Here is a 115,343-nt window from a genome sequence, read left to right as displayed (position 1 = left end):
GGATCCAGTGCCAATACTGACTCCAGTTCTGCAATATATTGCTCATCAATTTTTGCATGTTGCAATAAACCTGTTTTTGATTGATGTGCCTGTTCTGACCAATAAACATTCTTGAGTACAGGTCGATCGTGTGCATAACCGCTTTGTGCATCCAATACAGCATCAGAATACTGAATATAAGGTTTGATGTCTAAAATCGGTGTGCCATCTAATAAATCACTTCCTGTCACATAAATACGAACAGTATTGCCCACTTTCTTGACCTGTTTGAGTTGAACGACCGACAATCCAACAGGTGCAGGACGATACATACTGCGTGTCGCAAATACCCCGATTTTCTTATTTCCGCCTAACCGTGGTGGACGCACTTGAGGTCGAAATTTATTCTGTTGTTGATTTTTATTGTCATGAAACTGCCAGATCAGCCACAAATGACTAAATTCTTCAATTCCTTCAAATGCTTCCATAACATTATAAGGGGCGAGCATTTCGATAAAAGATTCGACCTGAACCAAATTCGGTTGCCGGGGAATGCCAAATTTTTCAACATAAGGGGAATGCATAATGGCAATAATTGGAACACTTAACTCCGTCATAATCATTTTTTCTGATAAGCTCAATTAAATATATTCAGTTTATCGAGAATGATTTTAGATTAGAATAGCAAGCTGTTCTAATTTGATAATTTATTGAGACCTTTAATGGCTGCTTTCAACGTCGAAAAGATTACTCACGTACACCACTGGAATGACACTTTATTCAGTTTTAAGACCACACGTGATACTGCATTACGTTTTAAAAATGGTCAATTTGTGATGATTGGTCTTGAAGTCAATGGTAAGCCTTTAATGCGCGCATATTCAATTGCCAGCGCTAACTACGAAGAAGAATTAGAGTTTTTCTCAATCAAAGTACCTGATGGTCCTTTGACGTCTATTTTACAAAAAGTAAAAGTTGGCGATGAAATCTTGGTTTCGAAAAAGCCAACTGGAACTTTAGTCCTTGACGATTTAAATCCAGGCAAGAATCTTTATCTCCTTTCTTCAGGAACTGGACTTGCGCCATTCTTGTCAACTATTCGTGATCCTGAAACTTATGAACGTTTTGAGAAAGTGATTGTTGTTCACGGTACACGTTTTATTTCTGAATTGGCTTATCAAGATCTTATTCTCAATGAACTTCCAAACAATGAGTTCTTTGAAGAGTTAGGCATTAAAGATAAATTGATTTACTATCCAACAGTAACGCGTGAAGAGTTTCATACACAAGGGCGTGTAACGACTGCAATTGAAACAGGCGAATTATTTGAAAAAATCGGTTTACCTCGTTTTAATCCAGAGACTGACCGTGCAATGTTATGCGGTAGCCCTGCATTTCTTGATGACGTTGTGGCATTATTGGATCAACACGGTCTTAAAGAATCTCCAAAAATGGGCGTATTGGGCGACTACGTAATCGAACGGGCATTTGTTGAAAAATAAGTTTTAATTTTCAATAATTAAAATAAAGAACCGAGGTCAACGCTTCGGTTTTTTATTGATTATTGAATATAAAACAACACAGCCTGATTTCTAAGGACCGCCTCTTGGCAGAACTGTTTTAAGTCTTGAAAATACGGCAAAATATAGTTTAACCCTGCCTCACTGTCTTCATCCCCATATTCGGATAAATACCACCCTCACCCAAGGCATCAAGATCATATTGTGCTGTAAACTGACGATCACTCACCAACGCTACTGCATTCGCAACTTGCATCACTTGCTCTGCTGTTAAATATCTGGCTGGACCTATCCCTAAATCCTCACCGATCTGTTTACCGCCAAAAATACGATTGCTAAAGGCCCCTGTCCTCCATAAGAATCTCCATTTAAGATAAAATGAATGGCATGTCTTATCCAGATCTAGGGTCTATGATTGACGGTCTTTTTGATCACCCTACACATAAGCTTCAAGTAAGTTTGGTGACTGAACAAAATCTTCTCATAGTTGCATTGAAATACTCAGCAAATTATCAATCATTGACATTGTTTTCATTCTTTTTTTGTTCTTCTTCGCATTTATAGAACAAAAAACCATACACGTATAGGGCCTGATAACAGACCCTATAACTTGACGTATACAATACCGAAATTAGACGATCAATTTATACCTTTTTGGGCTTGACCATATTGATCTGCCATAACTTCAACCAATTGCTCTGGTTTGATGTATTTTTTAATTGCAGCATCGACATCGGCTTTAGTCAGCTTGGCAAATTCTTGATCACGTAAACCACGACTATCCATCTTTTTGTTGCGCTCAAGCTGACTGTTGAGCATACGGTGAATGATTCGCTCGTCTTCCAGTGAGGTCACACGTTGCTTCATGATATTGGCTTTTGCTGCTTCTAACTCTTGTGTGGTTACCCCTGTCGTTAATAAATCATTCAGCACTTTGCGAACCACTTGGGATACTTCCGCAGATTTTCCTGCGGTATAATTAGCTTCGATCGACAAAGCGCCTGCATCGTTAAAAGAATCCAAGTTGAGTTGACTGCCAAAACCGTAAACCAAGGCATTCTTCTCACGTAATTCCTGTCCTAAACGAGAAGATAACTGGGAATCACCAAGAATATAGCTAAACACAATTAACGCGGCTGCATCTTTATTGTCCACACCCACAGGTAGGGTTTGCAAAGCCTGATAGCTGCCAAATTCACGCTGTTCTGAAAGTGCATGTACTTTTTGCGCTTTGTAAGTATTAAATTCAGTGGATAAGCGTTGGTATGGCTGCTTGCCTGTCCAATTTCCAAACTGTTGGTTCAGTAACTTTTGCATAGCTTTGGCATCATATTGCCCTGTCACTGAAATAAAGCCGTGGTCCATAGCAAAATACTTTTTATATAGGTCAATCACCTGTTGATTTGTTGCCGCTTGAATCTGCTGCTTTGCCAGTTCAGGTTCAAAATGATAACGCAAATCACCTGGTTGATAGGTTTCCAATAGACGGGCTATTGTTAAGGATGAAACTGTTTCAGGCTCAGTATATGGACGGTCTAGGCTGGAAAGGCTTTGTAATTTAATCAGATCAAATTGTGATTGCTCAAATTTAGGATTCTTCATTACAGATACGATATATTTGAAGAAATCTTCAAATTTTTCTTTTTTCGCAGAAATTTGAATGGTGATGCCATTGTCAATTGCTGCGGCAGTTGCATCACCACCCGCTTCAATGGTTTTATCTGCAATATTCTGTAAGCTATATTGCTCTGATGCACGCAACAATAAATAAGCCATAAAGTCCAAAATCTGCGATTTATTTTTTAAAGCCTCTGCCGTACCAAAATTCACCTCAATGGTGGCATAGGTTTTATCATCACGTGTAGATGTTGGGAACAAAGCATACTGCATTCCATTTTTCAACGTTCCACGTTGGATCTTTTTCTCAGTGGCCTCTAGGTACTGTTTTGACTGTTGCACGTACTGTGCAACTTCAGCTTGATAAACACTGACATCTTTCAGAGGCTCGACAGCCGCTGCCTGTTGATCAAGTGTCTTCGGCTTTTCCGTTGCTTGTTTTTGTTCTAAGGCTTTTTTCTGGTCTTCCGGTGTAGGCTGGATATCACCATGGAAACGATGTTGTTGGGTTAAGAACGACTTTAAGGTTGAATTGGTTTCATTCACAGTCAAATTTTGAATGCGTTGTTGATCCTTGAAATATTGCGACCAGTCACCATGTGAAGTCACCACGTAATCGCTGAGCATGCCTCCAACAGCAGTCGCACTGCTCATTAGATTATCGTGTGCATTCTGAATTAAGTTTTTAACACGTTTTAATTCGACATCATTGAAGCTAGGATTCTGTTCTACACCAGAAATCAAGGATTGATCAATTTTTTTGGCGTCATGATTCGGTGCATAAATTGCCCCCATAAAGACCAAATTAAAATCGTCATCCAACCATGTTGTTGACTGAACATTAGTCGCAATGCCAGTTTCAACCATACTGGAGTAAAGATGTCCGCTTGGTTGTAAAGTATAAAGATAAGGTGCCAGTGCTAATGCAGGTTGAATTTTCTCATTTTTACCATTCATATAGATATTGAATTTTGCAAGATCGCTGCCCTTTTTAACGGTGAACTCACGATTTTTAATTTTCGCAGAATCTAATAATGGCACTTGTGCTTGTTGCGGGATTTGACGTGCAGGAATCGAGCTAAAATTTTTATCGATAGCTTTTAAAACCTCAGCCTTGTCAAATTTACCTGAAATCACCATGACTGCATTATTAGGTGCATACCAATCTTTATAGAATTTATTGAGTTCGCTCATTTTGATCGACTGTAATTCGGATAAATCACCGATCGGTAAACGACCCAAAGATTGATTGCCGTAGGCTGCTTTCCACATTTGATCCATTAATACAGCAAAAGGCTGATCCATGCGCACTTCACGCTCACGCATGACGATATTAATTTCAGATGGAACAAACTTCTCTTGAAGTACCAATTTATCCATACGCTGTGATTCTAAATAGATCACTTCATTTAAAATGTTTTGGTCTGGACGAACGATATTGGTATATTTAGTGGAATAATAATCAGTGCTTGCGTTGGTCATTAAGGTGTACTGATCTAAACGGCGTTGAAATTCCTCACCCTTTACATCTTGTGTACCTTTAAAAGCCAAATGCTCAAGTAGATGAGCCAAACCACCTTTACCTTGAGGATCATTTAAAGAACCCGTTAAATATACGGTGTTCATAAAAACTTTATTTTCTTTGTCATTTGGTGCAAGTAAAACCCGAAAACCATTCTCCAGCTTATATTCTTCAATATTATGATCAGATTTAACCAGAACAGTTTGAGTCAATGCTGACGCACTAAAACCAAGAATACAGAGAGAGAATGTGAGTTTTTTCAACCGCATAAGCATAAAAGAATCCAGAATTTTTTAAATTTTAAACATTTATAAGTTAGACATCTTAAAAAATCCTGAACATAATTTATAGTTAAGTTTTGAAAATATAGCTGTTTATTTCAACTGCCTTTGTAAGCATAAGTTTGTCAATACGACAAAATTGACTTAAATAAATATCTCCGCTTGCATGTACAATTGAGCATAACCTGAAATCTCAATACGATTGTCTGTTTGAAGGTTGCAGAATAATGTTCCACCACGCTCAGAAGCCTGATAGCCGATCAATTGATTTTTTGCTAATTTTTCGGCCCATAATGGCGCTAAACCTGTATGCATGGAACCTGTTACGGGATCTTCATTGATCCCTTTGTGTGGTGCAAAATAGCGAGCAACATAATCATATTGATCAGATGCGGCAGTAATGGTCACATCGTAGCCCCCTGAGCTTGCGGTAAATGCTGTACTCACGCTGTATTGTTCTGCAATCCGTGTGATGTTGATCAAATTTGGTTGTGCATCAATCACATCTTGTGCCGATTCACAGACTAAAATATAAGCCTGCGCATTTAAATATACCTCTTTGAATGGCTTATCAATCACATGATTGAGCAGTTCAGGATATTCCGATACTTTCTGGGGGGTACGAAGAGGAAAATTCATTTGAATTTTGCCATCATCGGCTTGTTGAATGGTAAAAATACCCAACTCTTTCACATGAAAACGAATTGTTTTTGCTGAGGTGTAATCTTTAAATAAAACAAATGCTGATGCTAATGTGGCATGTCCACAAAAATCCACTTCAACTTTTGGCGTAAACCAACGAATCTGATAGTTTTCATCATCGATTCTTTTGACAAATGCCGTTTCTGCCAAATTATTTTCTAGGGCAATATTCTGCATCAATGCATGATCAAGCCATTCATCTAAAACCAAAACTGCAGCAGGATTTCCTTTAAATAATTGTTGTGTAAAAGCATCAACTTGGTACATTTTCATCACAGAGACTCCTTATTTTCACACATTCTAGGTCAACTAAAAAAATGATTACAGATACAATTTAAGTATAAAAATGGGTACAAAAAATATTTGATGCATGAAACTTTTGATTCACAAGACGACTATGTACATTATATTCTTTCAGGACTATAACTTTTCATATTCCAATAAATAGGCAAAAACAATGAAGAATATGCAAACCACCCTCAAAAGCATCTTAATCACCAGTTGGTTACTCTTTTCACCCTTGGCCATTGCATCCGATACCATTTGGATTGCAGGATCGACACATCAAGGAACAGTGACCGTTCCCATCGAAAACGGTCCGAATGTTGTTTGGAAATGCAATGGTTCAGTCTGTCGAATGACTGGACCATGGGGCAATCAGCTATCGCTTGACTCATGCCAAAGCTTGGTCTCTCGAATTGGAAAAATCAGTTTTTATAAGAACAGCGCAGGCAAGATCTGGACAAAAAACTCTAAAGAATTGGCAGAATGTAATCAAGCAGCTCACTAGAAATCAAACAGTGAACATGATGATATCTAATCAATACTTTATCTATGACATGAAGTTTTTCAGCAACAACTCGTTCATACCATTTCACATGGATTTTATTGATTTATAGAAATTATATTTTACGGAATGCATTTTTCAGCAGATTAAAGATCTTATAAAAAAGGCATCTTTTGTTAAAGATGCCTTTTCAAAATTTTCAATACATTCAAATTAACTATGCTGCAAGTCTTCTTGTTCATCTGAAAGTAAAATAGATTGGTCCGTCTGTCCCATTAATTGACTAGTGACCACACCTGCAGTCATTGAGCCATCGACATTCAATGCTGTACGGCCCATGTCAATCAGAGGCTCAATGGAGATTAACAACGCCACTAAAGTTACCGGCAAGCCCATAATGGGTAACACGATCAGCGCAGCAAACGTTGCACCACCACCGACACCGGCAACACCAATCGAACTTAATGTAACCACACACACCAAAGTCAAAATCCACACTGGATCAAGTGGATTAATCCCTACTGTCGGTGCAACCATCACCGCAAGCATTGCCGGATATAAACCTGCGCAACCATTTTGTCCTATGGTTGTACCAAACGATGCTGAAAAACTGGCGATTGACTCAGGTATACCCAAACGGCGTGTCTGTGCTTCAATATTTAAAGGAATACTGGCTGCGCTTGAACGACTGGTAAATGCAAAAGTCAATACGGGTAAAACCTTTTTAAAAAAACGAATCGGATTAACACCAGTAAATAATAAGATCAATGCATGTACCCCAAACATGATTGCCAACCCTAAATAGGATGCTACCAGGAAACCGCCCAGATTAACCATGTCTGCTGCATTAGAGCTCGCGACCACTTTCGTGATTAAGGCAAATACACCATAAGGCGTAAGCGTCATCACCAAGCGCACCAGCTTCATGACCCAAGCCTGTAAAGTATCAATCGCCGTGACAATACGCTGTCCTTTTTCAGCATCATCTCTGATCAGATTTAAACCTGCCAGCCCCAGTAAAGTTGCAAAAATAACCACACTAATAATGGATGTCGGGTGTGCACCCGTCAACTCAGCAAAAGGATTGGTCGGCAAAAAGGATAAAATGAAATCTGGTACATTTAGATCAGTGACTTTACCGATATAATCCGTTTGAATTGCTTCCAGTCGTGCTGTTTCCTGTGTACCTTGTACCAAACCTGCTGCACTTAAACCAAAAAGATTGGTTACAAAAACACCAACCAGTGCAGCAATAAAGGTTGTTATCAGCAATGTTCCAATACTTATTACACTGATTTTACCCAGTGATGAAGCATTATGTAGTTTGATCACGGCACTCAATATTGAAACCAAAACCAATGGCATTACAACCATCTGTAAAAGCTTTACATAGCCATTTCCTACGATATTAAACCATTGAATAGATTCAGTTAAAATTGCAGAATTTGTACCATAAACCCAATGTAATCCCAGCCCAAATACAACACCTAGACACAAACCGGCAAACACTTTTTTAGCCAGACTCCAATCTGTCTTTCTGGTTTGCATTAACAGTATGATTAAGGCAATGAATATGACAATATTCAAAATGAGCGTATAGTTCATTCGAGTTCCAATAGTTTTGATCGTTTTATTATAAACTTTTTGTGAAATATCCAATAGCATTTAGCACTTTTAGTGATTTAAGTGTTGGTTTTTAGCAAACGATAATCAGCAGTAAAAACAATATCTTATTTTACTCATACGAATTTCATATAAGCTTGTGCAAATAATGAATAAGCTCTCCATATAGGTAATGACATGAATCAACATCTCCAAACTGTTGAACTTTCGAAAGCATATCGTCTGTTAAATCACGGTCCCACAGTATTGGTTTCTGCACAACATGAAAATGAACAGAATGTCATGGCTGCTGCATGGGCGTGTGCGTTGGAACTCGTACCTGCCAAATTAAGTGTTGTTTTGGATAAAAGTACAAAAACACGATTATTAATTGAAAAATCAGGCTATTTCATTATCCAAATTCCCACATTAAAGCAACTAAAGCTGGTACAAAAACTGGGTTCAATCAGTCAATTTCATGATCCAGAAAAATTGCCCCATTGTGAAACACCCCTATTCAAGTTTGAGGGTTTTGACCTGCCTGCCGTAGAAGACTGTGCAGCCTGGCTGATCTGTGAGTTGATTCCAGAACCCCACAATCAGCAAGAACATGATTTATTTATTGGCAAAGTGGTAGCTGCTTATGCAGATGACCGAGTTTTCCGCAACGGTCACTGGTATTATCATGAAGCAGATGCTGAGTGGAAAAGTTTGCATCATGTTGCAGGTGGGCATTATTACACCATCGGTGACCCTGTCGATGCCAACTAAATTGATCCATAAATATCTTATTTGAATTGAGACCCAAACAATCTAGCTGGTGTTTACTGTATTTTACCAATTGATCGATTATTCCCAAACTAAATATTGATTATTTATTGTCATTTTTTTCAATTCATCTTATGGTGAGTTGATTGAAAAATGGATGCCATACCCGTGAACAGGACTGTTTCAAATAAACTTCAATTGAGTGTTTTTCTCTGTCTGAGTACCTGTTTAGCGATTGGTATCCTCCGTTTTTCCTATACTGCATTATTACCCTCTACGCGCCTTGCCTATCATTGGGACAGCAGCTTTGCCAGCCTATTAGGCAGCGCCAATTTACTGGGCTATCTCATCGGTGCCTTATGGTCAATGAAACTCCCACAGAATGCAAGCATGCCTCGTTATCTGGTGTTTGCATTCACTACAGGAGCGATCAGTCTGTTCAGTTGTGCATTTTCAGGTTTTTCCGAAATATGGTATGTATTATGGCGCATAGTTTCAGGTATCAGTGGCGGCTTAATCATGATCCTTGCACCCAGTATCGTTGCACAATGTTGTAAAGTTGAACAACGCCTGAGCATTAATTTTATTGGCTTTAGTGGAATCGGGATTGGTGTTTTATTCGCCACGTTATTTTTGCCTTACCTTGATCGTATTAGCACCCAATCCGCATGGATGATTCTATTTGCATTCTCAGTTTTTATTTGTGTGATCACCATTTATTTATTGCAAGGTTTTAAAACGTATCTACATCAGAACAATGTGCAAACTGATACGGTCTTTTCGATGGATGGTTTATGTTTAAGTGTGTTAATTGTATACGCATGCAGCGCTTTTGCTTATGTACCCCACTCGTTATTTTGGATTGACTATCTCAAAAACACATTGCACCTCAGCCTTGATCTGATTAATTTTAACTGGATTCTCTATGGTGCAGGCAGCGCGTTAGGTGCCATCAGTGCTTATTTATTGGCACGCAAATTTGGCAATTTTACTGCTTTAAAAATATTATATGGCATATATATAGTTGCAATTCTGGTCGCGATCTTTTCTATACACCCCATTTTTACTTATATTTCCTCATTTTTTACAGGACTGCTTAATCCAGCAGTCGTATTTTTAACGTCTTATACTATTTTGAATCTCTATCATGCGGCGTATAAAAAGTTGTGGAGTATTGCGACACTGGGATTCGCCATTACTCAACTGATTGGCGGCTTATGTTTTAGTGCATTGCAGCACTGGGGTATCTCATATCATCAACAATTTATACTTGCTTCTGTCGTGCTGATGATTGGTACACTGCAATTTATTATCTATACCCGAATGAAGTTGAAATCGCATGCATAAAATACGTTTTTTTATAGCCAAACCGTCTAATTTTTCATACAAGCGATTCATCTTCAATCAATTTTATGTTTCTCATATAAATTTTTAAAAAGTTTTGCTTAATCAGTTTTCTGTATTCTTGATTCACAGATGGTCTTGCTATCGCGAGGCGACATCGATGTCGCCATATTGAGTGGAGAGCATAGGAAGTACACTTCGCTTAACAGAAGATTTTTGTCATCTTTTTTACATCTTACTGAAAAGTGAAACATCGCCTACGCAAACAAACTTTAGATCTAAAGCGTGGCATTGCAAGCTTGAAATTAGCAAACGATATATTTATCGCAATGATTTGATTGATCTAGAAATTATCTTGCTATATAGGTTTTTCAACAGAATGCCTATGGAAGGAGGATGACTTGATATTGAACGTATCATCCTACTTTTAAGACATTCGCTGTTCAGACAAAACTAAACCTAATCATATTTTATCGTTTGGCATACAAATTGCTCATCTAAACCATTGATGAAAAATTCACAAAGGGTTTCATATGAGCGCTGAAATTAACAAAATCAAACCTGAAGATGAAGTTTTAAGTTTAGGAAAAAACCTGACTTTTGGTCTGCAACATGTACTCACCATGTATGGTGGTTTAATTGCTGCCCCATTGGTTGTCGGGACAGCCATTGGTTTAAATGCAGCCGAGATTGCATTATTAATTACCGCCTCGATTCTTGTCGGGGGGTTAGCCACATTATTACAGACCTTAGGCATGAAATGGTTGGGTGCTAAACTGCCGATTGTACAGGGTACTTCATTTGCTGCCGTCGCAAGTATGATCGCAATTGGAACCACAGGCGGTAATATTCAAACCATTTTGGGGGCAGTCATCGCCAGCTCTATTTTCGGCATGTTGATTGCGCCGTTTTTCTCAAAAATTGTGCGCTTCTTTCCACCGATTGTCACAGGATCCATCATTACGATTATCGGGATTTCGCTGTTACCCGTTGCTATTCGTTGGATTATGGGAGGAAATCCCAAAGCAGCATCGTGGGGGTCATTAGAAAATATTGGAATTGCGGCATTCACACTAGCGATCCTGTTATTGATCAGTCGTTTTGGTACAGCAACAATGGCTCGTCTGGCAGTATTGATTGCAATTGTCATTGGCACCATATTTACAATCTTTTTAGGGGTCGCTGACTTTTCCAAAATGGCTCAAGGTGAGCTGTTTGCTTTACCTCATTTATTCGCCTTCGGTCTGCCTGTTTTTGAAATATCTGCTATTTTAACCATGTGTATTGTCAGCATTGTGATCTTGACGGAAACTACCGCCAGCCTATTGGCGATTGGTGAAATTGTTGATACTCCAATGGACAGTGCTCGCCTTGCAAATGGTCTAAGAGCCGATATGCTTTCTTCAGCGATTGCCCCTTTATTTGGTTCATTTATGCAATGTGCCTTTGTACAAAATGTTGGCTTGGTCGCTATATCAGGTGTAAAAAGTCGTTTTGTGGTGGCAACAGGTGGAGCAATTTTAGTGGTTTTGGGTTTATTGCCTATTTTTGGTCGTATCGTCGCAGCAATTCCAATGCCTGTTCTGGGCGGAGCAGGGATTGTTTTATTTGGCAGTGTTGCTGCCAGTGGGATTCGTACACTTTCTAAAGTCGATTATCAGATTCAGTCCAATTTAATCATTGTTGCGGTTTCAGTTTGTGCGGGTTTAATTCCCCTGATCAGTCCAGAATTTTTTAATGCATTCCCCAAAGTATTACAAACCCTGTTCCACTCAGGTATAACAACAACCTGTATTGCAGCAGTCATGCTGAATATCTTCTTCAATCATCTGTCATTGGGTAAAAAGTCAGTTAAAGCACCAGTAAAAACAGCACAAACTATTACGCATTAATATAAGAAAAAGCAGAGCCTCTACCGAAGCTCTGCTTTTTCATCAACAACTACATTCAATCATTAAAAGATTATTTTGTGATTGGCATATGCTTTTTAATAAAAGCAACCAGTTCTGGATTCTTTTCAACAATCGCCTGGGTATGACTTGCATCTAATACAGGTAAGAAAGTGACATCTGTCCCTAAAGCTTTTAAACGTTGCTGTAAGCCATCCGTTACAGGATAAGGAACTGCCATATCAGCAGTGCCCTGAATAATCATCACTGGTGTATTAATTTTCTTGGTTGCGGGTTGATTATCACTGAGGAACTTTTTCACGGTTGGATTTTCTTGGAAATTACCACTCAAGCCCGGATAGTCAAGTACTGTTTTACCCCCATTTTTAACGATATAGTCACGAATATCATCCGCAAACTTGTTATGCAAGTCATCTAAACACAAACCATTCTCGCCTGTAGAACCTTCAGCGAATTCTGCGATCGTTCTAGAACGTTCTTGGAAAATCTCACGATAGTTGAACTTAGGTTCGTAAGCAGTGATCCCTACTGTGGTATAAGCAGCATAGGCCAATAATTCTGCATATACTTCAACTGCTGTACCGACAGGTTTGGTTCCTGCTTGTTCTTCTAAAAGTATCTTTTGAATTGCTAATGGCGCTACTTCAGAAATGATATAACCTAAACTTGAAGCAGGTGCACCTGCAACAGCGCCTCTATAGTTGACATCATTATTGGAAAGTTCTGCCGTACCTAAAGAAGCATGCCCACCTTGAGACTGACCCACCGACATCCATTGCCCATTGATCTGACTACCGTAATGAGTTTTGTAGGCTTTGACCGCATAAATCGCTGAATTTGCTTCACTCTTCAAATTCAAATACGGATGCATACCTGGTGTTCCTAAGCCTTCATAATCAGGCGCGACAACCACATAACCTTCTTTTAATAAGCTTTCTGCCATATTTTTAAAGCGTGGATTAAACTTGTTCCGACTTGGTGCACAGCTATCACCCACCCCAACCGTCCCATGTTCCCATACCACAACCTTCCAGCCTTCTGCCGGTCTTACCGTTTTAGGGACAAAAACCATCGCTGTGGCTTTTTTTGTTTCCCCTAAAACATTCGGCATATTATAGGTCATGACTTTGACGGAGGATGCTTCGCTCATGCTGTCTAAATTATATGAACTTTCCGATACATAACTTTTATTACTATTCCAATTATCCCAGTTGTCATCATCATTACATGCGCTTAAAAATAAAGCTGAACCGCAAGTAATAGCCAATAGTGTCCGTTTAAATAATACTTTCATTACCAAGTCCTCAAATTTTTCTTTTTTGAACAGCTCCGTGTTCCCTTCTAATTAAACATAAAAAAAAGCATCTTGCTAGGATGCTTTTAACTGAAGAGTAAAATAATGCGGGAATACAAATAATTAATTTTAATTTATGTGATTTATCACACTTTAAATCAAATTCAATCGGTTTAAACCCAATCAAATGAGTGCGATAAAAATACCGACAAAAATAATCAGTCCAACCCAACGATTGTGCCTAAATGCCCAGAAACATCTTTGTGGATCACGATCTTTGGTTTTACTCCACTGATAAATGAAGTCTCCCGAAACCAATAACAATGCAATCAGTCCAATCGGCAGCAAAATATTTTCCAAGTACAGCGCCGCCCCAATCAATACCACACTACTTAACTGTAATAATGAGATAATTTCTATATCGTATTTGCCAAATAGAATGGCGGTAGATTTAACCCCAATTTTTAAATCGTATTCCCGATCGGTAATGGCATACTGCGTATCATAAGCGACGGTCCAAGCCAGATTACCGAAATAGAGTAACCAACATGTCCAGCCCAGAGGTTTACCCATTGCAGTAAAAGACATGGGAATGCCCCATGAAAATGCCATTCCCAACACCACTTGAGGTAAATGGGTATAACGCTTCATGAAAGGATAAACAAATGCCAGAACTAAACCCGCTAATGCACAATAAAAGGTTGCAATCGGTAAGAAAAATAATGTACATGCACTGGCAGCCACCAACGCAATAAAGACCCAAACGGCTTCTTTCGCTGAAATCACACCAGTTGCAAGAGGACGATTTTTAGTGCGTTCAACATGAGCATCGACTTTACGGTCCGCAAAGTCATTGATTGCACACCCCGCAGCACGCATGAAAATCGTCCCCAAAACCATTGCAATCAGGGTCACAATATCTGGAATTCCCTCTGCGGCAATCCATAACGCCCACATAGTTGGCCAAAACACAAGCTCTGTTCCAATGGGCTTATCAAAACGACATAGATAATAATATGCTTCTAACCGTTGTTTCCATGTGGTTTGTTGCGCTATTGCCATGACAGTCCTTCAATACACTATTTTGAAATATTCTGTTGTTGTAAAAATTGCTCAAAAGCAGGTAAAAAGGTTTCTTGAACTATAAATTTACAACCATGCCAAGTATAACAACTTTGACGTGTCCAGCCTTCTGCTAATTTTAAAACACGTCTCTCACATAAGGGATTCGTTCTTTGGAATAAAAATTTTCCAATCGGCTTGGTCCGAATATGTTTAAACAAGCGGGCTTTGCGATGAATACTCAAGATAGGAAAAATACTTTTTGCCTTGACCCATGGTTGCGCTTCACAACCGTATAGGTAACTTTCTCGTACCCATGAAGTATGTTGGTGAGGCATTGACATCCATTGACTATCCAACAAGGTCATTCTTTGATAATGCTCTTGAATGGGCTGGACTTTAAAAACGCCACCTGCAGCATCTGTCAGCTGCTGGGTCAGGGAACCCTGTGCAAACAACCATGTTTTTAATTCAGGAGGAAATTTCTGGTCCCGTATTGCGCATGATTGTTTCAAGGTTCACCCCTTCCGTTTTTGGATGACTCAGTGTAACTGAAATTTTTAATTTTGTTTGAGTTGATCTTAAAAATGTTGAAAATTAGTTGAAAAATCAATCAAAATTAAAGACGCTTTAACATACTGAATAATTATCAAATAGGTTAACTACAATAAATCACTGCAAAGATTGAGCTTTTTTTAGTACAGCTTTACTATTTTCGTTTTGATTTATTTTGGTTTCTGCTACATTTTGTACATTAAAATCAATTGTAATGATTTCAGGACAAGCATAAATGAATATAAAAACTGCGCTAAAATTTAGCTTACTCTGTCTGCCTTCGACTTATAGCTTTGCACTTAACTTATCCAGTTCTCCGATCCAGCAAGTCACTCTGTACCCGACACTGGCGAAAATTGAACGAAGCATTCCTGTACAATCTGGTGAGCAATTGGTGACTTTAAGTGGGCTGGCTGCAAATTTCAATATCGACCAACTGCAATATCAAAGCACCAATATCGAGGTCAATGCAGTTTCTCACACTGACAGTGCATTGAATAAACCTGCTGGCAATGAATCTTCACAGTTACGAGACCAAATCGACGCGATTAAAAAGAAAATTTCAGAACAAAATTCAATTATTCAAGCGGCTGAACTACAAAATAAATTCTTGGGCAATGTGACCGAAGGTTCTGCACCTAAAATCCGTAAGCAAGCTTATGAAGCTTTTATCGCCATTGATCAAGCAAAGACTGAAAAAGAAAAACTTGAACAGCGTTTGGAGGAGCTGGAACAAGATTTAGGTGCGATTGGTGACAGTGAATTTAATCAAAGAACCCTTAAATTTTATGTCAATGCACCACAGCGAGGTGAAATCAAAATCAGTTATATGGTGCCTTATGCGCGTTGGCAACCGATTTATAAAGCTGAATTGAATACGCTGACTAAACAAATCAAGTTAACACGTATGGCAATGATTGCTCAAAAAACGGGAGAAGACTGGAACAATGTGAAATTATCGCTGTCTACGGCGACACCGCAAAACTATGTTCAACAAATTCAACCACAGCAATGGTGGGTCAATTATTTTGAGCCAGAACCTGTTGTACGCCCGCTTTATGCTGTTGCGCCAGCACCAATCACGATGGCTGAAATGAGTGTTGATAAAAAAGAAAAACGTGCCCAAAAAGCCCCACCGCAATTCCCACAATTCCAAGCGGCTGATTTAAACTTTAGTACTGAATTTCGTTCAGAAACCAAAGCCTCCATCCCAAGTAGCCAGCAGCAAATATTCTTACCTTTAAGCACAGAACAATATGCAGCAAAGCTTTCGGTATGGGTAATCCCTAAAAATAGTACCCAGGCGACGATCAATGCTGAAATTGCAAAACTGGACCAAAATTGGCCTTCGGGGATAGTCAAACTCTACCGTGACGGCGACTATATTGGACAAAGAACTTGGAACAACAGTACAGATGAAAACTTACAAATGAGCTTCGGTACAGATGATCAAATCCAAATTAAAGTCACTGATTTGTCCGACAAGAAAAACCCTGTCAAAGGAACACAGTCAGAAACCATACAGAAACAACAATATTCCGTGCAGAACCTACATAGTTATCCTATTCAGGTCACTATTTTTGAATCTGAACCACAGAGTCAAAATGGAAAACTGACCACTCAATCCACTTACAGTATTGCCCCTACAGCAACCCAATGGAATGGACAACCGAATATTAACTTATGGCAAGTAGATCTTAATCCAAAGCAAAGCTATAAACTGGATGTTCAACATCAATTTAAATATCCGAGCAAAGGCAGAACTTCTGGTTTTTAATCTTCTGTTTTCAACAGTAAAATAAAAGCCCAGTGCTGACTGGGCTTTTATTTTCTACTTGCGCATTCAGCATAGGCTAAAGATAATCGCCTTCACGTTCTGGCTGATACAGTACTTTCTCAATTTTAACTTTCATCAAATGCCCATCGGGTTGGGGCCACTCAATTTCTTGCCCTTCAGCTAAGCCCAATATAGCGGCTCCAACAGGAGCAACAACATTGACCTGACCTTTATCACCACGGAAATCATGCGGATAAACCAATGTGATTTCAGTTGCTTCTGTCGATGGTGCAATAGTGATCAGTACCTTGGCATTCATGGTCACAACATTAGCAGGTACAGCGTGAGGTGCAACAACTTCTGCACGGGCTAATTCATCTTCTAGATGCTGCATGGTGATCGTCAATTTTGACTGATGTTCCAACATCGTTTCCAAACGATGTAAGTCCTGTTCTGAAATAATAATATTGGGTTTAGTCATGTACCAAATTCCTTTGCGCTATTGCATTACCACAATCGTATTGATAAAGCTGATCTCACAGTTATACATCAATTCTCTTGCGGATGACGTTTTATACAGCAAGTGATCTGTTTAGATATTCAAATTTTTAATCATCTATTTCTTTTATAACAGATATTTAATCAAATATATTGGTTTTTATGCAACCATAAAAAAAGCCCCCTTGAGAGGAGGCTTTCTCAAGTTAATGCTTATTTTGCATAAACTGGGAATTTAGCACATACCGCCTCTACTTTGGCTTGTACTGCTTTGATCACAGCTTCATCACCTTTTGAATCCAAGATGTCTGCAATCCAACCGGCTAAATCACGTACTTCTGCTTCACCAAAACCACGTGTTGTTACAGCAGGCGTACCAATACGGATACCTGAAGTGACGAATGGAGAACGCGGATCATTTGGTACAGCATTTTTGTTTACTGTAATATGGGCTGCACCTAACCATGCATCGGCATCTTTACCTGTCACATCTTGTTTAATTAAAGACAACAAGAATAAATGGTTTTCTGTGCCGCCAGAAACAACATCATAACCTCGTGAAATTAACACTTCAGCCATCGCTTTAGCATTAACAACCACTTGTTTCTGATATTCTTTATATTCAGGTGTCATTGCTTCTTTAAAGCAAATTGCTTTTGCAGCAACAGCATGAACCAAAGGACCACCTTGGTTACCAGGGAATACAGCAGATTGAAGTTTTTTCTCAATCTCTTCATTAGCCTTAGCAAGGATCAAACCAGAACGTGGACCACGTAAAGTTTTATGTGTAGTCGTTGTGGTTACATCAGCAATTTGTACTGGGCTTGGATATACACCAGCAGCCACTAAACCAGCAACATGTGCCATATCTACAAATAAGTATGCACCAACTTTATCCGCGATATCACGGAAACGTTGCCAGTCTACGATTTGGCTATATGCAGAGAAACCCGCAACGATCATGCGAGGCTTGTGTTCTACTGCCAAACGTTCAACTTCTTCGTAGTCAATTTCACCAGTTTCTGGGTTTAAACCATATTGCACTGCATTATAAGTTTTACCAGAGAAGCTTACTTTTGCTCCGTGGGTCAAGTGACCGCCATGTGCCAGGCTCATACCTAAAACAGTATCGCCTGGGTTTAAAAGAGCAAGGTAGACTGCTGAGTTTGCTTGAGAACCTGCATGTGGTTGTACGTTAGCATAGTCAGCACCAAATAATGCTTTAGCACGATCGATCGCCAATTGTTCGATCACGTCTACGTATTCACAACCGCCATAATAGCGTTTACCAGGATAACCTTCGGCATATTTGTTAGTGAGTTTTGATCCTTGTGCTTCCATTACTGCAGGTGAGCAATAGTTTTCAGATGCAATCAATTCAATATGTGCTTCTTGACGGGCATCTTCTTGAGAAATTGCTTGTGCGATTTCTGGATCAAATTCAGAAATAGAGATATTGGCGAACATTAGCGAGGTCCTATGAATTAGGGCTTTTAAGCCGTGCTAAGATTGCGCGTATTGTAGCATGAAGTTCGTAATTAAACAGAATGAAGTTTACTCTGTTTGAAATAAAAATGACTGATGTCTAAAACATCAGTCATTTTTTGAGGGTAGGCGTTTTAAACACTTACTTCGCTGCAAACATACCCTTTACGTCTGCAACAATATTATCGATATTTAGAGCATAGGCCTTACTATGATCCCAAGTAGGATTGGTAATATAACTGACTTGTGTACCAAACGCTTTCGCTGTTCCATATAAAGTATCTGTTGCAATCTGAGGTACAGTGGTATCTGCCCCACCCTGATAAATCACAACAGGTGTTTTGACTTGAACCTGTAGGGGTTGTGAATCCACTTCCAGGAATTTTTGTACGACGGGCAAGGTCGTAAAGTTATCGGTTGTTCTTGGATAATTTTTCAATGTTCCATTGGTGATAGCATATTTTGTCATTGCTCCTGCAAATTGCAGTCCCAGCATATCATAACAAACTGATTCAGCATTTTTAGCAATTGCATCCGTTGGTACTTTAAATACTTGGCTATAGTCCAAAGTCGAGTTTGTATTGCGTAAGCCCGCAGCAATTAAAGCAGTAAACGTATCCAAAGAGGCATAAACAGGTATCTGCTGCGGTGGTGTTGCATTTTCAACTGAAAAATTTCCAGCACTCAGGATTAATTTCAATTGCGAAGCAGGTGCAACTGCGACAGTACCTTTATAGTCTAGATCTGCGCGTGCAGCATATTGCGCAGCACCTAATGCAGCTTGACCACCTTGAGAATGGCCGACTGTCACCCATTGTTTGGAAGCTTTGCTGCCTAACCAACTGCGTGTTGCCACGACAGCATCAGTGATTGAATATGCTTCACTTTTTAAATTTAAGAATGGATGTAATTCTTTTCCGCCAGGCTCACCCAATCCTTCGTAATCCGGTGCGACCACTACATAGCCTGCTGCAAGAAACTTAGAAATCATGTCTTTGATGTAATCATTCATCACGTTACGACTTGGCGCACATGAATCTGCCACTCCAGTTGTTCCATGTGCCCAGGCTACGATTGGCCAGCCACCCGCTGGTGCTGCTGTTTTTGGTGTAAAGACTAAGGACGTTGCCTGAACTTCGGTACCATTAATACCTTTCATTTTATAGGTCATCACGACACTGTCCGTTGCCACAGCAGAAAAGTCTGTTTTGATATAGGCACTTGGGGTACCGACTACAGGGTTGGCAATGGTGTTGACATCTGTATTATTTGGAGGAGATCCTGATGAACCCCCTCCACCACCGTTATTACATGCTGTTAAAGCGATCCCAGAACTTAGAATTAATACTGTCAATAATTTTTTTTTCATGTGATTTATCCTTAAACACAATATTTTAAATGTATACGATTGAACACGTATCATTGTTTAATCAATACGTCAAAAAAATATGTTAGGCAAGTCTTTTGATCATTATTTTTAAGGGCTAAATCAACTGAATAATTCGTCAATAATGGCGTCAGGTTATGTAAGCTGCAATATGTTTTGTAATACCCTGAAGAATATAAAAATTTAAAATTACGGGGAGAGGATTATTGATAAAATCAATATAAAAGTAGTTGAAAGATTCGTTTAAAATTTCAATTTCATTTTACTTTAGCAACGCAGATTTTATCGCAAAATAAGGATCAACAATAGTAAGTTAATATGCCATGATCTGTTAAATACTTACTCGATTCATTTAATTATTTTAAAAATTTCACTATAAATAGATTGACTCAAGTTATTTCTCGAACGGTTTTGGTGTACAACGATTTGAAAATTAAGACTCGCCCGAACAACTTAAATTTAAGGCATAGCTTATGAAGTTTGCTTAGCTCGGTAAAATTATTCAATATTGCTCCATGTGTATGAATTTGATTGCCCTGAATTTCGAAGTTTATTTCATTCAGTCACACCTCTGGTAATTTGATGCCATGCATCTTCACTTCAACTCAACTTCGTAGTTGCCAGCCTAAACCCAACCTAAACATTGTTGCATATTGATCTACCAAAGAAGCAATGCATCGCATGATTTACCGTCCGCAGCAGCGTATTACATAACCCAAGGATTTATATCATCTACAATATAGCGCTTATATTAAAAAAATTAACAAGCATGATTTAAAAATCATTAGAAATTACTCTAAAAAATGATGTGGTATATTTAAAATCATATAAATATCAATATATTAAAAAAATATCATGATTCTAAAATAAAGCGATCAATAGATTGAATTTAAAAATTTCTTTACAAATATTTAAATAAATGATGATGGTGTTCGCAAATCAGGGCTGTCATTTATATTTTAATAGCCCAATCCTCTATAGAAAAACACGCCTGGTTGAGATCCAATCAAAATCCAGTCAAAACATACTTTTCAATAACTTTAAATTGTATTCAATGCTTAAAAAAGCTAGGGTACTAAAATCTCCTGTTCAAATCGGTGAAGGAACAAAGATGCAAGCCATTATTTTAGATACAGAAACGCATACACTCAATGGTTTACCTATTGAAATTGCTTATGCACCCATTCAGATTGAAGCAGGAAAACTCAGTTTAGATCGCAGTCAAATATTTGATCAGCTTTATAGCATAGGCAATGAAAAAATTTCTTTTGCATCTATGGCGGTGCACCATATTTTAGAAGCAGATATTGCAGGACAACCCAACTTTTCTGACTTCGAACTTCCACATGAAACCACATATGTCATTGGTCATAATATTGATTATGATATCCGTACAATTGAGCAATGTGGTGTAGATACCTCAAAAATCAAAGCGATTTGTACGCTGGCGCTAGCTCGGTTAGTGTGGCCAGATGCTGAAGCCCATAATATTTCTGCATTGATTTATATGATCAGTAAAGGCAGTGAAAAAGCACGTGAAATGCTGAAAAGTGCCCATCGCGCAGATGCAGATATTATTTTAACAGCCAATATTTTAATGCACATTATTCATCATTTAAAAATTCAGACACTAGAAGAACTCTATGAAACCTCTGAAGATGCACGTATACCAAGAACAATCAACTTTGGTAAACACCGTGGTACTGCAATTACAGAATTACCTTCAGACTATGTGCAATGGTTATTGCGTCAAGAGGATTTAGACCCTTATTTGCGCAAAGCCCTAGAAAACGCAAATCTGATCACAATTTAACCTTGTGATTTGTAACAAGAAAGTCATATTAGTGTAATTTTCATTCTTTATCCTTGGGTCAATTTATTGGGGAATAACTTGACTCATGGATCAATATTTTAAAACTGACTTGGGAATTCAGGCATTAAAACAGCGGTCATTTCAACTTAATGCTCGTCAAAGACAGTTATTACTCCTGATTGGTACGGATGATTTTAAAATCTTGAATAATAGTTTAAAACAACGCTTGGCTACCCCTGAACTGATTCAACAATTAGAAGAACTTGGGTTGATTTTTCAGGACAATGCACAATCTGAGGGCAAAACAAATAATAATTCCCTGACAGTAGGAAACACTTCAGTTTCAACAGACAGCGAGCAAAAACCAATTTTGGCTCAAACAACAATAACTCAATCCACAAAAGAAAATATTATTTCCTCAATTAGCATCAGTGAAAAAATAACAGAAACATTTCCAAAACCCCCGATTCACGACAATGAGCCAGCCAAAGATCAAAAACCACAGCAAGAAGACCTTAAGGAAAATAAATCCGACCTGATCCCTATCAGTTTTGATGAAATTAAATACAAAATGGCTCATCTACTACAAACCCATTGTGGCCTCATGACTAAACAATTGGTGATACAGATTCAGCAGGCTAAATCCATCCGCGATATTAAGCTTTGCCAAATGCAATGGATTACCGCATTACAGGAGTCCAGAATTTCGCCTCTTGAGTTAAATCAAGCCATGCAACAAATTAATCATGCCTTGCACCACTTACAATCATCTTAATTTTCAAAACTTTACATGTATTAGATGAGTATCAAGATTTACCCCCTTAGAATGGCAAAATTAAGTGTTTTTAAGGTCATTCTAAGTCTTTTTTAATCTAAATAGATTTATCTTTTTTTCAAAATAATATTAAATAATAAATACTTATGAAAATTAAAATTAAATTATTTAAATTACTAAGACTTTTGCCGAATCTACTCAATTTCGATTTAACGATATAACGCTACTTTTTTGGAATATTGAGATGCCGATGAGCCATTACATTGAATTTGATATTGATGATAACCCACGATATCTGAGTAAAGTTGGAAACTGGGTGATTACATTTTTAACTCCAGCGCTTGTTTCATGCACACAACTTGCCATAAGCTTTGTTATTCCAACACAGCATCATAATCATCAACAGGTTCGTAGATTTGTTATTCAGAATACGGATAATGATCAGATCTGGCGTGTCATCGCGATTGAATATGATGATCATTCTTCGATGCAAACGCTGAATTTAGAGTTAGAATCTGCTTTACTGACCCAATTTATTCAACAATTACAGAATGAACTTCGACGTTACGATGTCGAAATAAAATATTTTCATGGCTAAAATCAAATATCATGCATATTCACACATCTCAAACTTATCCTACTGATATTATTTATTAATTTAATTAAAATCAATAATGCCTTATTATTTTTTACAAAATCAAATTGTCTATTCCCCCACCAGAATGTACAATAAACACTCAGCTAACTTGTTCAAATAATTACACAATTATGACGACTTATATTACCAAATCGACCAATCAGACAGCATTAGCACTTTCAAATTTCCATTCCACTTTTGAACAGTGCTTGACGGCAGTATCTAACATCAAACATAAAAGAGATTTACGTATCAAAGATGATCCAATGTCCTCACAACATGTATTGGTAGAAAGTTACCAATCTGGATCACTTAAAGACCATTTAAGAATTGAAAGACGTGCTGTTGTCCAAGCCAATCGAGACCGCTTAGCCCTTTATCATTTGGTTGCTGTTGTTCTTGATCATTTTACAAAAGCTTAATTTCGTTTAATAGCGATCGAGTATTTGCTTTCAGTTTTAGAACTTTTCCGCTTGGATTGAATAAAAATGTGTTGGATGAATTCATCCAACACATCTCTTATTTGTCACATATTTAGGCTGACTCAAAATTAACTTACTTGTTCAATGATACGATAAATACTATCGCTTTCTTTGCTCTCAAACAGTAATTCGATACTTGGCAATATTTTTTCACCATCTACCACTATATGATCAATTTTTTGAAACAAGGATAAATTTTCAGCATCTTCACCTGCTTGTAATTTGTTTAAACATGCCATCGCATTCAATTCATTACTATATTGATCCTTCACCCTGACTGTAATCATTTCAGACATTTTTCAATCCTCTTTTTATATACTGTTTTTCTTATAGCATGACATTGAATAAAATTTCTGATGAAGTTGTTAGATTTTATGGCAATGTTAAAGAATTGCAACATTTGTCTATTTTTTTATTTTAAAACAATACATTACTTTGAATATTTTGTGTAATTTTTATTTATCTTAATTATTTCATTAGATTTCAAAATGAAAAAGCCCACATTTCTGTGAGCTTTTCAATGTTGGAAAGCTAGTGCTTATTTTTTATTTGAACTGGAGTCACAAATTCAATAAGCTGTCATTGATCTGTCCAACTACTTCGTAGCATCTTATCGATCTACTGTAGTTATAATATAGGCAGAACTTTGATCATGTTCAAGACGTAGTAACATTATTCAACATGATTACAGCGATTTTAAAATTGAATTATTTTGAAATTCGCAGATAATAGATCAGTCAAATTAATGATCAATTTTCAGTCTTTTAAAAATTAAGATTAGAGGACAAAAATCAATTTGAATTTTAACAGCATTTAAAAAAATTATTTTTTTCAGACCTTGGTTAAGAAATTATTCAATATAAGACATCCCCCCATACATCAAACTTAGCTCTCAAAAACAGAAAAAATGCCGGGATAATCATCCACTCAGTGAACTCTTTTTAATCGATAAAGCTAAGTTACGGATAGCACCACTGATTGTAATCATTTTATTGAACTTCTTTACAAGTGGTCTAAAATTAGTGATGAACTACGTCGATAATGCAGTTATGTTCCGTGTCTTTTACATTACTGAAATTTAAGTGCTGTTTAAAACACAGACAATAAGCTCTCGACTGGGTATATTTTACTTTTTCTGGGACATTTATACCGAAACATTCAGATTCAATATGTCCCGTATGCGATAAAGGAAATTCCCCCTTAAGCATCAACCCTGCGCCGCCGAATACAATCAAAATCAAAAAAATGATCAATATCTTATAAGTTCTCATATTTTGAATTTTCATATTTTTATAAGCCAATAAAGATTAAGCAGACCTGTTACCAAGACTATACTGCTCAATCCTCATCTACCGTCTCATAAAACATATAATTTATTATTTTTTTACAATTGAGGATTTAGTGGAATATTCAACACCATGTTTTTCTAAATATTCACGAATTAATTGGCGAACGACTTGAGATGGTTTTAAGTCTTGACGATTACATAATTCTTCAAAGGCTTCTTTTTTATTTGGATCGATCAAAATTGTTAACCTTGCCGTTTTATTTTCCATACCCCATTTCCTTAAATTTCTTCGAAATAGAATTGTAATAATATTTGAAAGATTTTCAATAACAATTTTTTATCTAGACAATCACACAAAATAACATATATACATTTGATTTAAAATAACTTATTTATCCAATCTTTATACTTAAATGATAAATCGATCATAAATTATTGTGATTATTATCAAATATTCTAATTTAAAAACTAAAATTAACACAAAAGGCTATCACAACAACGCGAAGCAATAGCCAAGTCTCTATTTTTAAGAGAAATCTAGTTCTTTTTCAAAAATTCTAAGTTCATGCCTTGCCATCGCTAAATTAGATTTTTGACGATCCAATACTAAATATAAAAATAAATCACTGTTTTTCTCTAGCGGTCTAAGTAAATGATACTGTTTACCTAGGGTAATCAAAATATCATCGATCGTATCTTTTAAGTTCAGTGCATCAGCAGTTTTCATTTTCGCACGTAGAACCTCAGTATTTCCCGCCGCTGCAAGCTCTAAATCAATTCCCGTTCCTTGAGCCGCCAGTGAAAGACCACTTGTACAATCAACAAGCGCTGAAGCCGTAAATCCGTCAATATCTGCTAATGGTGTTAAGTCAATTTTAGCCATTTATATATACCTTTTATTAAGTAAGAAACATATGAGCCATCTAAGCAGTGTGGCTCACGTTTAAAAGTATCATAAAATTATAATAAAATATTATTTTATGATAATTTTATGTGATTTTTTTTACTCTAACTAAAAACAAGCAATATTGCTTTTTAAGTTGTGATTGTTGATTTACTTTAAAATTCACATGTAAATCCACACAATTCAAATAAATAAAGGTGAACTAGAGAATAAGTTTAATTTTTTTCGCATAGAACCATTTAAAAAAATTGACCAAAATTAAAAAATAATTTAGATATATAAACTTATGTGTTTATCATTTTTTCAGAATGTATAGATAGATATTTTATGTATAACTTGCTCCAAATTTATACTTTATGTATTACTATCTTTTTCATTAAAATCTTTGCGCCATCATCAAATGAAGTTTATTTCCATAATAAAAATATGGCTTTTAAATATAAAAGAGATGCACAATGGGTAAATGTAGATACAAAGCTAAAATAAGATTTACATGTCCTGCCAGCAAGCCAAGTATGCACTAAAGATCCAGGAAATTTTCCTGTCTTTTAGATACTTGGCAACATTTTTATCCCCTGAAACTTAAACCAAGATTGTTTGCATAGACCTTTTGTGTTTTACCATTATATGTATGGGTCATACTATAATTTATTGGGGTGAAATACAGATTAGAGAATAATCTCTTATCTCACTGATATCGATTGTTTGTTTTTAGCAATTAATATTATAGTGCCTCGTTTATGGCTGATCAGCGCATAGGATAATTCTAAATCAATCACCACTAAAAAATGATTGTGATAACTATCACAATATAAGTTTTTTATCTAACGCCGATAAATGTGCGATATGATAAAGCTTATATTATTAAAATTAAAAATAATCATCTCAATATAATCAGAAGATTCGATCTGCTAGATAAAGCAGATTAAAATTAAAATTATGCAAAATTGAAAATGATCAAATTATATCAACTAACCATCAAAGAAGAATGTGATCAAACTAAATAAATATAGACAAAAATATATTTTCATAACGATTTCTAAATAAAGTCGTCATCACACTAATCTATGATATCTCATTGTTTATGTATACATATGAACAGGGCTTCCCCCCCCTGCACAAGTCTAATGAATAGTATCGTGATCGCTTGATCTAAGAAAATAAACAGAGTTTAAAATGATAAGATTTAGACCGGAGCCAATCTGGAACAGCCTCGAATGATTGACAACCTTTCCGTAAAAAACCCCACCAAAAGGTGGGGCAATTTATAGCAAACTTTATTTAACTTCCTTCACAGATAGAGACTTGTCTTTTGCAAGCTCTATGGTTGCTTCATCACCCTTGGAATGAATTGACACACCATTTTCACCCTCTAAACGCATTCCACTGCCAGCAGGAACTTCTTTAAGTGAATAATTATGCCCTTCACTATCTGTCAAAGTTGCAGTAGCAAAATTATCCGTTGTTTGAAGCGTAAATTGCTTTTTATCTTCAGTTTCATATTTCACTGTTTTTTGATTTGACTCATTGCTGTCTACCTGAGCAACAGCACTACTTGCTTCTCCTGTTGACATATTCGTATTTTCTTTGTCTTTTGCATTACATCCCACTAAAAAAACTGCAGTTAAAATAGAGGAAATTAATAATATTTTTTTCATGATTAATCTCAATAGAAATAAGAAGATTAAGTTCTACCATAGGACTTGGAGCTCATCCAACCAAGATTGCGAATTCGCTACTTGTTCCCTACAGAAATCATAAAGATTATTTATAATATTATACATTTGATATTTTATTTGATTGCGATAATTCGACTAGCCATAGAATTCAAACTAAGATTTGTTTGCATAATAAATTAGTCCAATGATTGCAATGGTCACAATGCTGATTTGAATAATCAAAGAATGCATCAATTTTCCTACGGGGAACAAAAAGTTTAATTGGATTTATAGATGAAATTTCGTCACTTGACATCAATACTGCTAATTTTCCCACATTTCCTACATTCTTTTATGCGACTTATATCGGGATATTCAAAAGCATGAATGCAGATCAATTGTCTAATACGTAACATCATAAAAATATGCCCTAAAAAAAACCCACATGATTGGATAATGTGGGCAATTACATGAAAAGCTTCTATTAGGTAAAGCTTGAAACTACAAAGTAATTTCTGGTTCAAATTTTAAGTCAAAGCAAATCAAGTACATTGGCATTAAATGACAATTTTTAAAATTTTCTTTTAAATCAATAAAAAATATTAGAAATACTAAATAATAATTAAATACTATGAATGCTCAATAATCAATGAACGACACTAAAAAATGAAGAGTACTGAGAAGCATACGAGATTAAAAAAACAAAGAGATAAGAAATTTTTATTAAAAGTTTAAAACTCATATAACAAAATTATTTATATTTGCCAACAAGCCTCTGTAAATCAGAGGCTTGTTGGAATAGATGGTTAGGTCTGAGGTTGAGTTTGCTTCTCATCATTCTTATCGTTTTTGCTTGTCTTCGTTAGATTTTTTGGTTTGGTCTTATCAGCGCCATTTTTATGGGACTGATAATAACAACCAATTGCGATCCCAGTGCCTAATAATGCTGCAGTCTTAAACATGACATTCCTCGTACTGAATTAAAAAAGGTGTAATAGAAATAACATCAAAATAAAATCGATGTATTTCAATATGTTAGTTATGAAAGAATATGTGAAATTTTATAACATTAAATTTCAGAAACCATTTTCTTTTTTATATTTTTCAATCACTTAATTTTTTTAAAAATTATAAACTATTAACAGAACTGTCACACTTTCAACTATTTTTATTTATTAATAAACAATATTTCTCAAAAAATTCTGCATAAAAAAGCCCATCCTGAGATGAGCCTTTCAATCAAATTGCATTATTTTAAAACCCACACCCCAGATGGAAGATTCCCAAAGAGATGTACCAACAATGTAAGAACAACAAACATAAATAAGAAAAAAGCGATGTTTATTGATTTATATATCATGTGATCACCCTCATTTTTTTGTTGTTCTTTTTTTATACACTAATAACATAAAATTTACAAACCTTTTTAGAAAAAGACCTTATATTAAAAAGATTTATATACTTATATCCATTCAAGCTAACAATCAACCATCCACTCGATTTTTCAATTTAATAAATCAATAAACATCAACATACTTTAACTTACTGTAAATCTCGATAGAACATTCATTTCAATATTTCACCGTGTAACCACTTTAAATAATTTTCTTTGTCATAAAATTGATGAGACTGGTTCACATTCAAGGTAACTTCCTTACCATCGACTAAAATCACATAATTTTTTGCCATCTGTGAACATTCGTCATCCGGTCGTGCAAGAATAAAAAAATGTTGCAGAAACAATATATTACAAAGCATATTATCCATAATTGATTTGAGGTCATTTAGTTACCTGTTTTTCTTTATAAATTTCTGATCAAGCTCTTTTTCAGGAAAGTGCTGACTTAACTTAAACGCTTCATATTTTTCGTCTAATTCATTAATATTCATATTATTTATCACTAAAATTTTAAGTCTATTTTAAATGAATGTAGTTAAATTCTTCAACATTCACGACAAATGTTTTTATAAATACTTTATATCTATCTGTAATCCGTTCAATCACTATGCAAAATTTACACATCCAATTCGCTCCATTTCTCTCAACAAAACAAATCATCCATATTACATTCTGTTTAGATTTTTTTTATTGATCTCCGTTTAAACTCACAAAAATAAAAAATTTATTTTTTTTTCTTTATTTATTAGTTTTTTACAGTACTCAATCCCTAAATTGTCTTTTTTATTATGCAGCATTCTCATACATGAACAAAAGTACTCGGATCTACCATATGGAATATCGTCTGGGACATCAATTCCATAACATTTCGCATCGATTTCATTTAATTTAGGTGCAACAACCCATTTCCCTGAATAAAAGGGATAACCAAAGCCACCGATCACAATTAACAACAGTACAATAATCGGAAAGTTATTTTTAATATATTGAATCATTTTTAAAAGTCTTTAACGCCTGAAATTCAATTCTACAAAAAGTTGATTATTCAACCAAATCAATACACATTCATTGTCATTTTTCTCTTTTTATTAGAATATTGACGATATTGTCATGATAAAATATTTTTTAGAAAGTTGCTCAATCGTAGTTAGGAAATTATTTAATGAAATTTATAGTAGTTTTATCTACTTTTACAGTTTTACTTTCAGGCTGTGCGGCAATGAGTATTGAGCAATGCAAAACTGCAAATTGGTTTAATGTTGGTGAAAAAGATGGTTCATCTGGTTCCAACCCTCATTTAGATCAATACTACTCTGCTTGCCAAAAAGCCAATATTATTCCTAATCAGAATTTATATGAAAAAGGCTATCAAAAAGGTTTGAGTGCTTATTGTCAACCTGAAAACATTTTTTATGAAGCTTTGGAAGGTCGCGGTAATTATCGAATTTGTCCTCTAGAGAAACGTGAATCTCTTCGTAGTTATTATCAAGTCGCAAATCAGTATTTTTCTGCAAATTCAGATTTTAATAAATCGCAAAATGATATGAATTATTATCTAGAAAGATTGGAGTATAAAAATCTTTCTGATAAAGATCGGGATAGTTATAAACAGAAATTATACGATCTCCGTATCAATAGCAGCCAAGTACAATCTCGTTATCAAACAGCTCTGCGTAACTTGGAACGCTTTAAAGCTGAGCATCATCTTGATTAGATTGCATTGAATATTTTAAGTTTTTGATTATTAACATAATTTTAAAAATTTTTAAACAAAATATGTATTGAATTTTGTTTTGGCGGATAATCTATTCAATCACTTTTCTCAGCTATCTCTACGATATTGAGACTATTCAATATACTGCTTGTTTATCACTGACATTTTTAACTTATCTATTGGGTTGTAAACAAAAAAACCTAATGAGATTTAAATTGTTTTGCAGTATAAACAAGCCTCACATTTACCTGAAGCTTTCCTTGATTTCTCACTGATTAAAATTTAATTTAAAATATTTAATCCGTCATCTGATATTTTTACAACATCATTAAGTTAAATGCTCAATGATTGGTGCTGATCTGGACCCGAACTTTAAATTACCGATTTTATAGGATTTTTCCGTTTTTACTGAAGCAAATATGATCTTGTTAAACTTGAAAAAATGATGTGATGCACACATAAACTGATGTTATTCTAATTTTTTTCGAGTAAACTGCTGCTCCAATACTGTTTTACCCCATTGATCTCCTGCACATTCTTTTACTAATTTGAATCCAAATGATTCATACAATTTACGCGCAGCATCTAGCCCACTAAATGTCCATAATTGAACTGTAGAAAATGCTTGTTGATCACAGAAATTGATTGCCTCATTTAAAAGCTTTCTTCCTATGCCATAGCCTTGATAATCCTCATCAAGAATAAACCAACGTAGATGAGCTTCATGATTGTTTAAATCTTCTCCATCTATAGCAACTGAACCAATGATTTGGTCATGGTGTATCGCCAACCAAATCTTATTACAGTCCCTATTTATACGTTGGGAAAATTCAGCAATCGAGGCAGCAACTTTAGCTTCAAAAAAATGTCCAAAGTTATAATTCTTTGAATAATATGTACCATGCATTTCAGTCATCCGCCCGATCATACCTGCACGATATCCTGATACAATTTCAATATTTTGACCTAACTGTAGAGCTTTTTCTTTATGACAAGCCACTAAAGCTTCTGCATAAAATTTAAGCCCTTGAGCAATTGTTTTTTGATCAGAAATTAAGATGTGATTTAACGCATCCATCACTTGTTTATCAGCATAATTGTTTATTTTCTTTACAGTATCAAGCCCTTGATCAGTTAACTGAAGTGACTTGTATCTTGCATCAGTACCTTTCTGTACTTCTTTTATTTCACCACTTTCATTCAACTTATTGAGCATTCGACTAATGCTTGATTTTTCCAATCCTAATAAATGTTTTAACTCGGCCGCTGTTATTTCTTTATGATTTTCTATTTCAAGTAAAGCATGTACAGCAGAAGCTGAATAAGTCGTTGCTGCCAAGGTTGGATTCATAAACCCTAGTTCTCTCACCATAATTCTTGAGAATTTACGAATAGTCTCTACTGTATCTTGAGCAATCATCTCTCAGCACCGCAACATAGTTGTATAATACAACCATATTAAGCAATCATAAGTCAAGATAAATTAAAATCATAATTTTCAATAGATTAAATTATTAAAATCATTTAATCTACAATACCTACAAGATGGAACAATGTAAAAATTAGCTTTAATTTACACGATGTCGAACTATTTCTATGCAGTCAAGATAATCCAATAATTTCCCTTGAATCATTCAACACGCGTATATTGATTTGCACTCTGCTTATTCAATAAGACCATGTTGAGTGAAAGCTTTAACAAGAAAACCATAATGCCTCGAATAGAGTACTTATGAACATAAGCTTTAAAGCGATTCCTAAAAATAATACCGCGCTATTCATTTAAGACGTTTTTCAGGGCTTAGCAGAGGTGTATGAAGATTAAGTTTGCAATGCTGCCATTGTGTTTTTAAGGTTGAAATCTCGTGGTGTCGTTGAATGTCTCACTCGATCCAACCATGTTCTTAGGCAAATGAAAATATAGAGAAAAAAATTTGATGGGTAAGGTTTAGATTATCTCCCCTACCAAACACATCCATTTTCAGCCATATATTTTAACTATTAGGGCAGATTTAATCTCCGGCAATCTTGATAAATAATCTTACATTGAGATTCTGGAAAACCATCAGCACGACATGCATCTACAACTTTCTTGCGTCCCAAAGCTTTTCTGCTTCCAGGAACGAGTACTGGAATAACATCTTTCACTTCGCCAGCTGTTGTACGTGCTCGATAGAGTCTATTGGTTCCTTCAGCCTGTCCAATTGTTGCACAATGATTGTCATCATATGTGAACCAAATCTGACAGCCTGTGCCTCCTTTTTTTTCACAATCTTGTAAGGCTTTCTCTTCTAATTTTCCTCGGAAAATTTTTGCAGTTGCAACACCAATTACTCCATTTGTTCCTGCTGCAACATAACCTTCTGTCGTTGGTGAGCGATAGCTGGGCTCAGCATACCCTCCTCCGCCACCATAATTTGGAATCGGCGCACAGCCTTGTACACCCTGACCACCCACTGGATAATAGCCTGGAGGACAGTTACCTTCAGCCTTAGCAAGGCTAGAAACAATTGAAAGTACTGAAAGACAAATGAAAAGTATAAAAAAATGTATGATCTGCTGCCTGTTATATTTAACCATGATGGGTTCATCCATGTTCGTGAACTATTTTGTGAAAGATCTATCATTTATATGATGATATTTTAATCAGTTTGAATCTTAAGATAATTCATTGCGAAACTCAAATTTTGAGTCAATATTCATAATATTTGATCTTAAGGTAGATATTTAAGATAATTTTACTCGTCCAAATTAGTACATTTATCTTTCAAGATCTTTTATATAAAAACCAAACTAAACAATACTCAATAAATAAAACCAAGTTGCTGTTTTAAGGAATAGAAACTGCTTACTAATATTCTGAGAAAGTACTTCGATCAATTTTATGATATAAGGCATGTTCATTTATCTTTTTTCTCTTTGAGATTTTATATGAAAAATACGCCCTCATCTGATGACCTAGAATCAACGACATTAGCTTGGAAATTCATTGCTATTGTTGGTATTTTAACTTTTATCTTTTTTACCTTCCTGTATTTGGCAATGTCTAGCGAACCAGACTATATGCCAAGCCATAAGCAGAAACAAACCACAGTGCAGCATAAAACTGGTTCATCATAATCTCTTGGATAATCAACTCAAAACTTTTTCAAGTGAAGTATAGGGTATTCAATTTTTTATTGTTCATGCTTAGCCTGAATAATAAAACTACTCATGGACTGTACCCCGAAAATTAGACACTTTTAGGCTAATTTGAAGGGTACTTTTATGATCAATTATTCTTAAAAATAATGCTGAAATGTCGTATTAACATTGGTTGTTATCCAAACTGCTTCATCATCATGGGTCTCTGCTTGTAATAGTTTCGTTGTGATCAAAGCAAAATCACCATCAAAAAATAAATACGGACAACGAAAAGAACTCTCTTTTATTCCCTATATGACATGATTGACAATGTTTTTTTCAGTCATTGTGGGTTTATTACACGATTTACAAAAATTTTGACTCATCCCCCGACCACAATCCGGCTAGACAAATCTCTTTTAACATTGAATAACCCATACTTTTGTAGGCACATTTGCCAAGTTTCGAAGATAAATCACCAGCCTGTTCGCCATCATTAAATTTTTTAATCCTCTGCATTCTTTTTAGCTTGTTCAGAGCTGATTTCAATTACTAAACGGCTTGTTTGTTCTCTCATTTCACTTTCCCACCAATAAAAAAAGCCCGCATAAAAGGCGGGCTTTTGATGTAAAAAAACCGAAGGCGGTTAAATGAATTTCAACTTTTAAATAGTATTCCCACAGATGTCTTTGGTACCTGTTGGATAGGTTTGGGTCATTTTTGTGGAATCTGTGATTAATTTAAAAGTTATAGGCTTGCCAATAAATTTCGAATTAGCATTTGGAGCAGATTGCGACTCTGCAAAAAATCCAATTTTAGTTATTGGGTTATTAGCAGTTACGTTCATATACCCATAATTCACACCGTTAACAATAAAACCAAGTTGTTTTGATTGTTGATTAATATAAACACCAAATCTTACTTTTCCATTTGAGGGAACTTGAATTGAGAAACTTCTTGGATCAATATCTTTAAATCCTGGTTGCCCATTTGTAGTCTGGTAACTCCCCCCAACAATTACAAGTTGGTTCCCATTTGCTGATGGTGGGGAATTATTTACTAAAGCTTGAGCTAACTGAATACCTAATTCCATTCCAGATGCAGAACTTCCAACAACTACAAATCCCATTTGTTGTATTTCTTGGGTTGATCCAGTTAATAAGTTTTGAAGCTGAGAAGTGTCAATTTCCGCCTCGAAGGCAATAGTTCCATTATTCACTACATTCTTATCTGGAATCCCATTCAATGTAGCAGCAGAAGCTAATACTTGATCTATAGTAGGATTACCCATTAATTTTATTACTGATATTCCTTCTTGAGTTGATGTATTGATAGTTGTCATCAACTCTTTTTTTCTAGAATGTGAAGAGTTATAAGTATCAATTTGTGCCTGTGTGACATTGAAGTCGTATGTGCAAGCACTCCATCCACTCGCACTCATTAACCCTGTCAGCAAAGCTATTGTTAATTTTTTCATTCTAATTTCCTTATAATTGTGAAGATAAAATATAGAACAAAAAATATTCGATAGGTAGAAAATCCGATAAAGTTATTTACTGACCAATCTTAGGTCGGTTTATTGAGTAACTTATAATTTTTCTATTGCTTTTAATATTGGGGGCTTCATGCCAAGTAGCTACCTAAGCAATAGTTAATAAAATGATGTAGGTTCATCGTCTTAAAGAAGGCTTTACTTTCTGATAATTTTTTATCACTTTATCAACCTGAATAATGAGGTTAAAAGTCATATATTCTGATCTTCAAGTATACATTGTAGGTTCGAAACAAAACTCAAGAGCTGTTAAATCTCGTTTTTTGTTGGGAGCTTTATAAAACCATATGTATTATAGTTCTCTATTATACGTGTAACTCTATTTTAAGCTCACTTCGTCATGCTCATCTCTTTCAAAAAAAGATTGTCTAAAGCAAAAATACATGCATTGTAAATCTATCTTGGCATCAGGTTTCAGTCTGTGAGACTTACAACGAGTTTAGCCATTTTTTACGGTACATTTTTATTGGATTTTGCGGTATACCGTATAAAGTACCGTTAAAAACTTGAGAAATGGCGGTACATCATGCGACAAACTGCGACAATGAATTCTACGAATGCTTTTAATATAAAGGGTTTTGAGACAAATTGGAACAAGGAGGAACAGCAAGATGGTACGCCCAGCGGGACTCGAACCCACTCCACAGGCTTCGGAAACCTGTACTCTATCCAGTTAAGCTATGGGCGCTTAAATTGAGATGGCACATCATAACAAAAAAAACCATCAGGTAAAGCATTTATAAAACAACTCTTTTCATTAATGATCATGCTTTAAACAATGTTCTATAATTGCAAGGCAGAATTCCGTCTAACTTACTTGGTTTATTCAAAAAGATCGCTCACAATACACACTCCTGAAACCATGTGAGAATTTCATGACTGATGCCCTGACGTTAAGAGATTTATCGAAAACCTATAGAAATGGATTCCAAGCACTCAAAGGAATCAATCTAACTGTTCCAGAAGGAGAGTTCTACGCACTTTTAGGACCGAATGGTGCGGGTAAATCTACAACAATCGGTATTATCAGTTCCTTGACACGTAAAACTTCAGGAACCGTGGAAATTTTTGGACACAATTTAGACACCCATCCATCAAATGCAAAACAATGTCTGGGTGTCGTGCCTCAAGAGTTTAACTTTGGTCAATTTGAAAAGATCTTTGATATCTTAGTGACACAGGCAGGCTACTACGGTATTCCTCCAAAAATTGCACAAAAACGTGCTGAAGAATATTTAGAAAAACTCGGATTATGGGAAAAACGCAATACCCAAGGTCGAATGTTATCTGGAGGCATGAAACGCCGTTTAATGATTGCCCGCGCTATGATGCATGAACCGAAACTTTTAATCTTGGATGAGCCAACTGCTGGTGTAGACATCGAACTGCGTCGCTCAATGTGGGACTTCCTCACTGAAATCAATGAAAAAGGCACTTCTATTATTTTAACCACACACTATTTGGAAGAAGCTGAAATGCTTTGTCGCCAAATCGCGATTATTGACCGTGGTGTAATTAAAGAAGATACCTCGATGAAAGCTTTTTTAAATCAACTCAGTGAAGAATCATTTATTTTTGATTTGGAATATCCGATTGAGCCGATCACCATTGATATCATTGGGGTTAAATTTAATTTAATTGATCCTATGACATTAGAAGTCACGATGGACAAAGCACACGCTTTAAATGATTTATTCCAGCTTTTAGAAGCTCAAGGCATTCGTGTACGTAGCATGCGTAATAAATCTAATCGCTTGGAAGAACTGTTTGTCAAAATGGTGGAGAAAAATCTGCAAGGAGCAGCACAATGAATTTTAATCAACTGCAAATTGCACTCTACACACTCGTCTTAAAAGAAATTCGCCGCTTTATGCGGATCTGGCCACAAACCCTATTGCCACCTGCAATTACCATGAGTTTATACTTTGTAATCTTTGGTAATTTGGTGGGTTCGCGGATTGGTCAAATGGGTGGATTTAGCTATATGCAATTCATCGTACCTGGTCTAATTATGATGGCTGTGATTACCAACAGTTATGCCAACGTATCCTCAAGTTTTTTCAGTGCTAAATTTCAAAAAAGTATTGAAGAACTTATCATGAGCCCTGTTCCATTACATATGGTTTTATGTGGCTATGTAATCGGCGGTGTTTGTCGTGGCGTACTTGTCGGTGCGATTGTCACCGCAATGAGCATGTTCTTCACTGACCTGTATATACATAATATTTTTGTGACCATATATACTGTGATTGTGACCTCGCTCCTGTTCTCTTTAGGGGGCTTTATCAATGCGGTATATGCAAAATCTTTTGATGATATTTCAATTATCCCCACGTTTGTTTTAACCCCCCTGACTTATCTGGGTGGGGTATTTTACTCGATCAGTGCTTTAAGCCCATTTTGGCAAAATCTTTCTTTAGTTAACCCGATCGTGTATATGGTCAATGCTTTCCGTTTCGGAATTTTAGGTCATAGCGATGTCAATGTTACTTTGTCTTTAATCATTGTGACACTTTGCTGTGGCTTACTCTATGGTATTGCGTACTATTTACTTTCTCGTGGTTCAGGAATGCGTGAATAATGTCTGTTGAACAATCTTTATTGGGTAAAGAAACCAATTACCCGACCACCTATCAACCTGAAATTCTTTTTCCAATTTCACGTGCACAAGCACGTGAACAATATGCTGAAGTTGAAGGCATATATCAAGGTCAAGATTGGTGGCATGTTTTCGAAATTTCCTGGCTCAATGCGAAAGGAATTCCTCAAGTTGCTATTGGGCGTATTGCACTCCCGGCTACATCGCCAAATCTGATCGAATCGAAATCGCTCAAGCTGTATTTTAATGGCATGAACTTTACTCAGTTTAATTCCCATCAAGCTTTTATCGATACTGTTGAAAAAGATTTGTCTCAAGCAGCACAAGCACCTGTCACATTGACCCTGTTTCAAGTGGATGATCTAGACATTACAAAACCAACAGGTATTTGTATTGATGATCAAGAACCTGACCACCTAGTCAATCACCCTGATGCCAGTCTTTTGAGCTTTGATCAAGAGACTTCAAACACAGATAAAAGTATTGAAATTCAACTATTTTCACACTTATTAAGAAGTAACTGCCCTGTGACGGGCCAACCTGACTGGGGAACTGTTTTTATCCGTTACCAAGGTAAAAAACCTTGTTATCGTAGTATTTTAGCTTATATTATCTCCTATCGTCAGCATAACGGTTTTCACGAACAATGCGTGGAACAAATCTTTGCCGATATTTGGCAAAATTTAAAACCGGAAAAGCTGATGGTTTATGCAACATATACACGACGTGGTGGTTTAGATATTAACCCTTGTCGTGTATCTGATGAATCATGGATGCCAAGCCCAATTCGATTGGCGCGACAATAAACATTGAGGTTGAACACATGCCTTTTTTTGGTTTTGTACCATCTGAAGAACTATTAAAGAACATTCAGACTGGTATTGAGAAAAAAAACTCTAACGAACCACTCTATCCTTTACGCGATCAAACAGCTTTACTTATCAATGAAGAAATCATTGATACGCTTTTGATTGAACTTGTTCGTCGCTTCCCTGCAAGTGACAAACGAGACACTGCTGAAAAACTTGCGGGTTACGTCAAATCAACCGTTGCTGTACTACTTAAACAGTTGTTAAGTAAGGCAGACAACGATGTGGTTCGTCAGTCTGTAGATTTTTCAGAACGCAGTCTGTTTAAAGATCCACAAGGTCAATATCGTGTTGGGGTCAACTTAGATGCTAACTTGGTCACTAACCTGAAAAATAGTTTTGCGGAAGTTCAAGCCAATGGCGATGTCAACCGTGAAGTTTTAGCAGAGCAATTTAAACAGTTTGCAGATGCAACCACCAACCACTTTATGCGCGACTTTAACAAAACCCTAGATTTAGGGATGATTAAACGTAAAGCAGCAGACATAGGGGCAGCGGCTGTAGGCAAAGCAGTACATATCGCAATTGATAAATTGATTCCCAATTTAAATAAGGATGAAATTGCAGCAGTTGCAGAATATTATGACACTTTATTTTTTAATTGATCCATAAAATTTAATTGATTTTTTTAATGTAGAAATGCTCTTTCAATTAAGGGCATTTTTTTCACATGCTCAATTTATTATTTTCCAATAAATTCAAAATATTAATCATAATTATAAATTTATCATTTGGGGTATTTTTGAAAATTATTGAATATATCGTAATGTCACTGCATAGATCGCCAGATTAATTTTTAAATTTATAACCTTAATCATCAAAATCAGCTCAATAAGTTAAACATAATTTTGTTGCGAAGTATTGATATTCATTGCCTTCGGAGGGGATTGTGGTAGCATGCGCAAAACATATTTTTGCACAAAATAGACCAATGGCACCAAGCTCTCAATATAAATTTTTACGACATTCCCCTCGTGATGGTTTAAGCACCGCCACGCTCCCTTCTCGTTGGCAAAGACTACATATTGACCCTTGGTTGTGTCTATTTCTCATTCTAAACGCACTACTGGGTTTAACTGTGCTTTACAGTGCATCTGCGCAGGATATGGGATTGGTTTCCAAACAAGCAATGAGTTTCGGCATCGGTTTCTTGGTGATGTGCAGCTTAGCTCAAGTCCCTCCCAAAGTTTATCAAGCATTTGCACCTTATTTTTATCTTTTTGGTTTGGTATGTCTGGTTGCAGTTAAGTTATTTGGTGAAGTCCGCATGGGGGCACAACGTTGGATTGGTATCCCTGGCTTCGGTAGTGTACAACCCAGTGAATTCTTAAAAATTGGTATGCCATTAATGATTGCTTGGTTTTTGTCACGCAATCCTCTACCGCCTAATTTTAAAAACGTAATTTTATCCTTATTGATGATTGGCATTCCTTTTATTCTGATCGCTGAACAGCCCGACCTGGGAACATCACTTTTGATCCTAGCCAGTGGGATTTTCGTACTCTTTCTCAGTGGGCTTTCATGGAAAATGATTTTAGGGGCGATCAGTGCTGCTGCTGTGGTGATTCCAGTGGCTTGGGAATTTCTATTACATGATTACCAACGACAGCGTGTTCTCACTTTATTCAATCCTGAAGCTGATGCCTTAGGCACGGGTTGGAACATTATTCAGTCTAAGACGGCAATTGGCTCAGGCGGTTTTATGGGCAAAGGCTACCTGGAAGGGACGCAATCACATTTACACTTTTTACCAGAAGGTCATACTGACTTTATCATCGCCGCATTTTCTGAAGAGTTTGGGCTGATCGGTATCTTGCTTTTAATTACCATTTACTTTTGTATTATTTTTAGAACCTTTCAAATGAGTTTACAGTGTTTCCATAATTTTGGACGTTTGGTCGCCGGTGCTTTTGCTTTGTCATTTTTTGTTTATGTATTTGTAAATGCAGGCATGGTCAGTGGTATTTTACCTGTAGTCGGTGTGCCACTTCCTTTTATGAGTTATGGTGGAACTGCAATTATTACTTTAATGGCTACTTTTGGCATTGTGATGTCGATACATACGCATCGATAATTTTTTATCATAAATAATTAGGAAATATAACCTATGTTTACTTTTAGGCTTTTACAAAAGGTTAAAAACATCACTTTTTGTGCGGCTGCTTTTTCACTGACCAGCTTTTGTCAAGCCAATGACTTTGCAAGTAACCCTGAATACAATAATTTTAAAACCAAAACCATGCAAACTTACGGCTTAAGTGCTGAACAAATTGATTGGGCAATGAATGGTTCACGCAATTTGCCGAATATCATCAGCATTATGGAACGTCCAGGTGAAAGTAAGCCATGGTATCAATACAAGACGAATTTTTTAGCTGAAGGCACTATTCAACGTGGCGTGCGCTTCAAACAACAGTATGCAGATACATTAAACCGTGCAGAACAGCAGTTTGGTGTGCCTCAAGCGATCATTCTGGGCATTCTTGGAGTGGAAACAGGTTATGGCTCGAATAAGGGCTCATTCATCACCCGTGATGCGCTTGCAACACTGGGTTTTGGTTATCCTCGCCGTGCTCAATATTTTCAGGATGAACTCGGTGCCCTCATTGCATGGTCATATAAAGATGGTGTGCCAACCAACTCGATTGTCGGCTCCTATGCAGGTGCTGTAGGTTATCCACAATTTATGCCAAGCAATGTGTCTAAGTTTGGTGTGGATTATGATGGAAATGGACATGTCGACTTACGTAATTCTGCTGTTGATGCGATTGGTTCGATTGCCAATTATCTCGCTCAGCATGGTTGGCAACGAGATCAACCGATTGCATTTTTAGCACGTTATACAGGAAATAACCCTGATGCCATTATTGCCAAAGATTTAACGCAACCTGTTCCATATGGTTCGCTTAAAAATTTAGGGATTTCTCCATTAAATCCAATCGTTAAAATTGATGATTTAGATTTGGTCAATATTATTCAATTACAAGACAGTAATGGTCCTATTTATTATATTACTTATCCTAATTTTCAAGTAATAACCACATATAATAGAAGCCGTATGTACGCCACTGCTTTATGGCTTTTAGGCACTGAAATTGTAAGTCGGTAAGGCTTGCAATTTCGCATTAAGCAAATAAGTCAAGAAATATTTTTGTTAATTTGATCACATTATATACTTTTTAAATATCTTGTTACAATATTGATTATTTTTTAATCAAAACCTGTAAGAATTTGTCCTTTTTGTAACGGTTTCTTAAATAATGCTAGACACGTTTAATACAGCTTGAATATTATCCTTTCCGTTAAATGCAGTTGCAAAAGTGAATTTACAGACCTCTATGGTTAATTTTCAGCGACTTAGAAAGTTAGAATTGAGGTTCCAAGGAGTTAAACGATGCATGCTTCACTCAAATATGTGATGGCCCTGACCATGGGTCTGGGTATGACGCAAGTCAACTCAGAAATGGTTCAGTCATCATTTTTAAATAATGATTCGGATAGTTCGAGTCTTGCTTCTCGTGTGATTAGCAAAGATTCAACAAATTTTAATTCTCATTTTTCAAACCTAAACAGTTTGTCAATTACTGAACGTTCTGGCGATCAAGTCCGTCGTCAAACTATTGCAGCAAAGATTCAAGTTCCTGAAGATGAGCCTTCAGTAATTGATAAACTTAATGAAGTTGCTTCTAATACAGTTCGCAAATTTAGTCAAACTGGTGTTGCATCTTGGTACGGTCGTCAGTTCCATGGTCGTAAAACGGCAAGCGGAGATACATTCGATATGAATGATCTCACAGCCGCTCATCGTAGCCTGCCGTTAAATTGCTTTATTCGTGTAACCAATAAAGACAATGGTAAAAGTGTTGTGGTTAAAGTCAACGATCGTGGTCCATTCCACGGTAACCGTGTACTTGATCTCTCTTATGGCGCTGCAAAGCGTTTAGGTATTACAAATTCAGGAACAGCACGCGTTAACATTGAACGCGTAGATGGTCCAAACTCGTAAAATCACTGCATGCATTTAACAAAAGCCACTTTTAAGTGGCTTTTTATTTGCCGATTGAAAATATTGATGTCCGAATTGCCCCCTTATTTTTTTCAGCTATCCCCCTTTTCATTAAATTTATTTCAAATCAAAATAACACCAGCCCGATACAGGAAGTATCAAATAGCCATCTAAAACTAAAATCAATAAATGAAGGGAATGAGTTAGGCATGGATCAAAACAGCATTATCCAGCATTTGGACAATCTCACGCTCAGTAAAACACAAAAAGTGATTGCACTCGGTTTTGCTACACAAGGGCTTGGCTATGCGACAGTCATGACTGCACTTCCGACCATTAAGAGTCGATTCATACTTTCAGATGATCTATTGTCACTCATTATCCTTGGGGTATGCATAGCAGCAGCACTTGGTTCGATTTTAGCCGATCGTATAGCAGTCAAGCTTGGATCACGCGTTGCGATTGTGACGGGTTTTATTTTTGAAGCGATTGGAATAGCTGTTGCTGCATTTAGTCCAAATATATTGCTTATGATTGCAAGCTTCTTCGTTTATGGACTTGGACTAGGCTGTTTAGATGCAGCACTTAATATGCAAGCGGTGATGATGGAACAGCGACTCGGTAAAAGTGTATTTGGGGGTTTCTTCGCTTGTTATACAGCAGCTGCATTTTTAGGTGCATTGATTATGTCAGCGACTGTTTCGACAACACTGGGCGCCACAGCAGCATTATGCATTGCAGTGGTCATTGCATTAATCAGCTCACAATTGTCAAGAAACTGTTTATTTAATCAAAAACAAAGTGCTGAATCACCTCCGCAAGAAAAACCAGCAATTCCATATCAACAATTGCTCATTTTTGGGCTAATGATTCTGATTGTATTTACTGTCGACTCCGCAATCAGCACATGGAGTTCCATTTACCTTAAAGATGTTTTAGCAAGTTCAGCAACCATTGCCCCTTTAGGTTATGCAGCCTATCAAATCGGAATATTACTGACGCGGTTAAGTCTGGATTATGTACTGCAATTTAAAACAGCCACATGGATTGCTTTGGTGACAATCCTGATTGGGGCATTCGGATGTGCACTATCGGGAATAAGTCATTCACTTATTACAGTGATTATTGGTTTTGCACTGGCAGGTGTCGCCGTAGGTGCACTCGTTCCACTCACCTTTTCCGCTGCGGGGCGTTTAGATGAAAATCGACGAGATGAAATTATTGCTCGGGTCAATATTTTTAATTATGGTGGCGCTGTTGCTGGAGCAGTCATCGTTGGTCTACTAGCAACACCTTTTGGCTATGCACCATCCTTTATCGGCTTAGCATTTGCCTTGCTGGGTATCCTTTATTTTAGAAAAAGATTGATTTAGTCTGGAGCACTCCCTCAGCTATCCTGATAAAAATCAAAGCTTAGTTCAGTTTAAATATGTGAAAAGTAAACATCATTTCTATACTTGGCACAAAATCTTTGTTAATTTAATTTCTATTCAATACGCTATTTTGAATTCAATTGTAGCGATGAACATTTAATTCTAACAATACAAAAATGAGGGCGATTCACAATGTTGCAACGTAATCCATCCCAACGTGTTCGATTTATTGCGCCCATTATCTGCATCAGTAGCTTTGGCATGCTCAGTGGTTGCGCCAATCTCCCCCCATCAGCTCCTACAAAATCTCAAAACATAACGACTTCTCTTTCTCAAGCCAGTACACTTTTCTATGGCGGTTCAATTCTAACGATGCAAGGGATGTCACCGCATTATGTAGAAGCCTTGTTTGTCAAAGATGGGAAAATTGTCTTTGCAGGTGATTTAAAACAAGCGCAGAAATTTAAACAAAAAAATACCCAAGAAATTGACTTAAAACACCACACCTTACTGCCTGGTTTTATTGATGCTCATAGCCATTTAAACAGTGTGGGTTTACAGCAAACCGTTGCCAATCTCTACCCCTCACCTGATGGCAATGTATCAGATATTCCATCGCTGATTCATGAACTTTCCTTGTGGCAGCAAAACAATCCTGAATTTATTAAAGCAACCGCAGGCTGGATTATTGGCAATGGTTATGATGATGCCCAACTGAATGAAAAGCGCCACCCCACCGCTGATGATTTAGACTTGGTTTCGACTCAACATCCCATTATTGTTTTACACCAATCTGGACATTTAGCCTCAGTCAATCATAAGGCGCTTGAAGTTTTAAATATCAATAAAAACACGCCCAATCCCACTGGTGGAATTATTCGTCGTAAAGCAAATTCTCAAGAGCCCAATGGTGTACTTGAAGAGGCTGCCGTTTTCTCGGCAATGATGACTGCATTTAGTCATGTTCCACCTGAGATTATGCAGAATATGGCGAAAACAGCGCTCAATACCTATATCAAAAATGGCTATACCACCGTACAAGAAGGTCGTGCCGATCAGGGTACAGCAGAGTTATGGCGAAGTTTTGCTGCCATTAACCAATTAAATATTGATGTTGTGGTATATCCAGACATCATGAATGAAAAAAACTACATGCTTAAAAATGGCAGCAGTCTAAATTATCAGAACCATTTTAGAATTGGAGGGGTAAAAATCAGTCTAGATGGTTCCCCTCAAGGCAAAACTGCATGGCTAACTCAGCCTTATCTTGTTCCACCTGAAGGCAAAAGCAAAGATTATCGTGGTTATCCGGCTTATCCTGACATCAAGCAGGTGCAAGATGCCATTAATCTTGCTTATCAGAATCACTGGCAGATTCTTGCCCATGCCAATGGTGATGCAGCAATCGATCAATATTTAACGACCATTGAAAAAGCAAATGACCAATATGGTGCCGCAGACCGCCGCAATGTCATCATTCATGCGCAAACCATGCGTGAAGATCAATTAGATCAAGCCAAAAGACTTGGGCTGATTCCATCGTTCTTTTCACTACATACCTACTATTGGGGTGATTGGCACAAACATGAAACACTGGGTACAGCACGTGCCAACCGAATTTCTCCAACAGGCTCTGCTTTACGCAAGAATATGATTTTTACAGAACATCATGATGCACCTGTTATTCCACCCAAGAATATGATGGTGATTGATACTACAGTGAACCGAACGACTCGCTCAGGAGATGTTTTAGGTGAGGATCAAAAGATCAGCCCCTATATTGCCTTAAAATCAGTGACCGATTGGGCTGCATACCAGTACTTTGAAGAAAAGAATAAAGGTACCTTAGAGCAAGGGAAATTGGCTGATCTGGTACTTTTAGATCAAGACCCTTTAAAAGTTCCATCCCAAAAGATTAAAGACATCAAAATACTGGCAACCTATAAAGAAGGTCAATTGATTTATCAACGAACCCAGTAAGCATCCACAAGGTTAAATCATGCTCAAGCAAAAAATTTTATTGATGACCTTATGCCTATTCAGTGGTTTGGCATATGGCGATGTTTCTGTATTTGAACCCACTTTCCCAGTGTTGAAAAACAATAAAGCCTCACCTCAGCAACATCATCTCGAAAAGCTTCCTGCGACCACACTGAGTCATCATGTTGCTGTAGACACATATATTGCGGTCATTCCCAATCCTTTTAACGATACAGGATTTTATCAAGACGATTCCGTATGTAAGCGCAACAGCTCCCAAGCAGTGAAATGCCAATTTAATTATAAATTATCGACAGTTGAGGCTAAAAATTTCAAAATCATCCTATTGCCCGGTATAGGTCCTGTGCTTGTTCCAATCTCATGGCAAGTCATCAGTACAGATCTCGGACCTTCTGGTGTTGCTTATGCAGTACTTGCAAGTCCGCAAAAAGATGAAGCCATCACTATTTACAATTCGTCTGCCTGCGTTGGCTGTGCCATGCACAGTGCCAGCTTATATTTTCCAAATGTTCGAAAACTCAGTTTAGCCAATGAGTTTGGAGCAATCGATGACAGAAACCATCTACTGAAAATTGTCAGGGTAAATAAAAATAAAGTTTACTTTAGTTATCAGATTCCAGACCATGCTGCTCATACACATGGTATTGCCTATTATGTTGATGAAAGTGATGGTAGTGACATCACCAACTTTCAAGAAATTAAAGTCATGCTCAAACCACAGCACCAAACATGGGCACGTGATATGCTGAACTTCTATCAAAGCACGCATTAAGCTAGCTCATCAAAGCGATGAGAATTCAGTTTATCGCGAGGATTTTGACCGAAAACCAATTCTGAATTATATTATTTTCATTAAATTAAAATTGATCTAAAAATAAGCCAACCACCTGCATGGAGAGCCAGATGAAAAATATTACGGAATGGTTTGATGAATATAGTGAAAGCCATCAGAACAAGACCAATAAAGCCATTCATTGGGTCTGTGTTCCTGCGATTTTATTTGCCATCATCGGAATTCTTGCACATTTTAGTGCCTTGCTTACAGCGCTTCTCTTAGTGCTTACACTGGTTTTCTATGCCCGCTTAGATATTGTGCTTGCTGTCGCCATGACTGCTTTGATTGCAGTCATGGCATGGGTGATCTATCTACTTCCTGTGGGTGTAGGCTTTTACATTGGCATGTTTATTTTGGCATGGATTGGGCAGTTTTATGGACACAAGGTCGAGGGCAAAAAACCGTCATTTTTTAAAGATCTCCAATTTCTCTTGATTGGACCTGTATGGTGCATGGATGCCTATCTCGCCAAAGTACTGCCAAGATGGAAAACACGCCAAAAACTGGCTTTTTAACGAGCATATATTGAGGGAAAATTTCATATGGGCTTTTCCCTCCTTTTATTTTCAATTTACGGTCAATTTAATAAATAAAATAAGCCGTAAAAACACAATAAGCTGAGTCCCAGATTAACCAAGATTTTTTGAGAAATCAGTGCCAGAAACACACATATGATTGCCGTTAAAAAATAGGCATCCAAAGGCAAATTACGTAATTGCTGACCATCAAAGAATACAATCGGTGCACATATGGCTGTAAGTAAACATGGTGCCGAATACTGCAACATATTTTCAATCCAGTGGGGTAATTTAAATGCGATTTTAGGCTCCAGAAAAAAGTAGCGATTCAGAAATACAATAAGCGCTAAACTCAACAGTAAAGACCATGTCATTTTTAAACTCCCACGCGTGTAACTTTGATCATCTTTGCTGCACACATCGCACTCAACATTCCTAAAATACCTGACAATACGATGCCCCCCTCAAATTGAAGATATTTAAAGATACAGGCAAAGACTAAGGTAAAGATCACTCCAATCAAGGTTGCCTTGTTTTTAATCATGGGCACAATGATTAAAATAAATACGGCAGCAATGGAAAAATCGAGATGCAAATTTTCTAAATTCGGTATCGACTGTGCCAGTAAGATTCCAAAAAGGCTAAATAGACACCATGCCAAATAAAAACATAAACCTGCACCAAATAGATAAGCAAAGGTTCGTTGCTTATTTTCCCCAATACCCACTGCAAATAATTCATCAGTTAAAAGAAATCCGATCAGCAGTCTTTGTTTAAAAGAAAATTGAGTAACGTCTTTACGGAAGTTGAGTGCATAAATCAAATGCTGACTGGTTAAGAAGAACACCGTAATAAAAATCGTCCAAACCGAAGCACCTGCCATAACCAGCCCTAAACTGACCAGTTGAGCAGCTCCAGCAAATACAACAGCTGACATTGAAAATGCTTGAGCAAAGCTCAATCCTGCATTAATCGCCATTGAACCCGCCAAAATTCCCCAAGGCAATACAGCGATTGATAAAGGTAAAATATCAACAACACCTCGTAAAAATGCTTTTTTATTCAAATCAGATTTCGATTGAGTGCCGGCACGACAAGATTCAAATTGATGACTCATTACTTAAATCCAAAACTACGAATGAGATGAGTATCTTTAAAAACATGGACCACAGCTTGAATAAAATTGCTGTGCAAAGACTCTATTTTGAAGAATGGAAACAGCTAAAGTAGGTTAAATATTTAGAGTGCTTAAATATTGCGCAGGGGTAACGCCCATCGCCTTTTTAAAATGTCGGTTAAAATGGCTTTGATCTGAAAAACCACAGTTTTGTGCTGTCATGGCAATACTGTGGCCTTGCTTTAATAATTGCCGTGCTTTTAATAACCGTACTTGAACAAGCCAACTATGTGGAGGTAAACCCGTATGCTTTTTAAATTCTCTTAAAAAATGCCAAGGACTCAGTCCCACGGTTGCAGCCAAATCAGTTAATGAATAATCACGCTCCGGAAAGGCACTTAATAAATCTTTGACAATTTCAACTTTACGTTGCGCTTCAGGCAATTCTGCTGGTGTTAATTTTGCTCGACCATAACGACTGATCAAACGAGCCAAAGTCGATAAATACATGCTTTCCTTGAGTAAAGCATTTTCTTTTTGTTCTAGCAAATCAAAAAGTAAGGTAAATTGTTGAGCTAAACCTACATCATGAACCACTGCATGAGGAAACCAGGGTACACTGTTTCTGACACTAAAAAAGTCCTGCCCTGCATCCAGCAACATTTCAGGCGTTGGATAAATTGCCCGGTATTTCCACCCCGACTCAACCGCAGATGACCCCGTATGAATTTCATCTGCATTGACTAAAATAATGTCTCCTTTCGGAGCGGTATGTAGCTGTCCTGTTCGATAAAAACTTTGCGCACCATCTTCAATCACGCCGATACAATAACCTTCATGCACATGCTTTGAAAATTGCTTATGGTGATACTGTGCTTTCAACAACTCCAATCCACCTAATTCTTTAAGGTGGAAATAGTTTGCCCACTCCTGCATGTTTTGAATTCGAACGTCTTGTGATGGCTTAAAAATAGCACGATTGACCACAAGGTATAGAACAAAATTGCTGTCTAAACCACTTTAAAACTACAAACAACTCAATTTTATCGTATTGAATGGACAAGGCATTGTTTATTGATAGGTTTTTCCATCATGCTTTAACCAACCATCTTCATGACGGCGACTAGGATCATGATGTGTCCAATGAATCACTCCACCTTGATTGCTGTATTCATATTCGCCAAAAAACTCAACACGATCCCCTTTACGTAAATGGTCAATTCGTGGCGCTAAATCAATATTATGTGCGACCAAGACAGTTAAACCGTTATCCAGTGAAAGAATGAATTTTTGATGTCGTGAACCTTCAGTATCATCACGTAATATTGCTTTTACTCTCCCTACGGACTGCACTTGAACATTGCTTAACTTCCCATCATAAGCCTGACGAATAACTGTTAAACCCTGCTGGTTTTGACTGTTGTTTGACTGAGTGTTTTGAAACTGTGAATGATCAGTTGATTTGGAATCAAATTGTGAAGCTCGGTTATTCTGATCTTGGGAATGAACTGGAGCTTGCTGTGTTGATGCCTTGTTTTCTTGATTGAGATCAATGCCAAAATAAGCCGCGACGATCACTGCGACTGCAGCAGCCATACCAAGTTGAGTTTTGTTTGCCATTAAATTTCAGTCTAAGCAATATGAATAGAAGAGATTATAAAAGAATAACACCCATGATTTGAACAGAATCATTTTATTGATTTTTCTTTAACTTGATTCTTCAATAAAATCAATAACAATAAAAAACCCCTCAAATGAGGGGTTTTCAATAATTATACTCAAAAAGTAAAATTATTTAGCAGCAGCCTGAGCAGCAGCAACTTCTTCAGCAAAGCTCATTTCAGCTTTTTTCTCAATACCTTCACCTACTTCAAAGCGAACGAATTGAGCTACAGTTGTTGCAGTCGCTTTCAATACTTCAGCAACTTTTTTATCGTTGTCGATAACGTATTGTTGACGCTCAAGAACAACTTCATTCAAGTATTTTTCTACTGAACCAGTCACCATTTTTTCAACGATGTTAGCTGGTTTACCAGATTCAATTGCTTTAGCTTCTGCAATTTCTTTCTCTTTCGCGATAAGATCAGCAGAAACGTCTTCAGCAGTTACAGCAACTGGGTTGAATGCAGCAACGTGCATTGCAATACCTTTACCAGTTTCAGCAGAACCTGTGTAAGAAACTACAACACCAATTTTTAAACCGTGTTTGTAAACTGCAAGGTTTTCACCTTCTACAATTGCAGCACGACGAACCTGAATGTTTTCACCGATTTTTTGAACAAGCGCAATACGTGCTTCTTCAACAGTTGAACCGTCTTCAAGTTTCAATTCAGCAATTTGAGCAGCATCAGTTACACCAGCAGCAAGTGCAGCAGCAGCAACTTTAGCAGAGAAACCCGCAAAGTTTTCGTCTTTCGCAACGAAGTCAGTTTGACAGTTTACTTCTAAAAGAATTGCCTTGTTACCTTCTTGAGCAATCGTGATTGCACCATCAGCAGCAATGTTGCCCGCTTTTTTAGCTGCTTTTGCTTGACCTGATTTACGAAGGTTATCAATCGCTAATTCGATGTCACCGTCTGCTTCTGTTAATGCTTTTTTGCATTCCATCATTGCAAGACCAGTACGGTCACGTAATTCTTTTACCATGCTCGCAGTAACTGCAGTCATGTTGTTCTCCTAAATACGGTAGAATATGAATCTGTTCAACAAAAACGGCCCAAAGGTTTCTCTGGGCCGCTTTGCTTTATCGACGCTCAATTTGTCATCATTTTAAATCGCAAAAATGACAAGCTTGCGTCAAAACGCATTAAGCCTCAGGAGCTTCTTTCGCAGCTTCTTCGCCTTTAGCTTGAGCATTTGCTTGAGTTTGAGCGTATTCTTTACCAGCAATAATCGCATCAGCCATTGCAGAAGCATAAAGTGTAACAGCACGGATCGCATCATCGTTACCAGGAATAACGAAATCTACGTTATCTGGGTTAGAGTTTGTATCAACGATACCGATTACTGGAATACCCAGGTTTTTAGCTTCTTTAATTGCAATCGCTTCGTGATCAACGTCGATGATGAACAATGCGTCAGGTAAACCACCCATGTTCTTAACACCGCCTAAAGAGCGTTCAAGTTTTTCCATTTCACGAGTACGTTCTAATGCTTCACGTTTAGTAAGTTTAGCAAAAGTACCATCTTGTGATTGAGTTTGAAGATCTTTCAAACGGTTGATTGACTGACGAAGAGTTTTCCAGTTAGTCAACATACCACCCAACCAGCGGTGATCTACATAAGGTTGACCAGCGCGTTGAGCTTGCTCACGAATGATGTTAGAAGCAGCACGTTTTGTACCAACGAACAATACTTTGTTCTTTTTGCTTGCTAGATTGTTAACAAAATTCAAAGCATCATTTAACGCAGGAACAGTATGCTCAAGGTTGATGATGTGAATGCGGTTACGCGCACCAAAAATGTATTGACGCATTTTTGGGTTCCAGAAGCGAGTTTGGTGACCAAAGTGCGCACCAGCTTGAAGAAGGTCGCGCATGCTTACGTTGTAATCTGCCATTTTCTTTACCTTAAAAGTTTGGGTTAGGCCTCCATATGTCCGCATTCTCCACCCTTTCAGGCACCCAGAGTAATGTGACGACATATGTGCGGATTTTTAAATTACCCTTATCAAAATTTCCATAAACGATTCATAAAGAAAGTCACAGAAAGCATTTGATAAATTGGGCGGCTATTTATACCATAGTCACATACAAATTTCCAAAAGTTTTTAAAGATCATGAACAGTACTTACGAAGCACCCCGTCGATTAATCAAAACCGCAGATGAAATTGAGAAGATGCGTGTTGCAGGTCGATTGGCTGCAGAAGTTTTGGATATGATCAAACCGCATATCAAACCAGGTGTCAGTACACTTGAGTTGGATACGATTTGTCATGACTATATTGTCAACACACAAGACGCTATACCTGCATGTCTGGGTTATGGTGCTGCACCAGGTCGACCTGCTTTCCAACATGTGATCTGTACTTCTGTCAATCACGTGGTATGCCACGGTATTCCATCTGAAAGTAAGATCCTGAAAAAAGGCGATATTCTCAATATCGATGTCACCGTGATTAAAGATGGCTACCATGGCGACACCAACATGATGTATATCGTCGGTGGCGAAACTTCAATTATTGCACACCGTTTATGTAAAGTTGCGCAGGAAGCGATGTATCGTGGTATGGCAACCGTCAAACCAGGCTCTACAATTGGGGATATTGGCGCTGCGATTCAAAAATACGTAGAGTCAGAACGTTTTAGCGTTGTTCGTGAATATTGTGGTCATGGGATTGGTACCGTGTTCCATGACGAACCACAGGTTCTACACTATGGGCAACCCAATTCTGGCATGATTCTCGAAGAAGGTATGACGTTTACCATTGAACCGATGGTCAATGCAGGTGTTTGGCAGACACGTCTAATGGGTGACAAATGGACTGTTGTAACCAAGGATCATAGCCTTTCCGCTCAATATGAACACACCCTTTTGGTGACGAAAGACGGTGTAGAAGTTTTAACTGCGCGTCCTGAAGAAGATTTGTCTCGCTTTCAGAAATAAATAAGTCATTGACTCCTCTGACGGGGGCAAATTATTAAAAGGTCATATTGATATGGCCTTTTTTTATGAACTGCTTTTTTTGTTATAAACAAGCTTATGTTTTAACTTATTTTTTACTGTAAAAACCTTCCATTTTTACAATGTAATTTAATATTAACATAATTACATAGATGCCACATTTTTAAGTCCCTGATAAATAAAATATTAAAAAAAGAACATTCACTAAAAAAAAGACCTTGCAAAAGCAACATTCAAAAATAGCAAAAAATCCTCATAATAAAAATACATAAAAATTAGTATCAATTGCGGACATGGAGTCCAATTCTATGAAGAAATCATTACTTTGCATGATGACCACATGTATGGCTTTACCTATACTGACCCATGCGGATTCGCCTTATTTTAGTTTGAAAGATGGTGATGGATTTAAACGTTTTTCTGTTTCGGCAGGCTGGTTGCATGCAATGCCACAAGGCAATGGCAATCCGATCAAAGTGAACACAGCCGTTGCAGAAGGAACCCAGTCAAAAGTAGGAGATATTTCTAAAAAAGCTGTTCTAGATGCGGCTGTTAAGGAGTCAAATCCTTTTCTATATGGCGCAATCGGTCTTTTAGGTAACACCATTCCTGGCGCTTTAACAGGTACAGCAACTGTCAATGGCTTATCGAGTTGGACTGCTGAAGGTACAGGCTTGACAGCAAAAGATGTTGATACTTTCGGTTTGATGGGCAACTATTACTTTACAGACAATATTTCTCTAGAGTTTAAAGCAGGTATTCCACCTAAAGTCGAGATTGAGGGTAAAGGTCAGATCTATGCACCTTTAACCGGCAAAGATTCGACCCCACTCGGAAGTATAGACTTGCAAAAAGATATACCGATTACCGATTTATCCAAGCATTCCAAAGCAGCATCAGCAACTGCATGGTTACCGGCGGCAGAATTACACTATCAATTTGGTAAATCCGGTGTAAATAAATTTCGCCCTTATCTCGGTGTCGGGGTGATGTATGCACATTTTACTCATTTAAAAGTTGATAATGGTGTAAAAGATGATTTGATTGCAGCAGGTCATATGATCCAGAATGTACTGGATGGACAAGCAGGTGCTGCACTTGATGGTAAAACCTCTTCAGCAAATCCTGTAGTCAAAGTCAAAGCAGATGATGCGTGGGCACCTATGGCGACATTGGGTGCAACCTATGACTTTAATGATCGTTGGTTTGGCGTAGGTTCTGTGACTTATGCACCCATGAGTAGCGATGCCACCATTACCATTTCAAACTCAAATACCAATAAAGAGCTTGTTACGGCCAAGACTAAAATCGATATTGACCCACTGATTACTTATCTTGGCGTTGGTTACCGTTTTTAATACTTGATGCGCATTCGAGATGGATATGTTTTTATTGAAAATCATTCAATCCATGAGTCAAGATCAATTCCCGAATAGCAAGCAGATTGATCACTAAAATTTATCGATTGATAAATTTTTATTCTATCGCTAAGTGCCATTGAATCCTCTACAATTCTCACATGATGATTCAATGGATGACTTATGACAGCGTTACAGGACGACACTCGCTTTTCTAAACCCCTCATTTATATGCTCATTGGAAGTGCCTTCATCTTGGCGCTTTCTTTGGGTGTGCGTCATGGTTTTGGTCTCTATCTGGTCCCCATGAGCCATGAATTCAACTGGAGCCATCAGGTTTTTAGTCTAGCGATCGCCATGCAAAACTTGCTTTGGGGTGCCGTACAACCCTTCACAGGCGCGCTTGCGGACAAATACGGCAGTAAAAAAATTGTTGCTGTGGGAGGTGTACTTTATACGATTGGCCTGTTGTTAATGTCAGTCAGTTCAAATGCACTTCTGCTTGACTTCAGTGTGGGCTTAATCATTGGCCTAGCTCTCTCCGCAACATCATTTTCAGTACTCCTCTCAGCAGTAGGGCGTGCTGCTCATCCAAGCAAACGCAGTATGGCAATGGGGATCGCAAGTGCTGCAGGTTCATTCGGGCAATTTATCATGTTGCCCACCACCCTCCTACTCATTAAAAATTTTGGATGGTCTTCTGCACTGGTCATTACGGCAGTCTTGATTGTATTGATTATTCCATTGGCATGGATGCTGAAAGCACCAATGTATGCGCCACCAAACGCAGTCAAGCAGGCACTCCAACCAAGCTTAACCTTTAAGCAAATTTTAAAGATTGCCTTTCATCACAAACCATTTCTGTGGCTTGCCTTTGGTTTCTTGGTCTGTGGCTTCCAAGTGGTGTTCCTAGGTATTCACCTGCCTGGCTATCTGATTGATCATGGCTTTGATGCTTCGACGGGTACAATGTTTCTCGCCTTGGTTGGACTCTTTAATATTGTAGGGACATATGCAGCAGGTTGGCTAGGTGATAAATATTCAAAACCCCATTTGTTAATGGGGTTATATGGCTTAAGAGGAGTGACCATTATTGCATTTCTTATACTGCCTCTGAGCATCTGGACAGTATATGCTTTCGGCATCATTATGGGGATACTCTGGCTTTCAACCGTTCCTTTAACCAATGGAATTGTTGCCAATATGTTTGGGGTAAAATACTTAACCATGCTCAGTGGCATCGTATTTTTTACCCATCAGGTCGGCTCATTTTTTGGTGGCTGGCTGGGTGGGCTGAACCATGATATAACAGGTAACTACAACATCATTTGGGGCTGCTCAATTGCCTTGAGCCTGTTTGGCGTGATTGTGCATTTCTTTGTAAATGAGGAGGCGGTTGTCAATGATTGATACCGATAGATGGTTTAAATTGGCTGTTTGGAGTGTCATTATTCTAGTATTGCTCTTATCGAGCCTATTGTGGCTGAACACACCTGAATTATTTGAATATTTCAATATGGCTTTTTGCGCACATTAAATAGTACTTAGGGCAGCTTTTTTAGCGCTCTCTTCAAACCTTGTCCTTTAACAAAACTGTCCAGACATTAAAAAGACCATTAAAAATGGTCTTTTTAATCATCCGTTTATAGATAACCTCACGCTGATTTGCGCGAGTTTACTCGTCCTTGAATCACAGCTTTGACATTATTTTTTGCATAATTCAAGAAAACTTTTAATGGGGAAAGCTTCGGATTCGGTTTTTTGCCTTCGCCAATTGCTTTAAATTGAGCGGCGTACCAAAGGATTTCCATAATTGCCATTTTATCAACAAATGGAATACCGGTTTTAATTTGCTCTACTGCATAGCGCACATCCCGACCAGCGATTAAATTATTACTCACATCGGGTTCTACTGCTAAAGGACGGGCAATACCAATAAACTCGCAAGCACCACTGTCCAGTGCTGCATTCATCCCTTGCGCCGTACGGAACCCCCCCGTTACCATCAAATGACATTTAACCTCTTTACGAATCTTTTCAGCAAAATCCAGGAAATATGCTTCTCGTGCAATTGTGCTCGGTTTCCGTTTGTCTGCCTTTGCTCCTGCCATCGCGGGTGCTTCATAAGTCCCCCCCGAAATTTCAATAATATCAATACCAGCTGCATCGATGGCTTTAAATACTTGTACAACCTCTTGTTCGGTAATTCCACCCCGTTGGAAATCTGCAGAATTCAACTTTACGGATACAATAAAGTTTTCCGAGGTTTTGGCACGAACTGCTTGATAAATTTCCAACAGGAAACGCATACGGTTTTCAATCGAACCACCCCACTGATCTTGGCGTTTATTGGTTAATGGGGAAAGAAATTGGCTAATTAAATACCCATGCGCGCCGTGAAGCTGTACCCCCTCAAATCCGGCTTTTTCACAAATTCGTGCAGATTCGGCAAACCGTTGAATAATATTGATGATCTCGGCTTCATCCAGCTCCCGAGGTGTTCCAAATGTGGTTGCCAGTAAAGGACTAAATGGTACGGCAGACGGCGCAACAGTTTCTTTATTTAGCCCTTTTGGACACTGACGTCCTGGATGTGACAATTGAATCAATTGCACCATGCCATGTTTTTTGCCGATATTTGCCCATTCAGTCAATTTGGCAAGATCTCTTTCGGTTTCAACAACGACAACACCCGGCTCATTTTTAGCACGGAAATCCACCATCACATTCCCTGTGATGGCACAACCCAAACCACCTTTGCCCCAAGCATCATACAATCCCAAATGCAGTTGATTTGGTTGTCCAGCATGGTTTGCCAATGCTTCACTCATTGCACCTTTAATAATACGGTTTTTGAATAGCGTGTTTTTTATTTCTAATGATTCTGCAAGATGGCTCATGGTCAGATCCCTTTATGATTAGAGTTTTTACTCTAATTTAAATTTAGCACAGTTCAAGCGTAAATCTGACAATTTAATTTGTCAATTTTGTAAATGTGACTGAACAGATTAAAACATATCGCTTCTTTGCAGGTTTAATATTGGCTCGCGGCAATCAACTTTTTTGTATAAGCATTCAAGGGCTTATCAAATAAGGCTTGCGTGTCTTGAAGTTCTATAACCTGAGCATTTTTCAGGACCAAAACTTTCTGACAAAGTGCTTTCACGACCTGCAAGTCGTGACTGATAAACAAATAACTCATTTGATAGTCAAGTTGCAATTGTCGCAATAATTTTACAATCGCTCGCTGTGTGGTTCGATCAAGTGCTGAAGTAGGCTCATCAAGAATCAGTAATTTAGGTCGCAGCACCACTGCACGCGCCAAAGCAACTCGTTGCCGTTGACCACCAGACAATTGATGCGGATACAGCTGTTTGAGTGTAATGGGTAATTCCACCTTATCCAGAATTTCATTGATCCGAATGATCATTTCAGATTCTTTTAGCTTTTGTAGTACTAAACCTTCTCGGATAATCTGATCGACAGTCATGCGAGGATTTAAGCTACTTAATGGATCCTGAAAAACAATTTGAAAATTCTGACGTAACGGTCTTAATTTTCGTTGATTCAAGCGATTGATATCTTGATTTAAGAGCACAATATTACCTGTACTTTCGATCAGTCTTGCAATAGCTAAGGCGAGAGATGTTTTACCAGAACCGCTCTCCCCCACAATGCCGATAGATTCAGCACGATCCAAGCGTAAATTTAAAGGTTCAACCGCAATAAAATAATCTTGAATACGGTTTAAAATACCTTTACGAATTGGAAATTTAACTCCAAGACGGTGCAAGGATAAAACCAAATGGCTGCCTTTCGGTGCGGGATTGGCTTCACCGAAGTCATGATCCAGTAAATACTGGGTATACGCGGCTTTAGGTTTTTGAAAAATATCTCGAACCCATCCCCTCTCTTCGACTCGTCCTTGATTCATCACAATCACTTGATTGGAATATTTACGAACCAGATTCAGATCATGACTGATCAAAATCATCGCCATTTTATGATTTAAAATCAGCAGTTGTAATAAGTTTAAGACTTGGGATTGTAAAGTGACATCCAAGGCAGTGGTCGGTTCATCCGCAATAATAATTTCAGGCTTTTGTGCCAATACAGAGGCAATTAAGACACGCTGTCTTTGCCCTCCAGACAACTCGTGTGGATAACGTTGCAGCTTATCCTCAGGATCATCCATGCCGACATCACACAATAAATCATAGACGCGCTTTCTGGCTTTCTCTTTAGGCATGCCTTCCAAAAGTAAAGTTTCACCCACAATCCGTTCAACTTTATGCAATGGATTTAAAGCCGTCATCGGTTCTTGAAAAATCATGGCAATTTTTTTACCACGAATCTTTAAATGTGTATTTTGACTGATCGATAACAAATCCTGTTGATCATATACAGCTTGTCCTGTCGCTTTTAAATCGTCAGGGAGTAATCCCAACAAGGCCAAACCGCTGATGGATTTACCAGATCCACTTTCTCCCACAATCGCAACTGTTTCACCGATATGCAAATCAAAATTCAGGTTTTCAACCAACACTTTTTGTTGTTTATTTTCAATATGTAAATGTTTGACAGACAACAACAAAGCTTCATCATTATTTTTGGCGTTTTGGATCGAATGCATCGCGTGTTGCCTCCCCAATATAAATTAATAATGATAAAACCAAAGCCAAAGTAAAAAAACCAGAGAGTGCTAGCCATGGCGCATCTAAATTATTTTTACCTTGTAACAGTAACTCCCCCAAAGAAGCTGCATCAGGAGGTAAACCATATCCCAGGAAATCCAATGCCGTAAGCGCAGTAATATTTGCAGTCAGCATAAAAGGGAGTTGTGACAGGCTTGAGCTCATGACATTGGGTAAAATATGTCTAAAAATAATCACTGAATCAGTTACACCCAAAGCCCGAGCTGCTTGAACATAATCTAAATGGCGTGCACGAAGAAACTCCGCACGAACAAGACCGACAAGCTCTGTCCAGCCAAAAATTAACATGATCAAAAATAGCCAATATACACTTGGTGTAAACAAGCTGACTAAAATAATCACCATAAATAAAGTCGGTAAGCCTCCCCAGACTTCAAGGATTCGCTGCCCGATTAAATCCACCCATCCACCGTAATAGCCCTGAATTGCACCAACTGCAATTCCCAGAAAAGCCGCAAACAGCGTCAGGGCAAAACCAAAGAGTAACGATATCCGTAATCCATAAAGAATTCGGGCTAAAACATCACGCCCTTGGTCATCTGTTCCCAACCAATTTTGCGCTGTGGGTGGCGATGGTACAGGAACGGTTAAATCTAGATTAGGCGTTTGATAGGAATAATGCAGCAGCGGCCAAATCGCCCAGCCCTTTTCATCAATCAACTGCTGAACAACAGGATCACGATAATCTGCTTCAGTTTCAAAAACTCCACCGAAAGTCGTTTCTGGATATGCTTTGAAGACAGGCATGTAATAATGCTGATCGTATTTCACAAGCACAGGCTTATCATTGGCAATAAATTCAGCTGAAATAGAAACGACAAACAATGTCATGAATAGGATAAAGCAGGCAAAGCCCCATCGATTCTGTTTAAATTTTTCTAAGCGAGCACGCATAATGGGTGACATCACTTTGCACCTCTTGATTCAAAATCGATTCGAGGATCAATCACCCGATACAACACATCGCAAATCAATCTTAAAATCAGTCCAAACAGTGTCAAAAAGAATAAACTACCAAAAATCACAGGATAATCGCGCTGCTGTACAGCTTCAAAACCCAGTAAGCCTAAACCATCTAAATTAAAAATAATCTCAATCAGCAAGTTACCTACAAAAAATACACCCACCAGTACTTCGGGTAATCCTGCGACAATCACCAATAACGCATTGCGGAATACATGTTTATAGAGCACAGTATTTTCTGTCAGACCTTTGGCCCGTGCAGCGAGAACATAGGGCTTATTTAACTCCTCCATAAAGGAGTATTTGGTTAGATAGGTTAAACTTGCAAAACCACCAAGCACCATCGCCAGCAACGGTAAAGCCATGTGCCAAAAATAATCGACTATCTTTTCAAAAAAATTCAGACTATGAAAGTGATCGGATACAAACCCTTGTAAGGGGAACCACTGGTAATAAGAACCACCAGCAAAAAAGACAATCAACAAAATTGCAAAAACAAAAGCAGGAACGGCATAACCTACCGCAAGCAGCAATGATGTCGCTCGATCAAAAATAAGACCATTCTGTCTGGCTTTTCTTATGCCTAAAGGGATAGAGATTAAGTAAATCAGTAAAGTGCTCCACAACCCCAGAGAAAGCGTTACCGGCATTTTTTCAAGAAGCAGTTGGGTCACCGGCTTGTCTTTAAAAAAACTCGTTCCAAAATCAAAAGCCAAATAGTTTTCTAACATCAACCCAAAACGTTGATACGCAGGCTGATCAAAACCATATTGTTTTTTGATTTGCGCAATCATTTCTTCACTCAGACCATGTGCTCCACGATATTCATGACGATCAATTGAAGCTGATATCCCACCATTGCTGATACGTTCTCTTTGAAAGTTCTCTGTTTGCTGAATCGCTTGCTCAACAGGTCCACCAGGTGCAATTTGAACCACAACAAAATTGATCAGTAAAACAAAGAACAATGTTGGAATGATCAGAAACAGCCTTTTGAATATATATGTGCCCATGGCAACAGGGTTCCTTATGTCCTCATGAGGATGGATAAATCAAATTAAGCATGACTCAGTTTAAGTCGCCTATGCTTTTCAGGTTATTAACACTGAAGTCGATTATTGAATGCACTATTTTTTTAAATATTGCTCTACTTTTTTAGTTTCAATGGAATCTGCCCACCAATACTCCAAACCCAGTGACAGTTTCGGTTTAATCGCCGGATAGTGATACATATTCCAATAAGCATACCAATTTTTATCGTTGCCGTAGGTCAAAATTTGATAATAACCAGCACGTAATACACGATCGAGTGCACGTGTATGCAATACCAATTGTTCACGATTTGGTGAAGCAATGATCTTCTGAATCAACTGATCGATTACAGGATTTTTAATTCCTGCATAGTTATAGTTACCCACTTCATCTGCTGCTCTAGATCCCCACATTTGAACCTGTTCAGCGCCCGGTGTCAGAGATTGCGGCATATCCATTGGCGTCATCTGAAAATCCAAACGACGCATACGCTCAGTATATTGAGGTAAATCCACTTGACGAATACTGGCCTGAATACCTAATTTTTTTAAATTGCGTATGTAGGGCAATAAGGTTCTTTGTGCTCCATCTTGATGAATCAAAAACTCAATTCGAATAGGTTTACCCTGCTGATCAAGCAATTGCCCTTGATAGAAGCGATATCCCGCTTTTAATAGAATAGAGCGCGCGATCAATAAATTTTGACGATTAAAACCACTGGCATCAGAAACAGGATATTTCCAATCTGCCAATACGCCTTGTCGTTGTAAAGCAGAAAGTTGCTTGAGATAAGGTTGCAGTATTGCGAGTTCTTGCTTGCTGGGTTTTCCCGTTGCAGCTAGTTCGCTGTTTTGAAAATGGCTTTGCAGTCGAATATTTTGCCCGTATAACAGAGCTTTATTGATCCATTCAAAATCATAAGCATAGGTCAGTGCTTGTCGGAAAAATAAATTATTAAACGGAGGCTTACGGGTATTGAATACCAAACTTTGCGTCAATGCAGGCGTTTGAATGGTAGTGGTATAAAGCTTGACCAGCCCTGCTTTGACCGCAGGAAACCGATAAGCAGTGACCCAATTACGCGCGTTTTTCTCTTGATAAAATGAATACTGTCCTGACTTAAATCCCTCAAAAGCAACTTCGGGGCTTCGATAATAAACGTACTTGATTCGATCAAAGTTGTAACGTCCCCGATTGACGGGCAAATCCTTTGCCCAATAGTTTGGGTTACGTCTATAAGTGACACTACGTCCAGAGTCAATTCGTTCAATTAAATACGGACCTGATCCCAAAATCGGTTGCAAAGTGATTTTGCTATAGTCCCTATTTTTCCAATCTGCTTTTGAATAAATCGCGATCTTTGCCAAAATATAAGGCATGTCAGGATTATGTGCAGATTTAAAAGTCATTTTTACCTGATATTTAGACAATACTTCTGTTTTTGCCAAGTCAGATAAATACATTTGAAAGCCAAGGTTGGCTTTGGTCTGAATCGTATCAAAGCTAAATTTGACATCTTCAGCGGTGACAGGTGTTCCATCACTAAAACGGGCTTGAGGATTTAGGTGAAAAATTACAAATTTGGTTCTCGCAGGGTCATAACTGACTTTTTCAGCAAGCAGTGGATATAACACACCTGGCTCATCCAGTGAGCTATCCATCAAGCTATCAAATACATAATTGATTCCTTCAGTCGAACTGCCTTTGCCATTCAAACTATTTAAATTATCAAATGTACCAATACTTGCCGTACTGATATAACCGCCTTTAGGTGCATTCTTGTTGGCATAAGGCATAACCTGAGCTTTGACATATAATGGCGAATTATGAACCGCGATATATGGTGTGGTCTGTATTGCAGCGGCAACATCCACTGCAATACTGCTCCCCAATGCCAATACCAATGTACTGACACATCTAAAACTCAGGTGCATTCCCCTACTTTCCTTGATTTAAAAAATCATTTTTGAAATTTTAATCGCTCACCAGATCCATGTCTCACCAAAATCCATTAAAGATTTGGAACTTTAATAATGCTACCAATACGTAATGAAGCATTTGGTTTCAAATCATTCATTTCAGCTAATGCACCAGTATCAATACCGAATTTACTGGCTAAACGAATTAACGAATCGCCACTTTTTACTTTGTACTCAGTGACAGTTTTAGGAATACGAATGGATTGACCACGCTGTAAACCAGCACGTGGACTTAAATCATTCAACTCGGCCAGTTCCTGTACTGATAAACCTACACGACTAGCAATAACATTTAAAGATTCACCAGCCTTAACAGCATAGCTTTCTGTGTTTTTACTCGAGGCTTTAGAGGACGGCTTTGCAGAAGCCTTTAAGTCTTCCTTTTCTTTAGAAAGCGAGGATTTACTGGGTAAATCACCCTCAATTTTGAGACGTTGTCCCACTTCAAGTGCTTGATTACGAGATAAACCATTTAAGTCACTTAAATAGCTCAACTGTAATTTGTATTTCTTGGCAATACTCGCCAGAGTTTCACCTGATTTCACAACATGAATGTCTTTGCTTGATAGTTCAGATTTTGATTCATTTCTGCCATGTGCTCTTTCTTTGGCACTGCTTTCAGGTGTTCCCGTTAATTTGAGTTTTTGTCCAACCAGCAAACCCGAAGTCGTTGTCAAACCATTAAGTTCAGCAATTTGATTAACTTGTAAATTATATTTGTTGGCAACCGCAATCAGACTATCACCAGATTGAACCGTATAGGTCTCTGGAGTAGAACTTCCAGCAGGAATTTTAATCACTTGCCCCACCAGCAAATTTCGGGATGGTGAAAGTTTATTTAACTCCGCGAGCTCAGCCAAAGACAATTTAGACTGTGCTGCGATACTCGATAAACTATCTCCACTTTGAACTTTATAATTTTCCGTTTTATAGCTTGGCTCAGATTTCAGATTTTTAAACTTGCTCTGCTCAACCACTTTCGACTCAAGCTTATTCTCTGGCTCATTAACTTCATTGAGAGGTACATTGATTTTTTGCCCAACAAACAAACTGCTGGAAATATCTAAGCCTGGGGTCAAATCGGCCAGCTCGTGTACCGATAGTGCATAACGATCAGCGATGATTTTAAGATATTCACCACGTTTAACCACATAAGATTTCGTTCTTACTTTCGCAACTGGCTTAGATGTATCAGCTCGAACCACAGTCTTGTTAATTTCTGATAATTTATCCTCAGCTGTATCTTTGAGCTTTAATTTTTGCCCTACAAATAGATTGCTGTTGGTATTCAAATTGTTATAACTTGCCAATTGTGAAACCGATAAATCAAATTGATTTGCAACGCCAGTTAAACTGTCATTCGGTTTCACCACATAAGTTGTTGGTGCTGACTCTGTGACTTTTCGTGATGTGCTAGGTGTATCAATTTGTGGTTTAGCATCATATAAATACAATGTTGCACCGACAAATAAAGTTCCATTTGGATCGACTTGGTTCCATTTGGCAATATCCCGCCAATTGACCCCATTTTTCAAGGCGATTGTTGCTAAAGTATCACCTGCCAAAACAGTATAAGTGCTACGTTTACCTTTAGGAGGTTCCACCACGACTTCAGTATCAGTTTTCTTGAAGTTTTTATCTTGATTCAGTTTCGCTTCTTCAGAGTTTGCAGGTGTGGTTTCCGCTAAACCTTTTGGATAAGCAAATCCAACCGTATTTTCTTTACCTTGCACTTCTGCGACCGATTGGCTGGTCTGAATCGCGGTCAGTTTAATTTTGCCATCATATGGATCCAGAACTTCTGTACCCTGCGGCGCAATGGCTTTAATCTCTTTAACCACTTCTTCTTTTTCTGCTTGCGTTGCTTGAGGTTCCAATACCTGTTTAACGGTTTCTTTTTCACCTTCAGCTTTTACAGCTGCAAGAATCTGAGCTTTTTCACGTGCAGAAATCGGTGGCTCAACGGCAACAGGTTTAACATTTGCAGCAGTGGTAACAGCAACTGGAATACGCGGAGCACTAGGAATATCGGCATTGGCTGCAAATTTAGCTAATGCATCAGAACCTTGTGGCGTATTTTTTAATGTCGACACCGGACTTGCCGATGTTGTCGTAGCTTTTGAACCCATTACAGGCGGTGCAGTTCGAGTCGGCGTAATAGACTGTGTCACGGTAGACGTCACACCAGCAGGTGTTAGAGTTTGAGTTGCAGTTGTAGGACTGCTATTACTTGCCCAATAACCACTGTCTGAACTTGGTTTTAATGCTCTTAACTTAGAATCGATTGTTGGGCTGAGATCAGCAGGAATCAAGATTCGCAGTGTACTTGATGGATCAACGATTTCGCCACGGTGCCCTGGATTCAGTGCATATAACTCGGCGCGACTCAAACCCGTAACTGAAGCAATTTGATTCAATTGAGCACCGGGTGGAACAGCCACTTCCCTAAAATGCGGACGATTGGCGATCGGGGGTAAGCTTACACCATACTTAGATGGATTTTTAATGATTTGTGCCACTGCCAAAAAACGCGGAACGTAGTTCATGGTTTCTTGGGGTAATCGTAATGACCAATAGTCTGTCGGTAATCCTGCTGCTTGGTTACGGTTAATTGCCTGCTGAATTCGCCCTGGACCGGCATTGTATGCCGCCAAAGCCAGTTCCCATGAACCGAATTGATTGTATAAACCCCCTAAAAACTCATATGCAGCACGAGTCGATTCAACCACGTCACGGCGTCCGTCATACAGACTGGTTTGTCTTAAACCATAAATTTTCCCCGTACTCGGAATAAATTGCCACATCCCGGCAGCGGCAGCACTACTGGTTGCAGCTGGATCGTAAGAACTTTCAATGATCGGCAACAATGCCAATTCAGTTGGCAAACCGCGACGTTCAGCTTCTTTTACAGTATGGTAAAGATAACGTGATGCACGGGCGCTTAAACGATCTATATAAGGTTGACGGGAAACGAACCAGCTTCGTTGTGCATCAATACGTGGATCCCAATGGTTTTCATCCATTTTAAAACCAACAGACATACGCTTCCAAACATCACCATGTTTTAGAATCAATAAACGATCACCTTCTACCGCACGCATATCCGTTGCTGACAGAAGATCTTCAAGTGAATCCAAACTGTTTGCGTCCAACATACCCGACGACTTTGATGTTTGAGTTTTTGACGTCGATGGGTTCGAAGAACACCCAGCAGTCAAACCCAGTGCCGCCAATGCAGATGTTAATAGTGATAGTTTAAAGAAAACAGATGCAGTAGGTTGCCACACCATTGTGGTAGGTTTAAACATAAGGGTTCCGAACAACATTTAGTAAATTATTTTATCTTTGCCATTTTAGTAGAGCTTAAGGCGCATACAAGGCAAAATTTGAATGCGAATTGCATACAAATGTTACAAGAAATTAAAAAAATCTCGGTTCATGCGTAGAAAACGCTGATTTGCGTATACAATAAATTCTTAAACCACGATGTTCAACTCTTAATTCACTTTCATTGGTTATTACTATGTCACAAACAATCACGCTTTATGTCGACGGTGCTTGTAAAGGCAATCCAGGTCCTGGTGGCTGGGGCGCTTATATCATCACTGAAACTGAAGAGCATAAATTGTGTGGTGGTGAATTAGATACCACCAATAATCGCATGGAGCTGAGTGCCGCCATCGAAGGTATTTCATTTTGTCCTGTGGATGCGAAACTGATTATTTGGACCGATTCCAACTATGTGAAGCGCGGTATTACAGAATGGATTGACGGTTGGAAAAAGAAAAACTGGAAAGATGTTAAAAATCCTGATTTATGGCAAAAACTGGATCGTGTGTGCACAGGTCGTGAAATCGAATGGAATTGGATTAAAGGTCATGCAGGACATGCCGGCAATGAAATGGCGGATCAACTGGCAAACTTAGGCACTGAACAAACACTGGCTGCTAAAAAACCAGAGATGCCTCAATCCGCCACTGAACAGATTGTAGAAAATCATGATAAAAAAAAAGATGAAAAAGACTGGTTGCTCGACGATCCTTTCGGATTTGATCTGATGGAATCCGATGAAAGTATGGCTATTGAAATGCCAACACCCAAACACACGGTGACAATATCTGACACACAAAATAATGCTGTGCACGATGAAGATCCAGTTGAACAAAGTACCCAAATGAAAGATACAAATATTCACCCACAGATTGTGATTACGCCTGCGACCATCAAGCTACATGGACCTAAACAGTTTATCCTGGATACCGAAACCACTGGTTTTTATTATCAAGACAGTGATCGAATTGTTGAAGTTGGTGCGATTGAGATGGTCAATCGTAAACTTACCGGCAGTTCGATTCACATCTATATCAATCCAGGCAAACCTGTAGGTGAATCAGAAGCCATCCACGGAATCACTGATGAATTCTTAAAAGACAAACCCAAGTATGAGGAAATTGCCGAAGTCCTGTTCGACTACTTAAAAGGCAGTGAAATCATTGCACACAATGCAAGCTTCGATATGAACTTCTTGGACATGGAGTTCAAACGCAGCGGTTTTCCTGCCCTGTCTGAAGTGTGTACAGTGACGGATACTCTAGCGATGGCGAAAAGTAAGCATCCAGGGCAAAAAAACTCATTGGATGCATTGGTTCGCCGTTACGAAATTGTCCAACGTGACCGTACTTTCCATGGCGCATTGCTCGATGCTGAAATTTTAGCCGATGTTTATCTCGCGATGACAGGCGGACAAGTATCCTTTGACATGGATGCTATTTCTGCACATACTGAACAAGCTCAGGGGAACACAGCACGGCAAAAGATTGAAATTGATGTCCCTGTTATTTACGCTTCGGATGAAGAATTAGAAGCACATGAGAACTGGGTCAAGAAATATCAAGAAAAACATGGGGAAGCCTGCATTTTTGCAAAATAAAATTTCCTATTTAGGCTTATTTTTTCTGTAAAAATCCACTTCTTCAGCTATATTAAAACTTAGAAAATTAGCCTCATTTTGAGGCTATGCAATAGAACATTTAGATACCCAGGAAAGGTGCAGATCAATGTCTTACCAAACCTCTATACATTTTGATCCGACGGCATTACTGATTATTAAAAAAGAAGTCGATAATTCAATTTTACAAGTTGAATCTGCTGTCAGCAGTTTAGTTGAAGATCAAACTTTACCCTTTGGTATAGATGATGCATTGCTGCAACTCGAACAATGCAGCCATGTACTCATGCTAATTGACATGCCTCAAGTTGCAAAAATTGCCGAACTCTCCGCACAAGTCATGCGTAAAATCATGCAGAACCCCCATGAAATCAATACTCAAGATGTCATTGCATTGAGCGAAGGGACAACGATGCTCAAACGTTATATTGAGTTTAGTTGCCTACGTGAAGTGAAAGTGCCGCAATTTTTGCATGATACGCTAAACCGCCTAGAACTTTCTCTAGGTTTGGAACTCACGCCAGAAGGTCAAGCCATCGTACCCTTACTGGATTGCGTGACTCCAAATTTTAATCTTTCACAACCCCCAGAATTGGAAAGCTCAGTCCATGTCCATAAGCTCTATAAGCTTTGCCTACACAAACTCTTAAAGCAACAGGAGACGGATTTAGATCTTCAAGGAATAAAGCTGGTTGGGAGTTACTTGGCCAATACTGCTCAAGGGCAACCGAGTGCCCAATATTGGGCGTTGATTGCTGTTGCTTTAAACCAGATTGAGCATATCACCCTCAACGATACCCGTTTAAGAACACTCATCAGTATCGAAACCAACATTTCCTTATTCCTTAACGATCTTGCAGGATTTATACCATCCTTAACAGACACTGCAAATGTATTGAGTATTTGTGTTAGTCAGGAAGATGAGGTTTCTCAACATATTCGTGAACAGATCAATCTGGGTGAGGATATTCTGACAGATACACAGCTTCAGATTTTCAGCCGTCATTTGTTCGGACCCGATTTCGATACGATTCACAGTGTCAGCCAGCTCATTACTGATGAAATGTCGCAAATCCGTAATGATATTGAGTTTAACTATCAAAATATGAGTGATGAAAAAACTCAAGAATTGAAGAGTAAACTCACAGATCTTGCACATGTATTTAAAGTGCTCAATTTAAATGAAGCCTATAGCGAATTGAAACAGCAAGCCGATCTGTTGTCTCAAGAAAACATGCTGAGAGATGAAAACTATGCGCAGCAATTGATGAATAGTATCCTCTCTGCAATGAACTCTATTGGAATTCTTGAACGCAATTACACTTCTAATCGCCTGCAATTAAAAGTCAATAATCTACATATTTCTCTTGATCGTCTTGATGAAGCTCACACAGCTTTACTGACCGAAACCAAGGCGATGGTCGATTTAAGCTCACAAACGTTGGTTCAATATTTGCAGGATCCACAGTCTACAAGTCTTGAACTATTACCTTCTCAATTATATGAAATTGGGGGAGCTTTATTGTTCCTTGCAGCCAAAGACGGTCAAAAGGCATTGGCGCAGTCTGCCGAATTTATCCAGTCTGGACTCAACAAAGAACAGATCTTCAACCAACAACAGGTGAATAAACTTCTGGATGTGCTCGCCAGTGCAGACATGATGATTGAAAATCTACAGAACAAACAACCTGTTTTGCAGACGATGTTTGATGTAGCATTGGCAAGTAGTCAAACTTTAAAATCGGTAGCCTAATGTCAGAATTATCAGTTGCTTATATCTTTCATCATCAACAACTTTTAGTGGATGAAAACTTGCAACTTCCGAAAGTAGAGAAATTGGCAAGTGATATCAGTTTTAACTCGGGTGATCAGATCATTGCCCGGGATCTTTTTATTGAAGATGAGATTCCACAGGGTTATCAATTAATTCCGATTCGGCAACTCATCTCGCAGTGGACAAAATCTGAATTTGAGCAAGCCAGTCGAGCAGTACAATTGCTTGAATGGCGCCGTAATCATAAATTCTGTAGTCACTGTGGGCATGAAACAGAAGTTCATCCAATTGAATACGCAATGGTTTGCCCTGCGTGTCGTTACCACCAATACCCTCGCGTACAGCCCTGTATTATTACGGTGATCACACGTGGTGACAATGAAATTCTATTGGCGAAGAATGCCAAGAATAAAAGTAATATATATGGCCTGATTGCAGGTTTTGTCGAAGTTGGTGAAACGCTTGAGGAAGCAGTCAAGCGTGAAACTTTGGAGGAAGTCGGCTTAAAAGTAAAGAATGTGCAATATTTGTCGAGCCAGCCTTGGCCATTTCCTAGCAATTTAATGCTTGCTTTTAAAGCTGAATATGAAGCGGGTGAGATTGTATTGCAGGAAGAAGAAATCAGTGATGCACAATTTTTTAAGTTTGACCGGTTGCCTGAAACACCGTTCACAGGCAGTATTGCACATGCCATGATTCAACATGTAATCCACAATACGCCAATGCATCAAGACTAGTTTGAGCTTTATTAAAAATGCCTAGCCCATGCTAGGCATTTTTAATTGCTTCATCTAAGACTTTTATAATTTCCGAGCGCGTCACAAAGAGACGACTGAACAAGCTTGAGACACTGCCCATAATTGAGATATGTCCTGTTTTAGGAATGGTCAAGATTTCACAATGATTGCCTTGTTCAAGCAATTGTTTTTTGAAGTCAAAGGAGTTCTGCGGCTTCACAATCTGATCATTTTCAGCCAGGAATAAATAATGTTTAACTTCATTCTTGGCAACAAAATAATATGGCATCACCTGTTGATAAGGAATGGTTTGATCAAATGCACCTTCAGCCAAAGCATCATTTTTATAATCAAAATGATAAGGTCCTGCAATTCCAATCAATGCTTTGATGTTGGGTTTTAACGGCAAAGCATAATTTTTCGGATGATACAATAAAGAGGCTATATTGAACGCCCCTGCTGAATGTCCCATCAAAGCAATTTGGTCTGTTGAAATACCTAAACGTAATTGCTGTTGTTCAAGATAATTTAAGGCAACGGCTAAATCATCCACATAACTTGGAAACTTATGTTCAGGAGCCAAATGGTAATTCAGCACCGCAACATTATAGCCATAGCGGCTAAACGCTTCCCCTACAAACTTGTAGGCACTTTTATCACCATGACTCCAAGCACCGCCATGAACAAAAACAATCAAAGCTTTGGTTTGGGTTTGATGGGAAATATATAAATCTAAACGTTGTCGGGCTTTTAAACCATAAGCAATGTTTTGTTTTATGGAATATCCCTTTTTGGGAGTCAATCCATTAAGGGTTATGCTGCCTAAGTCATATAAACGAAAATCTTGATAATGCGTTTTAAACTTAACTTTAAGTTGTTGAAATTGCTTGCCAAGTTTAACTTTAAGCAATTCTAGCCTATTGTTGGATAACATTATTGTTTTGCCCTGTAGCATCTGGATCAATTGCAACAGGGGTTTGCACATCAGGTTGTTGTGCATTGTTTACCACAGGTGCCGTAAACGATGAAGTTTGAACTGAATTATTCGCTTGCTCAACATTGTCAATCAAGGTCACGATTTTAGTCACATTCCCAACTTTTTGTAAAACATCATTTAAATCCGCAATTTCAGCATTATTTAGACGTCCCAGAACATACAGAACACCATCTTCAGTATGGACCAAAACTTTATTATCAGAGACCACAGGCGCTTTCATAATTAAGCCACGGGTATTCACCGTGACAGAGGCGTCCTGCATGATGGTGCTATAACCGATTTGATTGCCAACAGTTAAGTAATTGTGTACCGCTTTTACATCACTCATTGCACGTAAATTGTCTTCGGCAAGTTGTTTTAAATGTGCATCGGGTACTTGCCCAGTAAGTAAAACATTGCTGTGAAAACTATTAATATTGACACGAGATTGTTTAAATCGAGCATCTAATTTATATAAGTTAATTTTTGCAGTACGCTCAATAGAAGAATCAATAAAAACTTGTCCTAAAGATCGGACACCGCTTTCTGTTCCTACTGGTGAAGAACCAGTACCACCAGAGATAAAACTCGCGCAACCAGATAAACTTGCTACACACATCATGGTGATGACAATACGCTTTAACACTCAGCAAGACTCCTATTGATTTTAACTGACAACACAACATCTTGATTGCCTATTAAGATGTTGGAACATATCTTTTTTTTGAGAAAAACTGTGGGGCAATTCTTCGTCACAGATTAATCAAGTCTGCATCCAAAGTAAATGCATTTTCAATCCAAGACTGATCATAAGAGATTTTACTTAAGTCTTGCTGTACGTTTTTTGCAAATTTATGATGTAAATCAAACCCAATTACATCAAAACGACAATAATACTGTTCATATTGCGGATATTCTTGTAAAAACCTAAAGGCTGTCTTGATCATTTTCTGCTGTTTGGACAAATTTACTGCTTCAAAAGCGTATCCCCTATAGTTTGAAGTTCTTGCTTTGACTTCAATAAAAACCAACTCTTGTTGTGATTCAGCGACAATATCGATTTCACCAAAACGTGAAAAATAGTTTAATTTGACAATCGCATAGCCTGATTGCCGCAATATTTTTACTGCCTCTTGCTCCGCCCATGATCCTAGATTATTTTTAGCCATCGATCATTCAACTATAAGGGCACTAAGTTATTTTTAGAGCGCTCAAAACATTGTGGAATGCGCTCAACACGATTCCCTTCGATTTTAATTTTTCCTGTCCGCCCATTAAAGGTTAGACTTTTGACATTGGGATCCAACACAAATTGTTCAGCAATGTTCCAAGCATCACCACCAAACGCATATAAACGTTGATAAGGTAATGATGTGGGTTGATCCTTATAGGCTTTCACCACATCTTCCCATTCTTTGATATACAAAGCAGGCACATCACAGAACTTCATGCCTTTCGGTAATGTTTTACTTTCATTCAAGGCGATCGCTTGAGTATAAATATTCTTTTTCTTTAACTTCTTTAAATTTGCCAGCCATTGATTTGAGCCAAGCAATAAAATACCTTCACTTGCTTTGGTCGTATTTGGCATCGCATCCACTGGGTCAACTTCTCCTGCATAGTTTGCGAAAAGAGCATTTAAAAAACTGATTGATTCCGCTTCAGTGCCCTTTTCACGAACAACATAGAGTTTGCTCACTTTATCATGCTGAATATAATCCAGTAGCGCTAAAGCATCATCATTTTTAGACAGACTATATTGCCAAACATTTTTATAGGTTGGATAGACTTCATTTAAAGCCAGCACTGGAACTTTAGGTTTTAAATTGATCAACGCTTCTACATCTGGACGTGCCAAGGGACCAATAATCATTTGGGTCTTTTTATTTACATTTTGCTTCAAAATGGTTTTGATGTTTTTTTGATCAGAATCCACAAATTTTAATGGGATTTGATTCTTGGATGCATGAGATGCATTCAATATTCCTTGTTTGATACTTAAACCTGCTCGCGACATGGGACCTGTTTCAGGTAAGATAACAAGAATTTCTGCGTGAACTTGGATTGTAAATCCAATTATTCCCAAACATACCAGTCTTTTAATACTGTTCAACACTATCTTATTTTTCATGGAGACCTTTATGAGTGCTCAATTATTTGTCGTAGCGACCCCAATTGGGCACTTAGATGATATGACTTTCCGTTCTATTGAAGTTTTAAAGTCGGTTTCTATTATTGCGGCAGAAGATACCCGCCAATCCGCTCAATTATTAAAACATTATAATATCTCAACTCCGCTTACTGCGTGTCATGATCATAATGAAAGTAACAAAATTGATATACTTATCGAAAAATTAAAGCAAGGTCAAGATATTGCACTGGTGAGTGATGCCGGAACCCCGCTTATTAGTGATCCTGGATTTAAATTGGTCCGTGCTGCACAAGACAATGGCATCCGAGTCATTCCTGTACCGGGTGCTTGCGCTGCAATTGCAGCGTTGAGTGCTGTTGGCTTGCCAAGTGACCGTTTCAGTTTTGAAGGTTTTCTTTCTTCAAAACAATCTCAGCGTTTAATACAACTAGAAAAATTGAAATATGAAACGCAAACCATGATTATCTATGAAGCACCCCATCGTATTTTAGACAGTGTCAAAGATATGGCTCAGGTTTTTGGTGAACAGCGCCCTGTTGGTTTTGCTCGCGAGATCACTAAAACTTTTGAAACCATTAAAAAAATGACGCTAGGTGAATTGATAAGCTTTATTGAAAATGATCACCACCAACAAAAAGGCGAAATCGTTTTAGTGATTGGCGGTCTACCTGATGCCAAAGACCAAGATGTAGAACAAGAGAAGTTAGACCAACTACTTACACGATTATTACAGGACTTATCTGTTAAAGCAGCATCACAACTCGCCGCTGACCTGATGGGCATCAAAAAGAAAATTGCCTATCAACGTGCTTTAGAACTAACAGATCATTAATCATTTGATTGAATGAAACATAAAGAAATGACTGGATGTCATTTCTTTATGTTGATAACACTTATTTTTATCACTTCGATATTACAACCCACATTATCCTAGGTTGAATCATTCAACCGAATACCCTAAATCAAATCAGCATTCCATAATCGACCGTCTAAAGTCATTAAAAAAGCACCTGTCGGTGCTTTGAAATCAATCTTTTGCAGATTCATCAGGAGGAACTTCAGTGATTTTTCCACCCCGCGCTAAAAATGCAGCGATTTCGTCTTCCAATGCTTCACGTTGTCTTTTTTTCGCAGTTACTGTGAGTGTTTCAGCTTCAGCCAAGTCTGTATCAGAGACTGTAGAATCGCTTGCAGCAGCACCTTTTTCTGCTGCTTGAGCTTCATCGTCGTCTACCGCTTGGTCTTCTGAACTATCATCATAATCATTTGTATCTGTCATCTTGAACTCCCCATCAATGACGTCAATTTACCATTAAAAAATGGTGATGTTTTACAGAGAAATGTACCAATCTCTAACGCATTCGACTAGTCTCTAGACACATAAAATCGTGTTTTTTTTCATCAAATTCGTAATATTGTTTAAGCGATTGTTTAAAAAATATCTGTCTGTTCACGAAATGGCATATTGCGTGCTTTTTAACGTTTCTAATCCGTTGGCTTTTGCTAAAAACTGATCTTTAAAAAAGGCAGTGTTCTCTACTTGTTTCAGACCAAAATTGCGTGCCCAGACTACGGGGAACATTTCAGCAGTTTCCAGGAAACCAAGCATAGACATACTATGCATCATGGCATCATTCTGTCCTTTTCGCTTGTGTTCATAACGTTTTAAGGTCTGTTCCTGTGCCCATACCCCACGTTTTTTATCTTTTAATAAGACATCACACAACACTGCCGCATCCAAACAACCAATATTCACTCCCTGCCCAGCCAATGGATGAATGACATGTGCAGCATCACCAATCAATGCCAATCCATCTTTGACATAGCGCTGCGCAGCACGAGCCTTGAGGGGAAATTTTGCACGCGGGGTTGCTTCGATTATTTCACCCAACATGTGATGGCTTTCACGAGTCAGAAGTTGACAGAAAGCTGAATCATTCAAACGGGCATATTCATCAGCATAATCATCGGGTAAGGTCCAGACGATTGAAATCCAATGCTCGGCTTGTTCAGGATTCAAACTCGCCATGGGTAAAAATGCCAAAGGACCTGTTGGATGGAAAATTTGACGAGCCACATAACGGTGTGGTTGTACGGTACGAATCGCACATGTCAAACCGGCTTGCTGATAGTCAAGGATATCGTAGTCAATAAAAGCTTGCTCACGCACAAATGAATTTGCTCCATCCGCACCAATCACCAACTTAGTCTTTAACTGACTGCCATCTGCAAGATGAATCATCCAACCACCGACACTTTGTTCGACACGGACCACTTTCACTTGTGTTCGGTAGTCATGTAATTGTTCAAGCATTTTCTGCTGGATGGCGAGATTTAACAAACTGGGTTCAACCATTGAACCTAAGCTGTGTTCGTCTGTCGGAAAGTTTAAGGATTGTTGACCAAAATTAATTTCCCCATAGCCATTTTTATTCCAGACTTGCATTCCCGTGTAGGGCATTTTACGAGCAATGTTATCCCAAACATTCACCGTTTTAAGTAAATGGATGGTTGCTTGGCTCAGCGCCAAAACCCGTGGATTCGCTTGAGCCAAAACTTTTTGTTCATCTAAAATTGGCGCCGCATCTAATACGGTGGCTTGAACACCGCCTTGCGCCAAAAGTAATGCGGTTAACCCCCCCACAAGACCACCGCCAATAATAACGACATCCATGATATTTTGCTGTGTCATGCTTTCAACCCCATTGCATAATTGGCAACCAAGGGTTTAATTCCTGGAATAACATCAAATGCAATCAATCCAGTATTACGTATTAATTTTAAAACCGCATTTTGATTGCTGAAGCCGCGCACAACCGAATCGCAGAATTTAATGACCCGCTGTTGATCTGTTAAACGGGCTTGTTCATATGCTTTCAACATTTCAGGCTCACCAATGTCATCAGATTTGGCGATTTGTGCTGTGATATAACGCATCAATACATCAGCATCACGCATGCATAAATTAAACCCTTGCCCTGCTACGGGATGAATGGTATGTGCAGCATTTCCCATCAAGATCACACGCCCAACCGCCTGTTTCTCTGCCAGTACTTGTGATAATGGGAAGCTAAAACGTTGACCTGTTTTTTGGAATTTACCTGCACGATCACCATAAGTCTGCTGCAAGGCATCCAGAAAATGCTGATCATTCTCTTCACCTAACCACTCGCCCTCTGTTCCTTTTTTGACAGGCCACACCACTGAACGGCGACATTCTCCAGGTAAAGGCAGTAATGCCAATGGACCTAAATGGCTGAAGCGCTCAAAGCCGACATGTTGATGTGGCTTTGAGGTCTGTACTGTAGTGACAATCGCGACTTGATCATAATCATGCACATCCACGCCTACGCCTAAAGCTTGGCGACAGAAAGAGTCTCTACCATCGGCAGCAATGACCAATTTGGATTTGATTGAATGGGTATATTCTTCCCCACGACTTGCTTCAATATACACAAATTCATTGTCTTGTTTAAGGGAACGTACTTGTACACCGTCAATCAATTCAATTAACGGTTGCTGACGCACCTGTGTCAGAAGAACTCGCCCAAGCCAAGCATTTTCAATCACCTGCCCGAAGCTTTCGACTTTTTCCTGATCTGCTTTTAAACGTGCTTTACCGAAACTGCCTTGTTCTGTGATATGCACTTCAAGGATCGGAGTTGCATGGTCTTGTAAAGCATTCCATAGACCGAGTTTTTGGTAGATCTGCACAGTACGCCGTGAAAGTGCGGTATTTCTGGCATCAAAACTGGAGTGATAAGGTACAGCATTATTGTCATCATAATTTGGGTATTTCACAGCTTCTAAAAGCTTTACAGCAATATTCGCTTTCGCCAACATGAGTGCTAGACTCAACCCAACCATTCCACCGCCAACGATGATGACTTCTTGTTGCATGCTTTGATCCTTTCTATACGTGATTCAGCTTGCTGAATACTTATAATCTTGATGAATTTTATCTTACATCAAGCGAGATTATTTTAATATTGAAATAGGAAATTGTTGCTTTGATTTGTACTGAATCAATACGTTATTAAAAAAATGGGGCAAACAAAAAACGCCCCATGCAAAACACAAAGAAATTACTTGTTCAATTCATCCAAGCGTTTCTGTGCATCTTCATTAAAATGACTCGCTGCTTGGTAGTACCATCGCTTTGCCATTTTGATGTCCACCGCAAAACCTCGTCCATGCTCATACATTAAACCCAGTTTATAAGGTGCAGCAGCATGTCTTAGTTTCGCTGCCTTACGATAAAGAATTGCCGCTTCTTCAAAACTGTGTTCCACCCCTTCACCCAATTCGTACATCTCCCCCAACACAGTCAGAGCATCGGCGTTTCCATCAGCTGCTGCTTTAGATATCCATGCCAAAGCGTGTTGGATGTCTTTTTTGATGCCTTTCCCTGTTTTAAAAAGTAACCCTAAATGAAGTTGCCCATAATGATCATTTTGATCAGCAGATTTTTGATACCAATATTGTGCTTTTTCAACATCTTGTTCAACACCATGCCCCTGCTCATACATCATGCCCAGTTGATTCTGAGCCACTGCATCGTCCTTTTCTGCCCGTTTTAAGACTCGGTTATAGGCTGGGATTTTGTTATAATCAATTTTCAATGATTGCTTTACCTTGTAATCACAATCAATGATATCGAAACCCAAGAAATGTCCGAACATCTGCACCATCAGTACACGGGCTAATCCTGTGTGATACACCGTCTGTTTTTTTGAATTAATATAATAATATTTAAAGTAATTTTCATGATCATCAACATGCACTAATGAAAAATCAAGATCAGTTAGTTTTTCTTTCTTTGTCTTTCCATTTTCCACATATTCATGCTCATAATAGATTGAAAAATCAAGCCATTCCTTTTCAAAATCCTGCACCTCTCCTTCAAGATACAAATCTTCATCTTCCTCCTGCAACATCCTTCTGACTTCTTGATTATTTTTATAAATCAGATAGCTGTAACTATCACAACTATCCACACATTCGAAAAAAATAAACCAATCACTAAAAGGCAAATCAACAAGTAATTCCTGCCATAGCTCAGGATGATTGTATGCTGAATAAAAAATATCGATATTATCAATAATTACAAAGTTACCGTGTATCAGCTCGATTCGAATTGTGGTATCGCTTTCAATAATTTCATCTTCATTTTGCATCCATGTATAAACCACCGTTTTGATTTCTTGGATGTCACCTTGGAATGGAAACACCATTCCAGTCATTCGAGTACCCATCGTTTTTATAATCTTAAGCAAACTATCAAAGCAGCATCATACCTGATCAAGACCACAAAATGACTGCATGGATAAGCTTAGTTTCGTAAAAAAGAAGCGCAATATTCTCAAAATATTGCGCTTATAGAAGCCATTTGAATGCAATGACTCCGTTACTCACCAAATTAAGGCTCTCAGTTTCGGGATGCCATCAAAGCTTCAATGTCTTCTATGGATTTCACCACATTCTTGGTCAACACCAAAGGTCCTTGTTCGGTGGCTACGACATCATCTTCAATTCGGATACCGATGCCACGCCATTTTTTCTCAACAGTTTCGTCATCTGGTGCGATATATAGACCCGGCTCTACTGTAACCACCATGCCGGGTTCATAGGTTCGCCATTGACCATTGTCATCTTTATAAGTACCAACATCATGTACATCCATACCGAGCCAATGCCCAGTACCATGCATATAGAACTGACGATAACTTTCAGATTCAATAATTTGCTCAACATCCCCTTGCATAATTCCAAGATCAACCAAACCTTCAACCAGAATCCGTACTGCGACCGTATGCGGTTCTTTATAGGAATTCCCAATTTGAATCGCTTCGATCGCTGCGATCTGAGCATCTAAAATGATTTGATATAAGACTTTCTGTTCAGGGCTAAATTTGCCATTCACAGGAAAAGTGCGCGTAATGTCCGAGGCATAACATTCATATTCACAGGCTGCATCAATCAATACCAAATCACCATCTTTCAAGGGTTGGTTATTTTCGACATAATGCAAAATACAGCCATTTTTACCACCGCCTACAATACTGTTATAGGCAGGTACGCAACCCTGTTGACCAAAGATATAATTCAATTCGGCTTCTAAAGCATATTCCATCATGTCTGGATGAACACTTTGCATCGCACGTGTATGTGCATCTGCACTGATATTTGCTGCGATTTGCATCAGCTCAATTTCTTCGGCTGATTTATGCAAACGCATTTCATCCAAAATTTGGTCAAGCTGAATAATGTGTGCAGGTACACCAAAACCGCGACTGGATTCATGTGCCTTGGCAATCCAATGACTTATTTTGGCATCAAACTCTGCGCGTTGACCAACGCGATAGTACAGTTTTTGTTTATTTAAAATCTTGCTGATAATTTCCTCATCAAGCAGATCAATAGCATATGCCTCATCTGCTTCATAAGCATCAATTGCACCATCAACTCCCGCGCGATAGCCATTCCAAATTTCCATTTCACGATTTCGTTCACGGCAAAATAGACTATAAACGTACATTTCACCGGTTTCATCTGTTTCGATTACAGCAACTGCTTGTGGTTCAGCAAAACCTGTCAGATAAAAAAAACTACTGTCTGCACGAAACTTGTAGTCAGCATCTCTATTTCGCATGACTTCCGGACTGGTGGCGATAATTGCAATGCTATTGGGACCCATTTGTTCAGCGAGGCGGTCACGACGTTCCTGAAAATCTGCTTGAGTTAATTTCATTCTCTATTCAGCTTGCCTTTCAGTTCATTAAATCAGTTGGTGAATGTTTAACTTACAGTTTGCGCGGGTTAAATGTAAATACAGCTACAGCAATATTTAGCTATTTATCTTAAAACAAAAACAGCAATATTCTATTCAAGCAGATATGCAGACAGACTTTAATCTCACCAGTTAAAGCGGCTTCACCTCAATACCAGAATAGATCAATATCCAATCATACAAAATGGCTGATCGCTCCCTCTAAGTTTTAGAGATCAATACAATCAACCATTTCATTAAAATCTGGCAAGGCTTAATCTTGAACAAAAAATTTTAACTTGGACGGTGTGGAGTAAACATTTCGACCACATTATTACTTTCAGATGAGTCAATCGCCTGCTTCATTTTGCTATGAAAATTTTGCAACAAAGGACTTTCTGAAACAGGCAGTTTTTTTCGCCCTACAGATAATGATACTGGAATCAAGCGAACAAACTCATATAATTCCTCATAGCTTGCTTCACCCTCTTCATCATCATCTGACTCATCAAATTCAACAGAGGCTACATCCTGCAAACTTTCAATCAATTCTTGTTCGTCTGCACGAATATGACCGGAAGCCAAACCAAAACCTAAAACGACACCTGCACACCAGTCAGCCAAAGCTTGAACGCGTTCCGATAATAAATGTCCGTCGTCTGGAAGCATCGGAAGATAGTCCAAATCATCTTCTGCAAGTGCATGTGCGACATCTTCCGTTTCATCTGAGAGAATAGCCAGTGCTTCATCGTCTAATTTTGGAACATCCAACGTCGATAAAATTTGTAACCATTCATCTCGGGTTGGCACTTCGGTAACACAAACTATACCCGTTAATAAGCCATGTAACTCACTCGGGCTTGAAATTTCTTCAATCCCTTTAAAATTCTGGTTCCAATCTGACCAACCTGAAATATCGTCTTGCATTCGCTTATCCAATCTCTATACTTCTGTATATATTACCTTTGATTGCAAATCTGTGCGACCCGTTATGTTAGAACAATTACAGCGTCTACAAACGCATATTGGTGTTTTAAAAACACGAATCGAAACTGTTGAGAAAGAAAATGCATCGCTGTTAAAAGAAAAAGATAACAGTGAAGAGCAGGCTCATGCCCAAATCAGCCATAAAAACAGCATTATTACTCAAAAACAAGATGAAATTGATACGTTGACTGAACAGCTTGCTCAGTTGCAAAATCAATTTCAACAACTGAATACAGATGCCTCTTCTTTGGCTGAACGCTATAGCCGTTTAGAAAAAAGCTGTACAGATTTAAAAAATCGTTTTCAGGAAATTTTAGCTGAACGTAATGAATTACGTGTGGTAAAAGAGAAAATGGCAAATGAACAGCGCCACCATTTACAGGATATTAAAAACCTGCAAGATGAGCGTGAACGTTTAATCCAAAAAAATGAACATGCAAAGACCAAAGTTGAAGCAATTATTCAACGTCTTTCTATTTTAGGCACTGAACAAGATCATCACGCGCAAGAAATCCAACAGCTTGCTCATCCGTCAGAATCTAATGAGGAAGTATAAATATGTCTGAGCATGTAACGGTAGAATTACGATTAATTGAACAAACCTTCCGTTTGGGAACAACCACGGATAAGCGGCATGAATTAGAGCGTGCAGGTCAGCTATTAAATGATAAATTCCAAGAATTTCGCCGTAAAGCGCCCAACGTTGAACATAATAAGTTGGTGATCATGGTTGCATTGGAATTGATGCAGGAAGTGTTGAGTATGAATAAAACGTTACAAGAATACGCACAATGTGAACGTTTATTAGAAACAATGCTTGAAGATGTTGAAAAAGCGGGGTAATCCGCTTTTTTTTCGTGCGGTTGATTCTTTTTTTTACTCTATATTTATAATTTGTGACCTTTGACGATTTGCCACAAAGCTCAGATTATGTATACTTAATACAACTCTGGGGTGTTCGCCAGTACGTCTATTCCCCTGCCGATACTTAAACTTATGGATGTGTTCTGTATATTTTGAGTGTATGCCCACCGCGAGTGGGAAACCCAGTAAGTGTACGTCACGTCCACCTTGAACTCATCGGGTTCAGGGTAACGACCATGCAGCGGCATCACCGGAGTACTTTATTTAATTATAAAAATTAATGCTTAAATTTATAATGCTGTTATGCCCATCTTTAGTCATCATTGTAGTGCCTTAAAAAAATTATCCCGAGCAGTTGTATTGCTTTCATCAGAGCGATTATTGATGTCATATTCAGTTCAGGCTTAAAGTCTTTGTGATTCAAATCAAATTTAATGAATAAATAAAACTGGATTCAAATTCCCAACAACCAAACTGTAATCACTCAGTAAAATCATTCTCCATATTTGATTCAAAAAATTATTTTTTCTCATGAATTGTCTTCAAATCTGGTCTAATGTTGGCGAGATTATGCTGTAATTCAAAGATGTGGCTTAAAGCTTTTCCTATCAGGAGAATATTTTCCCTAGGCTCTAGATCAGGGACTTCTTGAATCTTTTTTAGGATACTGCCCAATTTCAAAGCAATTTCACTCAAATCGGAATACATAGTTTCTCAGGTACTCATTTAAGATCTGTTGTTGAAAGATTGACGCTTCATCTATTGCCACAATAAATCAAGTTTTAAAGTATTGGTTCTGTCTTTCGGAAATCATGGGCGATGTTCAACAGATAAATTCACCGTTTTTCTGACAGTCGCTACCGTACAGATAAATCCAATCAGATGAAATGTTGTTATAGTACTTAGAAAAATGACAAAGTAGATGAATATAATGCTCATTCGCCTCGCCAATGAAGCCGATATCAAAGATTTAATCGCAATCGATAGTCTTGCCTCACAGGAACCTCAGCGCGTATTGCAAATTCACGCTTGGTGTACAGAAAGTACCTGCTTCCTCGCTGAGAAGGATGGAGAAATCATGGGCTATGGCGTATTAAATTACCATTTCTTTGGTTGTGGATTTATTGAAATGCTCATGGTGGGAGAGCGCTATCGTCGCTGTGGTACAGGACTTAATTTGCTGAATACATTAAAATCCAAATGCCAACATCCAAAGTTATTTACCACCACCAATCAGTCTAATTTTGCCATGCAACGCTTGTTGCTCAATTCTGGATTTATCAAGAGCGGTCAAATTGAAAATCTTGATGAGGGTGATCCAGAGTTAGTATTTTTTATTCCAATTCCTCAATAATCTGATTTTAGGCAATCCTATTAACGTGCATATTAAGCATAAAAACGCTCTCCTGCTCAATGGAATTGTTTTGTTTGCTTTATCATTCAAGGCATTCAGGTCGATTGAACTGAGTTAGGATAAAGCTACAATGGCGCGATCAAGTGATTGATACGCAAAAATTTGTCTGAAAATTTAGTATTTGCTGAATCATTTAAATTATAGCTTAACTACGAGCGTGAACGGCTTTAAGAAGAAAAGTCATCCAGAAATTTAACCTCATGTTAGAAACCGGCAGTGAGCATTTGCTATTTTTATCTGGTCCCTATGCAATATTGCATTCATAAGACTCTTAATATTTTTAAACAGCAATGATCATATAAAAAAACCCACTTGATGGAGTAAAGTGGGCGATTAAAACTGCATGTAGAGTTGAAGCACAACCTTCAGCACTATGATGTGAATATGACAAACAAAACTTTAAAATTCAAGTTTATTTTTTATCCATTGGTAAAGTTTTATGATCGTTTAGCAACCAACATGTAATTTAAAAAATATAATCAGCAATTTGGTTTAACTAGAAACAGGGAGCGTATCATTTCACTTGCTTGCAACAATAATGGCTCATCAGCAGTCAAAACAAATAATCGCGTCCATCCATTTACTACAGCAAATAAAATATAAGCAGCACAATATTCTATCAAACCCATGAACTACTCATGATTAACGATCTATGTTAGAAACCCGGTCTTTAGATTTAGAACTTTTGAGAAATACTGAATTTGTAGTCTCGGCCTGTGCCTGTCATATATTCACCCAAATACATTTTATACTCTCGATTAAACAGATTATCGATCGAAAAGTTGAGTATTGGTCCTTTCTCACCTACAGGTTGCCAGTCTGCATATACACCATGCAGTGAATATCCTTTGGTTTTAGGTAAAGAGAAAGAAGACGCTGCAATTGATTTATCATTATCAGATAAACTTCTGTCTTGAGCCGCAACAAAAATTCCTCTCCATCCCATGGTTAAGTGATGCTCAGGTACATTTACCCCTAAAGTTGCAGTGGCTTTTTTAGGTGGGATATCCACCATCCATGTTTTTTGGTCAAACCATGGATTTACAGGCGAGTTATCGCGTTGCCCACGAATATAGGAGTAGGTTAAACCTGCAAACCAAGTCGGTTGATTGTAGAAAACTTCAGCTTCATAGGCTTTAATGGTGTAATCGGTAACGTTTCGATAGAAACCATGATTGTATTTGCCATTGCAGTCTTTAACACTGCCCTCACCTGTACTTGCATTATTTTCTGCTTGGGCTTGGCAAAAGGTTGAACGGTTTCTAAATATTTCGTCAGCCCCACGATTACGGTGATAGGTTAAACGTACTTGCAGGTGATCATCTGTATTGAACAAATCATCAAAGTTCATTTCATTACCGATACGTATCGCCAGCATTTTTTCAGGAAGCAAATAACGACTGGTCGATGGAACAGTGGTTGCCGCTGATTGCACATAATACTGCTCATCAACACGAGGAGCACGCCATGTCTTACTCACATTGGCAAACCATGTCATGTAGTCTGTTTGCTTCCAAGACATTGCCAAACGAGGTGACCAACCTGTATAGGTTTTACTTGAGTAATCATGTCCTGCACTAGGATCATTATAGCGTGATGCTCGATTGGGTTTTCCTGTGTTTTCAATATGATCGTAACGTAACGATGGTGTAATAATGATATTATTGAACTGATATTGATCTTCCACAAAAGCACTCAACATTTGTTGATCACCTGCAGGCATATAGTTCGGCTCATAATAGCCAAAATTATAATCAGGCTTCTTCACATTATTTTTATCAAAAATAAGGGAATTTTGTTCCATCTTTTGATATTGCGTACCGACTTTTAACTTATGAGTACCATATTTAGTTTCTATATCACTGATATTACTGAGTTTGAAAGCTGTATTGGTATAGGTTACCCAACTTTCATTGCCTAAAAGTGCTGCTGAACCATTTACGCTTGGTAGTCTTAGGTCATGCTGATAGGTTTTTGAATATGAAGCAACCGCTTTGAGATTCAAATATGGATTGTCTGTTGGATTAAACTCATAATTTGCTGAATAACTGGTATCTTCCTGATCACGATAAACCAAGCGTCGTTTCCATGCTTCATCATAGCCATATTTTGCAATATCTGCCTGGGTAGGCACAGCATCCTGATCACGCATGGCAGCAAATGGCTCCCAACCCTCATGTCCGCTGTGCATAGCATTGACTGAAATTTTGTGTCCATCCGCAGGATAAAAATTAAGCTTTGCCAAATAGGTTTGCTGCTCTTGGGCAGAATATAGAAATGAACTGCCATCTGGACGTTTAACATTACCACTGTCCCGGTTGGTATAATAAAACAAGCCATCTACTACACCATTATCAGCCTTGCCATATACCGCACCTGTGTAGGTATTTTGGCTATTATTTGAATAGCGGGAATATTTTAAAAATGCCCCAACATTTTTATTTTCATCGAGCAAATCTGTCGCATCTTTGGTTTCTAGGGTAACCTTCCCACCAAAACCACCATTCCCAACTTCGACATTATGTGGACCTTTATCTACAGTGATTTTCTTTAAAATTTCAGGTTCTATAAATACCGATCCTTGACGATATTTATCAAAACTTTTTACAGAATCATCTAAAGTAATCGGAACATCTGCTACTCCACCCATGCCCAGAATATTGATCGTTTGACCACCAGGGCGAGGAGATCCAGCAGAACCGACACTGGGCATATTGTCTAGGAGCTGCGCCACATTATTGGCCTGATAACGATCAATTGCTTTTTGGTTTAAAACACTTTGCCCAAACTTAATCGTATCTTTTAGAACAGCTTCTACCACAATCGGCGTCATCTGATAAATCTGGTTTTGCCCATTCTGATTTGAAGGCAAATTTTTTTCTGAACTTACTTTTACATGGTTCGTTACAGGGGCACTTTCAACACTGGGCTTTTCCGTTAATACATAGCCAGCTGAAGTTTTTTGGATTTGAAAGGGGGTATTTTGAACCAACATTGTAAATATCTGGTCTAAGGTATATTTACCTTTGATACTTTTAATCTGATAACGATTGGTTTTGTTGGAATCAAGCAATAATGAGACATTGGCTTGCTGTGCCACGCTGTTTAACGCTTGGGTGAGTGAACCGCTTTGCACCTGATAGAAAGCGGTTGGAGTTACTCTTTCTGCATAAATCTGTGTACTGATGACTCCCATAGACAAGGCTATGGCAGCGGTCAATGCAAGTGGTTTTATGGCATTTCGATATAAAGACTGAGACATTTTAAAGCCACCTAAAATCAAATGATAATCATTCACTTCATTCAGTTAAAAAAATATGTGTTCTAACTTATATGACGAAGACCATCAGGGAAAACCGCAATGAATTATATTTTTTTAGATTGAATCATTGAATTCAGGAATTATTCTGTACTTATCGTAATTACATATTGACCTATTTTTTTGATTTTCAGCGGATATTGCATTGCTAAAAGCGCAAGAGTCTTTTCCAAATCTTGTTGGGTATTAATCACACCACTTACTTTGTATTGCTGGAGGCTCGCTCGGTTGAATATTAAATATTGGTGGTGGTAACGCTCCAAACGGGTAAGTAAATCCGACAGTGGTAAATCATTAGCTAAGATTTGCTGTTTCTGCCAGGCAAATGCCGTTGCAGCAATATCTATGTCTGAAATCTGGCTTAAGCCTTGCGAACCTGCGGTAATATTTTCACCTTGCTGAACCACCTTAGACAAATGATTTGACTGTAAGGCCGTCGCCTCGACTTTAGAATGCAACATATTCAACACACTGTGCTTTGGATATTGATAGACAATGAAGCGTGTTCCCAAAGCTTTATAATCTGCCTGAGGTGTGTGGATGATAAGCGGTCTGTTTGGATCTTTGGCAACATCGATATAAATATCCCCTTGTATGAGGTCAATTTGGCGCTGATCTGTTTTGAAATTCAAATTAATTGCAGATCGTGCACCCAAAGTCACTTTAGAGCCATCATCCAAGGTAAATGACTGCATTTCGCCAGTATTTGTTTTTAAATCAGCGGTGTAGTAAGAGAAAAGTATTGAGTGATAGGCAAAATATGTCACTGTTCCAACGCTCAGACAGAGTACAAAAACTTTGGTAAATAATTTCAGGATTTGCGTTTTACTTTGCTGGCTTACATGCATTGAATGTTGAACATTTTGACCAGAAATGCCATGCGTTATTGAAAGCTGTTGCATCGTTTCTGAAAAACTGAGCATTTCATCCAATTGCCCCTGATATTCAGGATATTGACTACGCCAAAGCTCAAATTCAATCTGAGCCTGACGGCGCTCCTCTTGATCATCTGCATTTAAGCGAACAATCCACAGCGCCATATCTTTACGCAACTGTTTAGCGTTCATCTTGCTCCAGCTCAAGCAGATTATTTTTCGCTTCGTAACATAGTTGTAGACATTCAGCTAAATACAATTGTGTACTGCGCAATGACCGACCAATCTCTAAGGCAACCTCACTTTGACTATAACCTTCAAAGTAATACATGATAAAAGCCTTACGCATCAGCGGGGTGGTATTTTGTAGCGCAACCGTCAAAAAGTCTAAAATTACCACTGCTTCTTCGATTTGATCGGATGACAGCACGCTTTCTTGTTCATCGACCTGTTGCTTTAAACTTTCTAGATAATTTTGTTCCAAGATATAACGGCGGTGCTTATCAATCAGTAGATGTTTGGCAACATTGACTAGATATGCTCGAGGTTCTTGAATAGAAAATAGCTGTTTTGTTTGCAATAGTTTGACAAAAGTATCTTGAACCAAATCGGCAGCACTAAAAGGATATTTGATCCTTAAACTTAACCAATGACGAAGCCAGTCATGATGATCCAGATACATGTCTTGCAGTAACTGCTGGCGTGATGGGGTTATGGGAGTCTGGATCATAAGATGCATTGTATAAATAAGAATAATAATAATTATCGTTTACATAAAGAATTTTGTAAATGCTCTATCCGACAACTTTTGTCCTTTAAAGAATGGACTTTTCCTTAAAATTATTTGATAATGATTATCAATTGCATTATTTTAAATTTGGTGAATATTGTGGAACAGCCTACTCTAGCAACGGAAGCCATCCGAGCATTTTTCACACTACAATGCTGTTGGTTAAATAATGAAGAAATTTATCTTGAAAAAGGTTGTTTACATTGTGGTTCTGCTGCCACCTATTTAATTTACTTCACCAATACGCCAATTCAAAATTTATTGCTTGATTTTATTCAGAAATTCAACTGCCATAATAGTCGTAAACTTGATTTACTTGACCTTTTAGACTTTGAAGAACAGTACAATGATTTTCTACAAATCTTGGAAAGTGCGGTCAATCGTTATGCTCGACAATATCAAAATCGCCCTAGAGCACTTGCATTTGAACAGGTGGATTCTATTTTCGAGCGAGAAGCTGCAGTTGCATGTTAAACTGCTGCAGTTGCATGTTAAACTGCTGCATTCTCAAGCGTTTCAAGATGCTTCAGTACTCTACTCGATCCACTGAGTTTCAACTGTGCTACAAATAGTTGAACTGAATAACAATACCCTGCTCTGTTCCGTTAATTGAAAAACAATATCAAAAAATAAAGCATCTTGAAAAAGCCTCTCCCTTTTGGGAGAAGCTTAGATGTAGATTGCCAAATTCATTTTTTACAAGATTGAGAAAACAACGCTTCTCAACCAGATCAATCAAACCAATTAGATTTTTATATTCACACCGACTTGAAAGCCACGTCCGGGAAGCGGTGCAATATATTTTAACGGCGAGTTTTGTGGTCTTGCGTCTTCGTTCAGCAAATTTGAGCCATTTAAAAATACATCCATACTGGTTTTTTGTAGTTTGAAGTGTTTTTGAATTTGAAAATCCATCAGGTTATATGCAGGCAATGGTATTTCTTCAGACACACTTTTCCCCAAATACCGAGGTTCATCATAATAAATACTCGATAGTCGCGCAGACCAATCATTGTTCGCCCATTCGACACTCATTCCATAACGGTTGGTTGGCATATTGGGTAAATAATTTCCGTCATTAAAAAGACTGAACTGATTTGGATGAAGATTCTTATTTTTAACAAAATCGGCAAATGCTGATACGACAACTGAGCCATAGCTATTTAATTCAACTTTTTGTTTTAAATCAACTTCAAAACCTGTGATTTCTGCGTCTGTTTGTGTCCAATACTTAAGCGGCAAACGGTTTTGAGTCTGTAAACCTGAGTGTGTTAAGTATAAGTAGTTGTCATACTTCATTTTATATACTGTGGCTGTTAAATTAAAATTTTGATAATTCAACAACCCTGTCAGTTCAAGGTTTTTAGACTTTTCTGCTTTGAGTTTTTGATTGCCTTCTTCCTGCAACATGATGGAATAATGCGCACCACTCGCATAAAGTTCATTAATTTCAGGCGCTCGCTCTGAAACCGAATAACGTAACTTTAAGCCCAATAAATCATTATATTTTAAATAGGATCCAAAGCTATAACTGTCTAAATCAAACTGAGTATCCTTTAACTGACTATTAGGTGAGTTTCGTGCTGTTTTAAAATCACTTTCTTGAATTCGGTGTTCAACTTTTTCAGTACGATAGCCTGCATCTAGTTCCAACCAGTTAAAGTCTAATTTTTCCTTGATAAATACAGCTTGTGTCTGGGTATTGATATTGGGCAGATAGCGTAATTTACCTTGCCCCTCTACTTTGCGATCAATTTGGTTTAAACCGATAAAACCATTCCAAAACACCATTGGTTGATGTTTAAGCAATAATTCGGCTTGTTGTGTGTCAAATCTATACTGATTGGCCATGCCTGTACCGAGATACTCAGCAGATGTATTGATTGTTTTACTGACATTGAACTGAATCTGATTGAGCAGTAATGGGCTAAAGTTAAATTCACTGGCAAGTGAATACTTTCTTTGATCCGTTTTAACCCCTACAGGGATGCTTTCGCTGGTCGACTGAAAAGATCTATTTTCAAGAGAAAAGCCCGGAACACCATATTCACTTTTCTTTGAATCAGCACTGAGTCCAATATATCCATGATCCAGAAAATAAGTTGATCCAATTGCAAAATGTTGGTTGTCCAAATCACTGTTTCCAAGCTTACCGCTATAATTCGGTGTGACGTCCTTATTAATTTTATTTTCTGTAAACTGCTTGGTATTGGGTACATAGTCGGGATTTGCAGGATTGGTATAAGTTTTTCCACTCCATACGGATGTTGGCTGATCTGTATAAAAAGAGAATGTGCCATCTGCCCAATCAGGATTTTCCGTCATGAATTGGTCGATATAAGGTTGAGATGCTTTGTTATACACCTGCTGAATTCGTGCTTCTTTCTGGCAAGCATCTGCTAAACCTGTATTTACCCCACCTGTTGCAGGAAATATTGCGCTATTACAGAGTTTTGCCTTACTGTCACCCGGAATTTTATACGCCGCAATCTGTTGAGTAGAAAATAAAAAATTGGTCGAAAAATTCTTTTGGTTATTTAAATTTAATTTAAAACCCTTTGCATCAACATCATTCCAACCCTTTTTTGCAACAAGTTCCAGTTCAGTTTTTTTATCAGGAAGAATTTGATCAATAAGTCCGGTATCAATATCCACACTCCCCCCGATGGCATTGCCACCGTAACGCACTGTATCAGAGGACTTATTGACGGTAATTGATTGGCTAAACAATGGATCAAATGGAATATTGATATTACCGCTAATTGCATTCATCCCATAAAGAGATTGACCATTTTCCAAAATCTGTACTCGGTTTCCACTTAAACTGCGAATCACGGGCGCACCGGCATTTGGACCAAAAGCACTACTTTGCACTCCTGAAACTTGTTTTAAGGCATCTCCCAAAGTTTTATTGTCCGCATTTTTATTTTCAACAACCACCAGATCTTGTTTGAAAATATCTTGTTCTGCATTTACTCGAATAATGGGTAAAACATTCAACACTTTAGTATCCACTGCATACGCAGGAAAGATCGGTAAAGAAATCGCAATGGCTAAACTATGACGGCGCACGATAATATGTCCAGATTGTAATTTAATGTTATGTTATAACATTACATTTAACTATTCAACGACAATAAACTTAATGATTTCTGTAATAAACAAGACTATAGCCCAAAGAAAATAACATAAGCTATTGATAAAATTAAATTATAGATTTACAACTGGTAAAAATAATGATCATTATTTTACTTTTGTGATCGATTTAACTGTTATTGATGAATCATAGAAAAGTTTTCATTTTGAACGAACAAACAGAAATGTCATCCGCAAAGCAGGTATTCTGGGCAATGTACAGTACACATTTTCCACTTAAGCAAAAAACTCTTTTAGGGATATCGCCCTGAGATATCTCAGGAACAAATCTATACAATTTTAAATACAAGATTTGAAATTATAGTCATGCAAAATCTATCGTCATGCAGATTCATTTTATGAGATCGTATTTCTATACAGTTTAAAATCGATGCTCTAATTTTAAACTAATATTATGTTTATCATAGGAATACAACCACTCTACATTACTGTTATTTTGATTATATTGATAAGTAAGATTCGGTGTTAAACCGTAAAAAGCCCAACGCGGCGCACTTATAATCAAGGTATAGTTTTGTTCAAAATCATGTCGCCTATCCTCTAAAACAGGGGTAAATTTATCAAATTGACGCCAACGAAAAGAACTAAATAAATGGGTATTAAAGCCTGCGGTAAAATTTTTGGCCAGCCCTAAACGTATGCCTTGTTGTTGATATGCTGTGAAATATTGCTCTTGGGTATTATGGTCAACGAAATCCAGTCCACCAAATAAGGTCCAGTTTTTTGGTAAAATTTTCCAAAAAGTTGAATAGACTGAATATTCCATGCCATTCTGGCCTTTATACTGGGAATAGTTCATATCTTTCATTTCGGCTTCTAACTTGACGGCTTTATCGTTCGAGATAAAACGCATCCACTCGCCTCTTAACCCATAGGCACTATAGAGTGAATCATGGGCATAGTATTTATGTTCAAATACAGGAGCAACCAAGACTTGATTACGTTCATTATAAAAACTATAACCCGCATTTAAATTAAAAGTTAATTCATTATAATCTGTCTGATCTGGGTAAACTTGACCATAGAATAATCCACGTAAAGCAATACCATGCTGCCCAGAAAGCGACCAACGCTTGGTTAAGGTTGCTTCATAATCCAGACCTTGTGCACTGATCGCATCTGGCGTTCCGCGCTTCACTTGTTCAACAGGCACGACTTCCTTCGTGTTTGGGTCTATAGCGTAATAGGTAATGATGTCATGTTTATCTGAAGCGTTGTTGATATTGCTGGCATAACGTGAACCAAAGGCCAGTGAACCATGCCATGCATCTCGTTGTTTAAGACCATTGATATACATCTCTACAGTTTGACGAATACCTTGAGCAGCAGGATCTGTTAACAGGTTCAATTGAGATTGAATCTGCTGAAATAACTGTTGACCTTGCTGATTTTTTTGTTGTTCAGTATAGACACGAGCCAACTCAAGTTGAGTCATTAAGTTATTGGATTGAATCTCTAAACTGTGTTTTAGTTTGCTTTCAGCTAAACTTAAATTCCCCTGGGTGCGTGCCATGACACCTTCAGCAAATTCCGTTAATGCCTGATCATAATTTGGAAAATTTTTATATTTTTCAAGATAACGTAAAGCGACTTGCCATTGTTTTTGCATCACTGCCAAATAAAGCGCATAAGCAACTTCTGCGGGTTCATCCTTCACCATATATTCCTGACCTTGTATGATCAGATTCGGTAATGCTTGGTCTTTTTTGGGATCATCTGATTTGAGTAGTTTCTTATCATTTTGATATTGCTGCTGACTAATTTCCTGATTTAACCTGATACTGGTATCATCTGCTGCATAGACAGATTCTCCACACAGTAACACAACGCCAAGCAATACTATTTTTTTCATTGATCACCCTACAAAATAAAAAAAGAAAGACTTACCGAAGTAAGCCTTTCTCATCTAAATCATTATTTCTTACCACCAAAAGCAACGTCATATGCTCTGTAACCAGCGAACATTGCCATTCCTGCTAAGCTGGTTTGACTATTATAAAATTGACCAAACACTTCACCACCAGACGGTCCACCTACCCAAGATGCATTTGAACCACTAATCGTAGCGTCATTACTAATCGTCGCAGTACCTAAATTAAATGTACGTGAACTGTCGCTCAATGAGCCCGTTAACTGTTTGGTCGCAAAGTTTGCAGTAAACGTACCTGACAACAAATTAGAGCCATTATAATTATTGACACCTTGAACGCTATAATTTGCAGTACCTGTAGACGGTACGCTAGTATCCGCATCTTTACCATTGTAATAAACTGTATGCGTCCATGGATCAACTGTACCTAAACGATATCCACTGGCATCTTTGGCTTCGGCATTCCACTCTCCAAACCAAACATCTTGTGTAGGAACCTGTTTATAACTGCTATAACCGATTCTTTCGTGATATGGAGGTGCACCTACTAAATATGGACTAAGAAGTACCACACCATTAACATCTGCATAGCGTTGAAAGCCAGAAAATGCAACAACTATACCATTATAAAAGTCTTTAATTCCAAAACCTATACCAGCTACTGATTGACCTGGACCAATTGAGCCAGTAGAACCAACTACAATTTTGAAGTTATCACTTGATTCACCTATGTCTGCCCCTTGTACAACACCCACTGAACCAATAGATAATAAAACAGCCAATGAAATAGAGTGTAATTTCATTTCAAGTTCCTCGATACGCTTTTTTATTATCATTAAGAATAAAAATTAAAAATACTTAATGACTAGTTTGAACTGCAATAATAAAATAAAAAAGAAAGACTTACCGAAGCAAGCCTTTCTCATTTAAATCATTATTTCTTACCACCAAACGCAACGTCAGATGCTCTATTACCAGCAAATGTTGCAATGCCTGCTAAGCTGGTTTGACTATTATAAAACTGACCTGAAACAGTACCGCCAGAAGGTCCACCTGTCCAAGATGCATTTGAACCACTAATCGTAGCGTCATTATTAATCGTTGCAGTACCTAAATTAAAGGTACGTGAACTGTCACTCAATGAACCCGTTAACTGTTTAGTTGCAAAGTTTGCAGTAAACGTACCTGACAACAAATTAGAGCCATTATAATTATTGACACCTTGAACGCTATAATTTGCAGTACCTGTAGACGGTACGCTGGTATCCGCATCTTTACCATTGTAATAAACAGTTTGTGTTGCTGGATCAACTGTACCTAGACGGTTTCCACTGGCATCTTTGGCTTCGGCATTCCACTCACCAAACCAAACGTCTTGTGTAGGCACTTGTTTATAGTTGGCATAACCGATAGCAGCATGTGTTGGCGGAAGACCAGGTAAATACGGGTTTAAGCGCACCACACCATTGCCATCTGCATAGCCGTTAAAACCTGAGAATGCAACAACTGCACCGTTATAAAAGTCTTGGATTCCGAAACCTACACCCGAGTTTGGATGGTTTGGCCCCAGTGAACCTGTAGCTGCGACCTCGATTTTACTAACATCACTCGACTCACCGACTATAGCTGCCTGAGCAGCACCGACTAAACCAATAGATAGTAAAACAGCCAGTGAGATAGATTGAAGTTTCATTTTAAGTTCCTCGTTATGAGTTTAAAGTTTTGCCATTAAGAATAAAAATAAAAATCTTAATGATTATCATTTAAAATAAAACATGTGCTGCACTGATTTTAATTTTTCAATTTAAGTGTAAAATCAAGGAGTACCTGTCTTATTTTCCACACATTTATTGCACACTACGTGCAATAAATTCAGTAATTATCCAAAGTTTCTTTAAAACTTATGGCTAACGCTTAACTTAAATGTTCGACCAGGTGCTGCAATTGCCGAACGGGTTAAAGGATCAATATAGAATTCGTCAGTAAGATTAGTTCCCACCAGTTCAAATAAAGTGTCCTGCTTCAGTCGATAATTGATATAAGCATCTAAAATGGTCATTGAGTTCCAAGCCAAAGGGGTATTGGCGTAATAACTCATCTCTATCCCGTTATAGTTTTTCGTTTCAGGATTTTCATATTTTTGGTAATAACTCGCTCGTGTACCCAATTCCAATTTCTGATCAAAGAAACGTCCTCCAAGCGTCAAATTTACTGAATATTTGGGAATTGCCATACTGACCAAATATCCCCCTACAAATCCATCATCGACACAGCGATTTACTGAGAACTGCTTATTTGCCCCCAAAATCATTGCTGAATTTTCATCACATACTTTATTCTTAAAACGGTAATTGGCACTCAAATCCGTAAAGAAACGTCCATTGTCAAAGCGACTTTGTAGTTCCAGTCCTTCTGTAGTGAGACTATCGACATTACTAAATGCCAAAGTTGGGCTACGCTCAATCGCATTCTTGGTTTTGTTATAGTAATAAGCCAATTTAATATCAGCATAACTGCTGTTTTTAAATAACTCAGAAAGATTATGAACATAGGCGAGTTCATAATTTGATGCATGCTCAGGTTCTAACTTATAGCCACTTAAAGTTCCAGAAAAACCAAGCGTACTTTCAAACATACTTGGCATTCTATATGCTTCGCTATAGCGCAAATACATTCGGCTATTTGAGTTAAAGTTAACCGTTGCTGAAGCCGTCGGTGTCCAACCACTATCTTTGGTTTTTTGCACACCTGTTTTGGTTAAGTCAATATCATTATAAGCACTAGGAATGCCACCACCAGAATAATATCCATAATCCCGACCTTCTACCAAGGTACCATTTAAAAAGGGATTATTGGCAATGGTTAATTTTCCACGACTATCCTTTTGATAGTTAATCGTATTACGTTGAGTATATATCTGTCTTTTTAATTCTTTTTGCTTATATTCCTCCGTCCAGCCCTGAGCCAAAGCGACTGCATCTAATGTATTTCTTAATTGTTGTTCGCGTTCTGGAGTCATATTTGCTTTTTTGGTAAAATAACTCATGCTTAATGCAGTGGCTTTTTTAATCAGGTTAAACTGGGGATCACCCGCATTGACCCGTTCATTAAGAAAATCATCAAAGGCCCAATAGTTTTGATATCTTGCACCTGCGTTTAGCGTCAGCCATGACACTGGCTGATAGTCAAAGTTAAAATTAAACTCTTTTTCTTCTCGACGCCCTGCTCTCGGTACCATTCGATAACCTGAATTCGTTCCGTTAATATTTGGGTCTTTATAAATATCATCTGAACTGAGCTTTTCTTTTTGAAAACTACCACCAACAGTCAAGCCAAGACTAGACAGTAATTTAAACTTATTACTTAAGGTTATTCCTTGGCGAGTATTGTCCGAGTTTGCGACGGCACTGTTCACAAAGATGCCCAAGTTCTCATTGGTATCATTGGGAAATCCACCAGAACTATAAGTATGGCTTTTGGTATCAGTTCGCCAAATATTGCTGTAAAAATCGACTAGATTATTGTTTTTAGGCTGATATTTGTATTCCATATTATAGGCTTTGGAGTCAATATGACTTAGAGGCCACTGTGGTACGCCTGTTTTGTTTTTTACCAATGCCTCCCAAGCAATTCTTGAGGGCAGTATTTCTCCATTGGTGATTGAACTGTCTCGATAGCCAAACTCTAAACGCTGTTCATCAGTCGGCTTCCATGTTGCTTTCAACAAATAAGATTCTGTTTCTAGAGATGTATTCGGAACTTCTGTACCTCCCGGATAAACTTTGGCAAGATAAGGAACATAGTTATAACGTTCCTGTGATGGTTTATTATAATATTCACTGCCATTTTTTCCGGCAAAATGATTACCCTTATTCCGATAAGCATAAGCAGCCAATACTTCAAAGTTATCAGTACGCCCCGCCAAAGCGATACGAGTCGCAACATCATCACCTGAGTATATATTGTTTTCTTTATTCTGGCGTGCCATCTTAAATAAAGACGGATCATAATAAGGTTCGAATATTGGCTTACCTTGCCAGTTCGTTGCTACTGGCGGATAGTTGGGATTATCATAAATACTTTGACCTGTGAGTAATTGCGGTTCTCTAGGTTTCACTGCATTACTGCTGGTTTCTACTTTTATTTCTCCACCAAAATTTTTACCTTCTTTTAAAACATCATCTACAGCCAAAGTATGAATAACGACAGCACCGCCGACACCTGTGTTTACATTGCGGGTGATGGAAGGTCCTTTGATGACTTGTAGCCCACCGATTAAATTCGGATCGATATAACTACGGTTATTTGCACCGTTATAACCGCGCCATACTGTTAGTGCTTGCTCTGTCCCATCAATAAGCACTGGCACTCGTCCCGGTCCTTGAACGCCACGTATGCTTGGATCTAAAGCACCACTATTTCGAGCATCCCCACTGTATACTCCGACCATTCCCTTAAATAAGTCTGCTGGCTGAGCGCCTTTATATCGTTCTATTTGCTCTTTGCTGGCGTAGACGCTAGAAATATCTTGGTCATAAACATCATTCTGCCCTTTGGTATCTCGACTCACTGTGCCAAAAACAGTCATTGGGCTAAGTTGCACCGCATTTTCATATTCGGTGGCTGTTGATTGAGTGGTTGCTGCTGCGGTTTTGAGTTCAGCTTGAGTCACTTCCTTGAGCATATAGCCACTGCCCACTTTTGCTGCAACAAATTCAGTGGGTGCTAAAATACGCTGGAAACCACTTTCCACATCATATTGCCCAGTCAAACCAGAACTGGATTTTCCTTTTAATAAATTGGCATCTATGGCAATCGTGGTACCTGCTTGTTCAGCAAAAGTGTTTAAAACACTGGCAAGTGAACCTGCTGGGATATGATAAGAACGTGATTCCAAAGTTTGCGCAGAGACGCTTTGCGCCAGCCCCATTGCGCCAATCCCCACACAAGCAACATGAATAGCCAATGCCAATGATGAAACTCGAAAAGAAGATTTTGTTTGCTTTTTATCCCAAGCAGCTTTGTTCATTTTACGCCCCAGTAAATGTAAATAAGAATCATTCAACATACATAATTAAATGAATCCTAATTTTTGCTTCTACTGAATATGACGCACGAGAAATAAAAAAGTGGAACCTAGAATTAAAATTTTTTTTAAAATGAAACTTGAACGGGTCTTAGATTTATTACGAAACGGAGCTTTGGGAAGCTTTCTAAATCTGATTGATCTTGATCAGGTATGAAACTTTTGTCTTTAACCTGAGTTCGATAAAATTCTTGATAAAATATGAAACTTGAAAAAGTCAGCCACAATTTCCTGAGATAGGGCTTTATTGATAATAATGTAATCGTCTATTCTCATTAATCAATGCGTTTCAGGTCACTCATTGCTGAGTAGTGAGAGCAATGGGGTTGATTGAGATGTATAACCGACTCATAGATGTAATTACTTATGTTATTGAGTCGTTACCACAGTCAGATACGGCGTGATTTGATAAATCTTGAGCTGTGGAAACACACTATTCAACAACTTCAAAGCATTTTCAGTATGATCTAAAGGCAAGACTGCATTGACTTGGATTTTTTCCAGTTGATCCTTTTTAAATATAATTTTCGTTCGGCTATTTTGATCTAATTCCGTCAAAACTTTCGATAAAGGCATATTTTCAACAATCAACTGACCTTGCATCCATTTTTGTTGTTCGTTATGAATGTTCAAATCATGAATGGATTGTATAGCATATCCATTAAATGTGACTTCCTGCCCTGCGGATACAATCACGGAAGATGGCTTGGATGGTTGTTTACCTAAGTGAGAAGTTTGTACTTTCACTTTAGAATGCAACATCTTGAGTTCTGTAAGTTCTGGCTGATAGCGAACACTAAATGCAGTGCCTAAAGCTTCGATTTGACCATGTTGTGTTTGAACAATAAATGGGCGTGCTCGGTCTTTAGCGACATCTACAAATATTTCGCCTTGGACCAACTCTACGACACGTTGATTAGCAGAAAAATGTACATTGACCGCACTTTGCCCACGAAATTTCAGCGTTGACCCATCGTTTAAGCTATGAGTATTCCACTCTCCTGCCGAAGACTTGAGGTCAGCAGTGAGGTAAGCGATTGGATGATAGGCAAGATAAGTATAAATCCCCCCCAAACTGCATAATGCGATGGCGAAGATGCTCCCATAACGTAAATTCTTTTGTTTATTTGCACTTTGCAAACCTGCTTTCAGCACGGATTGCGTCATCTGTTGCTGTTGGGGGGTCTGTACCAGTTTTTGAATAGAATACAGATAATGTTCAATATCTTGTGCAATTTTTTGTCGTTGCGGACTCATACTTTTCCAAGCATCAAAATCCATTTTAGCCGCTTTTTTTGTTAAATCATCATCAGCACTGAGCAGTACAATCCACTCTGCGGCTTCTTCAATTAATTTTTGTTTGCTTTTCTGATCGTCTATCATTTATACAAACAGATCCTTCTCTTGCTTTAGCACATAACATTGCACCAAGCATGTTGCGAGATATTTTTGAATCATTTTCGTCGAAACACCAATCTGCTTGGCAATTTCTTTATGGGTCAAACCTTCAAAATAATGTAAGACAAATGCACGTTGGGCTTTTTCAGAAACAGATGCCAATGCCTGACAAATTTGATCAATCGCTTGAATAATCTGTAGTTGGTCTTCTGGTGAAGGAATCGCATCTAAAAGATATTCCATTTGACCTAATTCATCCAAATACGCTTGTTCAATGCGTTTACGGCGGACTTGATCAATCATTAAATTACGTGCGATCGTGACTAAATAAGCACGTGGCTCTTTAATCCCAAACAACTCATCACGCGTCTGTAAAATCTTGATAAAAGTATCTTGAACCAAATCAGCCGCATGTTCACTGCTACCAATCTTTTTTCTCAGCCATTGATGCAACCAGGACTGATGATCACGATACAATTGATCTACAAATGCAGGATTTTTGTTCACAATAGAATCAACTCGTTTAAGCTCACACAAATGATAATAATTATCATTTAAATGTCAAGTGACTCTTTCCTAAAATCCTTGATTTATTAAGTACAGTTTTATCATTTGCGCATATAAGGCTTCGATATCTCGATTAAACATAACGATTATTTTTCCACTAAAACAACCTTTTAAACGCTTATTTCTCATTGCATCATTTTGTATCTAAATTTATTCATGCATAGTTATGGATATTTTTAAATCAGCATCTACTTTATTGAGGTCAACACATTATCGATATCATCCTAAACCTCACCTCAGCCCTTACAGTATAGACACTCCGATTTTTCCAAAGTGAGGTGGTAAGTACTTGCGCCATGCGCCAAGATCAACGCTTGAAGATCAAGTTCCAGATCCTGATCCTGAACCAAATGTAAATGACCGCATTTTTTACAGCATATGCGGATATTGGTTTGGCAATTTTTAAATGAATAGAGTGCCTGTTCATTTCCAAGTTTAAATTTCACCAACACCCCTGCTTCTTCCAACTGCCTCAAGGTCTGATATACACCTGCAAAAGACAGTTTTTTAACCTGTGGTGATGGATTGTATAAAATCTCAGCAGCAGTGAGTTCACGCCGTGCATTTTTTAAAATATTCAGTACTGTTAATCTTGTTGTAGTCACTTTTAAATTTGCTTGTAAAAGTAAATGTTTTAATTCTTCAATATTTTTATAGGGGTTAAAGATTTCCATCCAAAGATAATCCTCATTGATTCATGCCTTAAACCACATCCATATTTGTACGCAAATCATCATGATAATTATTGCGCCAACTGCCCATGGATGAGGCACTGTCCAAATTAAAATTCCGGCGGCAACACTCATACTCAACAAAGAAAATAACTTCACTTTTGTAGGTAGTGTGCGCTGGGTCTGCCACTGCTGTAAAATTGGTGCAATCAGTCGATTGTTTACAATCCAGTGATGCATTCGTTTTGAGCCTTTGGCTGCAAAAATTGCTGCAAGAAAATAAAAATCAAACGTAGGCAAACCTGGTACCACTAAACCCATGGTACCCAAAATCAAACATAAACCTGCGAGTGCAATACACACGCAACGTACCAACCATGACTTCGCCAGTTTAGGTTCTGGCAATGTAATACTGGTATTGATCTCTGTTTCAGTTCCTGTTTGCTTCATTGCTTGATTCCCTTTTCAACGATTCATCATTTATTTCAGTGTTTTCAATTGTGCTAAAAGCTCACCAAAACGCTGAAAGCCTTGCATCGCTCCTTCAATAATTAGTTGTTGATCTTCTGAACTAAAATTTGCCTCATCCAGCGTTTGCTTGAAACGTTTCCACACTAAGCCTCGACCTTCTGGATATGCTGCCAAATTACGTGCACCAAACTCAGCACTAAAGCCAAATTTAGCTTGGGCTTCTTTGAGTAAAAATGCTGCACCTAATGTCGAACCTTCAGAGACATAAATCCAGCCTAATGATTGAGGAAAACTCACGGTATGCGTTGCAATATCGCTTTGTTGTGGCTGCACGCCTAAATCAGCCAAATCCTGCAATGCAGCATCAGAACGACCACGCACATCTAAATCAGGAATCAACTGTTGCACTTTTGCATCCTCGTATAAATGCTCGACATCTTTCTGAAAGTAATACTGTGAAAGTGTGAATTGGGCATAATTGTCTTGGCTGGCAAAAGCACCCGATTGTTGCATCAAAACTTCCATACGATCATGTTCTTCAGCAGTCGTTCGTTTTAAACGTTGCATTAAACTTTCTGTCATTGCTTTTTCTGTCGATGCGTTCATAAAAATTCCTCAATAAACATTGTATACACCTGTTAGTCCAATCAGCGGTTGCGACCAAGCTTAAGCTGAATGGGAAAATCCACCACGATAGCAACTGCTTCACCATTTAAGATGTGTGGTTTAAATTTGGTTTTTTGTGCAGCCTGAACACCTCGTGCATCTAAACTGCTTAATCCTGTACTCTGTTTCACTTTGACATCAATCGCTTGTCCTTGAGGATTAATCTTGACGGTCAAAACCAGTAGACGCTGTTGATTCTTTAACTCACGGTCATCGTAATTCAACTGACCAAAGCTCAATACATCAACCTTACTGACCATAATCGGTTGTTGAGGTTTTGATGCAGATTCAGCACTTTGTTCTTTTTTATTTTCTCGACCTTCTTCACCACCGGATTTTTGAGTCTGCTCATTTGATTGACCAGAAGATGACTGCTGTTTCGAAGTATTTAACTCAGTCTTGGTTTGCGTTTGCGACTGTTGCTGAGTTGTTTCTGTACTGCTCTTTGAAGATTCATCTGTTGCTTTTGTCAGCATGGTTTTCTGAGTATCCTGTTGAGGTTGCGCCATGATTATTTTTTTGGATTCGCTACTCTGAATCACTTTGGTTGGTTTTTGATGAGATGCTGTTGTTTTAGAAATTGGCTGCTGTGTTGTGGACTGTATTTGGGATTGTGTTGAATGCGTTGCTGTAGCTGTATCGCTCTCTTGAATCGTTTCAGTCTTATTCATGCGAACAAAACGAATTTTGATTGCATTTTCTGGTGAATGCGTTTCGACAAATTGATCCGTCTGCAAAAAAGACATTGCCCAGATTAACAAGACATGACAAATCATGACACCACATAGCGTGGTATACATTTTTCGATCATACAAATCCTTAAACACAACATTCATACACTTAACGATGCTGTCTAAAAATATTGGACATAACATCGTTGGATAAATGGATCAGGATGTTTCGAATCTTTGACCTGTGCTGTTGAATCAACATACTCATTCCTCTTTGCTCCAAAATCAGACCAGACAGATAAATAACTGCCTTATATCTATATAGACGAATGAGAATGAAAAAATGCCCAATGAGAAATGTAATTAAATGTAAAAAATTCTTATTTTATTTCGTGTTTTTATTCTTGAATTAAATTCTGCTCTCTACCTAAATAATCTTTCAATGCTGTATATCAACAAAAGTAAAAGGCAGTGATCCAACGCTTTTTCATTAAAAAATATCCATCCACTGAGGTGTTTTGTTTGATTGCTTCCGGTATTTCACACTTTCTTTTTTCTGTTTGTTTCAATATGTTTATAGTGCTAAAACCTTTTGCTTGCTTTTCAAACTTGAATGAGGTGTTAAGTTGATATTGATGAATCATTTCAATTTTAAAGAGGAACACCTGAAAAACATGGGACCTATTGTCCCAGAAATCTCAATCCTACACCCGGCTCAGTGACAATATAGGTCGGTTGAACAGCATTATCGTTTAATTTACCACGCAGTTTTGCCACTAAAATTCTTAAATAATGCGTGTCTTCCTGATGCGTTGGTCCCCACAAATCATTTAAAATTTGTGGTTGAGTAATCAATTGCCCCTTATGTTGGGCCAACAACGTCAAAAGCTGGTATTCCTTGCGTGTCAAAGAAATCAATTGGTGGTTTAAAAAAACCTGTCGATGTGCAAAGTCAATTTTTAATACGCCATCATCAAAACAAGCAGACTCCACCACAACATTTTGATACTGGCGAAGCAGCACCCTTATTCGTGCCATGAGCTCCTGCACACTAAAGGGTTTAGTCACATAGTCATTGGCACCTGCATCCAGTAGCTTGACCTTTTCTTCTTCATTCGAACGCACGGACAATACAATGACAGGCACATGTGACCAGACTCTGAGCTCTGACAGGACTTCTGCACCATCTAAGTCAGGTAAACCAAGATCAAGAATGACCAGATCTGCTCCCTGCAAAGCCAAAAGCTCCAACCCCTTTTGACCATTTTCAGCCAACAATGTTTTATAACCTTGAGCACGAAGTGCGATATCCAGAAATTTACGAATCTGTGTTTCATCATCAATAATCAATACATTGGTCATCGAGCTTGTTGATACATTTTGCTCTGGCATGATGCTTCCTTAAATCAAAAAACGAGACTAGCCAATTTGCTGGATCGGGAGTTGCATACGAATACATGTCCCTTGGTTGTTCTTCGCAGAAGATGCCATAATTTTACCCATATGTGCACCAATAATCGCTTTGACAATTGTTAATCCAAGCCCTGTACCATATTGTCCTCGATCACCACGCTCCATGGTATAGAACATGTCAAAAATTCGATCACGCTCTTCTTCAGGAATGCCTTGACCTTGATCACTGATCGCAATTTCGATTTCATTTTCACTGCACTGTGCGACATCTATGGTGACCGCCTTATGCTCTGGCGAAAACTTGGCGGCATTTTCAAGGACATTAAAAATAGCCTGCTCGATCAGTGCTGCATGAACATATAAACTTAAGCTCTGCTCAGGTAAATGAACTTCAACAATACTTTGTGGCATATAACGTTTTAAACGGCGTACCGCTGAGCCAATCAACTCATCTACACCAATCCAGTCTCGTTTAAGACTGAGACCTTCATGCCCTAAGCGCGTCATGTCGAGTAAGTTTTGGATATAACGATCCAAGCGCTCACCTTCCAGACGAATCGCTTCCAATAAGCTGTTTTGATCTTGTTCATCCATAGAATGTCGATAATTGGTCAAAGTATCTGCTGCACCAATCATAGAAGCCAAAGGCGAGCGTAAATCATGTGACACCGAAGAAAGCAAAGCTGAGCGCAGTTTTTCAGTTTCCGAGTTAATATTGGCGATTTCCAGGGCTTTGGTCAGTTGAGTCCGAGAAATTGCTTGGGCAATATATTCAATCATGGTTTCTGTTAATTGTTTAAGCTCTGTATTTAAACCGGTGACTTGCTTGGGAAATTTAATCCCGACCACACCTAAACACTGCTTGGATGCCAATAAAGGTAAAAACCACCAGTCATTTTCCGTTAAAGTTTGTGTAAAACGTCCTGATGGTTGATGATTTTTAAACGTCCAATCTGCTGATATTTTCTCTTTATCACTGATTGTGTGTAAATTACTCTTCTCAATTGACAAGCCAGGAAAATAGAACCAGATCTCGGCATTTAAATTTTTACTCAGGCTGTTTTCTGCGATCTCTTGAACTTGTTTCAGGTCTACGGCAACAGAAAGCTTTTGCCCCAAATCCTGCATAATACTGTTATAGCTATTTGCCGCTTTTAAAGCCACCACTTGTTCTTTCAAGCGTGAAGCCAGACGACTTGAAATTAAAGCAGCACCCAGAAAAGCAACCACAGTAATCACCCCTTGATGTGCCGAGATTTGCAGAGTAAATTTTGGTGAAATAAAGAAAAAATTATAGGCCAAGAAAAACAGAATTGCAGAAAATACCGCTGCCAACATACGTGTTTTAGATGCAACAAAAACCACAGCCGTAATAAAAATCACGGAAAGTTCTTCAATACCTAAATACTTTTCCCCCAAACTTGCAATGACAATGCTAATAACAGTCGTCGCTAAAACGTAAAATATTTCTCTAAGATTTAGAAATGTACTTTGATCTAAAAAATTAGAATATGACTTATTTTCCTCAATAATCGGTACCATGCTCAGTTCAAAACTCGGTTGATATTTCAATAATTGATCAACCATATTCGCTTTAAGCTTTAAACCGAATTGAAAAGGCTTCGCATTCGGTTGGGTGAGTACCAATGTTGAAATGCCTCGATCAATTACATAATCAAACAGGGTTTTGGCATGTTGTTTACCATAGAGTATTTCTGTCATGCCTCCCAGTTGACGGGTTAAATTCAACGCTCTTTCGATTTCACGATGCCGGGCATTTTCAGATTTATTGTTAATTTGAGAGTCTTCTGAAAAGGCAACCACCGTCCAATGTGCCTGGCGATTTTCAGCAATACGACAGCCTGCCCGAACTAAAGCCTCAGCATGACCATTACCGTCCACCATAATCAAAATATGGTTTTTCAAGGGAATGGGAACCAGTCCCTGTATCGAAAAATTCTCCCGAACATCACTATCGACATAACTGGCAACTGTTTGCATTGCCAATTCACGTAAAGCCGTTAGATTGGAATGATTAAAAAAACGCTGCAACGCCTGTTGCGCTTGTTCAGGCACATAAACCTTGCCCTGATTCAAACGCTCAAGTAATTCGCTGACAGGTAAATCGATTAAACGGATATCCCGAATACGTTCAAATACACGATCTGGAACTGTTTCAGCCACTCGAATCCCTGTAATTTGAAATACCACATCATTTAAACTTTCTAAATGCTGTATATTCATGGTGGTCAATACATCAATGCCTGCATCCAACAATTCATTGATGTCTTGCCAACGTTTTTCATGACGGCTGTTTGGCATATTGCTGTGGGCAAACTCATCCACCAAAACAATACTGGGTTTTATTGCCAGAACAGCATCCAAATCCATCTCTTCAAGATGATGTCCTTGATATTCAATGACTCTCCTTGGAATAATGTTCAAACCAGCAAGCAGGTTTTCTGTTTCTATGCGACCATGTGTTTCTACATAGCCAATCACAATATTGTTGCCCTGCAAAGCTAACTCATGTGCACGAACCAACATGGCGAATGTTTTACCAACCCCTGGAGCAGCCCCTAAAAAGATGGTGAGTCGCCCGGATTGATAACGTTGGGTATGCTGTAACAAGACATCTGCTTTGTTATTTCGATCGTCAGCCATAGGGTTACTGTCTTCCAAGTATTGGCAGTGATGCCATTTTTTAAAGTGATTGAATCAGATTATTTTACTTATCATCATATTGGCACAAATTTTAGACTTTCTTTTCATCTTCTTGGCTTAAGAAACATTGAGTCAGGATGTGATGAAATCCAATATTGCATTCAATTTTTATCACATCCTGTACATCATAATGAATATAATCTAATCAACAAGCTTGGCAACCTGATGATTATTTTCCAAGCCGATCCAATGCCAAATTTAACGCTAAAACATTGACTCTTGCTTGTCCAAAAATTCCAAAAGTAGGTTGAGTGGTATACTCCTGAACCAATTGGGCGACATTTTCTTCAGTCAAATGGCGGGCTTTGGCAACTCGCTTGACCTGAATCATTGCAGACTGAACACTAATATCAGGGTCAATACCACTTCCCGAAGCAGTCACTAAATCCGCAGGAATTTTAGATTTCTCAATCTGGTCTAGACGTGCAATTTTATCCATTCGCTCGGCAACGATATGCTGTAATTCAGGATTGGTTCTGGCCATATTACTTGCTGCCATATTCATCGGATCATAATGTGCAGCCGATGGGCGAGCTTGAAAATATTGCACTTGTTGAAAAGGCTGTGCCACTAAACGTGAACCCAATACTTGATTATTCTCAATCAGCATACTTCCATTGGCTTGTTCAGGGAAGCTAAGCTGCCCAAGCCCTGTTGCCGCAGAACTATAGACAAAACCACACAATCCCAGAGCAACAACCGTCAAACCGATTGAGGCACGGATTAAACTGGATAATGATAAATCTAAAACTTGATGTGTTTCAGTATTCATGTGTATATTCCTCGCTCAACTTAGAGTGCAAGCAATGGACTGATCATTAAATCAATCGCTTTAATCGCAATAAATGGAAGCAGTACTCCACCCACACCATAAATCAGCATATTGCGGCGTAACAACTGGGTAGATGTGGCAGGTTTGAACTTTACCCCTCGTAAAGCAATTGGAATCAGTAAAGGAATAATGATGGCATTAAAAATGAGTGCTGAAAGAATGGCACTTTCAGAACTGCCCAACTGCATGACATTCAAGCTATTCATTTGAGGAATTGCTGCTACAAACAAAGCGGGTAAAATCGCAAAGTATTTTGAAACATCATTCGCCAATGAAAATGTTGTTAAAGCTCCACGAGTAATCAGTTGTTGTTTACCGATCTCAACCACCGACAAAAGTTTGGTTGGGTCTGAATCCAAATCCACCATATTGCCTGCTTCTTTCGCGGCCTGTGTTCCAGAATTCATTGCCAGACCAATATCTGCTTGGGCCAATGCAGGCGCATCGTTGGTGCCATCACCCACCATAGCCACCAAATGACCTTTGTTCTGCTCAGTACGAATACAGCTTAATTTATCTTCAGGTTTGGCTTCGGCGATATAGTCATCTACCCCTGCTTCAGCTGCAATTGCAGCTGCGGTGAGCGGATTATCCCCTGTGACCATCACAGTTTTAATTCCCATTTCACGCAAACGAGCAAACTTTTCCTTGATTCCTTGTTTTATTACATCTGACAGTTCAATGACGCCAAGAATATTTTGATCTTTTGCCACCACCAATGGTGTTGCACCTTTTGATGCCACCTGCTCTACACGGGTTTTTAACTCACTGTGATTTTCAAGATGCTGTGAGGCAAATTTAAGAATCGCATCTAATGCTCCCTTACGAATTCGATGTCCATCACTTAAATCTATGCCTGAGATGCGTGTTGCTGCATTGAATGCAATAAATGCTGCATGCTCAGGATCGCTTACACGCTCACCCAACTCTTTTGCCAAAGCAACCACTGACTTTCCTTCAGGTGTAGGATCTGCCAGCGAAGTCAATATGGCAGCTTGACGAAGTTCTGATTCAGTCACACCGACTAAAGGATAAAAGGCGGTTGCTTGACGGTCGCCATAGGTGATCGTTCCTGTTTTATCCAACAGCAGCACATCTACATCACCTGCAACTTCAACGGCTTTACCTGATTTCGCAATTACATTGGCTTTTAATGCCCGATTCATCCCAGCAATCCCAATAGCAGGCAATAATCCTCCAATAGTGGTTGGAATTAGACAGACCAGTAACGCCACCAACACAATCGGATTGATCTCGATTTTTAAGAAATGTCCAATGAACGGCAAGCTGAGTACCACCACAATAAAAGTCACTGTCATCACGGTCAGTAAAATACCCAGTGCAATTTCATTCGGAGTTTTTTGTCGATTGGAGCCTTCAACCAGTGCAATCATGCGATCAAGGAAACTGTGTCCTGCTTCAGCAGTCACTTGCACAATGATACGATCCGTTAAAACTTTAGTTCCACCAATGACACCAGACTTGTCTGTTCCTGCTTCACGTAACACAGGTGCAGACTCTCCTGTTACCGCAGCTTCATTGATGGTGGCAAAACCCTCAATAATTTCACCATCTGCAGGAATCAGTTCACCTGCGCGGACTTCAATCAAATCATTCATTTTTAATTGGGTCGCCGCGACCTGTTCACCCTCTGCATCAGTTTTAGAGATGAGTCGCCGTGCCGTCAAATTTTGACGGGCTTGCCGCAATGAAGAAGCTTGACCTCTCCCCTTCGCTTCTGCAATCGCTTCAGCATAGTTGGCAAAGAGGACGGTGATAAATAAAATGAAGCTGACTGCAAGACCAAATAGTACATCCGCTTTACCCATCAAGGTACTGATCAAAGTAATGATCGTACCCAACCATACGATCGCCATCACAGGGTTTTTTACCGCATGTTGGGGTAATAGTTTAACCCAGACATTCTTCCAAGCCTCAGCTTGAAAAAGCGTAGAGGTTTTATTCGAAGTGGATTGTTTTGAATGATTCATTTTACTCACCCTAACCTTGTACCAATAACAGATGATCAGCAATCGGTCCTAAGACAAGGACTGGCATGAATTGCAATAAGGTCAACATCACGACAATGGCGATCAGTGTCAATGCAAATGTTGGTGTTTCAACTTTTAGACTGCCTTTGCTTTCAGGCGCTTGGCGTTTAGCAGCCAAACGTGCAGCAATGATGAGTGGGATAATCAGCGTAGGAAAGCGTCCAAGCAACAAAGCAATGACACATGTCAGATTCCACCACACCGTATTGTCTGCCAGGCCTTCGAAACCAGAACCGTTATTGGCAAAAGCAGAAACATATTCGTATAGAACTTGAGAAACGGCGTGATATTGTGGATTGCTGTTGCCCGTCAATTCTGGAAAAAACAAAGCCATTGAAGTTAAAGACAGAATCACGATCGGCTGAATTAAAATCACCACAGCCAATAATTTAATTTCACCGGCTTCAATCTTGCGTCCAAATAATTCAGGCGTACGTCCTGTCATCAAGCCTGCAATAAATACAGCCAAAAATAGATAAATAATGAATTGCTGCAAGCCGCAACCAATACCGCCCCAAATGGCATTAATCAACATATTGGCGAGTGCCACTAAACCTGTTAAAGGCGATGCAGAGTCATGCATCATATCCACTGAGCCATTGTTGACTTGCGTGGTCACTGCTGCCCACAGTGCAGAAGATGCCTCACCAAAACGCATCTCCTTACCTTCCATCGCATACAGTTGGGTTGCTGTAGAAGACAGGCTTTCAGACCAGATGGCTGTTGTTGCAGAAATCACCGACATCAGCAGCATTGAACCAAACACAAAGCCTGCAAATTTTGCACGTTTGGTGAAAAAACCCAACATAAAGATCACGGCAACAGGGATCAGCAAAATTGCAATCATTTCCAAAAAATTCGAAAGTGGCGTTGGATTTTCTAAAGGCACACTACTGTTTGGTCCATACCACCCCCCGCCATTACTCCCCAATTGCTTGATGGCAACCATGGGTGCGACAGGTCCTAAAGGAATTTTTTGTGTTTTCAACTCAGTGGATTGATCGACCACTTGAACTTCTGGTCCACCTTGAAATGTTGCAGGAACACCTTGGCTATTCAACAATAATGACCAAACCATGCACAATGGAATCAAAAACCGAAATGTAGGACGTATCACATCAGCCCAATAATTTCCAACATTGATTTTTTGGACTTTACTGCCAAACGGTATTTGATGATCTACTGCAGACAAATCATTAGCAGGTGGAGAGAATAAAGCACGGAGTGTTGCAACAACCATGGCTAGCCCCATCATCGGTGTGATGATTTGCAATCCCACAATACCCACCATCTGAGACAGATAAGACAATTGGGTTTGCCCAGAATAATGCTGTTGGTTGGTATTGGTCAGGAATGAAACCATGGTATGCAATGCCAAATCCCACGACATATTGGGCGCATGGTTGGGGTTCAAGTGTAGATTGGCTTGGAACATAAACAACAGCCAAGTGACCAATCCAATCACCAAGCAACTGATCACGAAGCTCAATGAATAGGTTTTAACATTCATCCCCTGTTTTGGATCGGTACCCAATAAGGCATAAATCGGCTTTTCAATCCAATTAAATAACGGATCAATTTTCATCTTGCGATTTTGCATAATGCATGCAAGATATTTTCCTAAGGGATAAGCAAGAACGATCACAATGACCAAGAGTAAAATAAACTCTAACATGACCAGACTCCTTGATTTGAAAGGCTGAAAAATGAAATGCCAATCTTGCAAGTTTGGGTATGATTTTTAAGTTTTTGTCGTAAGCATATTTTTGGATGCTGTACTTGTTGATGCGCTATATATTTAGCAGTCATCTTTTCCATCCTAAACACTGGGATATTCCATTGCCTAGTATCGAAAAAGTTGCCGTAAACTCTCTATTCACTGCCAGATCAGCTGCGTAAAAATTTCGTAAAATTTTGTCTTTTTCCATTTATAAGTAGGGTTAAATACATTAAAAAGGTTCAATTTTTTAAATTCTTGTTTATTTCAATTATGGAAAATTTTGAACTATTAAAAGCTCTGTTTTTGGGGCTTATTGAGGGTCTAACTGAATTTTTACCGATTTCCAGTACAGGACATTTAATTCTGTTTGGTCATTTGATCGACTTCCACTCAGATTCAGGTCGGGTATTTGAAGTCGTGATTCAACTGGGGGCAATCTTGGCAGTATGCTGGCTATATCGTCAAAAGATCATTGAATTAGTGCGCGGCTTTTTCTCAGGCGATGCACATGCTAGACGCTTTACCATCAATGTTTTGGTTGCATTTATTCCGGCTGTCGTGATTGGCGTACTTGCTGTTGATTTTATTAAACAAGTCTTGTTTAGCCCGCTCGTCGTGGCTTTTGCTTTGATTATTGGTGGTTTTATTATTTTTGCAGTCGAAGCACGAAAGTTTGAACCAAAAACCATAGAAGCAACTGACATTACTCTAAAACAAGCTATTCTCGTAGGTTTTGCACAATGTGTTGCCATGATTCCGGGAACATCTCGTTCTGGCGCAACCATCATCGGCGGAATGTTATCGGGGTTATCGCGAAAAGCGGCAACTGAATTTTCATTTTTCCTTGCAATGCCGACCATGTTAGGTGCAGCGACCTATGATTTAATTCGAAATGCAGATGTTTTAACTTCAGATAATCTGATCAATATTTCAATCGGCTTTGTTGCTGCATTTATTGCTGCGATTCTGGTAGTTAAAGCATTGGTTAAATTTGTTGAAAAACATACGTTAAGAGTCTTTGCATGGTATCGTGTTGTATTGGGGATCATTTTATTGATTGTGTTTTTATAACAATAAAAATATTCACTATTTTTACTATGATTTTTAATCCATTAGACTCACTGCCAAAGTGAGTCTTTGTCTAGGTTCCAGGGCGAATATTTTAATTAATAGATTTCGTTCATCAATCACTTTTATTCAGTTCTAAATTATAAACACCTGTAATCCAACTGAATCTTCAGACAAATACTTTCCCTCTATTTCGAGCGCTTTATAAATGATACAGCTTGTGCCATCTATCTATATTTAGGTTTGATATTATTGTCCTGAATAATTTTAACGATTGAATAAAGCACTGAGCGACGCACATGAATATTGTTATATGATCCTTGATGATCAAACCCCGTCATTTGAAAAACCTGCTTCACACCCACTTGTTTTAAAAGTGCGCGACCAGATTGCCAAGGTACTGTTCCATCACCCTCTGCATTTTTTTGAGATATTTTAAATGTACCAAATTTTCCATTACTGAGTTTGATATATCTCAAACCATTATTTTCTTTCGAATTTGCTTTCATATAGTACATCGCACCTTGACCCATATACATGGCATCTTTTGCAACTTGCTGATTATGTACTTCAATCTCTTGAGCACTGACCCTTGGTAAATTTTTTATTTGATTTGTGGTTAACCCTCTAAGCGGTTGATCAAGCGTCCATTTCAATGTCCCAAAACTGAAAAATTTGGAATCATGTCCATAATGAGCATAAGTACATGGGTGATATTTATTTGTTATTTTGTCATGAAATTCTTTAATTTTTTCAATCTTTTTAAAATATACATCTTTTGTTCTTTTACCTGGATCATTATCTTTTACCATATTTGCAGGGTCAATAAGTTCCGCTTTGACCATTTCCCACCATACACCATCTGCCTTGTAAATTTCTTCATAAGGATCTGCTTCTGGCAAGGCAACTTGATGCTCTTGTAAGTTTGTTCCATTGCTTAAGCTTGAGCCATTTAAAAATAACCATGGTTTGCCTTTATTATAGGCTTTGCTTGGTAAAAGCTCTAATCCTCCTGGTGCATTGGCCAAGACAGCAGTCACATGTTCGGTATTCTTGCCAAGCACATAAGCAGGCAAAGCACCGACATCTTCTGATCCAGTAACAATACGTCGATACGCTGCCGCTGCACCTTCAGCAGGCATCACCCCATGTACGACTCCAGCAAGGTCTCCACGAAGTTGTACGAGGCGACGAGTAAGTAGTCCGCCTAAGGAATGCGTGACGATGATAAATTTATGAAAACGTTGACCATATGATTTTTTGATCGCATCCAGTTTTGTGGAAACGATTTGTGCACCATCTTCACTGGACTGCAGCCAGTTATAGCCCATAGCATAGACAGGAAAATGAAACGCCTTTAAATGTTCAATATCCTGTTCAGTTACAGCAGTGAATGCTTGCTGAGGATGCCAATGATCTCGTTCTTTTGGATTTAACAGGCTTTTCCATTCATAAATAGATTCTTGCAATTTTATTTGCTGAATCGCTGCATAACCACCACCTATACCGCCCATGCCATATATAGGTTGCTCTTTTAAATCAACGTTGTTTAAAACCATTTGCAGGTAGGTTAAGACGCCACCATAACTGTCCCAGTGTACGGTCCCCCAATAGCGATCTCTTAAGGTTTTTTCATTTAACTTTAAACGACTATCCACTTTGATATCACCAGTAGCATCTACTCGAGTATTTAAAGGATCTAGTTCTCTTTGTAAAATCGCTGGGCTTTTATTCATTTGTTGAAATAATGTCCTTGCAATTCCAGTACCATTGCCTAACATCCAAACAGGTTTACCCAAGGCTGTATTAAAAATATTTGACCCCATAATGCCAGGGACAAATATGATCGGAATCGTGTCATGAAGTGGCACTTCAACAAAAGTACCAGATTGATTTGAACTTGGACTGGTTGCAGAATGGGTTTGTGAAACAACTTCAGCCATTTTATTG

General features: G+C 38.3%; 96 protein-coding genes, 1 tRNA gene, 1 other RNA gene and 1 pseudogene (1 of these 99 running past the window's edge). 36 read left to right on the top strand and 63 right to left on the bottom strand.

Annotation, left to right across the window (positions count from 1 at the left end; genetic code table 11):
- Positions 1 to 602 carry the 5' portion of a tRNA (N6-threonylcarbamoyladenosine(37)-N6)-methyltransferase TrmO gene (tsaA, locus tag IMO47_RS07620; protein ID WP_196075234.1) on the bottom strand. 118 nt of this gene lie to the left of the window's left edge, so only the first 602 of its 720 coding nucleotides appear in the window; it begins with the start codon at positions 600 to 602; its stop codon lies beyond the left edge, outside the window.
- Positions 603 to 701: 99 nt separating this feature from the next.
- On the opposite strand from tsaA, the gene IMO47_RS07615 reads away from it, so the two are divergent.
- Positions 702 to 1,481 carry a ferredoxin--NADP reductase gene (locus IMO47_RS07615; protein ID WP_196075233.1) on the top strand — a complete coding sequence of 260 codons (780 nt, stop codon included), beginning with the start codon at positions 702 to 704 and terminating at the stop codon, positions 1,479 to 1,481.
- Between the two features lie 59 nt (positions 1,482 to 1,540).
- Here IMO47_RS07615 and IMO47_RS19595 read toward each other — a convergent pair.
- From IMO47_RS19595 to IMO47_RS07600, 3 genes and pseudogenes are all read right to left on the bottom strand, one after another.
- Positions 1,541 to 1,791: pseudogene (locus tag IMO47_RS19595) on the bottom strand (DUF1877 family protein).
- Positions 1,792 to 2,138: 347 nt separating this feature from the next.
- Positions 2,139 to 4,913 (bottom strand): pitrilysin family protein, encoded by a 2,775-nt coding sequence (locus IMO47_RS07605; protein WP_196075232.1) that lies wholly within the window; start codon positions 4,911 to 4,913, stop codon positions 2,139 to 2,141.
- A gap of 150 nt (positions 4,914 to 5,063) precedes the next feature.
- Positions 5,064 to 5,894, bottom strand: coding sequence for a PhzF family phenazine biosynthesis protein (locus IMO47_RS07600; RefSeq protein WP_196075231.1), 831 nt, complete (start codon positions 5,892 to 5,894; stop codon positions 5,064 to 5,066).
- Between the two features lie 184 nt (positions 5,895 to 6,078).
- Here IMO47_RS07600 and IMO47_RS07595 point away from each other — a divergent pair, with 184 nt between their 5' ends.
- On the top strand, positions 6,079 to 6,411 hold the full coding sequence (locus tag IMO47_RS07595) for a hypothetical protein (protein WP_196075230.1): 333 nt from the start codon (positions 6,079 to 6,081) through the stop codon (positions 6,409 to 6,411).
- 210 nt (positions 6,412 to 6,621) lie between these two features.
- On the opposite strand, the gene IMO47_RS07590 is transcribed toward IMO47_RS07595, so the two are convergent.
- Complete coding sequence (locus tag IMO47_RS07590) at positions 6,622 to 8,013, bottom strand: L-cystine transporter (RefSeq protein ID WP_196075229.1); 1,392 nt, start codon at positions 8,011 to 8,013, stop codon at positions 6,622 to 6,624.
- Positions 8,014 to 8,208: 195 nt separating this feature from the next.
- Here IMO47_RS07590 and IMO47_RS07585 point away from each other — a divergent pair, with 195 nt between their 5' ends.
- The 3 genes from IMO47_RS07585 to IMO47_RS07575 all read left to right on the top strand — a co-directional run bounded on the left by IMO47_RS07585 (position 8,209) and on the right by IMO47_RS07575 (position 12,014).
- Entirely contained in the window at positions 8,209 to 8,781 is a 573-nt protein-coding gene (locus tag IMO47_RS07585; RefSeq protein ID WP_196075228.1) for a flavin reductase family protein, read from the top strand.
- 150 nt (positions 8,782 to 8,931) lie between these two features.
- Entirely contained in the window at positions 8,932 to 10,125 is a 1,194-nt protein-coding gene (locus IMO47_RS07580) for a YbfB/YjiJ family MFS transporter (protein WP_196075227.1), read from the top strand.
- 530 nt (positions 10,126 to 10,655) lie between these two features.
- Positions 10,656 to 12,014: a nucleobase:cation symporter-2 family protein gene (locus tag IMO47_RS07575; protein WP_196075226.1), complete on the top strand. Its 1,359-nt coding sequence runs from the start codon at positions 10,656 to 10,658 to the stop codon at positions 12,012 to 12,014.
- A 70-nt stretch (positions 12,015 to 12,084) separates the two neighbouring features.
- Here IMO47_RS07575 and IMO47_RS07570 read toward each other — a convergent pair whose 3' ends face one another.
- The 3 genes from IMO47_RS07570 to IMO47_RS07560 all read right to left on the bottom strand — a co-directional run bounded on the left by IMO47_RS07570 (position 12,085) and on the right by IMO47_RS07560 (position 14,903).
- A complete protein-coding gene (locus tag IMO47_RS07570) occupies positions 12,085 to 13,326 on the bottom strand; it encodes a lipase family protein (protein ID WP_196075225.1) in 1,242 nt (413 codons plus the stop codon).
- 183 nt (positions 13,327 to 13,509) lie between these two features.
- A complete protein-coding gene (gene ubiA, locus IMO47_RS07565; protein WP_196075224.1) occupies positions 13,510 to 14,388 on the bottom strand; it encodes a 4-hydroxybenzoate octaprenyltransferase in 879 nt (292 codons plus the stop codon).
- Positions 14,389 to 14,405: 17 nt separating this feature from the next.
- The gene (locus tag IMO47_RS07560; RefSeq protein WP_196075223.1) at positions 14,406 to 14,903 is read right to left on the bottom strand and encodes a chorismate lyase; all 498 of its coding nucleotides are present in this window, start codon (positions 14,901 to 14,903) and stop codon (positions 14,406 to 14,408) included.
- A gap of 275 nt (positions 14,904 to 15,178) precedes the next feature.
- On the opposite strand from IMO47_RS07560, the gene IMO47_RS07555 reads away from it, so the two are divergent.
- On the top strand, positions 15,179 to 16,720 hold the full coding sequence (locus IMO47_RS07555) for a DUF4139 domain-containing protein (protein ID WP_196075222.1): 1,542 nt from the start codon (positions 15,179 to 15,181) through the stop codon (positions 16,718 to 16,720).
- 76 nt (positions 16,721 to 16,796) lie between these two features.
- Here IMO47_RS07555 and rnk read toward each other — a convergent pair whose 3' ends face one another.
- From rnk to IMO47_RS07540, 3 genes are all read right to left on the bottom strand, one after another.
- Positions 16,797 to 17,201, bottom strand: coding sequence for a nucleoside diphosphate kinase regulator (gene rnk / locus IMO47_RS07550; RefSeq protein WP_196075221.1), 405 nt, complete (start codon positions 17,199 to 17,201; stop codon positions 16,797 to 16,799).
- A 230-nt stretch (positions 17,202 to 17,431) separates the two neighbouring features.
- Positions 17,432 to 18,685 (bottom strand): serine hydroxymethyltransferase, encoded by a 1,254-nt coding sequence (gene glyA, locus IMO47_RS07545; RefSeq protein ID WP_196075220.1) that lies wholly within the window; start codon positions 18,683 to 18,685, stop codon positions 17,432 to 17,434.
- Between the two features lie 160 nt (positions 18,686 to 18,845).
- The gene (locus IMO47_RS07540) at positions 18,846 to 20,072 is read right to left on the bottom strand and encodes an alpha/beta fold hydrolase (RefSeq protein ID WP_196075219.1); all 1,227 of its coding nucleotides are present in this window, start codon (positions 20,070 to 20,072) and stop codon (positions 18,846 to 18,848) included.
- Between the two features lie 1,129 nt (positions 20,073 to 21,201).
- Between IMO47_RS07540 and IMO47_RS07535 the strand changes: the two genes are divergently transcribed.
- The 4 genes from IMO47_RS07535 to IMO47_RS07520 all read left to right on the top strand — a co-directional run bounded on the left by IMO47_RS07535 (position 21,202) and on the right by IMO47_RS07520 (position 23,737).
- Positions 21,202 to 21,903: a 3'-5' exonuclease gene (locus IMO47_RS07535; protein WP_196076376.1), complete on the top strand. Its 702-nt coding sequence runs from the start codon at positions 21,202 to 21,204 to the stop codon at positions 21,901 to 21,903.
- 202 nt (positions 21,904 to 22,105) lie between these two features.
- A complete protein-coding gene (locus IMO47_RS07530; RefSeq protein ID WP_227552404.1) occupies positions 22,106 to 22,678 on the top strand; it encodes a hypothetical protein in 573 nt (190 codons plus the stop codon).
- A gap of 250 nt (positions 22,679 to 22,928) precedes the next feature.
- Positions 22,929 to 23,276, top strand: a complete 348-nt coding sequence (locus IMO47_RS07525) for a hypothetical protein (RefSeq protein WP_196076374.1) — start codon at positions 22,929 to 22,931, stop codon at positions 23,274 to 23,276.
- Between the two features lie 170 nt (positions 23,277 to 23,446).
- A complete protein-coding gene (locus IMO47_RS07520; protein ID WP_196076858.1) occupies positions 23,447 to 23,737 on the top strand; it encodes a hypothetical protein in 291 nt (96 codons plus the stop codon).
- Positions 23,738 to 23,865: 128 nt separating this feature from the next.
- On the opposite strand, the gene IMO47_RS07515 is transcribed toward IMO47_RS07520, so the two are convergent.
- From IMO47_RS07515 to IMO47_RS07490, 6 genes are all read right to left on the bottom strand, one after another.
- A complete protein-coding gene (locus IMO47_RS07515) occupies positions 23,866 to 24,093 on the bottom strand; it encodes a hypothetical protein (protein ID WP_196076857.1) in 228 nt (75 codons plus the stop codon).
- A gap of 1,080 nt (positions 24,094 to 25,173) precedes the next feature.
- Positions 25,174 to 25,353 carry a ribbon-helix-helix protein, CopG family gene (locus tag IMO47_RS07510; protein ID WP_196076856.1) on the bottom strand — a complete coding sequence of 60 codons (180 nt, stop codon included), beginning with the start codon at positions 25,351 to 25,353 and terminating at the stop codon, positions 25,174 to 25,176.
- Positions 25,354 to 25,611: 258 nt separating this feature from the next.
- Positions 25,612 to 25,968 (bottom strand): hypothetical protein, encoded by a 357-nt coding sequence (locus tag IMO47_RS07505; RefSeq protein ID WP_004831574.1) that lies wholly within the window; start codon positions 25,966 to 25,968, stop codon positions 25,612 to 25,614.
- A gap of 1,298 nt (positions 25,969 to 27,266) precedes the next feature.
- A complete protein-coding gene (locus IMO47_RS07500) occupies positions 27,267 to 27,647 on the bottom strand; it encodes an MliC family protein (RefSeq protein WP_196075174.1) in 381 nt (126 codons plus the stop codon).
- 806 nt (positions 27,648 to 28,453) lie between these two features.
- Entirely contained in the window at positions 28,454 to 28,609 is a 156-nt protein-coding gene (locus IMO47_RS07495) for a hypothetical protein (protein WP_196077195.1), read from the bottom strand.
- 1,144 nt (positions 28,610 to 29,753) lie between these two features.
- A complete protein-coding gene (locus tag IMO47_RS07490; RefSeq protein ID WP_196077857.1) occupies positions 29,754 to 30,041 on the bottom strand; it encodes a hypothetical protein in 288 nt (95 codons plus the stop codon).
- 167 nt (positions 30,042 to 30,208) lie between these two features.
- Between IMO47_RS07490 and IMO47_RS07485 the strand changes: the two genes are divergently transcribed.
- On the top strand, positions 30,209 to 30,760 hold the full coding sequence (locus IMO47_RS07485; RefSeq protein ID WP_196076415.1) for a DUF2799 domain-containing protein: 552 nt from the start codon (positions 30,209 to 30,211) through the stop codon (positions 30,758 to 30,760).
- A gap of 469 nt (positions 30,761 to 31,229) precedes the next feature.
- On the opposite strand, the gene IMO47_RS07480 is transcribed toward IMO47_RS07485, so the two are convergent.
- Positions 31,230 to 32,180, bottom strand: a complete 951-nt coding sequence (locus IMO47_RS07480) for a helix-turn-helix domain-containing GNAT family N-acetyltransferase (RefSeq protein WP_196075353.1) — start codon at positions 32,178 to 32,180, stop codon at positions 31,230 to 31,232.
- Positions 32,181 to 32,761: 581 nt separating this feature from the next.
- Positions 32,762 to 33,340 (bottom strand): DUF4189 domain-containing protein, encoded by a 579-nt coding sequence (locus tag IMO47_RS07475; RefSeq protein WP_196077565.1) that lies wholly within the window; start codon positions 33,338 to 33,340, stop codon positions 32,762 to 32,764.
- A gap of 351 nt (positions 33,341 to 33,691) precedes the next feature.
- Here IMO47_RS07475 and IMO47_RS07470 point away from each other — a divergent pair, with 351 nt between their 5' ends.
- Positions 33,692 to 33,880, top strand: coding sequence for a hypothetical protein (locus tag IMO47_RS07470; protein WP_196077498.1), 189 nt, complete (start codon positions 33,692 to 33,694; stop codon positions 33,878 to 33,880).
- Between the two features lie 667 nt (positions 33,881 to 34,547).
- On the opposite strand, the gene IMO47_RS07465 is transcribed toward IMO47_RS07470, so the two are convergent.
- Positions 34,548 to 35,360, bottom strand: coding sequence for a DUF4882 family protein (locus tag IMO47_RS07465; RefSeq protein WP_196077499.1), 813 nt, complete (start codon positions 35,358 to 35,360; stop codon positions 34,548 to 34,550).
- Between the two features lie 687 nt (positions 35,361 to 36,047).
- Positions 36,048 to 36,123 (bottom strand) — tRNA-Arg (locus tag IMO47_RS07460).
- 187 nt (positions 36,124 to 36,310) lie between these two features.
- Between IMO47_RS07460 and IMO47_RS07455 the strand changes: the two genes are divergently transcribed.
- From IMO47_RS07455 to IMO47_RS07405, 11 genes are all read left to right on the top strand, one after another.
- Positions 36,311 to 37,246 (top strand): ABC transporter ATP-binding protein, encoded by a 936-nt coding sequence (locus IMO47_RS07455; RefSeq protein ID WP_196077500.1) that lies wholly within the window; start codon positions 36,311 to 36,313, stop codon positions 37,244 to 37,246.
- A complete protein-coding gene (locus IMO47_RS07450) occupies positions 37,243 to 38,016 on the top strand; it encodes an ABC transporter permease (RefSeq protein ID WP_100884796.1) in 774 nt (257 codons plus the stop codon). The genes IMO47_RS07455 and IMO47_RS07450 overlap by 4 nt, the downstream gene beginning before the upstream one ends.
- The gene (gene queF, locus IMO47_RS07445; RefSeq protein ID WP_196077501.1) at positions 38,016 to 38,840 is read left to right on the top strand and encodes an NADPH-dependent 7-cyano-7-deazaguanine reductase QueF; all 825 of its coding nucleotides are present in this window, start codon (positions 38,016 to 38,018) and stop codon (positions 38,838 to 38,840) included. The genes IMO47_RS07450 and queF overlap by 1 nt, the downstream gene beginning before the upstream one ends.
- Before the next feature lie 17 nt (positions 38,841 to 38,857).
- Entirely contained in the window at positions 38,858 to 39,508 is a 651-nt protein-coding gene (locus IMO47_RS07440) for a hypothetical protein (protein ID WP_196077502.1), read from the top strand.
- Positions 39,509 to 39,834: 326 nt separating this feature from the next.
- The gene (rodA, locus tag IMO47_RS07435; protein ID WP_196077504.1) at positions 39,835 to 40,977 is read left to right on the top strand and encodes a rod shape-determining protein RodA; all 1,143 of its coding nucleotides are present in this window, start codon (positions 39,835 to 39,837) and stop codon (positions 40,975 to 40,977) included.
- 33 nt (positions 40,978 to 41,010) lie between these two features.
- Positions 41,011 to 42,012: a lytic murein transglycosylase B gene (gene mltB / locus IMO47_RS07430; protein ID WP_196077503.1), complete on the top strand. Its 1,002-nt coding sequence runs from the start codon at positions 41,011 to 41,013 to the stop codon at positions 42,010 to 42,012.
- Positions 42,013 to 42,297: 285 nt separating this feature from the next.
- Positions 42,298 to 42,909 (top strand): septal ring lytic transglycosylase RlpA family protein, encoded by a 612-nt coding sequence (locus IMO47_RS07425; protein WP_198426920.1) that lies wholly within the window; start codon positions 42,298 to 42,300, stop codon positions 42,907 to 42,909.
- Positions 42,910 to 43,118: 209 nt separating this feature from the next.
- Positions 43,119 to 44,282, top strand: coding sequence for an MFS transporter (locus IMO47_RS07420; protein WP_196074593.1), 1,164 nt, complete (start codon positions 43,119 to 43,121; stop codon positions 44,280 to 44,282).
- A 192-nt stretch (positions 44,283 to 44,474) separates the two neighbouring features.
- Positions 44,475 to 46,262, top strand: coding sequence for an amidohydrolase (locus IMO47_RS07415; RefSeq protein WP_196074594.1), 1,788 nt, complete (start codon positions 44,475 to 44,477; stop codon positions 46,260 to 46,262).
- 19 nt (positions 46,263 to 46,281) lie between these two features.
- Positions 46,282 to 47,055, top strand: a complete 774-nt coding sequence (locus tag IMO47_RS07410; RefSeq protein WP_196074595.1) for a DUF4850 domain-containing protein — start codon at positions 46,282 to 46,284, stop codon at positions 47,053 to 47,055.
- A 131-nt stretch (positions 47,056 to 47,186) separates the two neighbouring features.
- Positions 47,187 to 47,633, top strand: a complete 447-nt coding sequence (locus tag IMO47_RS07405) for an Mpo1-like protein (RefSeq protein WP_196074596.1) — start codon at positions 47,187 to 47,189, stop codon at positions 47,631 to 47,633.
- 62 nt (positions 47,634 to 47,695) lie between these two features.
- On the opposite strand, the gene IMO47_RS07400 is transcribed toward IMO47_RS07405, so the two are convergent.
- From IMO47_RS07400 to rpsB, 6 genes are all read right to left on the bottom strand, one after another.
- A complete protein-coding gene (locus tag IMO47_RS07400; RefSeq protein WP_196074597.1) occupies positions 47,696 to 48,010 on the bottom strand; it encodes an AzlD domain-containing protein in 315 nt (104 codons plus the stop codon).
- Positions 48,011 to 48,012: 2 nt separating this feature from the next.
- Positions 48,013 to 48,753: an AzlC family ABC transporter permease gene (locus IMO47_RS07395; protein ID WP_196074598.1), complete on the bottom strand. Its 741-nt coding sequence runs from the start codon at positions 48,751 to 48,753 to the stop codon at positions 48,013 to 48,015.
- A 114-nt stretch (positions 48,754 to 48,867) separates the two neighbouring features.
- Positions 48,868 to 49,689, bottom strand: coding sequence for an AraC family transcriptional regulator (locus tag IMO47_RS07390; RefSeq protein WP_196074648.1), 822 nt, complete (start codon positions 49,687 to 49,689; stop codon positions 48,868 to 48,870).
- 135 nt (positions 49,690 to 49,824) lie between these two features.
- Complete coding sequence (locus IMO47_RS07385; RefSeq protein WP_196074599.1) at positions 49,825 to 50,373, bottom strand: DUF3465 domain-containing protein; 549 nt, start codon at positions 50,371 to 50,373, stop codon at positions 49,825 to 49,827.
- A 171-nt stretch (positions 50,374 to 50,544) separates the two neighbouring features.
- Positions 50,545 to 51,420 carry a translation elongation factor Ts gene (gene tsf, locus IMO47_RS07380; RefSeq protein WP_004722025.1) on the bottom strand — a complete coding sequence of 292 codons (876 nt, stop codon included), beginning with the start codon at positions 51,418 to 51,420 and terminating at the stop codon, positions 50,545 to 50,547.
- Between the two features lie 139 nt (positions 51,421 to 51,559).
- A complete protein-coding gene (gene rpsB, locus IMO47_RS07375) occupies positions 51,560 to 52,312 on the bottom strand; it encodes a 30S ribosomal protein S2 (protein WP_009586494.1) in 753 nt (250 codons plus the stop codon).
- A 219-nt stretch (positions 52,313 to 52,531) separates the two neighbouring features.
- Between rpsB and map the strand changes: the two genes are divergently transcribed.
- The 3 genes from map to IMO47_RS07360 all read left to right on the top strand — a co-directional run bounded on the left by map (position 52,532) and on the right by IMO47_RS07360 (position 56,145).
- Positions 52,532 to 53,359, top strand: coding sequence for a type I methionyl aminopeptidase (gene map / locus IMO47_RS07370; protein WP_196074600.1), 828 nt, complete (start codon positions 52,532 to 52,534; stop codon positions 53,357 to 53,359).
- A gap of 326 nt (positions 53,360 to 53,685) precedes the next feature.
- A complete protein-coding gene (locus IMO47_RS07365; RefSeq protein ID WP_196074601.1) occupies positions 53,686 to 54,735 on the top strand; it encodes an OmpW family outer membrane protein in 1,050 nt (349 codons plus the stop codon).
- A 183-nt stretch (positions 54,736 to 54,918) separates the two neighbouring features.
- Positions 54,919 to 56,145, top strand: coding sequence for an MFS transporter (locus IMO47_RS07360; RefSeq protein ID WP_196074602.1), 1,227 nt, complete (start codon positions 54,919 to 54,921; stop codon positions 56,143 to 56,145).
- Between the two features lie 245 nt (positions 56,146 to 56,390).
- Here the strand turns inward: IMO47_RS07360 and IMO47_RS07355 are convergent, their stop codons facing one another.
- The 6 genes from IMO47_RS07355 to IMO47_RS07330 form a co-directional block, all read right to left on the bottom strand.
- Positions 56,391 to 57,635 carry an NADH:flavin oxidoreductase/NADH oxidase family protein gene (locus tag IMO47_RS07355; protein ID WP_196074603.1) on the bottom strand — a complete coding sequence of 415 codons (1,245 nt, stop codon included), beginning with the start codon at positions 57,633 to 57,635 and terminating at the stop codon, positions 56,391 to 56,393.
- A gap of 134 nt (positions 57,636 to 57,769) precedes the next feature.
- Complete coding sequence (locus tag IMO47_RS07350) at positions 57,770 to 59,368, bottom strand: ATP-binding cassette domain-containing protein (RefSeq protein ID WP_196074604.1); 1,599 nt, start codon at positions 59,366 to 59,368, stop codon at positions 57,770 to 57,772.
- Complete coding sequence (locus IMO47_RS07345) at positions 59,340 to 60,356, bottom strand: ABC transporter permease (protein WP_196074605.1); 1,017 nt, start codon at positions 60,354 to 60,356, stop codon at positions 59,340 to 59,342. Before IMO47_RS07345 ends, IMO47_RS07350 begins: the two co-directional genes overlap by 29 nt.
- A complete protein-coding gene (yejB, locus tag IMO47_RS07340) occupies positions 60,356 to 61,426 on the bottom strand; it encodes a microcin C ABC transporter permease YejB (protein ID WP_196074606.1) in 1,071 nt (356 codons plus the stop codon). Before yejB ends, IMO47_RS07345 begins: the two co-directional genes overlap by 1 nt.
- Positions 61,427 to 61,540: 114 nt before the next feature.
- Complete coding sequence (locus IMO47_RS07335) at positions 61,541 to 63,379, bottom strand: extracellular solute-binding protein (RefSeq protein ID WP_196074607.1); 1,839 nt, start codon at positions 63,377 to 63,379, stop codon at positions 61,541 to 61,543.
- A 77-nt stretch (positions 63,380 to 63,456) separates the two neighbouring features.
- Positions 63,457 to 66,732, bottom strand: a complete 3,276-nt coding sequence (locus IMO47_RS07330) for a LysM peptidoglycan-binding domain-containing protein (protein ID WP_196074608.1) — start codon at positions 66,730 to 66,732, stop codon at positions 63,457 to 63,459.
- 215 nt (positions 66,733 to 66,947) lie between these two features.
- Here IMO47_RS07330 and dnaQ point away from each other — a divergent pair, with 215 nt between their 5' ends.
- The 3 genes from dnaQ to nudC all read left to right on the top strand — a co-directional run bounded on the left by dnaQ (position 66,948) and on the right by nudC (position 70,883).
- On the top strand, positions 66,948 to 68,354 hold the full coding sequence (gene dnaQ, locus IMO47_RS07325) for a DNA polymerase III subunit epsilon (protein WP_196074609.1): 1,407 nt from the start codon (positions 66,948 to 66,950) through the stop codon (positions 68,352 to 68,354).
- A gap of 127 nt (positions 68,355 to 68,481) precedes the next feature.
- Positions 68,482 to 70,125, top strand: coding sequence for a chemotaxis protein (locus IMO47_RS07320; protein WP_196074610.1), 1,644 nt, complete (start codon positions 68,482 to 68,484; stop codon positions 70,123 to 70,125).
- On the top strand, positions 70,125 to 70,883 hold the full coding sequence (nudC, locus tag IMO47_RS07315) for an NAD(+) diphosphatase (RefSeq protein WP_196074611.1): 759 nt from the start codon (positions 70,125 to 70,127) through the stop codon (positions 70,881 to 70,883). The genes IMO47_RS07320 and nudC overlap by 1 nt, the downstream gene beginning before the upstream one ends.
- Before the next feature lie 31 nt (positions 70,884 to 70,914).
- Here the strand turns inward: nudC and IMO47_RS07310 are convergent, their stop codons facing one another.
- The 4 genes from IMO47_RS07310 to IMO47_RS07295 all read right to left on the bottom strand — a co-directional run bounded on the left by IMO47_RS07310 (position 70,915) and on the right by IMO47_RS07295 (position 73,990).
- Positions 70,915 to 71,817 (bottom strand): alpha/beta hydrolase, encoded by a 903-nt coding sequence (locus tag IMO47_RS07310; RefSeq protein WP_196074612.1) that lies wholly within the window; start codon positions 71,815 to 71,817, stop codon positions 70,915 to 70,917.
- Positions 71,801 to 72,505 (bottom strand): BON domain-containing protein, encoded by a 705-nt coding sequence (locus IMO47_RS07305; RefSeq protein WP_196074613.1) that lies wholly within the window; start codon positions 72,503 to 72,505, stop codon positions 71,801 to 71,803. Before IMO47_RS07305 ends, IMO47_RS07310 begins: the two co-directional genes overlap by 17 nt.
- A gap of 106 nt (positions 72,506 to 72,611) precedes the next feature.
- A complete protein-coding gene (locus IMO47_RS07300) occupies positions 72,612 to 73,028 on the bottom strand; it encodes a YraN family protein (protein ID WP_196074614.1) in 417 nt (138 codons plus the stop codon).
- Positions 73,029 to 73,039: 11 nt separating this feature from the next.
- Positions 73,040 to 73,990: a penicillin-binding protein activator gene (locus IMO47_RS07295; RefSeq protein WP_196074615.1), complete on the bottom strand. Its 951-nt coding sequence runs from the start codon at positions 73,988 to 73,990 to the stop codon at positions 73,040 to 73,042.
- Between the two features lie 10 nt (positions 73,991 to 74,000).
- Here IMO47_RS07295 and rsmI point away from each other — a divergent pair, with 10 nt between their 5' ends.
- Complete coding sequence (gene rsmI / locus IMO47_RS07290) at positions 74,001 to 74,843, top strand: 16S rRNA (cytidine(1402)-2'-O)-methyltransferase (protein WP_196074616.1); 843 nt, start codon at positions 74,001 to 74,003, stop codon at positions 74,841 to 74,843.
- Between the two features lie 195 nt (positions 74,844 to 75,038).
- Here the strand turns inward: rsmI and IMO47_RS07285 are convergent, their stop codons facing one another.
- The 6 genes from IMO47_RS07285 to IMO47_RS07260 all read right to left on the bottom strand — a co-directional run bounded on the left by IMO47_RS07285 (position 75,039) and on the right by IMO47_RS07260 (position 81,707).
- A complete protein-coding gene (locus IMO47_RS07285) occupies positions 75,039 to 75,290 on the bottom strand; it encodes a hypothetical protein (RefSeq protein ID WP_196074617.1) in 252 nt (83 codons plus the stop codon).
- 171 nt (positions 75,291 to 75,461) lie between these two features.
- On the bottom strand, positions 75,462 to 76,703 hold the full coding sequence (locus IMO47_RS07280) for an FAD-dependent monooxygenase (RefSeq protein WP_196074618.1): 1,242 nt from the start codon (positions 76,701 to 76,703) through the stop codon (positions 75,462 to 75,464).
- Positions 76,700 to 77,911 (bottom strand): 2-octaprenyl-6-methoxyphenyl hydroxylase, encoded by a 1,212-nt coding sequence (ubiH, locus tag IMO47_RS07275; RefSeq protein ID WP_196074619.1) that lies wholly within the window; start codon positions 77,909 to 77,911, stop codon positions 76,700 to 76,702. The genes IMO47_RS07280 and ubiH overlap by 4 nt, the downstream gene beginning before the upstream one ends.
- A 185-nt stretch (positions 77,912 to 78,096) precedes the next feature.
- Positions 78,097 to 79,254 (bottom strand): tetratricopeptide repeat protein, encoded by a 1,158-nt coding sequence (locus IMO47_RS07270; protein ID WP_227552234.1) that lies wholly within the window; start codon positions 79,252 to 79,254, stop codon positions 78,097 to 78,099.
- A gap of 185 nt (positions 79,255 to 79,439) precedes the next feature.
- Positions 79,440 to 80,762, bottom strand: a complete 1,323-nt coding sequence (gene pepP, locus IMO47_RS07265) for a Xaa-Pro aminopeptidase (protein ID WP_196074621.1) — start codon at positions 80,760 to 80,762, stop codon at positions 79,440 to 79,442.
- A 312-nt stretch (positions 80,763 to 81,074) separates the two neighbouring features.
- Positions 81,075 to 81,707 carry a UPF0149 family protein gene (locus tag IMO47_RS07260; RefSeq protein WP_196074622.1) on the bottom strand — a complete coding sequence of 211 codons (633 nt, stop codon included), beginning with the start codon at positions 81,705 to 81,707 and terminating at the stop codon, positions 81,075 to 81,077.
- Between the two features lie 64 nt (positions 81,708 to 81,771).
- Here IMO47_RS07260 and IMO47_RS07255 point away from each other — a divergent pair, with 64 nt between their 5' ends.
- From IMO47_RS07255 to IMO47_RS07240, 4 genes are all read left to right on the top strand, one after another.
- Positions 81,772 to 82,323, top strand: coding sequence for a hypothetical protein (locus IMO47_RS07255; RefSeq protein WP_196074623.1), 552 nt, complete (start codon positions 81,772 to 81,774; stop codon positions 82,321 to 82,323).
- Positions 82,324 to 82,325: 2 nt separating this feature from the next.
- Positions 82,326 to 82,610 (top strand): cell division protein ZapA, encoded by a 285-nt coding sequence (locus tag IMO47_RS07250; protein WP_196074624.1) that lies wholly within the window; start codon positions 82,326 to 82,328, stop codon positions 82,608 to 82,610.
- A gap of 100 nt (positions 82,611 to 82,710) precedes the next feature.
- Positions 82,711 to 82,892, top strand: a non-coding RNA gene (gene ssrS, locus IMO47_RS07245) — 6S RNA.
- A gap of 661 nt (positions 82,893 to 83,553) precedes the next feature.
- Positions 83,554 to 83,985 carry a GNAT family N-acetyltransferase gene (locus tag IMO47_RS07240; protein WP_242052620.1) on the top strand — a complete coding sequence of 144 codons (432 nt, stop codon included), beginning with the start codon at positions 83,554 to 83,556 and terminating at the stop codon, positions 83,983 to 83,985.
- 736 nt (positions 83,986 to 84,721) lie between these two features.
- On the opposite strand, the gene IMO47_RS07235 is transcribed toward IMO47_RS07240, so the two are convergent.
- The 3 genes from IMO47_RS07235 to IMO47_RS07225 form a co-directional block, all read right to left on the bottom strand.
- Positions 84,722 to 87,307: a TonB-dependent hemoglobin/transferrin/lactoferrin family receptor gene (locus tag IMO47_RS07235; protein WP_196074625.1), complete on the bottom strand. Its 2,586-nt coding sequence runs from the start codon at positions 87,305 to 87,307 to the stop codon at positions 84,722 to 84,724.
- Positions 87,308 to 87,447: 140 nt separating this feature from the next.
- Complete coding sequence (locus tag IMO47_RS07230; protein ID WP_196074626.1) at positions 87,448 to 88,431, bottom strand: FecR domain-containing protein; 984 nt, start codon at positions 88,429 to 88,431, stop codon at positions 87,448 to 87,450.
- The gene (locus IMO47_RS07225) at positions 88,421 to 88,969 is read right to left on the bottom strand and encodes a sigma-70 family RNA polymerase sigma factor (RefSeq protein WP_196074627.1); all 549 of its coding nucleotides are present in this window, start codon (positions 88,967 to 88,969) and stop codon (positions 88,421 to 88,423) included. The genes IMO47_RS07230 and IMO47_RS07225 overlap by 11 nt, the downstream gene beginning before the upstream one ends.
- 120 nt (positions 88,970 to 89,089) lie before the next feature.
- Between IMO47_RS07225 and IMO47_RS07220 the strand changes: the two genes are divergently transcribed.
- The gene (locus IMO47_RS07220) at positions 89,090 to 89,503 is read left to right on the top strand and encodes a hypothetical protein (RefSeq protein ID WP_196074628.1); all 414 of its coding nucleotides are present in this window, start codon (positions 89,090 to 89,092) and stop codon (positions 89,501 to 89,503) included.
- A 270-nt stretch (positions 89,504 to 89,773) separates the two neighbouring features.
- Here IMO47_RS07220 and IMO47_RS07215 read toward each other — a convergent pair whose 3' ends face one another.
- The 16 genes from IMO47_RS07215 to kdpA all read right to left on the bottom strand — a co-directional run bounded on the left by IMO47_RS07215 (position 89,774) and on the right by kdpA (position 112,280).
- Positions 89,774 to 92,101: a TonB-dependent receptor gene (locus tag IMO47_RS07215; protein ID WP_196074629.1), complete on the bottom strand. Its 2,328-nt coding sequence runs from the start codon at positions 92,099 to 92,101 to the stop codon at positions 89,774 to 89,776.
- A 445-nt stretch (positions 92,102 to 92,546) separates the two neighbouring features.
- On the bottom strand, positions 92,547 to 94,037 hold the full coding sequence (locus IMO47_RS07210) for a surface lipoprotein assembly modifier (protein ID WP_196074630.1): 1,491 nt from the start codon (positions 94,035 to 94,037) through the stop codon (positions 92,547 to 92,549).
- 62 nt (positions 94,038 to 94,099) lie between these two features.
- Positions 94,100 to 94,858 carry a Slam-dependent surface lipoprotein gene (locus IMO47_RS07205; RefSeq protein ID WP_196074631.1) on the bottom strand — a complete coding sequence of 253 codons (759 nt, stop codon included), beginning with the start codon at positions 94,856 to 94,858 and terminating at the stop codon, positions 94,100 to 94,102.
- A 131-nt stretch (positions 94,859 to 94,989) separates the two neighbouring features.
- Positions 94,990 to 95,748 (bottom strand): Slam-dependent surface lipoprotein, encoded by a 759-nt coding sequence (locus IMO47_RS07200; RefSeq protein WP_196074632.1) that lies wholly within the window; start codon positions 95,746 to 95,748, stop codon positions 94,990 to 94,992.
- Positions 95,749 to 95,949: 201 nt separating this feature from the next.
- Complete coding sequence (locus IMO47_RS07195) at positions 95,950 to 99,084, bottom strand: TonB-dependent receptor (protein WP_196074650.1); 3,135 nt, start codon at positions 99,082 to 99,084, stop codon at positions 95,950 to 95,952.
- A gap of 426 nt (positions 99,085 to 99,510) precedes the next feature.
- Positions 99,511 to 100,524, bottom strand: coding sequence for a FecR domain-containing protein (locus IMO47_RS07190; protein WP_196074633.1), 1,014 nt, complete (start codon positions 100,522 to 100,524; stop codon positions 99,511 to 99,513).
- Positions 100,525 to 101,046 (bottom strand): sigma-70 family RNA polymerase sigma factor, encoded by a 522-nt coding sequence (locus IMO47_RS07185; RefSeq protein ID WP_196074634.1) that lies wholly within the window; start codon positions 101,044 to 101,046, stop codon positions 100,525 to 100,527.
- Positions 101,047 to 101,342: 296 nt separating this feature from the next.
- Positions 101,343 to 101,780, bottom strand: coding sequence for a transcriptional repressor (locus IMO47_RS07180; protein ID WP_196074635.1), 438 nt, complete (start codon positions 101,778 to 101,780; stop codon positions 101,343 to 101,345).
- A gap of 21 nt (positions 101,781 to 101,801) precedes the next feature.
- On the bottom strand, positions 101,802 to 102,227 hold the full coding sequence (locus IMO47_RS07175; RefSeq protein WP_196074636.1) for a YbaN family protein: 426 nt from the start codon (positions 102,225 to 102,227) through the stop codon (positions 101,802 to 101,804).
- Between the two features lie 30 nt (positions 102,228 to 102,257).
- The gene (locus IMO47_RS07170; RefSeq protein WP_196074637.1) at positions 102,258 to 102,854 is read right to left on the bottom strand and encodes a biliverdin-producing heme oxygenase; all 597 of its coding nucleotides are present in this window, start codon (positions 102,852 to 102,854) and stop codon (positions 102,258 to 102,260) included.
- 41 nt (positions 102,855 to 102,895) lie between these two features.
- The gene (locus tag IMO47_RS07165) at positions 102,896 to 103,714 is read right to left on the bottom strand and encodes an energy transducer TonB (protein ID WP_227552236.1); all 819 of its coding nucleotides are present in this window, start codon (positions 103,712 to 103,714) and stop codon (positions 102,896 to 102,898) included.
- A gap of 552 nt (positions 103,715 to 104,266) precedes the next feature.
- Positions 104,267 to 104,977: a response regulator gene (locus IMO47_RS07160; RefSeq protein WP_196074639.1), complete on the bottom strand. Its 711-nt coding sequence runs from the start codon at positions 104,975 to 104,977 to the stop codon at positions 104,267 to 104,269.
- 27 nt (positions 104,978 to 105,004) lie between these two features.
- Positions 105,005 to 107,662: a sensor histidine kinase KdpD gene (locus IMO47_RS07155; RefSeq protein WP_196074640.1), complete on the bottom strand. Its 2,658-nt coding sequence runs from the start codon at positions 107,660 to 107,662 to the stop codon at positions 105,005 to 105,007.
- A 229-nt stretch (positions 107,663 to 107,891) separates the two neighbouring features.
- Entirely contained in the window at positions 107,892 to 108,494 is a 603-nt protein-coding gene (gene kdpC / locus IMO47_RS07150; RefSeq protein ID WP_196074641.1) for a potassium-transporting ATPase subunit KdpC, read from the bottom strand.
- A gap of 20 nt (positions 108,495 to 108,514) precedes the next feature.
- Entirely contained in the window at positions 108,515 to 110,545 is a 2,031-nt protein-coding gene (kdpB, locus tag IMO47_RS07145; RefSeq protein WP_196074642.1) for a potassium-transporting ATPase subunit KdpB, read from the bottom strand.
- 10 nt (positions 110,546 to 110,555) lie between these two features.
- A complete protein-coding gene (gene kdpA, locus IMO47_RS07140; protein WP_196074643.1) occupies positions 110,556 to 112,280 on the bottom strand; it encodes a potassium-transporting ATPase subunit KdpA in 1,725 nt (574 codons plus the stop codon).
- Positions 112,281 to 112,595: 315 nt separating this feature from the next.
- Here kdpA and IMO47_RS07135 point away from each other — a divergent pair, with 315 nt between their 5' ends.
- Entirely contained in the window at positions 112,596 to 113,396 is an 801-nt protein-coding gene (locus tag IMO47_RS07135; protein WP_196074644.1) for an undecaprenyl-diphosphate phosphatase, read from the top strand.
- Positions 113,397 to 113,620: 224 nt separating this feature from the next.
- On the opposite strand, the gene IMO47_RS07130 is transcribed toward IMO47_RS07135, so the two are convergent.
- On the bottom strand, positions 113,621 to 115,336 hold the full coding sequence (locus tag IMO47_RS07130) for an alpha/beta hydrolase (RefSeq protein ID WP_196074645.1): 1,716 nt from the start codon (positions 115,334 to 115,336) through the stop codon (positions 113,621 to 113,623).
- Positions 115,337 to 115,343: the final 7 nt, after the last annotated feature.

Origin of the sequence: Acinetobacter sp. Res13-Abat-PEC15-P4-01 (genome assembly GCF_015676285.1) — a bacterium.
Classification (GTDB): domain Bacteria; phylum Pseudomonadota; class Gammaproteobacteria; order Pseudomonadales; family Moraxellaceae; genus Acinetobacter; species Acinetobacter nematophilus.
The sequence above is the reverse complement of the archived record's forward strand: the minus strand, read 5'-3'. Positions and strand labels throughout refer to the sequence as shown.

Bases quoted from the DNA above. Each gene is read 5' to 3' on its own strand.
- kdpA (WP_196074643.1), bottom strand. From the start codon at position 112,280: ATGTTAGAGTTTATTTTACTCTTGGTCATTGTGATCGTTCTTGCTTAT.
- IMO47_RS07590 (WP_196075229.1), bottom strand. From the start codon at position 8,013: ATGAACTATACGCTCATTTTGAATATTGTCATATTCATTGCCTTAATC.
- rpsB (WP_009586494.1), bottom strand. From the start codon at position 52,312: ATGGCAGATTACAACGTAAGCATGCGCGACCTTCTTCAAGCTGGTGCG.
- IMO47_RS07355 (WP_196074603.1), bottom strand. From the start codon at position 57,635: ATGAGCCATCTTGCAGAATCATTAGAAATAAAAAACACGCTATTCAAA.
- IMO47_RS07255 (WP_196074623.1), top strand. From the start codon at position 81,772: ATGTTAGAACAATTACAGCGTCTACAAACGCATATTGGTGTTTTAAAA.
- IMO47_RS07470 (WP_196077498.1), top strand. From the start codon at position 33,692: ATGAAAAATACGCCCTCATCTGATGACCTAGAATCAACGACATTAGCT.
- IMO47_RS07345 (WP_196074605.1), bottom strand. From the start codon at position 60,356: ATGTCACCCATTATGCGTGCTCGCTTAGAAAAATTTAAACAGAATCGA.
- IMO47_RS07360 (WP_196074602.1), top strand. From the start codon at position 54,919: ATGACAGCGTTACAGGACGACACTCGCTTTTCTAAACCCCTCATTTAT.
- nudC (WP_196074611.1), top strand. From the start codon at position 70,125: ATGTCAGAATTATCAGTTGCTTATATCTTTCATCATCAACAACTTTTA.
- IMO47_RS07555 (WP_196075222.1), top strand. From the start codon at position 15,179: ATGAATATAAAAACTGCGCTAAAATTTAGCTTACTCTGTCTGCCTTCG.
- IMO47_RS07270 (WP_227552234.1), bottom strand. From the start codon at position 79,254: ATGACTGGAATGGTGTTTCCATTCCAAGGTGACATCCAAGAAATCAAA.
- IMO47_RS07160 (WP_196074639.1), bottom strand. From the start codon at position 104,977: ATGCCAGAGCAAAATGTATCAACAAGCTCGATGACCAATGTATTGATT.
- IMO47_RS07395 (WP_196074598.1), bottom strand. From the start codon at position 48,753: ATGAGTCATCAATTTGAATCTTGTCGTGCCGGCACTCAATCGAAATCT.
- IMO47_RS07475 (WP_196077565.1), bottom strand. From the start codon at position 33,340: ATGGTTAAATATAACAGGCAGCAGATCATACATTTTTTTATACTTTTC.
- IMO47_RS07600 (WP_196075231.1), bottom strand. From the start codon at position 5,894: ATGAAAATGTACCAAGTTGATGCTTTTACACAACAATTATTTAAAGGA.
- IMO47_RS07465 (WP_196077499.1), bottom strand. From the start codon at position 35,360: ATGAAAAAATTAACAATAGCTTTGCTGACAGGGTTAATGAGTGCGAGT.
- dnaQ (WP_196074609.1), top strand. From the start codon at position 66,948: ATGTCACAAACAATCACGCTTTATGTCGACGGTGCTTGTAAAGGCAAT.
- IMO47_RS07455 (WP_196077500.1), top strand. From the start codon at position 36,311: ATGACTGATGCCCTGACGTTAAGAGATTTATCGAAAACCTATAGAAAT.
- IMO47_RS07195 (WP_196074650.1), bottom strand. From the start codon at position 99,084: ATGAACAAAGCTGCTTGGGATAAAAAGCAAACAAAATCTTCTTTTCGA.
- IMO47_RS07130 (WP_196074645.1), bottom strand. From the start codon at position 115,336: ATGGCTGAAGTTGTTTCACAAACCCATTCTGCAACCAGTCCAAGTTCA.
- IMO47_RS07280 (WP_196074618.1), bottom strand. From the start codon at position 76,703: ATGACACAGCAAAATATCATGGATGTCGTTATTATTGGCGGTGGTCTT.
- IMO47_RS07175 (WP_196074636.1), bottom strand. From the start codon at position 102,227: ATGAAGCAAACAGGAACTGAAACAGAGATCAATACCAGTATTACATTG.
- IMO47_RS07225 (WP_196074627.1), bottom strand. From the start codon at position 88,969: ATGATCCAGACTCCCATAACCCCATCACGCCAGCAGTTACTGCAAGAC.
- IMO47_RS07170 (WP_196074637.1), bottom strand. From the start codon at position 102,854: ATGAACGCATCGACAGAAAAAGCAATGACAGAAAGTTTAATGCAACGT.
- IMO47_RS07205 (WP_196074631.1), bottom strand. From the start codon at position 94,858: ATGAAATTACACTCTATTTCATTGGCTGTTTTATTATCTATTGGTTCA.
- IMO47_RS07135 (WP_196074644.1), top strand. From the start codon at position 112,596: ATGGAAAATTTTGAACTATTAAAAGCTCTGTTTTTGGGGCTTATTGAG.
- IMO47_RS07400 (WP_196074597.1), bottom strand. From the start codon at position 48,010: ATGACATGGTCTTTACTGTTGAGTTTAGCGCTTATTGTATTTCTGAAT.
- IMO47_RS07155 (WP_196074640.1), bottom strand. From the start codon at position 107,662: ATGGCTGACGATCGAAATAACAAAGCAGATGTCTTGTTACAGCATACC.
- IMO47_RS07260 (WP_196074622.1), bottom strand. From the start codon at position 81,707: ATGCAAGACGATATTTCAGGTTGGTCAGATTGGAACCAGAATTTTAAA.
- IMO47_RS07490 (WP_196077857.1), bottom strand. From the start codon at position 30,041: ATGATTCAATATATTAAAAATAACTTTCCGATTATTGTACTGTTGTTA.
- IMO47_RS07535 (WP_196076376.1), top strand. From the start codon at position 21,202: ATGCAAGCCATTATTTTAGATACAGAAACGCATACACTCAATGGTTTA.
- IMO47_RS07235 (WP_196074625.1), bottom strand. From the start codon at position 87,307: ATGTCTCAGTCTTTATATCGAAATGCCATAAAACCACTTGCATTGACC.
- yejB (WP_196074606.1), bottom strand. From the start codon at position 61,426: ATGGGCACATATATATTCAAAAGGCTGTTTCTGATCATTCCAACATTG.
- IMO47_RS07240 (WP_242052620.1), top strand. From the start codon at position 83,554: ATGAATATAATGCTCATTCGCCTCGCCAATGAAGCCGATATCAAAGAT.
- tsf (WP_004722025.1), bottom strand. From the start codon at position 51,420: ATGACTGCAGTTACTGCGAGCATGGTAAAAGAATTACGTGACCGTACT.
- IMO47_RS07505 (WP_004831574.1), bottom strand. From the start codon at position 25,968: ATGGCTAAAATTGACTTAACACCATTAGCAGATATTGACGGATTTACG.
- IMO47_RS07210 (WP_196074630.1), bottom strand. From the start codon at position 94,037: ATGAAAAAAATAGTATTGCTTGGCGTTGTGTTACTGTGTGGAGAATCT.
- IMO47_RS07540 (WP_196075219.1), bottom strand. From the start codon at position 20,072: ATGAAAAAAAAATTATTGACAGTATTAATTCTAAGTTCTGGGATCGCT.
- kdpB (WP_196074642.1), bottom strand. From the start codon at position 110,545: ATGAATCATTCAAAACAATCCACTTCGAATAAAACCTCTACGCTTTTT.
- IMO47_RS07510 (WP_196076856.1), bottom strand. From the start codon at position 25,353: ATGGAAAATAAAACGGCAAGGTTAACAATTTTGATCGATCCAAATAAA.
- IMO47_RS07405 (WP_196074596.1), top strand. From the start codon at position 47,187: ATGAAAAATATTACGGAATGGTTTGATGAATATAGTGAAAGCCATCAG.
- IMO47_RS07605 (WP_196075232.1), bottom strand. From the start codon at position 4,913: ATGCTTATGCGGTTGAAAAAACTCACATTCTCTCTCTGTATTCTTGGT.
- IMO47_RS07220 (WP_196074628.1), top strand. From the start codon at position 89,090: ATGATTATCAATTGCATTATTTTAAATTTGGTGAATATTGTGGAACAG.
- IMO47_RS07500 (WP_196075174.1), bottom strand. From the start codon at position 27,647: ATGAAAAAAATATTATTAATTTCCTCTATTTTAACTGCAGTTTTTTTA.
- kdpC (WP_196074641.1), bottom strand. From the start codon at position 108,494: ATGAATACTGAAACACATCAAGTTTTAGATTTATCATTATCCAGTTTA.
- IMO47_RS07200 (WP_196074632.1), bottom strand. From the start codon at position 95,748: ATGAAACTTCAATCTATCTCACTGGCTGTTTTACTATCTATTGGTTTA.
- IMO47_RS07420 (WP_196074593.1), top strand. From the start codon at position 43,119: ATGGATCAAAACAGCATTATCCAGCATTTGGACAATCTCACGCTCAGT.
- IMO47_RS07485 (WP_196076415.1), top strand. From the start codon at position 30,209: ATGAAATTTATAGTAGTTTTATCTACTTTTACAGTTTTACTTTCAGGC.
- rsmI (WP_196074616.1), top strand. From the start codon at position 74,001: ATGAGTGCTCAATTATTTGTCGTAGCGACCCCAATTGGGCACTTAGAT.
- ubiA (WP_196075224.1), bottom strand. From the start codon at position 14,388: ATGGCAATAGCGCAACAAACCACATGGAAACAACGGTTAGAAGCATAT.
- IMO47_RS07285 (WP_196074617.1), bottom strand. From the start codon at position 75,290: ATGACAGATACAAATGATTATGATGATAGTTCAGAAGACCAAGCGGTA.
- queF (WP_196077501.1), top strand. From the start codon at position 38,016: ATGTCTGTTGAACAATCTTTATTGGGTAAAGAAACCAATTACCCGACC.
- IMO47_RS07310 (WP_196074612.1), bottom strand. From the start codon at position 71,817: ATGTTATCCAACAATAGGCTAGAATTGCTTAAAGTTAAACTTGGCAAG.
- IMO47_RS07410 (WP_196074595.1), top strand. From the start codon at position 46,282: ATGCTCAAGCAAAAAATTTTATTGATGACCTTATGCCTATTCAGTGGT.
- IMO47_RS07295 (WP_196074615.1), bottom strand. From the start codon at position 73,990: ATGAAAAATAAGATAGTGTTGAACAGTATTAAAAGACTGGTATGTTTG.
- IMO47_RS07190 (WP_196074633.1), bottom strand. From the start codon at position 100,524: ATGATAGACGATCAGAAAAGCAAACAAAAATTAATTGAAGAAGCCGCA.
- IMO47_RS07230 (WP_196074626.1), bottom strand. From the start codon at position 88,431: ATGAACGCTAAACAGTTGCGTAAAGATATGGCGCTGTGGATTGTTCGC.
- IMO47_RS07390 (WP_196074648.1), bottom strand. From the start codon at position 49,689: ATGCAGGAGTGGGCAAACTATTTCCACCTTAAAGAATTAGGTGGATTG.
- IMO47_RS07495 (WP_196077195.1), bottom strand. From the start codon at position 28,609: ATGTTTAAGACTGCAGCATTATTAGGCACTGGGATCGCAATTGGTTGT.
- IMO47_RS07320 (WP_196074610.1), top strand. From the start codon at position 68,482: ATGTCTTACCAAACCTCTATACATTTTGATCCGACGGCATTACTGATT.
- ubiH (WP_196074619.1), bottom strand. From the start codon at position 77,911: ATGCAACAAGAAGTCATCATCGTTGGCGGTGGAATGGTTGGGTTGAGT.
- rodA (WP_196077504.1), top strand. From the start codon at position 39,835: ATGGCACCAAGCTCTCAATATAAATTTTTACGACATTCCCCTCGTGAT.
- IMO47_RS07595 (WP_196075230.1), top strand. From the start codon at position 6,079: ATGAAGAATATGCAAACCACCCTCAAAAGCATCTTAATCACCAGTTGG.
- IMO47_RS07525 (WP_196076374.1), top strand. From the start codon at position 22,929: ATGAGCCATTACATTGAATTTGATATTGATGATAACCCACGATATCTG.
- IMO47_RS07615 (WP_196075233.1), top strand. From the start codon at position 702: ATGGCTGCTTTCAACGTCGAAAAGATTACTCACGTACACCACTGGAAT.
- IMO47_RS07165 (WP_227552236.1), bottom strand. From the start codon at position 103,714: ATGTATACCACGCTATGTGGTGTCATGATTTGTCATGTCTTGTTAATC.
- IMO47_RS07300 (WP_196074614.1), bottom strand. From the start codon at position 73,028: ATGGCTAAAAATAATCTAGGATCATGGGCGGAGCAAGAGGCAGTAAAA.
- IMO47_RS07415 (WP_196074594.1), top strand. From the start codon at position 44,475: ATGTTGCAACGTAATCCATCCCAACGTGTTCGATTTATTGCGCCCATT.
- map (WP_196074600.1), top strand. From the start codon at position 52,532: ATGAACAGTACTTACGAAGCACCCCGTCGATTAATCAAAACCGCAGAT.
- mltB (WP_196077503.1), top strand. From the start codon at position 41,011: ATGTTTACTTTTAGGCTTTTACAAAAGGTTAAAAACATCACTTTTTGT.
- rnk (WP_196075221.1), bottom strand. From the start codon at position 17,201: ATGACTAAACCCAATATTATTATTTCAGAACAGGACTTACATCGTTTG.
- IMO47_RS07580 (WP_196075227.1), top strand. From the start codon at position 8,932: ATGGATGCCATACCCGTGAACAGGACTGTTTCAAATAAACTTCAATTG.
- IMO47_RS07440 (WP_196077502.1), top strand. From the start codon at position 38,858: ATGCCTTTTTTTGGTTTTGTACCATCTGAAGAACTATTAAAGAACATT.
- IMO47_RS07450 (WP_100884796.1), top strand. From the start codon at position 37,243: ATGAATTTTAATCAACTGCAAATTGCACTCTACACACTCGTCTTAAAA.
- IMO47_RS07335 (WP_196074607.1), bottom strand. From the start codon at position 63,379: ATGCACCTGAGTTTTAGATGTGTCAGTACATTGGTATTGGCATTGGGG.
- IMO47_RS07425 (WP_198426920.1), top strand. From the start codon at position 42,298: ATGCATGCTTCACTCAAATATGTGATGGCCCTGACCATGGGTCTGGGT.
- IMO47_RS07520 (WP_196076858.1), top strand. From the start codon at position 23,447: ATGACGACTTATATTACCAAATCGACCAATCAGACAGCATTAGCACTT.
- IMO47_RS07575 (WP_196075226.1), top strand. From the start codon at position 10,656: ATGAGCGCTGAAATTAACAAAATCAAACCTGAAGATGAAGTTTTAAGT.
- IMO47_RS07515 (WP_196076857.1), bottom strand. From the start codon at position 24,093: ATGTCTGAAATGATTACAGTCAGGGTGAAGGATCAATATAGTAATGAA.
- IMO47_RS07180 (WP_196074635.1), bottom strand. From the start codon at position 101,780: ATGGAAATCTTTAACCCCTATAAAAATATTGAAGAATTAAAACATTTA.
- IMO47_RS07250 (WP_196074624.1), top strand. From the start codon at position 82,326: ATGTCTGAGCATGTAACGGTAGAATTACGATTAATTGAACAAACCTTC.
- pepP (WP_196074621.1), bottom strand. From the start codon at position 80,762: ATGAAATTAACTCAAGCAGATTTTCAGGAACGTCGTGACCGCCTCGCT.
- IMO47_RS07365 (WP_196074601.1), top strand. From the start codon at position 53,686: ATGAAGAAATCATTACTTTGCATGATGACCACATGTATGGCTTTACCT.
- glyA (WP_196075220.1), bottom strand. From the start codon at position 18,685: ATGTTCGCCAATATCTCTATTTCTGAATTTGATCCAGAAATCGCACAA.
- IMO47_RS07570 (WP_196075225.1), bottom strand. From the start codon at position 13,326: ATGAAAGTATTATTTAAACGGACACTATTGGCTATTACTTGCGGTTCA.
- IMO47_RS07585 (WP_196075228.1), top strand. From the start codon at position 8,209: ATGAATCAACATCTCCAAACTGTTGAACTTTCGAAAGCATATCGTCTG.
- IMO47_RS07480 (WP_196075353.1), bottom strand. From the start codon at position 32,180: ATGATTGCTCAAGATACAGTAGAGACTATTCGTAAATTCTCAAGAATT.
- IMO47_RS07385 (WP_196074599.1), bottom strand. From the start codon at position 50,373: ATGGCAAACAAAACTCAACTTGGTATGGCTGCTGCAGTCGCAGTGATC.
- IMO47_RS07350 (WP_196074604.1), bottom strand. From the start codon at position 59,368: ATGCATTCGATCCAAAACGCCAAAAATAATGATGAAGCTTTGTTGTTG.
- IMO47_RS07330 (WP_196074608.1), bottom strand. From the start codon at position 66,732: ATGTTTAAACCTACCACAATGGTGTGGCAACCTACTGCATCTGTTTTC.